A 115,343-nucleotide genomic window follows, 5' to 3' on the forward strand; every position below is an offset into this window, starting at 1 on the left:
CCGGCGCCCGGCCGGACCGTCCCCACGGAGGCATGATGGAAACACTCCTCGTTCTGCTGACCAGCCTGCTCGTGCTGCGTGCGGCAGGCGCCCTCGGCGCACGCCGATTCGCCGCGTGGCCCACCTGCGGCGCCTACGCCCTCGGCGTGATGCTGATCATGACCGGCACAACGCATTTCCTGCCGGAGTCGTTCGCGGACTCCCCCGCCCCGACCCATGCCGATCTCCTCCCGATGGTGCCGCCGTTCGTACCGTTCCCCGGCGCGATGATCTACCTGACCGGCGTTTTGGAACTGCTCGGTGCCGTGGGCCTGTTCCTCACACGCACGCGCCGGCCCGCAGGGCTGGGACTGGCTGCCTTGTTCGTCGTGATGCTGCCCGCCAACATCTACGTAGCCGTCAGCGACGTCCCGTTCAACGGCGCGCCCGCGACGCCACTGTGGGCGCGTATCCCGGAGCAGGTGCTGTACATCGGCGTTGCCCTGTGGGCGGCCGGGGTGCTGAAACTCCCCCGCCGAGGAGGCCGTGGCCTCGACTTCCAGGCGAATAGGGTCGGCGACCGCACGACAGCCTGAGGCATTCGCATCCATCCCATACGGTATGGTATGTTCGGCCTCGAGGGTCGAGGAGGTCGGATGAGCAAGCGGGATTGGCTCGACGCCGGGTTGGCGGTGCTGGCCGAGGACGGGGCGCGGGCGCTCACCGTGGAGCGTTTGTGCGCCGACCTCGGCCTCACGAAAGGGTCGTTCTACCACCATTTCCGGGGCATGTCCGGGTACAAGACCGACCTGCTCGAACACTTCGAATCCGTGTACACCGGCCGGTATATCACCGAAACCGAGGCAGGCGACGCCCCCGCACGCGACAAGCTCGCCCGGCTGACGGACCTCGTACTCGCAGATCAGGACGCGGACAACGCAGTGGAGATCGCCATGCGCTCCTGGGCGATGCAGGACCCGGAGGTGTACCGGCTCCAGCAGCGCGTGGACCGGAGGCGGGTCGAATACCTCGAGTCACTGTTGCGCGATCTTCACGAGAACAACGAGGAGATCGAACCGTTGGCGCGCCTGCTCTACCTCGCACTCGTCGGGGCCCAGCAGGTGATTCCACCACTTCCCGCGAAAGAGATCGCCGATATCTATGCCTTGGTGCTGCGCCTGGCGATCCGGAAGGAGAACTGATGCCCGCCCTCGGCCCCTGGGTGCACCGACTGCTCTTCGCGACGGCGGCGATCCACTTCGTGTACGCGTTCATCCAGCCCAACGACTGGTCCGGCATCGCGTCCGAAGGATTCCTGGCGGCGGCCTCCGACACCGGCGATCCCGCCTATTTCGCGCGCGATGCCAGCGTGTGGTTCATGATGTGTGGAATCGCGCTGTTGGCCATCGGCGCGCTCACCCGCAACGCGCTCAGCGCTACCGGCCGCGTACCCGGCCACGTCGGCTGGTACCTGGTCGCGATCGGAATCCCGCTGGCCGTCATCTATTTTCCCGTCACCGGCGGCTGGCTGATACTGGCCGTCGCCGCGGTAGCCCTTGCCGCCGCCTACCGCGTGGACCAGCCGGAACGGTGAGACGCCTTCCACCGAAACAGACTGGTTCCGTGACGTTTTCGCGTAGTCTGCGGTGAGATCCGTACCGGCTTGTGGAGTACGGCGGACCGGGGTGGGTACACCGAAATCGTGAGTGCTTCTAGGTGTTTGGGCGCGCTCGTCAGCGTGCTGGCGACCGCGGTAGCGGTGTCCCTCTTTTCCGTTCAACCTGCCGAAGCCGAGCCCGGGCGGGCCCGCGTCGTCGGGGAAATTCCGCTCGGAGGCTCGGTTTCGCAGATCGATGTCTACTCGCCGTCGATGGATCGGGTGGTCCCCAATCGGGTGATCCGCGCCGCGGGTGGCGGCCCCGCGCCCACGCTGTATCTGCTCACCGGCATCGGCGGTGGGGTCGACGGGATCTCGTGGTGGGACGACACGGACGTTCGTACGTTCTTCGCCGACAAGCGCGTCAATGTGGTGATGCCGGTCGGCGGGGCCTACAGCATGTACACCGACTGGCTCGCCGACGATCCGGCGGTGGGGCGAAACCGATGGCAGACCTACCTCACCCGGGAGCTTCCCGGAACCCTCGACTCCGAACTGGATACGAACGGACGAAACGCGATCGCCGGGGTGTCGATGAGCGCCGCTTCGGCCGTCGACCTCGCGATTCAGGCGCCCGAGGTGTACGAGGCCGTGGCGGCCTACAGCGGGTGCCCTTGGGCCGCTGACGCCGCCGGCGCCGCGATGGTCAGCGCGCAGGTCATCCGCGGCGGGGGCAACCCGGCGAACATGTGGGGATCGCCGGGCGACGCGGTCTGGCGGGCGCACGACGCTTTCGCCAACGCGGGCGCTCTGGCCGGGAAAACCATCTACTTGTCCGCCGCCTCCGGCACTCCGGGGGCGATAGATCGAGGAGGGCTGCCCTTCCCGCCGATCGAGGCGATCGCGAGTTCGTGCACGGCGGCCTTCGCCGACCGTCTCACCGAGCTCGGGCTACCGGCGATCCATGTCAACCGCCCGGAGGGCTCGCACACCTGGGGGCAGTTCGAGGCGGACCTGCACGATTCCTGGCCCCACCTGGCCCGCGCCCTCGGGGCGTGAGCAGCGGCTCCCGACCGCGCGCTCATCCTGCACGACGCACGGCCGGGCTCGCAGCCGCCGCGCGGGCCCGGCCGTGGCGACGAGCGCAGGCCACCAGCGCATGCGTGGATAGGGCACGATGTCCTGTCCCCAGCGAACCGGACCAGCGCATCCGTGCGCTGATGGCGGGCTCGGGTTCCGCGCACACTGTCGCCCGACCGCGCGGTGGCCTCCCGGCGTGGTGTCGGAGCTCACCGACGGGGGTGGGACTCATTCGTCTCGTCGTTCAGGACATCGGCGGCCGCATCGGCCTCGGAAACCGGGACCCGCAGCACCAGAACCGTGAGCAGGCAACCGACCAGCGCCAGTAAGGCCGCGGCGGCGAAGCCCGCGCGGACGCCATCGACGGAGGAGCCGTTCGCTTTTTCGGTCACCGTCTGCGCGAGCAGGAGCACGGCCGTGACGCCGATCCCGGCTCCGACCCGCTGCGCGGTGTTGACGACACCGGCGGCGATGCCCCGATCCGTCTCGTCCACCGCCGTGACGGCCGGGACGGTGACGCCGACGAACGCGGCAGGCAAACCGACGCCGAACACGATGGCCCCGGGCAGCACGTCGACGAGGTAAGAGGCGTGTTCGGGCAACCGCGCGAACCAAGCCAGCGCCGCGGCCTGCAACGCCATTCCGGCGGCCAGCACACCCTGGGGGCCGAGCTTCGCCAGCGCGAACGGGATGAGGGTGCGGGAGACGACGATGTTGACCACCGCGACCGGCAACACCGCCAGCCCCGACGCCGTCGGACTGTAGCCCTGGGTGTTCTGCAGATACAGCGCGAGCAGGGCGAACGCGGGCACGTGCGCCGCGCCGACGAGAGCGTTCACCGCTGCCGAACCGCTCACCTGACGAATCGCGAACAGCCGCAGCGGCATCAGCGGGTGCGAGCTGCGCAGCTCGATGACCAGGAAGCCGACGAAAAGGGCGGCACCCACTCCGAGCAGCGCGGAAGCGAGCAGCCGGAGGCCCGGATCGCCCCACGCGCCGATCGAGTATCCGATGATCAGCAGCGCGCCCGTTCCGGTGAGCGCGCCCGGCACATCGAGTCGTCCCGCCTCGGCCGTGCTGGCGGGGTCCGCGGGCAGCTTGCGCAACAACGCCAGCGCGAGCAGTCCGATCGGCAGGTTGATCAGGAAGATCGACGGCCAACCGAAGACGTCGGTCAGCGGACCGCCCACCGCGGTGCCGATCGCCGCGCCCGCGGCGCCCATCGCGCTCCAGACTCCGAAGGCCCGGCGCCGCGCCGCTGGATCGGTGAACGCCGTGGCCAGCAGCGCCAGTTGCGCCGGGATCACGACGGCCGCACCGATGCCCTGCAGGGCACGCGCGGCGATCAGCAACCACGCCGTGCCCGCGAATCCGGCCAGCGCGGAGGCGACAGTGAAGACCGCCAGCCCGGCCCCGAACATGCGGCGCGGTCCGTACAGGTCCGCCGCGCGGCCCCCCAGCAGCATGAACCCGCCGAACGCGAGCAGATAGGCGTTGGTCACCCAGCCCAAACCGGCTTCACCCAGGCCGAAGTGCCTCCCGATCTCCGGAAGCGCCACGTTCAGCACCGTCGTATCGAGGAAGATCACCAACTCGACAACCGTAATCACCAGCAGCCGCCATCGTCCCAACCCGCCCATCACGCATCCTTTCACTAGAGCATCGATCTAGCGAAATAGTTCACTAGTGCTGAACTCCAGTCAAGTAGGATGTCCTCCATGTCGAAGAACACCGGAGTGCGCGCGGCCAAGACCTCGGCCAACCGGGCGCGCATGCTGGGCGCGGCGCGGGAGTTGTTCACCACCCGCGGTTACACGGCGACCACCATGAAGGCCATCGCCGAAGAAGCTGGGATGGCCGTGCAGACCCTGTACTTCACCTTCGCCACCAAGCGCGCGATCCTCGCGGAGTTGCTCGACGTCGAGATCGCGGGCGACACCGAGCCGGTCGCCACGCTCGACCGGCCGTGGTTCGCCGAGGCGGTCGCCGCGCCACCGCTCGAGCAGATCCGGCTCCAAGTGGCGGCCGCGGGCGCGATCCTGGCCCGGGTCACCCCCTTGCTGGAGGCCGTTCGCTCGGCCGCCGCGACCGATCCGGAACTGGCCGAACTGTGGCAGACCAACATCGCCCAACGCCACCTCGTGCAGCACCGCCTCGGTGCGGCGCTGGCCGCCAAAACCCCGCTGCGCGAAGGGATCGACCCCGACCGCGCCGCCGACATCGCCTTGGTGGTCCTCGCGCCCGAGACCTACCACCTCCTCGTCCACGAACGCGGCTGGACCAGCCAGGAGTGGCAGGACTGGGCCGCCGGCGCCCTGATTCGTCAGCTACTGCCCTGACCAGGTGTCGTGACCATCAGCGGCACAACGTATCCGATGATCCCCGCGCTCGTGGGCATCACCGCGAGCGATGGTGCCGCCGATGACGGCGCAGCGCCCGGCGACGACCACGACCGCGGCCCCGCACCGTGTGACGGTCGTTGCTGTGGCACGTCCGGCTCGAGGCGGACCCGGCTCACCGGTGGCTACGCGACCGCGCGCTGGAGGTGCCGGTTACCTACCGAACCACGAGACCCGAGCGAGACCGGTGCGGATGTCAGCGGTGAGGCGTGACCCCGCCTCGACCACCGGAGCGACCGTCACAAACCCTCGTCGGCGGGATAGCGGGCGGCGAGCCCGGACCGGTCGCCGAGCCCGAAGTTCATGACGAGATCGTCGGCGACCTGAACCAGCACGTCGCGCCCCTCGACCGCGGACGCCCATTCCCTCGGCAATCCGGAGACCCCGTGGACGGCGCCGATCAGATTGCCTGCCACCGCACCCGTGGAATCGGAATCGCCGGAATGGTTCACCGACAGCAGCAACGCCGCGCGCACATCACCGGTCCTGGCCGCGTGCAGGGCGCAATACACCGCGATGGCCAGGCATTCCTCCGCGACCCACCCTTCGCCGACCCGCTCGACCTGTTCGGCGGAGACCCCCTCCTCGGACAACTCCACAGCTCGCGTCAGGGCCGCCACCGTCTCGGCGCTCGCGGGGAAAGTCGTGAGCTGAGCGATCGTCTGCCGTACGGCGATCGACAGCTCGACACCGCTCACCACACGATCGATCAGTGCGGCGAACGCCCCCGCCGCGAGGTATCCCGTCGGATGCCCGTGGGTCAATTGAGCGGCCCGCGCGGCCGTGGTGAAAGCAAGGTCGGACCCCATACCGGCCAGACCGATCGGCGCGGACCGCATCACGGTGCCGCAGCCTTTCGAATGCGGGTTCACCGGCCCGCTCTCCCCGAACGGGTTCGGTGCGACGAACCCCCGTGACTGCTGCCCGAGCCCGGACATGCACGCGTTCCCGGGCGCGCGCGCCGCGTACAGAAAGGGAAGGCTCGCCAGCCACCCGTCGACGTGGGGCGCGGGCACCTCTTGCCGCTGCGTCTGCCACCAGCGCAGATATGCTCGGCGCAACGCCGGCAGCGGATCAGCGCCGGGCGCGGACCGCAAAAGCCCCTCAGCGGTGAACAACGTCATCTGCGTGTCGTCGGTGATCTGCTGCGCCGCGTCCTGGACATGCTGCGGCAGAAAGCCCGTCACGCCGTGATCGCCATACCGCTGCCGAATCTGCTCCAGCCGCAGGAATTCGATGGGCCACCCCAGCGCGTCACCCACCGCTCCACCCAGCAGTGACCCCCGGACCCGATCGAAGACCATCGTGTAATCCACCACGAGACAACATCATCACGCATCCGGCCCGCGGTCCACCACAGTGGCGGTACCGGTGCCCCCACTCAGCCCCCCGGCCACTCTGCTGCGTTCACTCTCGAACGCTCACCGAATCCGCGTTCTTCAGCCGACGTGCCGCGAAGATCCGCCGACCGATCACGCCTTGACGCGGCGCGAACAGATACACGGCCGTGAAGACCATCCCTTGGACGACGACAACCATGCCGCCGGGAGCCGTGTCGAGGTGGTAACTCAGGTACAGGCCCGCCACCGCACAGGTCACCGAGATGGCGGGGGCGATGAGCAACATCCGGCCGAAGCGGTCGGTGAGCAGGTAGGCCGTCGCGCCCGGGATGATGAGCATGGCGACCACGAGGACGACGCCGACCGCTTGCAGGGCGACAACGGCGGTGAGGGCCAGCAATCCGAGCAGTGCCGTGCCGAGCAACCGCGGACTGAGGCCGATGGCGTGCGCGTGCGTGGGGTCGAAGGCGTAGAGAGTGAAGTCGCGACGTTTGAGAATCAGCGCGCCGAGGGTGATCGCGGCGAGGATCACCACCTGCACCAGTTCACCGCGGCTGACGCCGAGCAGGTTGCCGAACACGATGTGGTTGAGATCGGTCTGACTGGGCGTCACCGAGACCAGCACCAAGCCGAAGGCGAACAGTGTGGTGAAGACGATGCCGATGGCGGCGTCCTCCTTGATCCGGCTGGTGTCCCGGACCACGCCGATCAGCGCCACCGCCAGGAATCCGAACACGATCGCGCCCACCGCGAACGGCAGCCCGACGATGTAGGCCAGCACCACACCGGGCAGCACCGCGTGCGAGACGGCGTCTCCCATCAACGACCACCCGATCAGCACCAGCCAGCACGACAGCACCGCGCACACCAGCGCCGCGGTCACGGTGGTGGCCAGTGCGCGCACCATGAACTCGTAGCGCAGGGGATCGATGAAAATTTCGGTCAAGCTCATATATCTGTCCCCACACTCGGCCGGGGCTCACACCCGGTTCATCACGTCCAGGCCGAACGCCCTGGCCAGGTTCTCCGGCCGCAGGACCGCGTCGAGATCGCCCTGGGCGAGCACGGTGCGCATCAGCAGCACCGCCTCGTCTGCGAGGCCGGGCAAGGCGTGCAGGTCGTGCGTCGACACCAGGATCGTGGCGCCGTCGCCGGCGAGCTGCCGCAGCAGTGCGGTGATCGTGGCCTCCGAACGCTTGTCGACGCCCGCGAACGGTTCGTCGAGCAGCAGGACGGTCGCGCCTTGGGCCAGCCCGCGCGCAACGAAGGCGCGCTTCTTCTGTCCGCCGGACAACTGCCCGATCTGCCGGTCGGCGAGGTCGGTCAGTTCCACGCGTTCCAGTGCGTGCGCGACCGCTTCCCGATCCGCCTCACGCGGACGCCTGGTGAAACCGAGTCGGCCGTAGCGGCCGGTCATCACCACGTCTCGGACCGAAAGCGGGAAGCTCCAGTCGACGTCCTCGCTCTGCGGGACATAGCCGAGGATGCCCGCGCGCCGCGCCGCGACGGGCGCGCCGCCGTTGATCCGAACCGTTCCCCGGTCGGGGTGAGCCAGGCCCATGATCGTCTTGAACAACGTCGACTTGCCGGAACCGTTCATCCCGATGAGACCGCAGACCCGCCCCGCGTTCACGGTCAGATCGACGTCCTCGAGCGCGGGCACCTCGCCGTAGTGGACGCTGACGCCACGCACCTCGATCACCGGCCCGCTCATGGACGGCGACCCGTCAGTGCGGAGCCGATTGTCTGCGCGTCGTGGCGGATCAACGCCAGGTAGGTCGGGACCGGGCCGTCGGCTTCCGACAGCGAATCGACGTACAGCACCCCTCCGAACGCCGCGCCGGTGGCCTCGACCACGCGGCGCATCGGCGCGTCCGACACCGTGGACTCGCAGAACACCGCGGGCACCCGCTGCTGCCGGACGAAGTCGATGGCCGACGCGATCTGCTGGGGCGTGGCCTGCTGCTCGGCATTGACCGCCCAGATGTACTTCTCGGTGAGGCCGGCATCGCGGGCCAGATAGGAGAACGCGCCCTCGCAAGTCACCAAGGCCCGCTCGTTCGGCGGCAGCGCGTTCAAGGTACCGGTGAGTTCGTCGTGCACCTTGCGCAGCTCGGACTTGTACCGCTCCCCGTTGGAACGGAAATCGGCGGCATGGCCGGGAGAGAGATCGCTGAACGCCCGCACCATGTTGTCGACGTAGATCTGCGCGTTCTGCGGTGACATCCACGCGTGCGGGTTCGGTTTGCCCTGGTAGGCGTCCTCGCGGATCGGCAACGGGGCGACACCCTCGCTGACCACGACATGCGGCACCCGCAAGTCGGAGACGAACTGGGCGAACCACGCCTCCAGGTTCAAGCCGTTGTCCAGGATGAGGTCCGCCTTGGCCGCCTTCTTGATGTCACCCGGCGTCGGCTCGTAGCCGTGGATCTCCGCACCCGCCTTGGTGATCGACTCCACGGTCAGGTGCTCGCCCGCCACGTTCCTGGCGATATCCGCGAGCACCGTGAACGTCGTGAGCACCACCGGCCGATCGTTGGGTCCGGCGCCGCTCTCGGCGCAGGCGGTGAGCGTGAATGCCAGCGCGCCCACGGCTATCGCCGCCATCCATCGGCGTGGAGACAGGGCGAGCAGCGGGTGGAGCCGAACCTTCATACAAGGAGATGATAAGTTCGCTTACCCTAACTTTCAAGTTAGAGTCGCTGAAACGAAGAGCCGCTCGTCGCTTCGGACCGCCGGAACAGCCGTCCCGCGAACTACAGCACCGGCAGGGGCGCCGACTCCGGGAAAACGACCGGGAGGGCGGTCAGCGCTCGATGGAACGGACCCGGACGCCAGATCAGCTCGTTCACCGGGACGGCGAGCCGCATCTCCGGCAGGGCGTCGAGCAGTTGGTCGATGGCGTCCTGGGCGATCAGGTAGGCCAGTGAACTCGCCGGACACACGTGCGGCCCGCCGCCGAACGCCAAATGCGCCCGATTGCCCGCGTACTGGTCGGTTCTGATCGCCGGGTCGGTGTTGCAGGCGGCCATGCTGATCACCACCGGCTGGTGGGCGGGCAGCCAGACGTCATCGATCAGCACCGGCTGCTTCGGGAAGCTGAAGCAGAAGTTCGCCATCGGCGGATCGTTGAACAGCACCTCGTCCAGAGCGTCCCGGGTCGACAGGCTCCCGCCCAGCACACTGCCGCCGAAGCGCTCGTCGGTGAGGATCAGCAGCAAGGTGTTGACGATCAAATTCTGCTGAGGCTCGATACCCGCGCCGTACAGGGTCCCCAGCTGGTGCACCATCTCGGTGTCGCTCAACCCCGCCGAGTGCCGCAGCATGCGCGTCGTGATGTCGTTGCCGGGTTCGGCCCGTTTCAGCAGCGTCAACTCCCCCAGCGAATCGATGAGCATCTTGTTCCCGCGCTCCGCCTCGACACCCTCGAAGATCGCGGCCATACCGGTCGCGGCGCGCTGCGCGATCTCGGCCGGACACCCCAGCAAGGCGTTCAGCACCGCGAAGGCGAGTGGAAAGGCGTACTGGCGCACCACATCCGCGGCCCCGTCCGCGCAGAACGAGTTGATCAGCGGAATGGCCAGCTGCGCGACGGTGTCGCGCAGGCCGTACAGGTCGACCTTCTCCAGCCCCGCGACGTTGGCCTGCCGATAGCGGGCATGCTCGGCTCCGGCATTCCGCAAAGCGTTCGGCCGCCACTGCATCATCGGCAACACCGGGCAGTCCGCGGCGATGTTCTGCTGCCAAGCGCGCGGGTCGGCCGGGAAGTGGTCCGGGTCGTTCATGATCCGCACCGCGGCGTGATAACCGATCACCAAGGTGGCCGGTACGCCCGGCGCCAGTTCCACCGGCGCCAACGATCCGTATCGCGCACGCATCTCGCGATAGGCGCTGTGCGGGTCCGCAGCGAATTCCGTTGCGAAAAGCGGAATCCGCGGGCCGTCGGTATCGATCGGCGAACCATGCGTCGCGCGGCTGTGCGCAGAGGACGGGGACATCGTCATCGGAGGAGCTCCAGGCGGTCGGACAACAAGATCCGTGAGCCTAGGCAGCTTGCCGGGCGTCCGCACCGGAAATGCCTCGAGATGACCGAGCGCGGCAATTTGCTATAGAATTGCCCAAGATTCGACGCGTAGACCTGATCGAAGGCGAATCGCACCCGCTGTGCCGAGTGCGCCGATCGAGCGCGGGTACCACGGCGGCCGTGCGGAACTTCGACACGAGGACGGCACGCCATGACAGACGTCGACTTTTGCGTAATCGGCGGCGGTTTCGCGGGATTGACGGCCGCGCTGCGGCTGAAACAAGCGGGCCGATCGGTCGCGCTGCTGGAAGCACGGGACCGGCTGGGCGGACGCACCTTCACCGAAGTGCGCGACGACGGTTCGTGGATCGATCGCGGCGGCGCCTGGATCGGGCCGGGTCAGGACCGGGTCCAGGCTCTGATGACCGAGTTCGGGGTAGCGAGTTACAAGCAGTACACCGACGGCTCGGCCCTGATGGTGGTCGACGGCAAGCAGCACCGCTATACGGGCACGATCCCGTGGACCATGAGCCCGTGGGCGGCCATGAACCTCGGCGCGGTATTCCTCGAGCTCGGACATATGTGCAAGTCGGTTCCGCTGGAAGCGCCGTGGGCGGCGAAGAAGGCCGACAAGTGGGATCAGGTCAGCCTGGCGCATTGGCTGGAGAACAATGTCCTGTCCAAGCCCGCCCACGATTTGCTCGAGACCGCCATAGCGGGCTGCTACACCTCGGCGGCTACGGAGGTGTCGTTGCTTTTCGTGCTGTACCAGATGGCTTCGGGGGGCGGACCCGACTTCGTTCTGGGCGTGAAGGACGGAGCGCAGGACGCGCGGCCGGTCGGGGGCATGGGCGCCGTCTACGGGCCGATGGCCGCCGAACTCGGCGATTCGATCCATCTCTCGCAACCGGTCCGATGCATCCATCAGGATGCCGAGGGGGTGACGGTCCGCGCAGCCCAGGTGACCATGCGCGCCCGGCGCGCGATCGTGGCCGTCCCCTTGGCGATCGCCGACCAGATCGCGTACAAACCGATGTTGCCCGTCGATCGCTGGTTCCTCCATCAACGTATGCCGAGCGGCTCGATCATCAAGATCTCCGTCGTGTACGAGGAACCGTTCTGGCGAGCCGACGGGCTGTCGGGGCAGTCGGCCGCGCCGAGTTCGCCTGCGACGATCACCATCGATGCGTGCACCGACACCGGGCGGCCCGGTGTCCTGTGCGTCATCGTCGAAGGGCCCATCGCACGGCAGTTGGGCCGGCTCGATGACGCGGAACGCAAGAGCGCGATCCTCGGCGCACTCGTCGAACGGTTCGGCCGGAAAGCCGGCTCACCCGTCGACTTCGTCGAGCAGAACTGGAGCGTCGAGCGTTACTCCGGCGGCGGCATGCTCAGCCATGCCCCGACCGGCGTGCTCACCCAGTTCGGCCACGCCCTGCGCGAGCCGTGCGGTCGCATCCATTGGGCGGGCACCGAGAGTTCCGCGGTCATGTGCGGCTGGATCGACGGAGCCATCCGCTCGGGTGAACGCGCGGCCAGCGAAGTACTGGAGCACGAGACCGCCGCGGTGGGCTGACGAGGGGATCGCCGCCACGGTCGGTTCCGGGCGGGACCGGCTCCGCTACATCTTGGCGCGCCGGGCCATCACGAAGCTGTAGAGCCCGTAGGTGATGATGCCCAGCCCCGCCACGAGCAGCAGAGCCACGCCGAAGGGTTGAGCGCCCAGCGTCTTCAAGGCGCCGTCGAGTCCGGCGGACTTGTTCGGATCCGACCCGAGCGTGGCGAAGATCACCAGCAACCCGACCGCGCCGATGGCCAGTCCCTTCGCGATGTATCCCACGGTGCCGAGCCGCCGCACGAAGGCGCTGGGTGTCCCGTGGAGGTCGTCGAGGAAGCTCTGACGCGCCCCTTTGTACACGTGGTAGCCACCGACCGCGATGATGATCAGCCCGCCCACGACGAGGGCGATCGTCCCCGCCGTGTTCTGCATCAGGCGGGCGGTGAGCCCGACGCTCTCACTGCTGCTCGACTTGCCGCTGCCTCGGGCGAAACGGAACGCGGAGACGGCGAACGCGATGTAGACCACGAACAGCGAGAAAGCTTTGGCGCGATCGAACGCTTCGTGTTTCCTGCTGTCGGCGCCGGGTTTGGACGCGCTGCCGAATACGGCCTCCACCAGCCGCCAGAGCGCCATCAGCAGAAACGCGACCACGCCCACCCCGAGCGTGAGCACGCCGCCCGGTTTGGCGGCCAGTTCGGCCATGGCGCCGGATTGGTCGGCGGTGCCGCCTCCCCCGCCGAGCGCGAGCCGGATGGCGATGTAGCCGACGAGCAGGTGGACCAAGCCGGACATGACATAGCCCGCGCGGGCGAATCGCTCGAAGACGCCGTTCTGGGCGATCCGTCCGGCGGTGCCGGAAAGGTTTGTGTGAGCCATACTGCTTCTCCGTCCAAGTTCCGCGGCGCGAGCCGCTCGCAGAACACGGACCGGATACCCACGTCTGCCGTAAAAGCACCCCTGCATTTCCGAGGTGAGTTCCGGCCTCCGCTATGGGGCGGCTACTGCCCGTCGGTCACCTTCGCCAGAAGAAGTGATGCACCACCCCGCTCGGGCTCGGGATCCGCTCCAGATGAAAACGGTCGACGAGTTCGTCAGGACTCGTCCACAGTCTTTCACCGCGACCGAGCTCGACCGGCGCGACGGCGACGTGCATCGTGTCGATGAGATCCGCGTCGAGAAACTCCCGGACCGTCGCGACACCGCCACCGATGCGCACGTCCTTACCCTCCGCGGCATCGAATGCCCGAGCGAGCGCATCTTTCGGAGACGCATCGAGGAAGTGGAACGTGGTGTCCCCCAGCGTGAACGAGGGTCGCACGTGGTGGGTGAGGACGAATACCGGAGTGTGGAACGGGGGTTCGTCCCCCCACCAGCCCTGCCAGTCGTAGTTCTCCCATGGCCCCCGCTGCGGACCGAACTTGTTGCGCCCCATGATCTCGGCCCCGATGTTGTTGCGGAAATCGCGAGCGCAGTAGTCGTCGAGGCCGTAGGTTCCGCCGGGCTCGGTCCGGGTGGGCCAGTGAGCGGTGGCGCCCGCCCAAGAGAACAGCGGACCGGGATCGGCATGGCCGAACGGGCGCTCAAGGCGCTGCCCCTCCCCTGAACCGTAGCCATCACCGGAGACGCTGAAGTTCTGAACGCGGACCAACTGTTTCATCGAAACCCTTTCTGATTGCAGTTTGCAATCGGTTCGCAATGTACCCAGACTGATCCCACATTGCAATCAGTGGTCCGATAGCAGGCAGCCGTCAAGCGCCGAGGAGCTGAATTCCACGGCAACGGCTATGCGACCTGCCGGATCGGGCCGTAGGAGCGACGTCCCCGAGCGGAGTGTGAGCATACGAAGCCGCAATCTGGTCGTGCATACCTCGAGATGCCCGCCAAGGACGAATGCCAAGTCCGCGAACTCGCCGGACCTGATCTTTGTTGAAGTGGACATGGCGGGAACTTACTCGAACCGGACCGACCTGCTGGAGGACTTCGCTGAGTTGTGGCAACGGATCTAGGGAAGCGGACCGCGCAGGTCATCACTATCCCGCAGGGACACGTCTGGCGGTCGGAAAAATCAGCTGGCCCCAGAAGGACCGCGGCGATCGTGACCAGGCACGAAACTGGCGCGTCCATGGCCCAGCTGAAGGTGGAGCACCACATGGCCAGGTGAAGGTGGCCAAGGTGCTGCGGGACGGCAGGAGTGACGATTCGGTCGAGGGCGGGCAGTACCGCTGAGGGTGTGCATTTCTGTAATCACGATCCAGCAAATGGATAACTGGCGTTGAACACCGCCCTGGCCGTCACCTTGCTATATGTTGTCGACGACATATACTGTTGGTGCCGTGAGCGAACTGTTCACCATCGAGATCGAGCCCGAGGTGCGGGACTGGCTGGAAGCGCTGCCAGCCAGACACTTCCGCGAAACTCGCACAACAGACCTGCCAAGCCGAACACGAGCCCGCCCATCAAGAATTCATCCGCACCCTCGAGAAGGGAGAACTGGACTGATGAGCCACGCACGCTGGAAGACCTCCGGGAACGCAAACTTGCCGAGGGCTACACCGAACCGGATGGCGTCACCGAGGCCCGCCGCGAAATCCGGCTCTCCATGGCACTGGCCAAAGCCGTCTACGACCGCCGGACCGAACTCGGCCTTACTCAGGCGGACCTCGCCGAACGTGCTGGCCTGACCCAAGCCAAAATCTCGCGCATCGAAGGCTCCGACACCGTGCCAACCCTTCCCCTACTCGCCAAACTCGCCGATGCCCTCGACGCCACCCTCAACATCGCCTTGGACGCCGACGACACCCGAGTCAACTTCACCAGCCACCACACCGACGCTGCCTGAGCACAAGTAGTCGCTCCGATGAGACTTGACATCGCCGGCACACTCGACCATGAGCGGCCGTCAATCAAGGTTGCACCGGCACCGGGGCAGTCTCGCTCCGCATACCAGCCGGTCAGCCACACAAACAGTTCCCAGCGATATCAGGCAGGATGTCACACGACGGGCAGGGCTCCCGCGGCGGCAAATCTGGTCTGGGCGAGCTCACATCCCCCACGGGTTCCTGCACGTATGGCTTGTAACCCATCCGATTACCTGCATCAACTCGCTGCGGAGGGGGCCGTCTGTTTCGGCGTATCTCCGCGATCTTGTCTGCAGTTACTCCGTCAAAGTGCTCCCGTGCCGCCGCTGCACAATCCTCGTCAGTAGCATGCGGCCGATCCTTGATCCAAGTCACAACGTACTGATGGAAACCCGACCTTCAGAAGGACGAATTCGACGGCTCCGCTCACGCTCATCGTGGAAGCCCACGCCGGTCGCCTCCTAAGAGACTTGATGCGAATCGAACCGAGATCCATCCAAATCCGCAGTTTCCCCGGTCATGATAGGCCTCGGCCCGAAAACAGTAGGAACCCGCAGGCCGTTGACCTGCGGGTTCCTACGAAGTGAAGCTAAGGGGACTCGAACCCCTCGGCAGCGAAGGCAGGCTCCACCAGAACTTGGTGCGGCAAGCCGCGCGCAACGGTCATCGCCGCGACCGCAGCCGGGCGGCTCAGCCCAGAATCGCGGACAACAGAATAGCGATCCCGTAGGCAAGTGCGCCCATGCCGAATCCGAGGCGGGCGCGACGGGAGAACCTGTTCGCGCCGAGGGCTGATGCGGTGAGGATTGCCACCGCGACTAGGGCGCCGATGAATGGAAAGGCGACTCTGTCTGCGGCGGAGATATAGAAGATATAGAGAAGCAGCAGTGAGACGACCCAGGCGCTGATGGCGCCGGACAGGAACAGCAGGACGTCTTTGACGATCACCATCTCAGGCCGTTCCCGGGCCAGGGGCCGCGGGGAGGCGGTCGGTGAGATTGCTGGCAAAGCGTTGCCAGACGGTGCCACTCGCCTCGCCGCCGCCCGGAATCGCTGAAGCTCCGCCGACTGGGCCCCAGGCGTCCACCTTCAGCTCCCACAGATTTCCGCTCGTCGGTAGCGCTTGGAAAGTGATCGTGCGGTCGGCGCCTTCGATGTGGCCGTCGAGCGACTTGATGACGATCCCCTCTGGGCCGACGTATTCGATCCGGACCGGCTGCCCACCGACCGGCGAATCCAGACGACATTCCTTGCCGGTCTCGATGGTGGGACCGCAGCCGCTGAACGGGAAGTACTTGTCGAAGTTCTTCGCGATCTCGTCATGGATCTGGGCGGGAGAATAGCCGGACGGTGCGGTGAAGGGGTACTCCTTCGTGTAGCTGCCGTACCCACCGGTGTTCTGCGGGAGCCCGTAAGAAATCACCGAATCCCCCTCCGGGAGTCGGCTGAACGCGGTTTCGATCGCGGCCTGCACGGAAGCGGCGGCGGTGCGAGCATTCTCGAGTGCCTGCTTCACCGCGGTGGCCGAGGCATCCGCATCGACCTGCAGCGTTCCCGCCGCCACCGAATACGACGAGGCATCCGGCAACTGCGACAGCAGGGTTTGATGGGTGCTGGTCGAGATGGTGACGGCTCCGTCGTCACCGACCTCGTAGCCCTTCGATTCCGCCGCCCTCACCGCATTGACCACGGCGGTCTTCGCTGAGCCCAAAGTGCTCGCACCGGACTGCGCCGCGGTCGCACCGTCCTGCAGGGCCGTGATGAGACGCCTTGTGGTTGTGCGAATTTCCTCGTGCTTGGACCGCATCGCCTCCGCAGCACTACCCGTCCAGAAGTCACGACCGGCATCGACGGCGCGGTACTGGGTGTCATCGAAGCTTGTCAGATTCGAGGCCTGGAGGGACCAGCCATCACCTCGCGTCCGCAACGTCGCAGGCTCCCAAGCCAGCACCTGCGCGACGGTGAGGGGCGCCGCCCCGGCAACGGAATCCTGTTCCCCGGAACCCGAGGTCCTCATGCCAGCGCCCCCTGCGCAGCAGCGATATCGCCCGCGTTCTCGGTATCCTTGTTCTGAAACTCCCTCACCGCGGTCGAGGTCGCCTCCGACAGCGCGTCATAGTCGGCGATCAACGTCTGTGCCGCTTTCGCGACCTTGGCGATCGCAGTCGTCGACACATCCGAAATCTTCGTTCCCGGCAACGTCAGACCAGCATCCCCGGCCTCACCGGTGAACATCCCCGCGATCTGCGTCTCCGCCTTGCCCAGCGTCGTCGCGAGTTCTTGCGTCCGTGACGAATCGAGATCCGCTGCGGCAGCCATGATTTCCCCCCATGTCCCTGTAGCCCGTCGGCGGTTACATTAGCGACCACGACTCACCCACGCAACAACTCGAACCAGCAGTTCGTCGCCCTTTGAGCAGTCGTATGGTCCACTTGACGATTCGAGTAGAGAAGGTTCGCAGTATGGGGGATATCGATCCGGTCTCCGGCCACATCGAACGACTCCAGCGTGCGCTCACCGATGCCAGGGGTAAGGCAGCCAGTGCGGATGGGTCGCTGCGCGTGGAAGTCGGCGCGAACGGCACGCTGCACAGTATCGAGTTAGGCGAGGGCGGCGCCTATCTGGACCCGCGTCGGCTGGTCGAGATGATCATCGACCTGCATCGCGCAGCGGTGGCCGACGCGGCAGCGGTCATGCGTGAGACCGTGGCGGCGCTGAGCAGCGATCCACGCCTGCAGGAGGGTCGCCAGCATGTCGTCGACAAGCTCACGCAGCCGCGACCCAGCAACGAACCCATCCACACCGGGGTGTCTTCGCCGACGGCAGACCAGCAGCACGTTTCCGCACGAGCACGCGAAGGTTCACCCAGCGAACCGAACACAGCACCGAGCGTGACCCAGACCCCGACCCCATCTCGGGCCGCACCACGTGCGCCCATTCGCACCGCACCGACGAGGGCTGCGACACCGGCAACGCGTCCCGCGAAATCTCCGCGACACCACCCCGCACCAGCACGAATCTCCGAGTTCGATCCCGTCACGTACGCTCCGGTCACCCGCACCCGCCGCCAGTCGACACCTGATCGACCCACTGACACATCACCTCAGCCGCGCACCGCCACCGAACCCCCGGCCGCCGAAAACACCGGTGGCGGCACGTCGCAACCCCTGCACAGCACCGAGGGCTCGACACCATCACTGCCCCGGGCCGCCGCATCCTCCCCCGTTGACATCACCGAGTCGGTCATCGCCTGGCACGATCCCTCCGACGACTCCCACATCACCGGCGCGAGCTGGCCACCCGACGACTACCCGCTCATGTCAGACGAGTGGTGGTGGGGACCGCACTCGACCGACGGAATATGACCAGAACCGCCGATCAGCGACGACAGCAAAGCGAATCGGACAGTTCGACGCCACAACAGTAGAGGTGCTGTAAAGCCAAGCCTGCTGCAAGTAGCTCAGTGCCTGAGCTGATCGGGTGCGAACCAAAGCTTGTCAGTCGTGTCGTCGCCGGAAACTGAGAAATACCGGAAGGTCGAAAGCCAGGTACGAAGACTCGAGCGGAAACAGCGGCCATGACGGCGCGCAGTTTGTTGACGCGGCACCTGCCAGAAACAGAAATCGCCACCCTGAAGGTGGGCGGTGAAGCGCGACGCGCTGGATTCGATGGACACCCTGTTCGACTCCTCCGACGACACCGCGATCTGAACTGTCGTCAGTGGTGTCGTCAACCCGGGATTCGAGAGGTGCCGGAACGACAAAGACCAGGCCCGGAAAATCGCCGGACCTGGTCTTCTGTTCGAGTGGAGCTAAGGGGACTCGAACCCCTGACCCCCACACTGCCAGGCATATACCAGCGTCCTGATCAGGGACTTTCCCTGGGCAAACGGTGTGTTTTCGGTGTTGTAGCTGGCGTGATCGGCGGGGACGTTGTCGTAAAAAGTGTCGTGAGGCCCACGCCGACGTTCTCCGTCTGACCACCATGCCGAGAGTGCATAACCGCCGACTCTGAGACGGAATCCCATGAAAATGGGGTTGACACAGCTATGTCCGGCGAGGTATCGGGGATCTATTTCACCGACACCGTAGGCATCACGAATAGCAGTGTGGTCCGGCAGACGATGACCGGCGAACCCCATCGCCGCCGCGACATACCCAAACCGCATAAGTTCGAGCATACCGGCATCTACTGTGATCGCCTGGGGCATGAAACCGCCCGGCACTCAGTAATGACCCGCGAGTTGGAGGATGGGATCACCAGGTCTGGTTCAGTCGTAGCCGAGCTCGGGACGGAATGGGACGTAGGCGGCGCGAGGAATAGCGGTCATGCATGTTCAATCCAGTCGCGGGCAGTCGCCTGTTACAAGTAGCGGACCCCGAAGGTCTGCACCAACCGCGAATCGGTCACCTTCGGCCCAATCGACAGCACAATCCCGCCCCTTGTCAATGAGGGTTTACACATGCGATTCAAGGCATGCCGATCTGGCAGGCCTTGAGTCCCGGCAGCAGTGCCGCGTGGTTGTAGAACTTGAGGCGCTACCCAGCTCGCCTGCGCTCGAAGTCGTGGGTCTTCTTGTCGCGCATGCCACGTCATACCCACATCCCGCCCCTCCCCACCACTGTCCGGAAGGAGTCTCACGCATGGCTGATCCCGATGTCGACAGCACGACGCCCGTTCGCGGCGCTGCGCCGGCGGTGTCCGCGCGGGGCCCGCGTGCGCACACTTTCTTCTGGGCAGTTCTGATTACCGCCGCTGCGGTCAGCGTTACTGGTAACGCCACCCAAGCCGTACTGCACGACACACAGGTGCCCGCCATCGCCGCGGTCGTAGCGGTCATCCCACCGTTGGCGCTGCTCGCGGCCGTGCACGGGGTTTCGGTGCTTTCCCGTGCGCACGCCCACGCTCGCGGCACCTACCGGTTGGCCACCGCCATGACCGTGCTGATCGCGGCGGGCGCATTCTGGTTGTCGTTCACTGCACTGCGGTCGCTGGCGATCATCGCCGGGATTCCACCGGGAGAAGCTTGGCTTTGGCCCGTCATCATCGAGGGGTCAATGGGCCAGGCAACCGTCGCGCTGCTGTCTCTGGCCCGCTCCCCAACCTCTGAGGACGAGGCAACCAATGCACCGGTTCCTCCCGTGCGCACTAGGAACGAGGACGCCGCGCTCGATCATCATGGCACCACGGGCGAACGCACGGCTTGTGCGGACAGGCGGAACGATCTGCGCAAACCCCTGGAACCCGCCGTGCGCACACCCGAATCCCTACTCGACACTGTGCGCACACCCCCGGAACCCGCCGTGCGCACACCCGAATCCCTACTCGACACTGTGCGCACACCCCCGGAACCCGCCGTGCGCACACCCGATTTCGTGCCGAGCACTGTGCAGACAGTGCCTGGAGAGGGCGAACGGACTCCGGAGAATCTGTCTTTGGTGGCGGAGCGAGTGTGCGCACGCGATCCGGCGGGGCGCCGCGATCCCGATCAGGTCGCACAGATTCTGACCCTCCACTACCTCGATGGCCTGAACCCGTCCCAGATCGCCCAGCGGGTGACCCGGAGCCGCACCACGGTGAGCCGGATCCTCAGCGACGCCCGCGACCTACATGCTGAGGGGCCGCTAGCGCCCCGGCGATGAGGGCGGCAATGAATCTGTCGTCCGGATCGGACGCTGACCCGTGACCGATGCCCCCACCATCACACTCGACAACCCACCGGAGAGCGGTGTTGGATTGATCTCAAGGTCTCACCCTTGGATCGGTCACCAGCAGCGCTGTCGCGTTCTCGCACGCCGCGGCGTGGGAGGGAATGCGCGGATGGACGTCGATATCACCTGCCCCCAATGTCACCAGCTCGACGGCGTGCAGAGCGTGCCGGCGATCTGCGCTGACGGGTCCTCCAGTAGCTATGACACCGGCACCTACACCGGTGTCGGCATTGCCTCCACCGGGCTGGTGCCCGTGGTCGGGACCACCACGACCGAACGCAGCCACAGCACGGCACTGGCTCGAAGCCTGGCCTGTGCGCCTGCACTGGAGCCGACCGGACGACTCACCGGTCTGGGGCTGTTACTGCTGGTACTGCCAGTCATCGTGCTCGCGATCCTGATCACCGCGATGATCTTCCCCCCGCCCAATACAGATCGGTCATCGCTGGTGCTCGGCACGATCATGTTCGTCGGAATGATCTCGCTGCCGGGACTGCTGGTCCTACGCAGTTCGTTCCAGCGTGGGCGTCACAATGCCCGGATCATGCGGGGTCGTCCCCGTGCGATGGCGGTGTGGGGCGCGGGCTGGTACTGCCATCGCTGTTATCTGGCTTTCTGGCCGTATTCGCCGCTGCCCGACATCCCAGCCCGCCGAGGCGTTGCTCCCGATCAGTTCCGTTGGCTGGTCTGGAAAGCCGGCGGGTACCTGAATCGGTAACCACATCACCGATCATTCCTTCCCAGCCACGGTGTTCGTCCTGTCGTGGCTCGAGTGTTCGGCTCCATCCGGTTCACCGCCGATATCACGTGCCGGTTCCGGGACAGGAGAAACGGGGCTCGGGTTCCCCTGCTTCTGCCCTGCGCTTTGCAGTCGGGGCGGCGCAGCCGGTTGCGTTGTGGTGGGTTCGGTTGCGTTGTGGGCCAGCCCGAGAAGTCGTCGTGCTTCTTTCGGGGTGATCTCCAGGAGTTCGGCGATGTCGTCGGCGGTTTGTCTCTGTTCACGCAATGTTGCGGCGATGCCGGCCTGGGTGATGCGGTGGCGGTCAATTTCGGCTGCGGCGTCGGCTTCGACTTCGGTTATGCGGAGGCGGAGCTGCTCGATATCGCTGTCACGTTTGGCTTCCCGGACCCTGATTGCCTGCCAGGCGTCGATGTAGCGTTTCACCGCCTCGAGAATGATCTGTTCCTGCAGCCGCGCGGCGTCGCGGCGAGCTTTAACTCGCTCCTGGGATCGTTGTATACGGTCGAGGGCTTCTGGGGAACGTCTGATTTTCGATGATCGGGGACGGTCTGCGTGCATGCGGACTCCTTGGACGCGGTTACCCGTGCCATCTGATCTGTCCCGTTGCTATTTTATCCGAACGATCAGACATACGGTCGGCGCTGCCATTCCGCATTCCGGCGTTCCGCGCTCTACAGCCTGGACCGAACGGGAGGAATGCCGAATATTCGTCCCGGTGTCTTCGCGGGTCGACATCTGTTAAGTCTCCAGCTGTACGCTGTTCATCCCTCGGGTTCGCCGCGGCCTGGTTGAACCCCGGACTCGCCGCCGTCGAATCCGACATCGCCCACCGGTCCCGCCTCGGTCTGAGCACGGCCGACACCATCGCCGCGGCCGAACGCGGCGACGACCCGCCTGGGCAGGGAGATTTGTTTCTCTGCAAGCGGGCCGGGCCGGACCCGATCATTGAGCTGCAGCCGGGAGTGTTGTCCGCCAATACCTTTCGTCCGATGTGGTTTTCGTCGCACTGCTGGTCCACGGTCCGTCCCTGCGGTTCGGCAATTTGGGATCGATTGGCTTCCCACTGCACCGCCGGTGTCGCAATGCACGAGGGTGACGACCGACTCACTCGTGGGACCGTGACGCCCGGATTCGCTTCACGGCCCGAGCATCCCGGGTTACTGGGCGACCTCCCTGCCGGATCCGGTGCGAGCGCGAGTAACCCGCTCACCCGCTGCACAGCCGACCTGCGCTGCTGAGGGCACCAGAGCCCGCCAGCCATCACCGCCCTGATCACGCCTCGTGACCGCCTCGGCGTTGTTCTGCCGCGGCTCTGCCATCTGTAGCCCGGAGAGGGACTGCCATGTCCACAATTTCCCACGCCGCGCACCTGGTGCAGTGGATTCAACAATGTCTTCCTCCGGTCGACGAAGACCGCCACCACCCGTGGCTGGCCGAACCCGCCACCCCCGGTGCATTGGTCGCCTATATCGACGTGAGCGTCCGTATCCCCGGTTTCGGTGATCACGAGACACATCTCATTCTGTCGGCGCCGCTTCTGGCCACCGACAACCAGCACCCTCCGCCCTCTGCTGAACGACACCCGTCTCCACCGGCCGTCACAGACACATCGACGACTGCATGAAGTGGAGGTCATTCCTGTCTCACAACACTTTCGAGCGCGGATTCCGCGTGAATTTTGCGCCACACGCTGTATTCGAAACCCCGCGCACCACAGCGTTGCCCAGGAGTCCCGCGACCACCAATAAGCGCTTCCACAGCCGGCTGAGGGTGTCGGTATGCCCGGTCACCGGTGGGTCCGGAACCGCGTCCCATCGCTCAGTCATCCCCAGCCGCCTTGTTCCGGAAGGAAATCTGTGATGTCCATGCCTGCGTTCCGTGTCGACCCATCGGCGGTCGTCTCCGGCAGCGCTGCCGCCTACGAGCTGTCGCCTACCCCTGGCTATCCGATCACCGGCCGGGTCTTCGCCGTGGTCGAGGAGTACCAGGTCCGGGTTGATGACCGTGTCGAACCGCGACCGCGGGTCCGGTTCGAGTTCTCCGACCTCACCGTCGGCGCAGTATTTCTCGGGAATCCGTGCTGCATGGTGGAGTTCCATCCGGATTTCTCCGATGCCGCCGACGGGTATCGGATGGTCAGTCTCGGCGAGCCCGGCTACCTGCAACTGGTGACCGCGTCTGAGATCACCGTGGCTTCCAAGCAGGTCCGGCAGTGCGTCGCTGATCTGCTGGCCGCGCTGACCATCGAGTTCCTCACCGATCCGCGGGTCGCGCGGGCGCGCCGCGACGAAGCGTTCGCCCAGCTGCAGCACGCACGGACCCAGTATCTCGACCTGATCACCATTAACCAGGCTGCCCGCGAGAGGGTACAACGCGCCCGCGCCACCCTCGCCGCCGCGACCGCGCTGCTGCGGTCGGTGCAGGACCCGCTCGCCGGCACCGACCAGGGCTGACGTTTTCGCCTGCCACCCCATTGTCTCCGGCCCCTCCGTCTTTCGGGCGGGCGGTGCGTGTCTTATCCCTTGTCCAGGAAGGAAGTAATCGGCCATGTCGATCGCGACGGAGGTCCGTCACGCGGGCCTTCAGGATCTGGTGGCGCTGCTCACCGAGCAGAACGCCGCGAAAGTCGATGTCGTCGCCCCCGCAGCGGCCCTGCGGGCTGTGGCCGGGGCGGTGCACCTGGCCGGGGTGGCGCCGGTGGTCGACGAGTACGGGGTGACCACGGTCGACGGACAGTACCGGCCGACCGCGGCGGCGGATGCGCAGTTGGCGGCCAAACTCGATATCCCCGCCGGCTATCTGAAACGACTCCGCCGCGACGGCCGCACCGACCTGTGGGATGCCAACATCAACGGCTTACTGCACGGATCCACCGATCCCATGGTGTCCGGTACCCCGGACGAGCGGACATTCCTGCTGCGGCTGTTCGCCTCCCACCGCCCGGGACAACCGGGGGTACTGCGGGCGGTGCTGTCGGACCGGTACGGGGTAATCGATCACCTCGATGTACTGACCGCGGTCCTCGACGGTATCCGCATGGCTGATGCCGACGTTCAGGTTAGGTCGGCGGATCTGACCGCGACGTCGATGCACTGCCGCGTGTTCTCGCCGAAAGTCGGTGCTTTGGCGCCCGGGTTCCTCGCGGGTTACCGCAACCCGTTCGCGCATCCGGACTTCGCCGCCGACCGGCGCCGCGCCGCCGGGGACCTCGCTGCCGGCCGCCAGCTGGCTGCGGGCACCAATGAGCAGTATCAGCACGGCAGTGAGCCGGTCGTGTTCGCCGGATTCCGGTTCTCCAACTCCGAAACCGGGCATCACGCGGTCACCCTCAAACCTGAACTGGTGATCCAGATCTGCGGGAACGGGCTCACCCTGCCGCTGTTCACCAGCACCCGCCGCCACCTCGGAGAACGCCTGGAAACCGGAGCCAGTGTCTGGTCCCAGGACACCGAACGCAAACGTTTGGCGGTGTTGACCGCCGAAACCCGCGACAAAGTCGCCGAATGGCTGTCCCCGGAGTTCCTCGCCGCGCGCGTCGACGAGCTCGAACACCGCGCCGCCACCGCGGTTACCCGTCCCGAACAGGCGGTGCAGGTGGTGTCCAAGCAGTTGGGATTCACCGAAGGCGAACGCTGCGGGATTCTGGCGCATTTCATTGCCGGCGGCCAACTTACCGCCGCCGGCATCGCCAACGCCGTCACCAGCTATTCCCAAACCGTCACCGACGCCGACCGCGCCGCCGCACTCGACGACTGCGCCCTCGACGCCATGACTCTCGTCTGACGACCCAAAAGCAGCTTTCCCCACCATCATCCATCCAGCTCTGGGCGCCCCGCCCAGAGCGCCCGCCGTTTCCTCGAGGAGGTCATCTTCTGTGCTGCACACCCTAAGCCGCGACTCGTTCACCCTCGCCGAGCATCTCGGTGCCGCCGGCCCGGTCACCGATCTGGGCGCCGACACCGTCACCCGCTGGCGTGACCAGGCCCCCGACTGGGCCGGCAGGCACTGGGTCTACAGCGACCCCGACGAGCGCGGGGCCCGCCACCTGCATCCCGCCAATATCACCACCGGCTGACCCCGCTACTGCAGTAAACCCTTCCGCCGCACCAATCACCGGGCCGGCACCAGACAGGCAGTGCGCCTCCAGTGCCGGCCTCGTCCCGTCTCTTCAGCCGCCAGGAGCCGAGTATGTCCGCTGCCCTCACCCTCTCCCCCAAGGACGAAACCACCCACAACGACACTGTCACCACCACCCCCGAACCCGTCGTCCTCGATCCAGCTGCTCCGTTCGCCATGATGGTCGACCCGGCCCGCTTGGAAGTCGGGGAGAACGTGCGCGTCGATTTCGATCTGGACGACGAACCCAGTTTCACCGCCTCGGTTCAGGAGCACGGGGTGCGGATACCGATCACCGCCGTCCGCACCCGCGACGGGCGCTTCGTCGTGACCGACGGTCAGCTGCGCACGCTCACCGCACAAGCGTTGAACCTCGACACCGTGCCGGTGTGGGTCACCCATACCGAGGTCGATATCGACGACCGCCGCTGGCGCGCCAGCAACACTCTCGGCCAGATCACCGTCAACGACCGGCGCATCGGGTTGACCGACGCCGACCGCGCCGCTGGGATCACCCTGGCTCTCGATCTGGGGACGTCGGTCACCAAAGTCGGTAAAGCCCTGCAGTTGAAACGCGACCAGGTCAAGCAGCTCGGCAAGGTCGGGTCCTCGACCGCGGCCCGCCAGGTTCTCGACACCGGCCAGCTCGACCTCGAACAGGCCGCGCTCCTCGCCGACTACGACGGCGTCGGTGACACCGACGCCGTCCAGCGCCTCCTCGACGCTCCTCCCTACCGGTTCGCATATACCGCTGCTCGCATCGCCGAAGACCGAGCCGAACAGCGGGCGCGCCTTGCCGCGGCCCGACCGTATGCCGAGGCCGGATTCGGGATCCTGCTGGACCACGCCACCGGCCTCGTTCCCGCCAGCGATGTGGTCGACAGCGACGGCCGGCCCGCCACGGTCGAACGCCTGCACGCCAACCCGACCGGGTGGCTGGTGCATTGCGAACCCACCGACGAGCTGCTGATCGTGGACCGTGCCACCGGTGACCGCGTCGAGCACGACGAGGTGGACTGGGACACCGAAGGCAATTCCGAGGCGGCTCCTGCCGAGGGGATGCGCCACGCCGACAGCATCGAAGCACGCACCGACTGGCGCGTCGACTATCTGCTGCCCGCCGAGCTGGTCGGCGAATCCGGCTGGCACTCCCCGCCCTCCCCCGAACCCGAACACACCCCCGACTCCGGCGACGATCCTGATTCCCGCGGTGCCACGGCCCCCGAAGCTGCCGCCGATCATGCCCGGGAGCAGGAACAGCAGCGGTACGCGCGGCGACAGGTGCGCGAGCTCAACAAGCAGGGCGCGGCCGCCAAGACCGCGCGCATCGAGTTCGTGACGACTCTGCTGGCACGCAAAACCCTGCCGGGTGAGGCCGCCCGGTTCATCGCCGATTCTCTGGTGCGCGAACCGAGCCTGCTCGGCGGCTACAAGGCCGACCTGTGCGCCCGCGAACTGCTCGGAGTCACCGGCGGCCGCGACACCCTCTCGGAAATGCTGGTCACCGCGAAACCCGCGCGCTGCCAGGTCATCACCCTCGCCTTGGTACTCGGTGCCCACGAGCAGCGTGTCGAGAAGGACTGCTGGCGCTGGACCGTGAGCGGCACCCGCCGCTACTTGGCGTTCCTCCGAGATCTCGGGCACAGCCTGACCCCAGTCGAACTCGCCGCCGCCGGCGAACTCGACTACCACGACATCGATCTCGATACCGGTCCCGACATCGAGGCGACCGGACAGGAATAACCCCCTTGGGTCGTGATGCCGGTGCGCCAGCACGCGCCTGCGCACCGGCATCCGACACCTGTCCTTCCCCTCGTGCACGCGTGCACCCCGCCGATGTGCCCTGTACCGGAGACCCTCAATGTCCTGTGGTCCTGACCTCGAATCCGTACGGGTAGCCGCGCTGGCCGCTGCGGAACGTGGCTGGCCGGTGTTCCCGCTGCGGCCAGGCTCGAAAGTCCCGGCGATCGAAGGCTGGCAGACCCGCGCCAGCACCGACGACACACTGCTGCACGCCTGGTGGCGCCAGGTTACCTACAACATCGGGATCGCCACCGAACCCGCCGGCCTGCACGTGGTCGATCTCGACGCCGACCACCTACAACCCCCGGTCACCGACCTCGACGCCGCACTCGACGAACTCGCCACAGTTCTGGGCGAACCGGTACCGGACACGTTCACCGTCACCACCCCGGGCGGGGGCTGGCATCTGTACTATCACGCGCCGCCATCGCTGCGGCTGCCGTGCACAGTCGCGCGGCTCGGACCCGGAATCGACACCCGCGGCCACGGCGGCTACATCGTCGCCCCCGGCTCGGTCACCGCCCGCGGTAACTACCGCATCCTGCACCCGCACCCGCTCGCCGACCTACCCACCACCGTCATCGACCACCTCACATCCCCGCCACCCCCACTGCCCGCTGCACCAGCGTGTGTCGCACTCCGTCAAAACCGAGGGCGGCCGCGGGCTCTACTGGAGGCGATCCTGGCCCGCGAAACCGACGCCGTTGCCCTCGCGGCGCCGGGCACCCGTAACACCAGGCTGTTCCACGCGGCGCTGACCTTGGGCCGGCTCGTCGCCGGCGGTGAACTCGACGAACACGACGCCCGCGCCGTCCTGTCGGCAGCGGCCGCACCACATGTCGGCATCGACCGGTTCACCACCCGGGAAGTGGACCGCACCATCACCAGCGGCTTCCGCTACGGCGCACGCCGCCCCCGCCAACTCTGACCCATCCACGCATTCGCGCCCCACGGACACCCGCGATCGGGCCAACAACTGCCCCGCGACAGCGCCACCTACACCCTGCCGAAAGGCAGGCCCCCTGCCGCCAGCCGGGACACGTGCCGGCGGGCCAGGCCGATTTGCATGTTCCCGTTCGGTGCCCCTGCCGGGGCAATCGTTCTTCACCTCTCCGGGAGGACTTCACCCATGACCCCCGCACAACCCGATCCCAACACCGCAAACACCTGGCCAGCAGGTCTGAACCCCGCAGATCAAGCTCCAGCCAGCATGGACGATCCGGGCGAGTTCATCGCTGCCCTGCCCGCCATGCTCGGGTTCCTCCCCGAACGCTCCCTGGCCGTTGCCGTCCTACGCGCAGCGGACAGAAAAACCGGCAAGGCGTTGATCGACCTGGTGATCCGATTCGACCTGTACCACCCCGACACCGGCCAACCGGCCGATCCGGCGACCCTCGCCGCTGCCGCCACCCGGATCTGCGCCCGCCCCGAAGTAGTAGGGATCCTCGCGATCGTCATCGACGACACCGCACAGACGCCACGCGAATCCGCGCCGCCACCACCACAGCCCGTCCTCGACAATCTGGAGCACCGGCTCGCGGCCGCCGGCATTCCGGTCCGGGCGGCATGGGCGGTCCCGGCGATCGCTGCCGGACAACCGTGGTGGAGCCTGCGCGGCCCGCAACACAGCGGGCACGTCCACGACCCCGGCACCTCCCTCGTGACCTTCGGTCGCGTGCTCGACGGGCGACCGATAGGCTCCCGCCCCCGCAGCGCGCTCACCGAACAGGTGACCCCGGACCCCGCAATGCAGGCAGATGTGTCGGCGGAATTGGCCGATGCCGTGGCCCGGGCGAACCGACGCTCCCGCGAGGCCGAGGCCCGAAACGATCACACGCGTTATCTGAGATCGCAACTCGACGCAGTCCTCGGCTACATCCGCGATCGGAAGCCCGGTGAACAGACTCCGGCTCGTACAGTCGCGGAAATCGCGGTAGCCCTGCACGATCACGAGGTGCGCGACGCGCTCTTCGCGCTCGCCGACAGCCCGCACGCCGACGCCGCCGAACAACTCTGGGCACAACTGACCCGGACGGTGCCTGGAGAGTATCGGGCCGAAGCCGCCACCCTGCTGGCCTATTTCGCCTACGTCCGCGGCGACGGCCCGCTCGCCGGGATCGCCTTGGATGCCGCGCTCGACTCCGATCCGCGACACCGGATGGCACAACTGCTGCACGTCGCGTTGGAATCAGGGATACACCCGCAACGACTGCGGGATCTCGCCCGCTGCGGGCGCGACGCCGCCACCGAACTCGGTGTCATGATGCCCGCCGCCGAATAACCAGGTCCGGCCGCCGCACCCGAACCAGGCGCCGCACAGACGTAGTTCAGGCTCGCCGACGACCACGTGGACGCAGGAGCAATTCACCGCGCGGCCCATGGACGACATGAGCGCTACGGCCTGAGCGCACCGACATAGCCGTGCACACCGATGGCCCGGACCTACCGCGGTCCAGGCCATTGGCGCGAGGCATCGGCTCAGCCGACGAAACTCCCGGTCCACCATCACCGCCAGTGCTGCTCCCCCTCTCTACCCATTCAGGAGGTTGCCATGTCTTTACTCACGACAGTTCCCACCGTGGTGGTGCGCTGTGTCCGATAACCCCCGCGCCCCACAATCCACCGGCGAGCTGCCCGCGACCGGAAAGGATCTCGCGGAGCAGTTTCTGCAGACCGCCGGGATCGAGATCGTATCCCGTGACTGGCAGTGCAGCTACGGCGGACTCGACCTGATAACCCGCGACGCGGGCACCACCGCCTTCGTCACTGTCACCACGCCAGCCGAGCCTGCCCAACCCGGCGGCAACATGGCGGATGCGCTGCTGTCGCCGACCGAACGCCGGCGGATCCGCCGGCTCGCGCTGTTGTGGCTCACCGACTCCGACGGCCCCTGGCAGCGCATCCGGTTCGACGTGGTCACGGTCGTGGCCGGCACCGACGGCGACCCTCGCATCGAACACCACAAGGCGGTGTTCTAGATGACCCGCGCACGGGCAGTCTCAATCGCGCTTCGCGGAGTCGACGCCCAGGTTGTCACCATCGAGGCCGACATCGGCCGTGGACTACCGTCGCTGCAACTGCCCGACCTGCCCGGCAGCTCATGGCAGGAAACCCGGGACCGGGTACGCGCCGCCGTGCTCAATTCCGGCGAGGCGTGGCCGGACGGCCGAGTCATCATCACGCTCTCACCGGCTCAGATGCCGGTGCCCTCCAGCGTTCTCGATCTCGCGGTGGCCGCAGCGGTACTGACCGCGGGCAACATGATTCCCTCAGCGCGCCGGCCCGAGCCGGTGTTGTTGGGGGAACTGGCCCTCGACGGCCGGCTGCGGGCAGTGCGCGGGACCCTGCCCGCGGTGCTCGCCGCTCGCAATGCCGGGTACACCACGGTGGTGGTGCCTGCCGAGGCGCTGCCCGAAGCACGCCTGGTCACCGGGATCGAGGTGCTCGGCGCGGCCACACTGCGCCAGGCCCTGGCATGGCTGCGGGGCCAGGGCACGCTCACCCGCCCCACCGACCGCGCGCCGGCGTCGCCTCGTGACCGGAGCGATTTGCGTCTTGTCACCGGTCAGGGCGAGGCGCCGTGGGCGCTGGAGGTCGCGGCGGCCGGTGGACATCACCTTCTGCTGATCGGCCCCGCAGACAGTGGGAAGACACTGCTGGCTCAGTGCCTTCCGGGGTTGCTACCCCCGCTATCGACCGACGAAGCGCTGGAGGTCACCGCGATCGAGTCGCTCGCGGGCACCCTCGACGACGATCACCCCAGCCTGTCGACGAGACCGTTTATCGCGCCGCATCACTCGGTGTCGGTTAATGCGATGATCGGCGGTGGCACTGTCGCCGCGCGGCCCGGGGCGGTGACCCGAGCCCATCGAGGCGTGTTGTTCCTCGACGACTGCCCCGAATTCAGCAGCCGAGTCTTCGAGGCCCTGCGCGCGCCGATCGAGGACGGCGAAGTACGCCTCGCCCGACCCGACGGCCTCGCCCGCTACCCCGCCCGCTTCCAGATGGTGCTCGCCGCGACCGGGTGCCCGTGCGGGTCGGCACACGAGACCGACTGTGTCTGTGCGCCGCTGGCCCGTCGCCGCTATCTGGGGAGACTGTCGGGGCCGTTGCTCGACCGCGTCGACCTGGTAGCCCCGACACACCCGCTCACCGACAGCACCACAGCCGCTGGCGACCCGGACACCAGCGCCGCCGTGCGTGAGCGGGTGCTCGTGGCGCGCCGGCGCGCTGCCGAACGCTGGCGCGCCGACGGCTATGACACGAACGCCGAAGCTCCCGGTCCCGTCCTGCGTCGACGGGTCCCACTCTCACCCGAGGCAACCGCCCCACTCGAAGACGCGCTCCGGATGGGCCGTATCTCAGCCCGCGGTGCTGATCGCGCTCTGCGGGTCGCGTGGACGATCTGTGACCTGCGCGCCGGGAGGCAACCCACCGACTCCGATATCAGGGCGGCACTGGACTTCCGGTTCCGGCGCTGACCGCCACGATCCGCTCAATCAACCAGTGCCATCGCTCCGGCCGGGGGTCGGGCGCACGGATCCGAGACCCTGGCACTGGGGCGCCCAGCAAGAAAGGAGTGACCGTGACGAAGCCGACGATCACCCACCGTGTCGGCGACGCCACCGCGCCCACCGGTGTCGGCCCCCGAATCATTGCCCACATCGTCAACGATCAAGGGCGATGGGGCCGCGGCTTCGTCCTGGCGGTCTCGCGGCGCTGGCCACAACCCGAACACTGCTACCGGGACTGGCATCGGCACCGTGCAACCAACGACTTCGCGCTCGGCGCGGTGCAGCTCGTCACCGTCGGCGACGGGCTATATGCCGCGAACATGGTCGCCCAGCACGACATCGCCGCACCGGTTCCTCGGCTAGCCCGATCCGCTACGACGCCCTCGACCGCTGCCTGACCCGTCTCGGCAACTATGCCACGAGCCTCGACGCCTCGATCCATATACCACGGATAGGCACCGGCCTCGCCAGAAGGCAATGGGCTGTCATCCAACCCCTGATCACCCACGGTCTGTGCCGCCGCGGAGTTCCCGTCACCGTCTATGACCTCCCACCCCACCGGTAATTCCGCACGCACCCGACCGTGACCGCCGCGGCGGCCGCTTCGTACCTCCCTTGACTCTGTGACCCCGGACCCGGGATTCGGCCTGTCAGCAGGCCAGCAGGCCGAGCGCCGGTGATCCCTGGTTCGAGGCGACTTCCTCACCCGTTTGTTCTTTCCTGGAAGGGATTTGTCATGCCTGTCCCCGCTGCGATCCTCGACACGCTCTACCCCACCAGACCGGCTCCTGCTTCAACCCAGGTATCTCGCGCCGACGCGGAGCGTTGGTCAGCACTCTGGCAGCGACTCACCGACTCGGGCAGCGTCGGGGCCGAGGATCCGGAACAGTTCGCTGCATTGCTCACTGAAGCGTTGCTGCACCGTAACCCGGTATCGGCCGGTGACGAGGACCCGCTCGATATCGACGCCTCGGCCCTCGCCCCGGTCGTGGGCTGGCGATGCGTGTGGTGTTTCATCGAACGCTCGCTCGCCGATACCCACCCGATCGACCCGGCCACCGGGCAACGCCGGAGCGACGACGGGTTGTGCGATCACTGCCGCAGCAACGGCCGCCCCGGCCTGCCCCCGCACCCCGGTGGGCCCAGTCACGCCGAGCTGGTCGAGGTGTTCTGCGCACATCTGGCAGAACGTTATCCCGGCAGCGTGGTCTCGCTGCTCGGTGAGCATGCTCGCCGCAGCCCGCTGCCCGTCCGCGCACGCATCGCCGCCTGGCTGCGCACCCATCGGCCCGAATCCCGGCCACCCGTAGAGACCGGCTCCCCCGCCGCCGATCCCCTCCGCGGCCGCGACCTGGTGGCCGCCGCGTAAGGACGGCCATTCCTGCCGACTCGAACCGGCAGGTCGACACCCGCCGTGCCACGGACACAGCCGGGGCACCCGCGGGTGTCGGCGGCACCGCGTCCACCGGTTCTGCGTTCAACACCGCAGCCCAGTTCAACGCTGCCGCCGCGCCCCGGCGACCTCCGCTTCGAAGTTTGTCGCCGTTCCCGCTCCCTGATTTGTAGGAGGTCCTTGCCATGTCCGTTGCCGTGCCCGCTCCCCACGCCGTCGGGGTGATTCGTCATGGCTGAACCGCGTCGCCTGCAGTGGGCGATACTGGCGCGGGCCGCGCTCACCGATACCGCAGCCGCGCAGCAGGTGTGGCGCGCGCATGCCCTGGATGAGGCTGTCGCTCGAGTTCTCGAGGATCCCGGCGTGTTCGGTGTCCCGCCGACTCTGCGGCAGGCCGCGGCCGACGACCTCGACCACGCCACCGAGATCGGTGCCCGCCTCATCACCCGCGACGACCCGGAATGGCCGAAAGATCGGTTCACGGTGCTCGCTGCGCCGCAGTCGTCCGGCCGTGACCCTGTGGCGTTGTGGGCGCGAGGACCGGCACGTCTGGATGCCGCGGTCGAAACGTCGATAGCGGTGATCGGTTCGCGCTGCAGTACCGGCTACGGCGACCGGGTGACCGGCGAACTCGCCGGTGATCTGGCTGCCCGTGGCTGGACGATCATCTCCGGCGCTGCGTTCGGTATCGATGGGATGGCGCATCGTTCCGCGTTGGCGGTCGGCGCTACCACGGTGGCGGTGCTGGCTTGTGGCGTCGACCGACCCTATCCCGCGCAGCACGATCGCCTCATCGCCCAGATCGCCGACACCGGGCTGGTGATCAGCGAGTACCCGCCCGGCGTGGTCGCCCGCAAACATCATTTCCTCGACCGGAACCGGCTTGTCGCCGCTCTCGCTCGCGGTGTGTTGGTGGTGGAGGCCGGTATTCGCAGTGGGTCGGCCAACACCGTCAGGTGGGCCGGCCGGTTCGCTCGGCCCGTGTTCGCAGTGCCGGGGCCGATCAGCTCGGCGGCATCCACCGGTTGCCACGCCATGATCCGCGACGGCCGCGCCCAGCTGGTCACCGACCCCCAGCACATCCTCGACACCCTGACCGACTAAATCGCCTCGGCTGTCTCCGCGCTCAGCTGGTTCCGGGCCGGCTCGCTCTACGACGGCTCGAACCACCCGAGGTGCAGGGTCAGCAACGGGCACCGGTTGCCCGCTGCCGCGACCGATGTCAGCCAGTGACAGTGGGCCGCCACCGTGGCGCGGCCCTGTGCTCGATCCGCCTACAAGTACTCCGATCTCCCTGCTGTACAGAATTTCGGCTCACTCGACGACGAAAGGTCACCTGTTATGCCCGACGACACCATCATCACGATCAAGGGGAACCTGACGGCAGACCCCGAGCTTCGCTTCACCCCGAGCGGGGTGGCGGTCTGCAACCTCACCGTGGCGTCCACGCCGCGGGTGTTCGACCGTAACACCAACGAGTGGAAAGACGGCACCGCGCTGTTCCTGCGCTGCACCGTGTGGCGCGAGGCGGCAGAGAACGTCGCCGAAACCCTGCGCCGCGGGATGCGCGTGATCGTGGAGGGCAAACTGAAGCAACGCAACTGGCAGACCCCCGACGGACACAACCGCAGCACGGTCGAGCTCGAGGTCGACGAAATCGGCCCCTCGCTGAAATTCGCAACCGCGAAAGTACAGCGCGCTGCCCGCCGCAACACCGGTGAACCCACCGGAACCAGCGGCGGCGAGAACGATACGGCGCGGGAACTGGTCGGTGCCGCTGCGGGCAGCGCTGATCCGTGGGGTGCCGAGCCGGGGTTCTGACCCCGGCTCGGCTGGATGGGTTGCGGTGGGTGGGGTGGGCTGGCTGTCTGGCCGACTGCCCCGCCTGGCTGAGTGCTACCGGGGTGTGGCCCCGCCACGGCTGCGGGCCCGCGCCCGGTCACCCTCGAATTTCCCCGGCGCCCCGTCTCCGACTCCCGCGCCGGTGAGTGTGGAACTGCGCGGAAATTCGATGCCGCCCGCTGGTGCGCGTTCCCTGCGCCGTGTCGGGGCCCCACCCCGGTCGGGTCGCACTCAGGCGGGTCAGCCGACCAGCCACCCAGCCCCGTTCCGGGGCTCGTGCGTTTCGTGCACGAGACCGCCCGGTGCGGGGCTGTGTCGTTTCTCTCCGACCAGACAGGAATCGTCATGACCGCTGTACTCACTGCACCCACCACCGACACCGTCGACCTGCCCCGCCTCTCCGAGACCAACACCACCGGTTCGCTTTTCACCGACACAATTCGCGAGATTGGGAATCTGCTCGAAGTCGACCCGGAGGAGGCTCGGGAACGTTTCCGCGCCGCCCTCGCCCTCGCCACCACCGCTGAGCGCGAATTCCTCGACCGGGTCGTCGACCTGTTGTCCCGGCAGCCATGGCCGGTCGCCGCCCGGCAACTCGGGTGGATGGCCAAGAGCCGCCCCGAGTGGCGAAACATGATCATCGACCTGACCACCGACACCGACCCCGGCCTGCACATCCCGAGCTCGCCCCAGATCCGAGAGGTATCAGTCGAGGCCGCCGAGTGGGCGCCCCGCTCCGTCCGCGAACACCGCAACTATTTCCGGCTCACCGCCACCCCCTCGCGCGAGACCGACGCCGCGCGGCTGCGGCCCGAAGCGATCGCCGCCCGCCGAGCCCGCACACCTCAGCCCCCGATCGAGCGAGTGAGCCTGCGCCATCGTGACCGCGACCGCCGCACCGCCGCTCGCCGCGACGCGGAGTTCGCCGCCTACGCCGCCACTCGCCTGTACGCGATCGACACCGACCCCGAACCCCGCGACACCAACCCCGTCGCGGATCCGCGCAAACCCGCACACCGGGTGTGGTCCCATGTGCAGGCCGCGCTGTGGGACCGCAGCTACTTCCTGCACATCGCCGAAACCTACACCGACCGCGACCGCGAACTTCTCGACCCCGAAGCCACCTCGGCCGACCGCGTCCGCTCCGGCCGCCACCGCGCGCTCGACGCCGACGCCTCACGGTTCCTCCGCGAGCACGGCATCGACACCGGCCCCGTCGATAAACCCACCGAGGCCTGGCGTCACCGGAAACCGGGACGGCGGGCACGGATCAGCCCGATCGATCAGACCCGGTTCGCGGCTCGCCGCACCGGGCTCCCCACTCCGAGCGACTACGACATCTTCCTGCCCTACAGCGACCTCGATACGCCCGAGGCCACCTGGGAGGGCTCGGGGTTGGATTACGATCTCGCCGCGATGGTGCCCTACCTCGGGTGGCCATGCGTCGGATGCTGGATCGACCGCCCACAGTCCGACCGCCGCGCCATCCACTCCCGGACCGGGCAACTGGTCAGCGACGACGGGCTCTGCGACGTCTGCCGCGCCGACGGCCACCCCGGCATCCCCGAACTGCCGCGGCGGTGGGGCACACACGAGTTCGTCCAGTCGCGGTGTGCCTACATCGCCGCTGCCCACCCGGCGCAGGTCCGCGTCATCCTCGACCGGATCCGCGCTGCCGCCGCCAACTCCGGCCTGACCTGGCGGCTCATCACCCGCTGGATGGCCGCCCATCTCGATCAGCCCGCCCGCACACAAGCCGCCCGGCCGGCCGCACCGCGACGACGGCGGCCCGCCGCGCTCGGGGCCGGGCAGCGGATCGGCCGGTGCGATGCCTGCGCCCGCACCGGTGTCGTGCATGCCGATAACTACTGCACGCAGTGCCGCATCGACCTCGGCGTCGTCGTACCCCGCGACCGCCAGGGCCGCGCCGCCTGATCCTGCCCTTCGCATCACCCCGTTCTCCGGTCCGCCGCGGTGTCGAGCTCCTGCGGCGGACCGGCTTTCCACCTACCCGCTTCACGCCCTGGAGACGTCGTGCGCACTTCCTTCTCCCGCTTCCGCATCCTCAACCCCGCACGGCGGGCCGAGATCTCGGTGTTCTGCAACGCCACCGGCTGTGTCGGCAGCTACCGTCCCGGCGATCATCTGGTCCTCGCCTACACCTGCACCCTGACCGGCGGCGCGACGGCCACCGACGCCGAGTTCCTCGAACGAGTTTTCGCCATGTTCAACGATCACCCCGAACCGAACTTCCCCAACGACGCCGCGCACACCGCCGCCTGGTACGACAGCGGCCTGCGTTCCCTCTCGGCGGGGGACGTCGTCGCGATCGACGGCCGCCACTACGCCTGCGATTCCCACGGCTGGGTCCCGCTCCGCACTTCCTGAAACCGAAATCCACCCTCCAAAATCAAGGGAGACCCATGTCCGCACCCACGGTCAACGACATCGACACCGACAACGCAATCCTCGTCGCACGGCTGCTGCGCCACAGCGAACGGGTCGGCTACGGCGAATATGCCCGCGAAGCGCTCGACCACGTAGGTCTCGCCCCACTGATCCCGCGCGAGAGCAAAACGTTCTCGATCGACCTCAGCGACTTCCTCGCCGCACTCCCGCGCACCGCCACCGTCGAGGTACTCACCGGCAGCGATGGCGAGCCCGACACCTACGGAGCCGGAAACCAGATCCGCGACATCGTCGACACCCATCTCGACACCGCAGTCACCGCAGTCCGCCTCGGCAACACTCCGCTCTCGCTGATCCCCGACGATTCGCAGGCCATCGACCGCGACGCGGTCATCGAGCAGTGGGGCGATTACCACACGCCCTACCCGTCGGCCGGCACCGCAGAAGTCGACCATCACCGACGCCAGCTCATCGACACGCTGCGCGCCTTCGGGACAGAACAGCGTTGGTGCGAAGAACTCGAGCGCACCATCGAACGCATCGGCCTCGGCGGCTACATCACCGAGGCGGTCACTATCGACCTGACCGAGCTCGGCGCACTCACCGTCCGCCTCCCCGTACATCGCAACGGGTCCCGCCGCGAGGACGAACTCAGCGAACAACTCGCCTCCGCGATCACCGCCGAACTCGACCGCCGGCCCGAACTCATCGGCTCTACCCGCGCCGCCGATACCGCACCCGCCACAACACGCTGACCGAAACCGGGCAGGGCAGCCGCAGCATCCGGCCGCCCTGCCCGCGGCATGCTCTCAGCCGTCCAGGCTCTGCCGATCCGAGATCCGTTCCTCGCGCCGGCTCTCGCCGAACGCCGTCGCCTGTCCGCGCGTCTTCGCGACTCGAGACCACTCACCTCACCATCGCAAATACTCACGCAACCCCAATGCGCCCTCAATCGCCATCCACCAGTTCCAACTCACCATTGCCCTCCCCTCTCCACGCACTCACCACCACGCCACCCCCTTTTTATCCTCACTCCACCCCCACTCCTCACATTTTCAACAATCAGACCTCTTGCATTCAGGATTGCAATTAAATAACGACCTGGGAATTTGCTCGATTTACCGATTTTTGCGTGATTTTCGAACCTTGTCAACTCGCGGTCAGGGGCGCTCACTGAATACATGACCGCGACGATCCATAAAGTTGCGGCAGGCAATGGCTATCTCTATTACCTGCGGAATGTCGCCGCGAATGACTCCTCGTCACGCGGGCGCTCCCCCCTGTCCGATTACTATTCCGCGCACGGGGAGTCCCCGGGCCTCTGGCACGGCACCGGTTTGGGCGCGTTGCGGCTGCGTGCCGGGGAGGAAGTCACCGAGGAACAGATGAAAAATCTGTTCGGTTTGGGTCGTCACCCGAACGCGAACCTCGTCGAAAAAGAGGTTTACGACGAGCAGATCCGGCTCGGCGCTACTCACCAGGAAGCGACCAAAAAGGCCGACAAGGAATCGCGTCTAGGGAATCCGTTTCGTTTCTATGGTGGTGTTTCCGAGTTCCGGAAACGCTGCCGAGATGCGTTCGAATCATACAATTCGATGCGCGGAGCCGACCCGCAGGATCCGATTCCCGAATCGGAACGTGAATGGATTCGCACCACGGTGGCCACCGAAATGTTCACCGAACAATACGGCCGCCTCCCGCTCAGTGATCGCGAACTCTCCGGCTGGGTCGCGGTCAACACCCGGCTCACCACCGCGGTGGCCGGCTTCGACATCACCTTTTCTCCGGTCAAAAGCGTCTCGGCATTGTGGGCACTCGCGCCCAGGAACATCGCAGACAGGATCGAAGCCGCCCATCAGGCAGCAATCGACGACGCCCTCGAGTGGCTCGAACGCCACGGGATCTACACGCGGTTGGGTCGCAACGGAGTGCGTCAAGTCGATGTCGACGGGCTGGTCGCGGCCCGGTTCACCCACCGCGACAGCCGCGCCGGCGACCCGGACCTGCACACGCATGTGTTGATCGCCAACCGGGTCCGCGGCCCCGACGGGCGCTGGCGCACCCTCGACGGTGCTGCGGTCTACCGGGTCGTGGTCACGGTCTCGGAGATCTACAACACCCGTCTCGAGCATCATCTCCAAGACGGCGTGGGTGTGGAGTTCGCCGAGCGTCCCGGCCGCGACCCCGCCAAACGCCCGATCCGCGAGATCGTCGGTGTCCCTGTCGAGCTGATCACGCACTGGTCGCGCCGTGATGCCGCGATCACCGGGCGTCTGGCCGAATTGGCTGCGGCGTTCCAGCGCGCGCACGGTCGCGAGCCGATCGCCGCGGAAATGTATGGGTTGGCAGACCGCGCGACTCTGGAAACCCGGCCCGCTAAACACGGGTCCCGCTCGCGCGCCGAGCAGCGCCGCGACTGGCGCACCGAGGCACTCGAACAGTTGGGTGGGCGGGCCGCGCTCGCCGAGATGCTGCGAGTGGTGTTCAATCCGCTGCGCCCGGTGCGGCGGCCGTTGACGCCCGAGCAGGTGACCGCGACCGCGCAGCGGGTGCTCGAAGTGGTTTCCGAACAGCGTTCGACCTGGCAAGCCCACCATGTGCGGGCCGAAATCGAACGACAGTTACGCGGCAAAATCGCCGGCCGCGACTGGGCGCACACCACCGAAACTGTGCTCGCCGAAGCATTGTCCCCGGCGCGGGTGATCGCCGCCGACGATCCCGACATCGCCGACCAGCCCGTCCTCGGCCGGGTCCCGGCGGCGCTACAGCGCCGGGACGGGACCGGTGCGCACACCGTCGCCGGCACCCGTCTCTACACCTCCGCGGCCGTGCTGGCGGCGGAGAAGGCGTTGATCGCGCTGGCGAACCAGCCCGGCGGGCGCCGCCTCCCACTCGACACCGTCGCTGAGGCGGTGCGCTCCTACAACGAGGCCAACCCGGACCGCCAACTGAACGCCGGACAGGTAGCGGTGATCGAAGGATTCGCCACCTCCGGGGTAGGCGTGCAGACCGCGAACGCACCGGCCGGGTCAGGAAAAACCACGGCGATGCAGGTGCTGACCGACGCCTGGAGCCGCGACGGCGGCACCGTCCTCGGCCTGGCCCCGACCGCGTCGGCGGCGGCGGTGCTGGCCGACTCCATCGGGGCACGGGTGGAAACGGTCGACAAACTCCTCGATGTCTTGTCCCGGCATACCCCGGCCCCTTTCGATCCCGGGGTCGATCGCCTGCATCCTCCGCCGCTTCCGGAGTGGGTGCTGCAGATCGGAACGGGCACGTTGGTGATCGTCGACGAGCACGTCAAAGTCGGCAACCTCAAACGGTTGCGGCTGCTGCGATTCCTGATCGGCCGGGGTGCGACGGTGCGGTGTATCGGCGACGACCGCCAACTCCCGGCGATCGATGCCGGCGGCGCGGATGCCGACATGGCCGCCGCCGCACCCGAGCACACCCTGACCTTGACCCATGTGGTCCGGTTCGCCTCCCGCGCCGAATCCGCCGCAAGTCTGCGGCTACGCAACGGCGACGCGGCCGCACTCGGCTGGTACCTCGACAACGACCGCATCCATGCCGGGCACACCGGCGCCACCCACGACGACGCCTACACCGCCTGGATCGCCGACCACCACGCCGGCCGCGACGCGATCATGCTCGCCGGAACCCATGAGGTGGTGGCCGCACTCAACGCCCGCGCCCGCGCCGACCGCCTCGCTCGCGCCGACGCCGACCCGGGTGCGGAATGCCTGCTCGCCGACGGCTTGCGCGCTTCAGTCGGGGACATCATCCGGACTCGCCGCAACAATCCCCGCCTGCGCGTCGGTGACCGGGATTGGGTACGCAACGGCTACGCATGGACCGTCACCGCCGTCCACACCGACGGCAGCATCACCGCGACCCACCGCCACACCAGCGGCGCGGCCGGGCCCAGTGTGTGGCTGCCGAGCGAGTACGTGCGCGAATCGGTGCGGCTCGGATACGCGACAACGATCGATTCCGCGCAGGGAATCACCGCAGACACCTGTCATGTCGCGCTCACCGGCAGCGAATCACGCCAGCAACTGTATGTCGCGCTCACCCGCGGCGTGCACGGCAACCACGCCTATGTGCCGACCGCGTTGGACGGTGCGGAGGGGTCGTTCTTAAGCTTCGCCGCGGTCTATCCGCGCACTGCCGTGGAGCATCTGCTGGCGATCCTCGCCCGCGACGGTGCGCAGAAATCCGCGCATACGATGCTGCGCGAGGCCACCGACCCGCACCACCGGATCGGCCGTGCCCTCGATATTTTCCTCGACACCGTCGGTGTTGCCGCCGAAGAAAACCTCGGCACCGCGGGGCTGGCACGCATCGACGCCGCCACCGAACGCGTTCACCCGCACCTGACCGACGCCCCCGCCTACCCGGTCCTGCGCCAGCAGCTGGCGGTCCTTTCCCTGTCGGGAAATGATCCCGTCGATGCCCTGGTCGAGGCCGCGGCCGAACGGGAACTGGACACCGCGCACGATATCGCCGCGGTCCTGCACTGGCGCCTGATGCCCGGCACCGGCGCGCCCGGGACCGGTCCGTTGCCGTGGATCAGCCCGCCACCCGGGCCATTCACCGACCCCGAGCTGGCTGATCATGTGCGCGCCCGGTCCCGGATCGTGGCCGACCTCGCACACCGCGTCCGCGCCGACGCAGCCGGTTGGACCACGGCCACCGCGCCCGCGTGGGCGCGGCCACTGCTGGCCGGTGCCCCGAAGTTGGTGGCGGATCTCGCGGTGTGGCGGGCCGCGCTGCACATCGACGACACCGATCCACGCCTCACCGGTCCGCCGCGTTTCGCCCGCAACGAGCGCGACTATCAGCAGCTCCTGGACGAGCAGGTCACCGGTGCGCTCGGCGACCCCGAGGCACCGGCCCGCCGGTGGACGCCGCTGGCCGCCCTGATCGAGCCCCGCCTCACTTCCGACCCGTACTGGCCGGCGGTCGCCGCCCACCTCGATACCGCTCGCCGCGCCGGCATCGACATCGAGTCCTTCCTCACCGCTGCGGCCTGTGCCGGTCCGTTGCCCGACGAGATGCCCGCCGCCGCCCTGTGGTCACGCCTGGACTTGGACACCACCGTCTCCGAATCCTCCGGCTCGGCCGGCCTGCGACCCGACTGGGACACAGCACTCACCGAGGTCCTCGGCGAGCAGGTCGCTTCCTCAGTCCGCGCTGATGCGGGCTGGCCGCGCCTGACCGCGGCCGTCGACCGCGGCCTGGGCACCGGCTGGGCGGCCCACGATCTCCTGTCGGCCGCCCACGACCTACTCACCGCCGCCCGTACCGGAACCGAACCCGCCCTGACGATCCCCGATCTGGTCACCGCCCACACCTGGCGCATCGAGCTACTACTGCGCCCCACCCCGACCACTGACGCCCCCGGCCCGTCGACTTCCCGCAACAGCAACACGCACACACCACCACCGCCCGGTCAGCACGTCGGCACCGGGACCGGACCGGACGACGATCACAACCCCCGCGACCCGGGCCCGCCCGATCCCGGCCCCGTGAAACCACCGCCGGACCCCGCCGACGCGGGATTCGACGCCCCCTATCCCGACGACCTCAACGACCTGCGCACGGAGGAGACCATGGGAGACGACCCCCACCCGTCCGGTGATTTCTCGACCCCACCGCAACCCGACCTCACCGGCCCAGCACACCCACCCTCCACCGGTCCCGCGCCGGGAGAGCTTCCCGAACAACTCCGCAGAGTGACCGCATTGTTCGCCGCCGGCGACCTCGCCGCCGCGGCCCGCGCACTCGACGACGTCCCGGAATCCCATCGCCGAACCATGCGGAAAGTGGAAGCGACCCTGCGCGCCCGCCCGTTCCCCATCGCCCGCGCCCGGCTGAAGTGGGCAGCCCAACAGAACCCCGAACTCCGCGCCGTGATCGAAGCCTGCATACCCGTGACCGACCCGCACCTATACCGCCGCGACCGCAACAACGATGGATGGCAGCCACCCCGCGATGACCGCCGCTGGGTAGACCCGGACCGCATCGTCGCGCCGAACCAGCAACGAACCGGTACCAGTAGCGCCGACCGCTACTTCGACAACCGGCCCGACCTCACCGACCCATGGGCGGGCGACACCATCCCGCGCACCCGCGAACACGACAAAGGTGACCGCACAGACCGCCCCGACGCGGTATCGGCACGCTGGTCCGGCGACCGTCGCATCGACCGCGAACCCGGCGCCGGGCGCCGACGGGAACCGGACGGCCCGCTCATTCCGCCCCCACTGCAAGACCCGAAACCGTATGGAAGCGGCGGGGATCACGAGCGGACGCTACTCGACACCCCACGCAACCTGCCGTGCGTCGAGTGCAGCGTGGAGCGCGCACTCGCCGACCACATGCCGCGACCCGACCCCACCACCCGCAACGAGTCACACGACGACGGGCTCTGCGGTGACTGCCGCGAGACCGGTATCACCGGAATCCCACCTCATCCTCCCGACAAACACATCACCGCCCGCGCCACCCACATCACCAGCACCCGCCCACCCAGCGAAGCGCTGGCGTTACTGCGCCGCGACTGGACCCGACTGCCACTTCGCGCCCGATTCACCCTCAGCGACTGGGTCGAACGCCACGGACTCGCCGACACCACCGGTCCGGCGGACACGCACAACGCCCACGAAACCTCGCCTGCACCGTCACAACCCGGCAGCGACACCGAACTTTCTGCGCCCGAAGGCGCCGCCGATAATCCCCTGGTCACCCTCACCGACGAGGATCTGATCGAACGCATCACCGCGTTGCAGCAGCGTATCGCACTCACCGACACCGACACCGACCTGTTCAACCCACCAGCGCCGCCCGGCAGCCACACCGACATCGCCGCGGCCGAACGCCGCCATCACTCCGCCCAAGACGCGATCCGCACCGCCCGCACCGCCGACCACGACCTGACCACCGCCACCCGCGCCCTACACGCGGCCCGCAGCGCACTGCACACCGCCCGCACCGACCTCCACAACACCCCCACCCACAAACGCGCCGACCGCCGCGCACTGCGCACCCGCATCAATACCCTCACCACCACCGAGCGCAACGCCACCGACACCCGCGACACCGCCCGCACCACCGCCCGCAACGCCACCCGCCGTGCCCTGCACCTAGCCGGACCACCCGAGCACTGGGACACCATCCTGGCCCGCCCCGCCGCCCCGCAACAGGATCGCGCAACTGCCGACCCCACCGAGTCCTCCGATATCGCGCGCGAAATCCGGGACCGCACCCACGACATCGAACACCAACTCACCGACCTGCGCACCGAACAACAGCGCCGGGCCGCGTTGACACCCGACCAGTACACCGCCGAACAACGCCTCCGCCGGCATCAACCGATCGACCCCGAGGCCACAGACGACCACGAGCCCGAGACCAGCCCCGGCCTCAGCCCTGAGGGCGACCTGAGCCTGTGATCTCCCCGCCCTACCGCCGCCGAGAAGATGTCGGTGGTAAGGCCTGCAGCGACGGTGTTGCGGTGCATACTGGGCCGCGTGCTCCAACAACCCCGAGAGCTGGCAGCCCTGGTTGATGCGGCCGGATCGGACATGGCGACATTGCACGACCCCGTGGTGCGCTACCACAGCGGCAATGAGATCGACAGCGATTCCTGCCTGGACTGGCACGCCCAACTGCTCATGTCGGCCGCAGAGACCGACGACATTCACGACGCCGAAATCTGTGTCGGTGTCTGCCAGTTCCTGACCGTACAACTCGGTGAGGGCTCGTTCTCCAGCGCAGAACTCGACGACTATTCTCAGGAAGCCAGCATGTTCTGCCCCGTCTTCGACAACAGCTCGGTCACCGGCGAGGTCGACGATCAGTTCCGCGAGCCGATCAACGACGCCCTGCTGGTCCTGTCCGCCATCGTGCTCGACCCACTCCACGGGCACGACCTCGGCGTCTGGATGGTCGCGGAACTGATCCACCGTATGCTGCCCGGCAACAACGGGCTCGTACTGCTGGATCCCTCCCCGCTGCCCGAACCCGCCGAACCCATGCAACACCTCGAAGCCGTGGAAAAACTCTCCCGGCATTGGCAAACCAAACTCGGTGTCGTACCGATCGACCGGCACCCCGGCATCCTCGGCCAGAGCACCGCCTACGTGCACCTACCCCGAGCCCGAGCCGCGCTGCGCCGCCCCGACCCGATCGCCGTTCCCGTCGAACACCTCGCACACTGCCCGGAACTTCCGCTGTCACACTGACTGTGCGCTGTCGATGTCGACCCGCCGCGCGGGGGCCGCACCACCGTCAGCGCGCGTGTTCACCGTGACTGGTTGCGCACCGGAGCCGCGCTCTGCCGAGGCCGCTCCGGCGTCGCCGCGCCTCTGTCACAGCGTTAGTCCCGGAGCGCAACCTTGACCGATTCAGCGTCCTCACCGTGCTGGTGCGCACCGGTGGCACTATGGTCACCGAAGCGGCCTTTCAGCGCCGATTCAGGTTCCACGACCAGTTTTCTCAGGTTCCACGACCGGTTTTCCGTTGTGGTTCATTGACTTGACCTGGGACCGACGCACCCACCGCCGTGGCGCGGATGTCCGGCCACGGCGTCAGAACATGCGGTTCCAGAATCCATCTGAGCACAGTCAATCGCCGCCTGTAGTTGATCGGTGGCGGCGAAGAAGGGGCAAGATCGTGACAGAAGACAGCTCAAGGGCGGAGCGTGCAAGCAATTCCGGGCTGCCAGGATTGATAGTGGTGAGCGGACCGCCTGGCAGTGGGAAGACCACGCTTGCGCGTGCATTGGCCCAACGGCTCGGTGTCCCCGCAGTGATACGCGACGAGATCAAGCAAGGCATGGTCCTGGCCGCTGACCGGGAGCCCAAGCAGGGCTGGGACGAGCTGAACATGCCTACGTTGACCGCATTCTTCAAGGTTCTCGAGGTGTTGGTTCGCGCCGGTGTCACCGTGGTCGCCGAGGCTGCTTTCCAACAGCGATTGTGGTCTCCGAATCTGAGTGCTGTTGCCCCGGCGGCCGGTATCCGGATCATTCACTGCACTGCATCGACCGCGGTGATCCGCGACCGGATTGTCCGCCGTGCGGAGAGCGACCTTCATCGCCGGGCGCACAACGACAGTGAACTCCTCGCGCAGATCGCGGCAGGCAACCACTCGGTTGAAAGTTTCGAATCGGTCGATCTCGATGTGCCGGCGCTCACCGTCGACACCGCCCACGGCTACCGTCCAGGACTGGAAGTGATCGCCCGGTTCGCCATCCCGTAGAGGTGACGGCCGCTTCCCGGTGGAGGCTCGACCGGTCTCGGTGCTCACTTCAGCCGCCTAGCGGAGGGAGACCTATGTCGTCGCGCCCGAGTTCCAGCGCAAGGATATGCCAGCGAGATCCTGCGCCTCACCGCCACGCGCGCCCGCGAATTCGGCATCGTCTGTGCCCTGCTGACCTGCCGCGAAGACAACTTCGCTTCCCCGGCAGGTCATCACCAGGTGCGGGGCCCGTCTGGACACGATCAGCCGCCACCAGCGCATCATCTGAGAAGGCACCGGTGTGCCCACGTGATCCCTGTCGGCCTCCGCAGGCTGGGTCACGCCATGAGGCGACGCCCAATACCTGGTTCCGGCGATACATCGAATCACCGGCGAGCAGCCCTTCAGCCCTACGGTGTGCGCCACCTGACCGGCCTCCGGCACTAAAAATGCGTGTGCGGACCAGGGTTCGGGCTCATTGCGGCCGGGCCAACGCGGCGCGGATCTGATCGGCCAGCTCGACAGCTCGCTCGTAGGTCCAGGGCACGGCACTGTTGCCGGGAGACAAGATGTGATGTTGTTGGTCGGAGTAGGGCACCCCAGGCGGCAAGGGCGCGATCTGCCAGTGGATGTGGGGGTCCTGTTGCTGGCTACCCAGGCTCAGCAGGTACATCCGTTCGGTCGGCACCACGGTTTCCACCGCCTGCGCGACCCGGTAGACCAGCGACATCAGGTTCAGGTAAGCGGATTCGCACAAATCCCGTACCACGTGTTCGTGATGGTGTTTCGGCGCGACCAGGACAGTGCCGGTCAGGGCCGGAGACCGGGTAAGGAACGCAATGTTCTCGTCGTCCTCGGCGAGGACCTGTTCCATCTCGCGGGCGGCGTCGCCGCTGACGATCTCACAGATGAAGCAGGCCGAGGACCCGACCTGGCGCGTATCGTTATCATTGTCGAGCGGGATTCGCGTCACGTTGTGTTCCTCATTCTCGTTGTTCCCTTTCAGTGTCGCACCCGCAGTGCACCAACGGAGCCGGTTACGCGGGTATATTGCGCTGTCCTGTCGCAAACACGACACGACCACACGTGCCGATGGCGGTAGCGAACAATCTGATTGGTTAGCAGGTAGCCGAATACGCGTCACGCACACCCGAGCAGCTCGATCAGCGGTGGCAGGACGGGCAGCACCGCCGCGCGGCGTCCCTGGGATCGGGAGGCACTGCGGGTTGTCGCCGACTGGGCTGGGGCTCCAAGGAACCGGGGGTTCCTCTGTGTTTTGTCAAGCAGCTGGGGCGGGTTGGGGCGTAGGCTGGTCGATGGCGGGTTCTGGAAGTGACTGATCCGAAGAGCTGGCGTGCGGGGTTGAGCCGGCCGCGCAGGATTTCGTAGTCGCCCCCGAATGTCCTCCGGAACCCGCCCCGCCGGTGTGGCGTTGTTCATCGGCCATCATGTTTCGCCAAACATGGTCGCAGAGTCGGCGTTTGAGACAGCGCATCGCCTCCTTGTGTCCTTTGCCCTCGGCGACTTTGCCGTCGTAGTAGATCCGTCCTCTGGTGCCCGGCATGCGCACTTGCGTCAAGGCGATGGTGTGCAGGGCGTTATTCAGCTGGCGATCGCCGTGACGGGACAGCCGATGCCGAGACTTGCCGGCACTGGCGATTTCTATCGGCGCGGTGCCGGTGTGAACTGCGAAGGCTCCCGCGGTGCGGAACCGTGACGCGCGTCCGGTTCGGCCCAGCAGCCGAGCCGCGACCACCGGTCCGACGCCGACCACGCCGATAAGGCTGCTGCCGGAATCGGTGACGGTATCCTGCATCCGCTGCTGGTTGGCCTTCAGCCGCGCGTCCAGGGCCCGCACGTCGGCGACGAGTTCGCGGGCGAGTTCTTTGCGGGCGCGTTCCACCGGTGAGGACGGGCCGACGCGCCGTAACACGTCAGTGGCCTGGTTCGCGGTCAGATCGGTGGACACGCCACCGGGCAGCAACTCCCGCATCACCGCGTGCAGCTGGTTGACGGTCCGGGTGCGCTGCCTGGTCAAATTCGTGCGTCGCTCATCAAGCATTCGCAGCACTGTGCTCGCGCCCTCGGCCTCGACGGGCGCTGCAACGCCGTGCAACGCCGCCACACTGGCAGCCGCGGCCGCGTCGATATAGTCATTCTTGCGCCGCCCGCCCCGCGACCACTCCCGAACTCGCGCGGTGGCCGTGGACGGCACATCGGTGACCGTCTCGCCGTGAGCGATCAGCCATTGGGCCAGATGTCGGCCCAGACCACACGCGTTCTCCACGGCCCAGCACCGCTCAGAAAATCGCTTTGCCCAGGCCAGAAGCCGCCGATACTCGGGCAATGTGGCGTCGATGCGTATCGTCTCGATCGCCTGGTTGGTTGCGGCATTCAGCGCCGCCGCCGTATGGGTGGCCTTATGCGGGTCGACACCGATCAGCACCGTCAACCACGTCTCCTCACTCCTCGCCGGGATACAGGAAGCCGCGGGCGACATTCCGGCTTTCCGCCTGTGTGTCCCACACCTCTGTTGAGTCAGACCCGCGGCCGGTGCCGGGCCGGGGCGCAAACCCCCGGTGAGCCAGCCCGAACGGGCGGCAGGAACCTCACGAGCCAGCCCCGACTCGACACCTCCGGCAGACTACGGCCGGTGATCATCCAGCCCGCCAACCGGTGACACCCATATAAGCCGGAACCTCAGGCGATCTCCCCCGGTACTGCTGGAGTGGAGGCGGTGGTGATGGAGGCCAGTATTCGGCTGGTTCCGGTTCTTGCCACCCATCACTCGTGCCGATCGCCGGCGCCGGGCGAGGACAGGGCGAACACAGCACGCGGACCGAGGCACCCGTTCCTGCCCGGATCTTTCGTGCTGGCGTGATATCGGACGTGGCGGGTGCCGTGTTCGGGGTGTGGCATGGAACCTCCGCTTCGAGGATTGGGGGTTATTCGTACTCGTCGGGGGCGGCGAGTCCGTCGCGGTAGGCGTCGGCGTCCAGGGATTGCAGGCATTTCGGGCCGTGACCGCCGTGTGCGGCGCGGACGAAGTTCGCCTCCTCCAGCGAGCCGAAGCCGGTGTCGCTGGAGGTGCAGTCGCTGTGGCGGCGGGTCCACAGGTCCGGGTCCGGGCGCGGCGGCGTGTGCCCGTTCATCGTGGCCGGATGAAGCTGTCGTTGTCCCAGCCGGTCAGTTCCTGCCACGACTGCTGGTAATTGGTGGCGAAGACCGGCGCTCCGGGGAGCTGCGGGACATCGAACGCCGCAGCCAAGACGGTCAGGTTCTCGAGCAGGATGCGGCGGTGATGCAGCAGGCCAGTCTCGATCTTCTCGGCGCGCTGATCGGACTGCAATCCCCGCCGCTGAGCCCACGTCCCGAGCGGGGCGAGGAACCCCAGCGCGACCACCGCTGCCACCGAGTACGCCACGGTGGCCGCGGTGGGGTCAGTGGCTTCCTCCGCAGCGATGAGCGCGGCAGTCACAGCGAGGCGTATCCCGGTGGTATGGGCCAGATCAGCGCGGGCCGAGTCCAAGCCCATCGCATCGCCATCGGGTTCGTACTCGTCTCGGTCGATACCGGTCGCGCGGTAGAGATCGGTGGCGAGGTGGTCCTCGCGGGCCGTGATCATCTCGAGCCACCACGGCTTCTCCGCCCGTGTCCCGGGAAGTGTGAGAAGGCACAGGGTCTTCGCATACCGCCCCGCAGGAACTCGGAGGGCGAGGGTGTCGCCTTCAGCGGTTTTCCCGCCGAAGGCGTTAGCGATCGCATCCGGGAGATAGTTGCAGCGCAGAATCCCGTGCGCGGCCAACCGTTCCCGGCACACGATCAACGCATCCTGGGCGAGGGTGGTCAACAGGGGTTTGAGCACCATCACCCACAACGACAGCGGTGGCTGGGTACCGGGTCCGGCTGCCATATCGCGCACCATCCGCCCCAGCACGCCACACGCATAGGTGTCGGCGACGGCGGTGACGATATCGCGTTGGAGGGCGTCGCTATCGCCGTGGGGACGTTGAGCGGTGAACCCGACCACTGCCGCGGCGCCAGCACCGGCGCTGCGGTTCATAGCGATCCCCAGATCGAGGCGCCCGTGGATCAGCGACCCGATTGTTCGGTGAAAGCGTTGACGGACCGGGACATCGGACACGAAGTCCCCGTTGTCGTCGAACCCGCCCCAGTCCCCGCACAGGACCCCGTCCTCGGGGACGAGTAGCCCGTTCAGCTTGATCAGGGCGTGCGGCATCGCGGAACCGAGTTTCGGTGACAGAGTGTGGATTTCCACGCCCTCGGCCAGGACGCCGTCGACGTTCCGGAGACGCGCCGCGAACGCCAGCACGCCCTTGTCCTCCCCGTCTTCCTCCAGGCGCGCGGTGAATACGGCGATGGCCGGCACGTCGAGGTCCGCGAGGTTGGCCATCGCTTTGACCGCCTCGATACTGGTGGCGTATAGGCGGTAGCCGCCCGCCGCCGCATCTCGTACCGCGATCACCTGCAGATCAGCGGCACCGTTGGTCCCGCCGAGTTCGGTGTGGGCGAACACGCCCAGCGTCCGGCCGCTGTCGAGGTCGGCCAGGCACCGCTGCACATAGTCACTGCCGTTGCCCAGCTCCAGGAGCACACGGCAAGTCAACGCGAAATGCCCGTTCAGCACAGTCAGCACATGCACGGCGCCGACTGCCGCGCTATCGCAGAGCGCGCCCCGCAAGTGCACGTCCTGAGCGATCTTGCGTGCCGGGAGCCCGAGATCCTCGATCAACTGGGGCAGCAGTGCCGGCCCGATACGGGTCTCGTCCCTGTAGGTGACATCGTCGCCGGGAGGAACGTCGCCGAGCCCCAGCATGATGTCCATCGCGGCGCGGTGCGTGCCGAGATGCTCACCGAACAGCGCCGCACGCAGCCCGGCGACAGTCGGGTCCTCACCGCGGTAGCCGATGGGGGTGACGAGATCGGTAGTGGTGGTGGTCATGGTGTCACTCGCTTCCGTAGTGAGGGATCCAAGGAAAACGGGGCGACGGAACCGGACCGACATGCCCCGGAGTGTCATCGGTGGGCCGATGCCGGCGGGATGATCAGCGGCGGTGTGGGCGGGAACTCCACCGGCACCGCCGCGGGGGCACGGTGAAACGGGCCGGGTCGCCACGACACCTCGTCCGCTGAAACGGCCAGCTCAGCCTCGGGGAAGGCGTCGAAGAACTGCGCGATCGCCTCGATCCCGATCTGTTTCGACATCTCCCGCGCCATATCCGGGCAGGCATGCGGGCCGCTGCCGTAGGCCAGATGCGCGCGGTTGTCGGTCCAGCCCTGGGCACCGACGATCGCAGGGTCGGTGTTGCAGGCGGCCATACTCACCAGCACCGGCTGGTCGGCAGGCAGCCACACCCGATCGAGGAGAACCGGCTGGCGTGGGTAGCTGTTGCAGAGGTTGGCCATCGGCGGGTCATTCGCAAGGGTTTCTTCGACCGCATCCCGGGCCGGGGGCGTGAAGTGGGTGTTGTCGTGGCGGTAGCGGGCCTCGGTCAGCATCCGCCGGATCGTGTTCGCGATCAGATTCCGCACCGGCTCGATCCCAGCGGAATAGATCGTCACCAGCTGATGCATCCGCTGCTCATCAGTGAGGTTCGAGCACCGATGCACCAACCAGGACGCGATATCAGCAGCGGGGGCGCGACGTTTCAGCTCGATCAACTCGAACAAAGCAGACGCGACCTCGGCGTTCACATGCTCGGTGTCCACGCCCTCGAACATCGCCGCGATCGCCACCCGCAACCGTTCACCGAGCCTCGGTGGACAGCCGACGGTCTCGTTGAGCACCGCGAACACCAACGGAGTGATGTAATGCTCGATCAGCTCGACCTCGCCGCCCCGACAGAACCGGTTGATCAACGAGGCGGCGACCCGGATCGTACGTTCCCGCACCGCATGCAAATCCACCACCGACAACGCAACCTGCAGCGCATCCCGGTGGAAATCATGCTCCTTACCCGCGGTCCGCAGCGCATTCGGCCGCCATCCCAGCATCGGCAGCAACGGATGACCATCCGGAACCGATTTCTCCCATACCCGCGGGTCAGCCGGAAAATGGTCGGGATCATTGAGGACCCGCACCGCCGTGTGATAGCCGATGACCAGCGTGGCAGGGACACCAGGCGCGAGTTCGACCGGCGCCAACGTTCGCCCACCTCGGCGCATCCGCTCATACGCGGCGTAGGGGGCGATAGCAAAAGCAGGGGTGTAGAGCGGAGTGCGGGGGCCGAGATCTTCAAACGAACAGATGTCGCTGCCGGACAGCGACTTCGAGCTGAGCATGGCTTTTCCGTTTCCTTACAACACGTGAATCACGACGAAAGGCGAAACAGCGGGGCGGGAAGTCAATACGCAAGCGGACGGGCCGGTTCGAACCGCACCGGCACCGCGGCCGGCGACCGATGGAACGGGCTCGGCCGCCACACCAGCTCCCCGGCCAACCGCATATCCGGTATCGCGTCCATGAGCTGATCGATCGCGACCGTGGCGATCAACAGCGCGAGACCGTCGGCCGGGCAGGCATGCACCCCGGCACCGAACGCCAGATGAGACCGGTTGCCTCGCCGATCCCCACGGGCGACGGCCGGGTCCCGGTGACACGCTCCCAGACCGATCACGACCGGCCGGTGCGCGGGCAACCACACGTTGCCGATCAACTGCGGGACCTGCGGATAGCGCACACACCATTGCGCCAACGGCGGATTATCGAACAGCGCCGCGTCCAGCACGTCCCGGGTGGACAGGCTGCCGCCCAGCGCAGCGTCCATCCGGTCATCGGTCAGCATCGACGCTATAGCGTTCGTGATCAGGCCGATCGTGGGCTCGACCGCCATCTCATAGGTCAGCGCGAGCTGCGCGACCACCTCGACCTCCGACAAACCCGAGCTGTGGGCGAGCAGGCACGACACCACATCCGCGCCCGGGACCGCTTTCTTGTCAGCCACTACCCGGTGCAGCACCGACTCCAGCAGTCGCCGACCAGCAACCGCTGTGGCAGCATTCTCGGTATCGGCCAGTACCGGGACCGCTTGGGCCACCTCGCCCGCCCATTCCTCCGGCAAGCCGACCAGCCGGTTGACCGCGGCCAGGACCAGCGGGGTAACGAACTGCGCCCGCAGCTCCGCCTCACCGCGACCCCAGAACCGGTTGATCAGCATGACCGCGTCCCGCTCCACACCCGCCTGCACCGCGTGCTGATCCACCGCGCCCAGCACCGCCAGATGCGCACCCCGATACCGAGCATGGTCCACACCGGAAGTCCGCGCGGGAGTCCGCCCCGACGCCAGCACCGGCGCGACCGGGCACTCCACGGGTACCTTCGTCTGCCACTCTCCAGGGCTGGCCGGGAATCTCTCCGGGCTACGCAGGATGTGCAGAGCATCCTCATGCCCAATCACCAACGTCGCCGGCACGCCCGGGGCCAGCTCCACCGGCACCAGCGACCCGAACTCCGCCCGCCACTGCTGGAAGAACCGGCCCGGATCCGTAGCGAACTCGACCGTATACAACGGCACCGTCCGGGTGGCTGCCTCGACCGGCGACCCCTGCACCAGAGGCTGGTCGGCCCGGTGCCCGATAGACCTCGTCACAACTAAACCCCTGCTCATATAAGGTTTCTTAGATTTCGAATTCATCCGCCGGGCTTCACGCCCGTCCCCGGGAACCACCGCAACGGCGGGCGCTTGTACCCGACAGCGCCGCGCATCGTCCGCCTCGCCACCAATCGCTCCTCCAGTTCCCCGGGCTGGCTCGTCGTACCTTGCGGCCACCAATCGTCCAGCTCGACGAGACCGGGCGGCAGCAACTCGAGACCGTCGAAGAATGCGAGGATCTCTTCGCGGGTGCGGTACCAACCCGAACCCACGCCCTCGACGAACGCCTCCTCCAGCCGCTGAGACAGCGCGTGCGCTTCGGGATTCTCCGGGCCCGGGTCATAGAAGTGAGTGATCGCTACATACGACCCGGTCGGCAGCCGATCGATGAGTTCACGCATTACCTGGGCAGGTGCGAGGTCGTCGTCGAGGTGGTGCAGCACCGCGCCAGCGAGCACGCCGATAGGGCGGTCCGGGTCGAAGTACTGGCGGACGCTGTGGTTCTCCAGCAGCGTGCCCACTTCCAGGAGGTCGCCGGGCAGGTAATAGGTGCGATCGTTCTGTTCGAGCAGGACACGCCCGTGCGCGACACACAAGGGGTCGTTATCGACGTAGACGACCGTGGCTTGTTGGTTCTCCAGCTGCGCGACCTCGTGGATGTTGCCTACTGTCGGCAGTCCGGCACCGATATCGAGAAACTGATCGATCCCGGCCGGTCCGGCGAGATACCGGACCACTCGGTGCAGCCACCGCCGGTTGGCCAACGACACCTCCCGCTGGGCGGGCGCGACCTTGAGAACCGTCTCGAACGCTGCCCGATCGACGGCATAGTTGTCTTTACCGCGCAGGCTGTAGTCGTAGACCCGGGCGATGCTGGGCCGGGTGATATCCAGCGCCGGCACGTGCGGCTGGTGGAAGCGGCCTTTGCCAGCCGGGTTTTCATCGGCGACCAGCAGCGCACCGCCGTCCGACCCTAAAGGTATCCCTCGGCTACCTATCGGGTCGCGCGTCGAAGGCGTCGAGGAACGGACGAGTGGCACGGTCACAGCCTCCAAGTCGTGTACGTCGAATGCGTGTGACGGCAATGGCACACGCCATGAAGCGACGGCTCGAAGTGGAAGTGCTACAAGCTTTTTGCCGACTATCCGTATCGGTTCACCGTCGCCTCTGCCGCCTGTCGGTCGGCATGTCCTGACTGTGCCGTGGCACGCTGTCGCATCTCGACACCCATCACGTGCCCATCTCAAACTTCTTGTGCCCCTGCTGTCCCCTCTACATCCCTCTACGATGAGCACAGCCAGCAGACGCAGGGAATCGAAAGGTCTGAAGGGGTGTCAATGGCCAGTAGGACCTCCCCGTAGGCGGCCAGTTGTTTTCCCCGCTGGTGGCCAGTTGGGTTTCCCCAACGGCGGCCAGTTATTTCCCCAGCGGGTTCAGCGCAGGGGCTTCACCCCCTGGCCGTTGGTGGCTTGGGCGAGGCGGTAGCTGTCGCCGTCGGTGACGACGACGTGGGCGTGGTGCAGGAGCCGGTCGACTGTGGCGGTGGCGAGGGTTTTCGGCATGATTTCGTCGAATCCGGAGGGGTGCAGATTCGAGGAGACGGCCAAGGCTCGTCGTTCGTAGGCGGCGTCGACGAGCCGGTAGAAGCCTTCGGCGGCGTCGGGTGAGACCGGTAGCAGTCCGATGTCGTCGACGATGATCAGGTCGGTGCGGATCAGGCGGGTGATCGCGCGGGTGATGGAGTCGTCGACACGGTGTCGGCGCATGAGGGCGCCGAGGTCTTCGATGGTGAACCAGGCGACGGTGAGGCCGGCCTCGACCGCGGTCTGGCCGAGGGCTTCGCAGAAGTGGCTTTTCCCGGTCCCCGACGGGCCGCAGATGGACAGGTTTTCCTTGTTGCGCACCCATTCCAGGGTTTTCAGCGCGTCCTGGGTCGGCCGCGGGATCGAGGACGCGGTCTCGTCCCAGTCGCCGAAGGTTTTCCCGGCGGGGAATCCGGCGCGTTTGCGGCGGGTCCGCAGGTTTGTGGCGTCGCGGCCGGCGGCTTCTTCGGCGAGCAGGACGCGAACGACTTCGGCGGGGTCCCAGCGTTGGGCTTTCGCGGTTGGGACCAGGTCGGTGAGGGCGCGGCGCAGGTAGGGCAGTTTCAGGCGTTTGGTCAGGGCGATGGCCTCGGCGAGGGGGTCGCCGGTCGGGCCGGCAACGCGCAGCGGGGCAGACAATGTCAGTGTTCCCTTTCGGGGTTGGTGGTGGGCTTGCCGAAGCGTGACCAGGCCGAGGTGCCCGGTTGCAGGCTGTGGTCTTCGCCCGCTCGGGTCGGTTCGGCGTGGTCGCGGCCGAGGTTGTGGGTCAGGATCCGGATCAGGTCGTTCTCGGCGAAACGTCCTGCAATCGCGGCGATCCCGAGTGCCCGGTCGACCTCGGCAGGCGGGTGCAGTTTCGCGAGGGTGACCGCTTCGGTCATCTTCGCCCGGATCCGGCGCGTCCCGGCCGCGGCGGCCTCGGTCAGCCAGGCCGAGGCTCCGTCGCCGAGGGCGAGGAACATCGCTTCTTCGGCGTTACCCGGCTTCGGTTTCCGATCGGCATGCGGATCGGGCCGTGGGGGATAGTGCTCGGGGTCGATCGACGGGTTTCCCGGAGTCGCCCGCTGATGACGGGCGACTTCGACCGGTCCCGTGTCAGCGACGGTGGTGACGATCAGCTCGTCGCCGTGGAACCGGACCCAGACACGGGTGTCGACCAGCTGATGCGGAACCGAATACCGCACTCCCTCAACCGAAACGGTCGAATCCCAGTTCACCCGCCTGGTCGTGCCGAACGCGACGGTGAATGCGGTCTTGGGCAACGGATGCAACCGAGTTCGTTCCTCGGCCAGCGCCTCGACCGGGCGGCGGCGTGTCTCGCGATGCTCACGGTCGTTGACCTCGGCGCAGAAATCCCGGCAAGCCGCCTCCAACCCGCCGAAGGTCCGATACTCGCCGAGCAGGTTCGTCTCGGTCGGGACCAGATCGGCCTTCGCGATGCGCACCGTCGCCTCCGAACCGCCCTTGGTCTGCGGATCCGCCGGAACACAGGTTCGGATTGTCAGCCCGTAATGGCATCCGACCTCGACGATCTCCGGATGCCTGACCGCGACCCCGGCGATATGGGTGACCGACACCGTCTTCTCGTTATCGGTCAACGCATAGGTCGGGACCCCACCGACCCGGCGCAGCGTCGCGTCCAGGCACGACACCACCGTCGGCAGCGTTTTGTCCATCACCGGGATCACTACCCGAAACCGCGACCACGCCAGCCAGGCGCACCACAACTGCGTCCGGCGCCCGTCGATCACCGGCCCGGCACCACAGTCCCACTGCAACCACAACCCAGGCTCGGTGATCCACGGCCGAAACACTCGCCGCTGACCCTCCCGCAGCTGCTGTTTCACCTGCGCCACCACCCGGCGGGTGGTGCGTTCACCGCCGGTGAACCCCATCGCGGTGATCCGCTGATGCACCACATCAGCACGGATCCGGCCGTTGGACCGGACCACGAGTTCTTCGATTTTCGGCAGGTATTTATCGATCGGGCGAGCCCGATGCTCCCGCGCGATCGGGGACTCGCCCGCGGCCCGCAACGCGACATACCGGGCGACCGTGTGATGGTCGCAGCCGGCCAGCGCCGCTGCCGCACGGAACGAACCCGTGAGGTCGTATGCCTCCAAGATCTCCATGATCTCCCTACTGCTCTTCACGCCGCACGAGCCTGCCCGCGCGGCAACCAGGACAAATCACCTGGGGAGATATCTGGCCATCCGTGGGGAATTCGGTGGCCACCAGTGGGGCCTTAAGTGGCCGCCTATGGGGAGGATTTCATGGCCGCTGACAAAGGGGTAAAGGGGTAACGGCGATGGCAACACGCCTCAAAACCGTGCTACAGCAACAGCACCTACAAACACACTCGGCGTTCTGCCGCGAATACGACAAGATCGCCGCCACCATCGACCCCGACCTCGTCGGCTCCGCCCCGAAACGCTCGCAATTCCACCGCTGGCTCTCCGGCGAGGTGAAAGGACTCCCCTACCCCCACCACTGCCGCATCCTGGAAAAGATGCTGCCCGGCCACACCGCCACCGAACTCTTCGAGCCCGAGATCACAGGACGTGACATCGACGAATCCAGCACACCGGGCCTGAATCCGGCGCCGTCGATCTCGTGGATGCCTCCGCGGATACAGCATCAGTCGCCCGCCGGTGGGGCGAGGCCGATTGACTCACGCGAGCTGTTCGGTGATCGGCTCCCGTACCTGCGGATGCCGCCAGGCCGTTTCTTCTCCGGGCCGGATATCCCGACCGTCGTGTTTCCGGCAACGGTGGATCATGGTCGTGTCGTGGGCACTGCACCACTCGACCCGCTATCAGCCACCGCGTTGGCTACGCCCGGCCGGGCCCTGGTGGTCGCCCGTGCCGGTGCACCCGATCATCCGGGGCACTATGTAATGGATCGACGCCGAGCCCGTGCTCGGCTGGCCGCTGCCGCGCCTGATGCACCCTTGGTGTTTCCTCACGCCTACCTGCTCGACGACTTCACCTTGGCCCTTATTTGGGCCGTAACCAGCCTGGACAGTGCGTTGCTCGACGACGACGCGGACTTAGCCAACACCATGGGACGGATGGATCCGCTCGATCTCGACCCGTACCCGGATGTCGGGCGCGACGACAGCGTGGAGTTGTCACCCGTGTCGCAGATGTGGGTCGGCTCGACGGTCTGCGCCCGTCACATCATCCGGCACACCGACACGCTCACCGGCACACCCCAGTTCTGGACTCGGGAGCAACGTGGAGAAGAAGCGAGCACGTGGCTGCTGTTCACCCACAAGTACCACTACCTCAAGGCCACGGCTCAGACGCAAGGCGAGCGACCGACCCGCGCATTCTGCATACCGCCCGACGCTGTCCGCGCTTCTGCAACACCGGAGCGAATTCTTCTACTGCTCGCCACAGCTCTACACGAAGCCATGGGCATCACCACCGTCGTGTGCACTGAACCCGAGTACACCGCCACCCCTGGATTCGTCCTCGACCGCGCCCACCGAGCGCTGGTGGCGAATTGGGTCAATACCGACCGGATCTGGCACGTCGAGGTCACCGATGACCGCCCCGTGCTCCGTGAGTTCGACGACGCGGTGGGATGGGCCCGCACCCGCACCATCCTTCCCGGCCGATCGCCGCGCCACCGGCTCCAGGCGCTGGCCGACTACCTCGACCTCGACTGGAGCTGGCTGGTCCACCGGGCAACCGGCCTCGCCGACAGCGGAGTTACCGGCCTGTGCTCCCCACGCAGCCGGCTCCTGTCGACCGCCGGTCTCGAACGGGCGTGTGCCTTCGTCTCCGACCTCGCAACCGACGATCGCTAAGGTGCCAGAGTGCCTCCTGTCGAACCCTTGCGCCGTGTCACCGTTTTCGCTCTCGGCGGCACCATCGCCATGACCGACACCGGCGACGGAGCAGTGACACCGACCCTATCCGCGGACCAACTGCTTGCTGCCATACCCGGACTGTCCGCCACCGATATCGCGATCGACACCGTCGACTTCCGCAAGAAGCCGGGGGCCTGCCTGACGCCAGCCGATATCGCCGCCCTCGCCACCGAGATCGCCACCCGGCAGCACGACATCGACGGCGCCGTCGTCACTCAGGGCACCGACACCATCGAGGAAACCGCCTACCTACTCGATCTACTGCACCCCCCACGACTTCCGGTGGTCGTCACCGGAGCCATGCGTAATCCGACATTGGCCGGCGCAGACGGTCCCGCCAACCTTCTCGCGGCGATCCTCACCGCCGCCGCCCCCTCGATGCGAGGCCAGGGCTGCCTGGTGGTGTTCAACGACGAGATCCATGCCGCACACCGCGTACGGAAAACCCATACCACCAGCCCCGCCAGTTTCTCCTCGCCCGACGGGGGACCGCTGGGTTATCTCACCGAAAACCGGCCCCACCTACTCAACCGCCGTATACACCGGCCGACGCTGCCGACCGCGGCCCCTGAGACGTCTACGGTGCACATCCCCATCGTCACGGTGACACTCGGCGACAACGGCACATCCCTGCGCGCCCTCGCCCCACATGTCGACGGTCTCATCGTTGCCGGGTTCGGCGCCGGGCACGTCCCCGAAGAGCTCATCGAAACACTCACCGAGCTCGCTGCCACGGTACCGGTGGTCCTGGCCTCCCGTACCGGAGCAGGAACAGTCCTGTCGGCCACCTACGGATTCCCGGGATCAGAGCAAGACCTCCTCGCCCGCGGTCTGATCCGCGCCGGATACCTTGATCCGCTCAAAGCCCGAATCTTGCTGCACACCCTGATAGGTCTCGGTATAGATCGGGTCACCATCGGCGCTGCGTTCTCGGTGGCCGGCGGCTACGCCGACCCAGATTCCTGGCCTTGGCCCGACCACCTTCACAAGGACCACTGATGCGTGCCCACGAACTCGGCCTCGGACGAACCTTCGGTCTCGTCTTCGACCACGGCGACGACTTCCACACCGCCCTCGACGAATTCTGCCGCACCCACCACATTCGCCAGGGCTACATTCCCTCATTCATCGCCGGCTTCAGCGAGGTCGACCTCGTCGGCACCTGCGACCGCCTCGACGACCCCGCTGCTCCCGTCTGGTCGAAAGTCCATCTCCGCAACGTCGAAGCATTCGGTGGCGGCACCCTGGCCTACGACCCCGACACCGGTCGAATCAAGCCCCATATCCATGTCGCGATCGGCCTCAAGGAACACGCCGCCACCGGCTACACCAGCCACCTCCTCGACGCCACCGTCCAATTCCTCACCGAGATGCTCGTGATCGAAGTCCTGACACCGGACATGACCCGAACACCGCAACCTGACCTCTACAACGTTCCCCTACTCCGATTCGGCCCCACGCCCGGCCACGGCACGGCAGAACCGAGTTGACCAAGATCCTGGAGGAGACCAGCTAACGACCCCGCTCCAGCCCCCGATCACGCTCTCGCCCCCGGGTGCGGCTATTCCTGGTTTGTCCCGCCTGGGGGTGTTCGTGGTGGTGGCGGTGGAGTGATTCCGCATCCAGAGTCGGCGGGCCCATACGCAGCACATCTGCTGCTTCTCGGCCGCTCATCGGTGTCCGCTCCCCCCGCGCTGCGGCTTCCCGACGTTCGATGGAGTGTTGGGCCAGTCGGTCGGCCGCTTCGCGCTGCTTCTGTCGCTCCTCCCGTTCCTTGCGCTCTCGTGCCCGCTGTTCGATAGCTCGTTCGGCCGCCTCCTTGACGCGCTGCCTTTCCTGAACCTTGTCGCGGAGCTCCTTCGCTCTCTGGTCACGACGGAGTTCCTGCTGGCTGATCAGTTCGAGCTGGTTGCGGTCGCGGCTGAGTTCCTGTCCTACCCGGCGGGCCTGCTTCGCCTGCTCTTTGGAGACCTCGACCACCTGGAAGCGCTCGGGAAAGTCGCGGAGTAGCTGGTCAAGTTCTCTACGGACTGCGGGGTCGGCGGCACCCTGCCTCATGATCCAGAGTCCGGTTGCATGCGGATCTCGCTCGAGTACCCGCCGGTCCTGGGCTATCTGGCTCATCGTGAGTGCGCCGCCGACGATTTGGCCGGCCTTGTACTCGCGGAACTCAAGGCCGCCCTTTTCGTTTATCTTGGCGGCGTCGTGTTTTCGAGTCTGGCCGTCCAGAGTTATCGAGCGCTCGTGCTGCCAGCCGTTCTTGGTGGTCTCACCCCGGATCTCAGCCATGCCGTAATGGAACTCACGGCCGATTTCCTGGGACTTGCGCCCGCGTTTGGAAGCTTCCCGTTGTTCACGTCGGGCGACTTCTAGGTCATGTCGGCGCAGATATGGTCGGCGCAGGTGTTCATCGTTGCTGGACATCCCCCCACGCCCCGATCACCGCAGACCATGCTTACGTTCGAAGTCGAACTGGCTGTGCGGTAGTCCATGAGCCTCTGCGTAGTCGACGGACCGCGAGTACCACGCCTGGCCGATGGTATTGTCGAAGTCCCCCTCTTCCACCGCGCTGAAAAGCAGGTGCTCGGGATTGTCGGAGTTCTCGGTCCAGTCGTAGTAGATCGCTGGTCCGAACCCGAAAAGCACCGTCTCGGATGGTCGATTGACCCACCGGCCGCCGAGACGCCGAACGAAATACTCGCCGATATATGCGACAAGCTGCGCTACGGTATCGGCGTTCTTCGACTCCATCAGCGAGTCTTCATCAGGGAACAGGTAGCCGAACGCGTCGGCCAGCCAGTCGTCGACCATCTCGTTGCTGTACACGCCGACCCCTACCGGCATCGGTCCCAGGGCCTTTCCAGCTGGAGTCGTCCAATCAGCGGGAACCCGTGACAGCGTGTCGGTGAACAGAGCAGCTGCCGCATCGTCGACCTGACTGAGCCACACCACCCACTCCGGGTCGTCCTGCGCAGCCTGGTCCACGTCGTCATTCATGGGTCAAGTCCTTTCCTCGCGGCTGAGTGCAGCGTACCGAGGCTTTCCCATATCCATTTTCGCAATCAGAGGAGTTCTACGGACACATTCCCACTCTCGACCGCGATAGACATGACTGTCCCGGGCGGCGCCCCGTCGCTGGGCAAGAATGCAGTCCGATCGGTGCGTGGATCATCGTCAGACCCACCATCATCCAGCAGTTGCGGCAAGATATCGTTCTGCGCGAATATCGGGCACGGCATGTCCCGCCTCGATCAACACACAGAACGCTGCCCGCTCCCGCGAGCACGTGTCCGCCCGACAGTTCCGGTGCTGCTGCATCACGACGTGTGCCTCCTGACGTTCAGATCCGAAGATCGTCCCGCCTGCCGCTGGCCTGACGAGCTGGCGGCGACCGTGCGAGTCGGCGGCGTTCTGCACATTTCGCAGCGCATCACCCCGCTGAGCAGGAACAACGCCACCGCCGCTCTCAGAGGATGAGCACAGAAGAAAAGCCCATCTCTCCTTCGATTTATCCGCGTCGGTAGTGATCAGCTGAACTGGCGGGGCAGGCATCCGGTATCCCTGTGGCTGTATCTCGGCGGGATTCCGGCTGGTACTGACATTGCCGGGTCCCGGGCTGCCGCGCCAGTCTTTCCGCCCAGCGCCACCCTTCCCGGGAGGTCATGACCTCACCGTAGCCAGACTCGATGCCACAACCCGACCAGGAGCGGAAGGCAACCATCGCGACGATGCCATGGTTACCTCCCCGAGGTTGGCCAGTACAGCAACGAATTCCTCGCCCCTCGCTATGTCACAGAGCATCCGCTTCGCCGCCGAGACGGACGAATACTGCGAGCGCCAGCTGGTCCTACGGCCGGCGACCGGTGAGCAGTCCCTGGTTGACCGTTAGGAGGTCAGGGCGGTGTAGGTGGTCTGGATGCCGTCGGCAACGGTGGTTGTTGCGTGCCAGTTGAGTTCCGTGGCGGCCAGTGTCGAGTCCAGGGCGCCGTGCCGCCATTCGCCGTCTCGTGGTGGCGCGAATCGGGGGGCGATAGAGGTCCCGGCGGCGGTGTTGACTGCGTCGAGTAGTTCGAGGACCGAGGTGCCGGAACCGGTTCCGATATTGAACACTGCCACCGATCCGGTGTAGGTGCTGGCGGCGAGGAAAGCGTCGATGATGTCGCTGATGTAGACGTAGTCGCGGGTCTGTTTGCCGTCGCCGAAGATCGTGGGCGTGCGGTGTGCGGCGATGTGGCCGCAGAATATGGCGACCACCCCGGCCTCCCCGTGGGGATCTTGGCGCGGGCCGAATACGTTGCCCAGCCGCAGTGCGATGTGGTGGGCGCCGTGGAGGCGGTTGTGCAGGGTCAAGTACTGCTCGGCGCAATACTTCGAGATCCCGTAGGGCGCTTGGGTTTGCGGCGGCACTGTCTCCGGGGTCGGCATCGGGACGCCGTCGCCGTACATGGCACCGCCGGTCGATGCCATGATCACTCGTGCGCCGATTGTTGTGGCGGCAGCGACGATGTTGAGGGTGCCGATTACGTTCACCTGGGCGTCGCGCTGGGGGTCGGTGACCGAGTACCGCACACTGATTTGCGCGGCGAGGTGATAGATCAGTTCGGGCTGGGATTCCTCGATGATGCTGGTGACAGCTGCCGCGTCGGCGACATCGGCTTGATGGAACGCGACGGTGTCGGGGATTCGGGTGCGGTCACCGCTCGAAAGGTCGTCGATGACAGTGACGGTGTGACCGTCGGCGAGCAGCCGGTCGAGCAGGTGAGACCCGATGAACCCGGCGCCGCCGGTGATGAGTGCACGCATGGCAGCAGACCTTATCTGGTGGTGGGGTGGTGGGGTGTGGCGGATTCGGGTAGATCGCGGGCGCAGCGAAACCCCAGGTCGGGCGCGGAGTAGCTGGGGTCGCAGGCGATGCGTTCGCTGGTGCGGGCTTGCCATCGAAACGATTTCCAACTGCCACCGCGCACCGCGATGTGCCCGTGGCCAGCGACGGCATGGTATCCGGGATCGTAGCGACGATCGTGGGCGTAGAGCCGATACGGGGAGGCGGTCCACTCGGTTACGTTTCCGGCCATGTCGAGTACCCCGAATGGTGAGGCGCCGTTGGCGAGGGCGCCGACCACGGTGGTGGCGGGGGCGATGTCGTGGTGGGCGTAGTGGTCGCACCACCAGGTTTTCCATGTGTCGAGGTCGTGTATCGGGTACCCCGCCGCCCAGTATTCAGCGGTGTTGGCGCGGTGGCAGTCCCACTCGTCGCCCCACGGCCATGGGCTCCACTGGCGGCCGTGGGCCGCGAATTCCCATTCGACCTCGGTCGGCAGGCGTTTACCGGCCCACACGGCGTAGGCGCTGGCGTCGGCGTGGTCCAGATGCACCACGGGGTGATACGGCCGTTCTCCGACGGCGTCCAGGTCAGGGTGCGGGTGGCGCCAGTTGACACCGGGCACGGTTGTCCAGTAGCCGCGCCCGTAGGCCAGGCCGTATCCGCGTCGCTCGGCGGCGGTGACGTGCCCGGTCGCGTCGGTGAATTCGGCGTAGGCGGCGTTTGTTACCGGCACGGGGTCGATGGAGAATGCGTCGATGCTTGCCGTGTGTTGTGGGGTTTCGTCCTCGAACCATGCCCGGGGATAGTGCTGGGAGGTCGCGACTGCGTCGAGGTGTTGTTCCGGGGACCCGATGGTGGTCGTGGAGGTGGGGATCGTGATCATCTCCTGCACGCTCAGCCTCCCATGAGGGCCGGGATGATCTGTAGTTCGTGATCTCCTGCCGGTATAGGGGTGGACGGGTCGAGGATGTGTTGGTGATTGAGGCAGACGATCGTCCACGGAGCCAGGTCGTGTTCTGTGTAGATTCGTTCGGCGAACGCGGGATGCTGTTCGATCAGCCACTTCAGTGCCTGGTCCACCGTGGTGGCCTCACACGAGAGGTTCGACAGGTCGGCGTCGGCGAGGGAGGGCCAGCTGGCTGGGAGGACGAATCGGATGGTCATGGCTGTGTCACCTGCCGCATCCAGGCGAGGGTTTCGGTGACGCCGGTGCGCAGCGGTGTTGTTGCGGCCCAGTCGAGGAGTTTGCGGGCTCGGCTGGTGTCGGGTCGGCGCACTGTGACCACATCGTCGCGGCCGGGTGTGAGTTCGACTGCTCCGGTGCCGGCCAGCTCGATGACGAGCCGTGCCAGGTCGGCGATGGTGATCTCGTCGTCGGAACCGAGGTTGATCGGCCCGAATTCATCGCTGTCGAGCATCGCGACCAGTCCGTCCACGAAATCGCTGATGTAGGTCAGGGACCGGGTTTGGGTTCCGCCGTTGTGGAGCTGCAAAGTCTTGCCGGCAAGGGCGTCAGCGCAGAATGAGGACACCACCCTGCCGTCCTCGGGCCACATGTTCGGTCCGTAGACGTTGAAGGGGCGGACGACGCCGACGTTGGTTCCCATCCGGTGATGCGCCGCTGCGGCGGCTTCGGTGAGGCGTTTGCCTTCGGTGTAGGCACTGTAGGGCCCGACCGGATTGGTGTTGCCGCGGTAGTCCTCAGGCTGCGGATGGATCTGCGGATCGCCGTAGATTTCCGATGATGAGGCGATCACCGCGCGGGAGCTGTTGCGCTGGGCGAGTTCCAGCGTGTTCAGGGTGCCCAGGGATGCGGCCCGGATCGTCTCCAGCGGCATCCCGGAGTTGGCTTTCGGTGAGGCAGGGCAGGCGAGGTGGACCACGTGAGTGACCTCGGCAAGTCCGGCGAAGACCGACACGGAGGTGACATCTCCGACGATGAGACCGAACTGTGGGTGCGGCAGGAGATCGGTCAGGTTTTCCCGATGCCCGGTACTGAGATTGTCGATCGCGGTGACGCCATCGCCACGCGCGACCAGCGCCCGGCACAGGTGAGAGCCGATGAAGCCTGCGCCGCCGGTGACGACGACATGGTTGGTTTTGCTCACAGCAGGTCCTTTCGGAACGAGTGGTGGATGTGGAGGCTCAGAGCCGTTCGATATTGGCTCCCGCCGGGAGCGCACCGCAGGCGTCGAACACGTACTGGCTGCTGGCGATGAGTGTGTAGTCGAGGTCTCGATGGGCGACGAGTAGCGCGACAACCGCCGCGCCCGCTACCTGCTCAGCAGTCAGTTCCGATGCCACGGCGAGTTCGGTGTGGACGAGCGGGTCGACGACGATGACGTCCAGGCCGAGTCCGCGCAGGGCTTCAACGACCTTTAGTGCGGCCGATTCGCGGCGGTCAGGGATATCGGCCTTGTAGGTGAGACCCACCACGACAGCTCGTGCACTGGAGAGGAAGGGCTGCCGTCGCCGGATCCCGGCGACTATACGGTTCGCCACATAGGAGGGCATGTCGTCGTTGATCCGGGATGCGGTCTCGATCAGCGGCGCTGCCGCGCCGGCAGTTTCGCGGATCCGCCACGCCAGGTAGCGGGTATCGGAGGGCAGACAATGCCCACCCGCCCCGGCACTGGGGTGAAACGGCATGTATCCGAACGGTTTCGTCGCCGCCAGCGCGAGCGCCTGCCAGATGTCGACACCCAATGCGTGGGCATTGCGAGTGAGCTCGTTGACCAGCGAGATATTGACCAGACGGAAGGTGTTTTCGACGAGCTTCGCCAACTCAGCGGTGCCGATATCAGGAGCTGGCACGACCTCATCCACAAGACCCGACCAGAACCCGGCGACTGCGGCCCGGGATTCGTCGTCTATTCCGGCAACGATCTTGGGCACCGATCGCAGCTGTGCGATCGGCGTTCCGGGATTGACCCGCTCGGGGGCGTACCCGACCCGGAACTCTCGTCCGGCCTGCAGGCCGCTGGTCTCCAGGATCGGCACCACGACGTGTTCGGTGGTACCCGGATACGTGGTGGATTCCAGAATGACAGTCGCCCCCGGGTCCAGATGGGCCGCGACGGTCTTGCTCGCAACCTCGATATAGCTCAGGTCTGGATGATCGTCTGTCGTCGGTGTAGGCACCGCGATCAGCGCGACATCGAAACCGGAGAGCGCGTCTGGGTTGCCGGTCGGAATCAGCCGCCCGGTCGCCAACGCGTGGGCCAGATCGTGGTGCGATATATCAGGGAGGTAGGAGTGGCCGTGGTGGAGCTGTTCAATGCGGTCGGGGTCGGTGTCGAGCGCGATCACGGTGTGGCCGGCCCGGACAGCCAGCAGAGCGGCGGGCAGACCGATGAAACCGCAGCCGATCACCGCGACCCGCATCGAAACGATAGGCGCGTTCATGCCCGCCACCGCAAGCAATGGAACGCCTCGGCGTAGCGCGTCCCGCTGTGTGCGCCACGGACCGCCGCAAGGCCCCGCAACGCTTCCTCTGACCGCGTGTGCGGGTGGTCGCGCCATTGGCTTTCGTGCAGCCGCAGCGCCGCGATCTTGCGATCCACGTCGGAAGCAGACAATTCGACGAAGAAGTTTCGCGGATGCGGCGCCGTCGACGCTCCGCTCCAGAAGTCCGCGACCTGCTCGTAGGTCAGTACCAGCCGGGGCTGATGCCGCCACCGATCCGGGCCGGGGCGTAGCGCGGTCAGCACTGCCTGTCCGACCGCTCGATGGTCCTGGTTGTAGCTGGTGACCTCGGGCGCCACAACCACTGTCGGCCGCAGCACCGGCAACGCCACCCCATGCTCAGGGCGTCCCTCGAGCAAATCGACGAGCTCGCAACGAGACAGCGCATCCAAACGCAGGGTGCGCCCCTCACCGATGCAGGCCGCATGCCAACTATTCAAGGAAAGAAACTCCGCCACCTGCTCGATCTCGGACATCCGCTGTCCGGCGGTCGAGCCACCCGTAGGCGAGTATTCGACCAAGTCGTCGACTGCCACATACAGCACGTGCACCTGGCCGCCCTCCCGTTTGACTCGGTTGACGAGCCCACCGCAGCCGATTACCTCGTCGTCAGGATGGGCAGCGATCACCAGCACCCGCTGTTGTCCCCAGTCGACTTGCACGCTGCTCACCGCCGACTCCGGTAGCCCGACACCGGATACGTCGGACCGCATCTGTCGGTCGGATACGCCACAGGAACCTCAGCGGCCAGTTCGACGCAGGTAAAATACGGCGAGATCTGGACATGGCTGGAGAGCCGAATCATCGCGGCTGTCCTCCTGCTGCACCTGTTCCGGCGGTGAGGTTCGGATGCAGATCGACGAGGATCTGTGTCGATAGTCGGAATACCATTGCGGCCTCCACAGATTCGATACGGCTGGATTGGCTGCCCGGCAACCAGTTCGACGAGCACTCGGTAGGCGATATCCGCACTCCCATCGTGAAAAGCGGGCCAGACCAAGCGTCGGTTGGTGTTGACACTCATCCATCCGGCAATGCCGCTGTAGGTCGTCAATCGCTGGCTTTTCTGACTATGCCGCGGATAGGTGTCGCATCTCGACACCCATCACGTGCCCATCTCAAACTTCTTGTGCCCCTGCTGTCCCCTCTACATCCCTCTACGATGAGCACAGCCAGCAGACGCAGGGAATCGAAAGGTCTGAAGGGGTAAAGGGGTAACGGCGATGGCAACACGCCTCAAAACCGTGCTACAGCAACAGCACCTACAAACACACTCGGCGTTCTGCCGCGAATACGACAAGATCGCCGCCACCATCGACCCCGACCTCGTCGGCTCCGCCCCGAAACGCTCGCAATTCCACCGCTGGCTCTCCGGCGAGGTGAAAGGACTCCCCTACCCCCACCACTGCCGCATCCTGGAAAAGATGCTGCCCGGCCACACCGCCACCGAACTCTTCGCCGCTGATGGCCAGCACGGTGACGTGGCTGCCGAACTCCCAGGCACCGCACCGTCCGCTTCGGATGCTGCGCAACAGGACGAGCGGTCGAAAACTGTTCCCCCGTCGCGTTCTGTCGGTCCCGCGCCTACGAGGACTCCGCCTCGTCGTGCTCCGCGGTTGATGCAGCTGCCGCCTGATACTCACGACTTCACCGGCCGTGAGGAGCAGATCTCGGTCTTGGTGTCGGAACTGGCCGGTGCTCCGGGTCGGGCTGTGCCGATCGCTACGGTCGTGGGGCCCGCAGGAGTCGGGAAGACTGCTCTGGCCACGCACGTCGCACACTCGCTCACCACTGTGTTCTGCGATGGTCAGCTCTATGTGAACCTCCGGGGCGTGGAGCCGCAGCCCCTCACACCGGGGGAGGTGCTATCCGGATTCCTGCGTGCTCTCGGCTTGGACGGCAGCGAGGTACCGGAAGATCTGGACGAACGCGCGCGCCTTTTCCGCACCCAGCTCGCCGACCGCCGTGTACTGGTTGTGCTGGACAATGCTGCTGGCGAGAACCAGCTACGCCCATTGCTTCCCGGTTCACCCACCTGCGCTGTCCTGATCACGAGCCGCTCACCGCTGGCTGCGCTGTCCGGCTCGCAAACGCTGAACCTCGGTGTTCTGCCCGACGATCAGGCCATCGCTCTGCTCACCCGTCTGATCGGCTCGCAACGCGCCGAAGCCGAGCTGCGTGCGGTTGCCGATATCGCCCGGTTGTGTGGCTACCTTCCGCTCGCGCTTCGTATTGCGGGCGCGCGACTGGTGTCGCGACCGGGATGGACAGTGGCCTGGTTCGCCGACCGTTTGGCTGATAAGAGTCGCCGTCTGGATGTGCTCAAAGCCGGCGACCTCGAGGTCCGGGCATCGTTCGATCTCAGCTACCACGGCCGCACTGCTGGCGAGCAGCAGACATTCGAAATGTTGTCGCTGACGGCCGCCACTTTTCCGGCTTGGAATGTCGCAGCCCTTCTCGATATCGATCTCACCGAAGCCGAGGCACGGTTGGAGCAGCTGGTCGATGCGCAACTCGTCGAGCTCGCCGGCACCGATATGAACGGCACCATCCGGTACCGGCTACACGATCTGATGCGCGACTTCGCCCGGGAACGGGCCAGCACACAAGTCAGCACCGACGACCGCCGCACAGCCACAGCGCGCCTGGCCGATCGATACCTGGAGTGCGTTCGCGTCGCGGCGGCCGAACTGCATCCCGACGCGAACGAGCAACGAAGCGTTGCCTGCTTCGACGATATTCCCGCCCGCCTCGCCCAGGTCGACCCGCGGAGCTGGTTCACTGCCGAACGGTCGAATCTTCTGGCCGCCGTCGAGCTCGCCCATGAACTCGAGCTGTGGGACTCCACATGGCAACTGACAGAAGCCCTTCCCCCGATGTTCGATTGGCGCGCGGACTGGCAGACCTGGGACCGCACCCACGAGCTGGCACTAAATGCAGCGCAGAAGGCAGCCAACCATCGCGCCGAGGCCGCCATACTCCGAAGCCTCGGGGCCCTGTACCGCGAACTCGGCCGCTACGACGACGCCGTCGACAAACTCGACCGCGCCGCAGCTATTTTCCAAGACCTCGACGCACGGTCGGAGTGGGCCGCTACCCTGCGCTTCCTCGGCGACACATTTCGATACCAGGGCCGGCTACACGACGCCATCACCCATTTCACCACCGCACTCGACCTCGCCGATACCGGCAGCGACGCCCGAATCGCCGCCGGAATCCACAATGGAATTGCCGATGCCAGTCGCGGGTTGTCTCGGTGGGGTGATGCGCGGCGGCATTTCGATACGACCCTGGCGATATACCGCGGTCTCGATGATCGACTCGAAGAAGCACGCGCTCGCGTCCGCTACGGCCTCGTCCACCGCGACCGCTGGCACAACGACCAAGCGTTACAGGCGTTCGAGCAGGCCCTGCCCATCTTCCACGAGTTCGACGACCAGCGCTGGCTGGCTCGCACCCGGCGCCATATCGCCGTTGTCCACCGCAACGAAGGCGATATCGCACAGTCTCTGACACTGTTCGCCGAATGCCTCACCCGGTTCGATCGCCTCGCCGACCGCCGCGGTATCGCCGTGACCCTACGCAACCGCGGAGACGCACACCGCCTGGGCAGGGATTACGTAGCAGCCTCCACCGATCTTGCACGGGCCCACGACATCTTCCAATCCCTCGGAGACCAGCGATGGGTCGCCCGGACCCACCTCAGTCTCTCTGACCTCAGCCGCCGGCATCAACAGTGGGACGACGCCATCCACCGAGCCAAGACCGCCCTGGACACATTCGTCACCATCGGTGACCGCCCAGGCGAAGCCCGCACACTCCGTCAACTCGCACTCATCCACCGCGACACCGGCGAACTCCACGCCGCCACCCGCGCATTGGTCTCCGCCCACGAGATATTCGCCGAACTCCACGACCACGTCTGGATCGCCCGCACCCAAGCCGGCCACGCAACCGTCGCCGAAGCACAGGGCACGGACCCCGCCCCCGATCTGCTCGCAGCGCACGCCACCTGCCAGCGTATCGGCATCACCGGACACCGGCTGCGACTCGTGTTGCAAGAATGGTGAGGATGCCCGAGCCGACCCACACCCGCTACGAGCAAATCATGCTCGACCACTCCCACCACCCCGACGACGCAGCAGCACTACTGCACGCCGCCGCCCGCACCGCCCGCACCGCGATACCGGCCGACACCGAACACGACCAGGCGATCCGTGACGTCGCCGCCGGAGTCGCCGCACCCGCCCTCATCGGCGCCACCTTCTGGATGCTGCGCGAAGCCCACCACAGCGGGCTCGAACGACTGCGGTTCCTGTCCCGCGACGGCCAGATCTTCTACGAACTCGCCCGCCGACTCGCCCCGCTCGCCGGTGTCGACCTCGATATGGAGTACGTCTACAGCAGCCGGATGACCTGGAGTCTGGCCGCCACCAACCCGCAACACCTCGACCAGGAATCCTGGCTGTTCAACAGTTTCGTCAAATCCAATGCCAGCGACCTGTGCGCACGCCTGGGCCTGCCTGCCGACGACTACACCCCACTGCTGCACTCCGCGGGTGTCTCCCTCGATCCTGACGTACGCGCCGACCACCCCGGCCAGGCCGACGCGATGCGCCGGTTCCTCGCCCTCCCCCCGGTCACCGAGGCCGCTGCCGCGCGGATCGCACACACCCGCGACCTGCTCATCGACTATGCCGCCCGCCACGACCTGACCGATTCCCGCACTGGACTCATCGACGCAGGATGGACCGGCCGAATGGTCGGCTCGCTGCTCACCGCCTGCGGTGCCACCGACTCGGGCCGACCACGCGTACTGTTCTGGGGCCACGAGCCCAGACCGACCGGCGGCATCGACCCCGACCTCGTCACCGCCTACATGTACAACACCGGCACCGGCCAAGGCATGAACTTCCGTGTACCCGATGCACCGTTCGTGGTCGAAACCTTCTGCATGGGCGACCACGGCATTGTCACGGGATACCAGCGCTCGTCCACCGGCGATGTCGAACCCATACTCCAGTCGCCATCCAACACCGCGGCCGAAGTATGGGGACTACGCACCTACCGATCCACCGTCTACGCCGTCGCCGATGAGCTGACCGAGGTCCCCACCGACGACCTCCGGCCACTGATCCACCAGATCATGGTCGCATTCTGGCGCCACCCGACTAGGCAGGAGGCAACTACATGGGGCAAGTACCCCTACGACAGCGACCCGACCGGAACTGCGGCCCGGCCTCTGGCACGCCCCCTCGACCCGGATAACCCAATCCGCGGCGACCGCGCCTGGCTATGCGGCACACTCGCATTGAGCACCCCTGAGGTCCATAGCCAATACCTGAAATCAGCCAGAGACGACAACCTCCACGGCGCCCCGGAAACCGATTAGACACCCGCACGGATTGCACAGGCACCGAACTACGAAAACTCTGGCCCCATGGCCCCACGATCGGCGGGCACTCATCAGCTGGGTGCGATGGGGCGCAACTCGCGACCAGCCAATAGCGCAGCTCGTCATGGCGCCCTGCACCCGGACCCGTCACGTCATCGATGCCGATATTCGTCGCGCCGCCAATCCCCCACCGCAGACCCGATAAACGGGACTCGCTACGCGACAATCAGACTGAATTCTTCCGCTTGGATTCCAGCGACGAATGCGACCCATTCACCGGGGGTGAAGGCCAGCGCCACACCGGTGTCGCGGCAACTCACGCTAACCCAGCCGTCGCTGCGATGGTCGATCGTGGGCAGGTCCGTCGTGGCTTGCGTAGTCGGGTCGGCCGAGTGATCGCAGAATACCGGCCACAGATCGGCAGGGATCGAGATCACGGGTTGGGTTGCCGGGTCGTTGTCCGGGTTTCGAAGATATTTGCTGTCGCGCACGAGCACGTGGTCGCCGATGAAGTTGACCTCGACGCACGAGGCGCCCCCGTTGTTGCTGAACGAGCTTTTCCGCCAGCCTCGGCGGATCTGGGTGGTCATTGTTACTCCGTGTTCTTGAACTGCGAGATCCGGTGCTCGATGGCTGCCGCGGTGTCCTCGGGTGTGTACGCCTTCTGGCGGAGCCGGTCGGCCGCCAGTGTGTACAAGTCTACTTGCGGGTGATCCTGAAGGTAGAGAGCACCGGTGTGGTACTCGACGTAGGCAATGCCGCGGGCTTCGGCGAAGTCGAGGACGATGAACGAGCCGGGAAGCCCGTCGTGCACCGCCACCCGGGTCGGGATCACCTGGAACTGGACATTGTCCTGGTCCATCAATGTGAGCAGGTGTTCCAGTTGCTCACGCATGACACGTGGGCCGCCCACGGGGCGGTCCAGCGCCGCCTCCTCGACCACGGCGCTGAGCTGGAGCGGGTTGTCGGTTCCGGACAGGCGTTGCCGGGCCATCCGCGCCCGGACCGACTGCGCCAAGTCCATGGTCGGTATGTGGAGGCTGTCGCCGAGGAGCGCGGTGGCGTAGTCCGGTGTTTGCACTTGTCCTGGTAGGACCTTGTCGGCGTACTCGAATTGATGGGTCGCCAGGCCTTCCAAACCGACGAAGGTTTTGAACCAGTCCGGTAGTACCTCACCAAAGGGCGCCCACCAGGTGCCGTGGTCGGCACGTCCAGCCAGCGTGACGGTTCGGTCCACGTCTTCGACCTTGACTCCGTAGTAGCGCAGGAGTGCGGCGACTTCGTCGGGTGCTTGCTGGGTCTTGCCGCTTTCCATATAGCTGAGCTTCGCCGGCGTGCAGCCGATGTGTTTGGCGGCCTCGGCCTGCTTGATCCGTGCCTGTTCACGGGCTGAGCGCAGGTCGTGTCCGACCAGGAAACGCAACGCTGACGGGTCGAAACGTTCGTCGCGCATGTCGCCCTTTCCCAGCTGCCGGATACCTGCGGACAAGTTACCGCATGAACTTCACCGCAACCGTAGCGTTATCATTCGATTTAAGTTTAAATCGATTCGTCACGTCAAGAATCAGCGGCCCATATGGAGCCACTCGATCGAGGCAGGAGGCGGTCATGACCGTGCGTGTCATCGACAACTCATTAATGCTGAGCGACCACACGAAACACCACGCCAGATCAACCGGGAACGACGGATGGGTGGTGAGTTACCTGCCCGGCCGGACACTGACACGCGCCCAAGCGGAAGCGGCCCTGCTCGCCCTCGAAGACATAGCGACGCTGCGGGCACACGCCGGGCTGTTGAGGCTGACTGCGCTGGAGGTCATGGGCATGGCAGCGACGGAGTGTCCGGCACCCCACAAGGAAGGGTTCGCCGCGCGGGCGCTGGCCTGGGCAGGGGTATCGCGGTGATCGCTCGGCGCACATGCTCGGAGGCGATCCCGATCGTGGCGTTCAGCGCGGGCACGGCCCGCGGACGTCGCATGGTGGCCTCGATGCGGCCGGTACCGGAATCTCCCCTGTTGGTGGTCACCGGCGGGCCTCATCGGAGGGCGGAGTGATGTTCGAGACCTGTCACACCCCGTTCGAGGTGGCACACGTCTATCGCGGCATGGGATTTCCGGTTTCGTGCAGGTTCGGTCGGGTCGCGGTGACCGCGTCCAGATCGCTGGGTGCGGTGGTGATGCCACCGGATGTGGGCACCCTGGTCCGGCAGGAACTCGAGCACGACCACGACATCACCGCACCGGTGCTGACCTATCATCGGCCGCGTCGCGACTGGGTGTTCGTTGTCGGTCCCGGATCGGGCGTGGCAGCTGGTGCCGCCGCCCGTGCGGCGCTGCACCGTGCGGGGGTGCGAGTGTTGACAGAGGGGCAGCAGGTGTGGCTGCCGATGTCCGACCAGCCCCTCACCTGGTACTGGATCTGGCCACCGACCACCGCCCAAGCCCTACCCTCCCGGTCCACTGTGCTCGCCACGGCCCGCCGCCAACTCCTGACTGGACGGCGGTAACCGAGATGCGCGCCAACGCTCGCAACCCAAGGCCTGCCCGTCTCACCGATCCGTCGGATGGGTTGTTCCCCACCGGAGAAGCACTGCTGTCGGCCATCCGGGGACATCACGTAGGCCCTCACCCACTCACGTCGATCGCCCATCGGTTCGGGCAACTGCACCAGCAGCGTCTCCACGACCCAGCCTGCCCGGTATGCCCATGCCGCGCCGAACTGTCGCGGCAGGCAGATCTCTGGGTGGTCGAGCATGTACCGCCCGCGCACCCGGAGGCAATCTTGCACTCGGAATCCTTGGGGACCGTGATCGATCGGCTCGCCGTTCAGCAGGTTCGGGCGTTTCACCTGTTGATGAACGCCGAACCGTCTGACCCGATCGTGCACGCCGCGTGGTATCGCCTCGCGGAATTGGTCGACGACTACACCGATCTGACGACCGCGGTCGCGCGCCGGTCCCGACGCCTCCCTGCGTAGCCCGTCCGTAATCACCTGGGCAGCTTCACGCGCCCACACTGGAAGGAGCTCCGACAATTTCTATTCCCGGCCTATCCGTGTCCGGCCACCGGTTATCACCACCCGTCGGTACCACCGACGAGTTGGTGATCCTCGATACCGATATCGGGTGGCAGCCAGGAGGTCTCCTGGTATTGGCTGCCGCGGCGCGGGTGGTGCCAAATCTGGTCGTGGTCACCGCCGACGAAACCCGTGGCCGCCGCGCCCAGCTGGCACGCCACGCGCTGAACCTGCTCGACTGCACCGACGTTGCGGTCATCCCGGGCTTCGATCTGGGCGGCGAAGAACGCTTCCTCCTCGACACCGACCACCCGCCCCCAGAACACGGAGAGGATTTCCTCGAACGCATCCGCGGTCTCGATCGCATGATCGCCGCCGTTGTCGAACTCTGCGAGACCACCACCGGGCCGATCCAATGGGTGGGGTTGGGTCCGATGTCCAACCTCACCGCTGTCATCTCACGCCTGCCCGAGATCGCCGACCGGGTGAGAGTCACCCAGCTGGGTGGGGTACACCACCGATACCGCGGTAGGACAGCTGTCTCGGAGAATTTCCGTATCGACCCCACATCTGCCGGGCTGGCCCTGCGCGCACTGCACACATCGCGCCTAGTACTGCACGACCACACCGACCACGACGCCCTCCAGATCACTCCCAACTCCCCACTCCTCCAAATGTTCGAAAACCCGACCGCACCACGGTGGGCGAATCTGCTGGCCATGCACATGCGGGCGTGGCTCGCCCGCGAACCACGAACTTGGTTGCGCGCGCCCCTGACGCTCAGTGCCGCGCTCGGGCTGCCCTTTGTCGCTTTCCGCACCGAACGAATCGCCATACACCCGGATACGCGTCTATCCAGCGCACTCCACGGACGATCGATGCAGGCGTCCAGCACGGTCGACTACGACGAGTTTCTGTCCTGGATGCACGGCACGCTGCGTCCGTGATGAATCGAAACCTCGACTGCGGCAGCTCATCACCCGCGGAAGAGATAGCCACGGGTGACGGTGGCCACTGCAACCTTCAGCGGACGTCCTCGCCCTCGATTCGATGGCTGGTCGACGGGACTTCGGCGCCGCGGCGATGATGAGCGGGCGCATCCGGGCCGGCATGTTCGGCGTTGTGGACGGCATCCGTGATCAGCTGCCGGACGTGGTCGTTTTCCAAGCTGTAGTAGACGGTGGTGCCGGCGCGGCGAGTACGGACGAGGTGGGCCAGGCGCAGTTTCGCCAGGTGCTGGGAGACCGAGGCGGCGGGTTTTCCGACGTAGCCGGCGAGTTCGTTGACCGATAGCTCGGCATCGGCCAGGGCCCACAGCACTTGGACGCGGGTGGCGTCGGCGAGCATCCGGAAGACGTCGACCGCCAAGTTCAGTTCGTGGTCGGGAATAGGCGACCGAATCTTCCCGTTATCTGCATTCATACGTAGATATTAAGCCATGCAGGAAGCTGGGCAGAAGGGCCGACTCGATGTTTACCTCCTTGTTCTCCCACCGCGACTATCTCCGGCTGTTCATCGCCCAGGTGTCGGCCCTGTTCGGCACGGGCCTGACCACTGTTGCCTTGGGTCTGCTGGCCTATGAACTTGCCGGTGCGGACGCGGCTGCGGTGCTCGGTACCGCGTTGACGATCAAAATGCTGGTGTACGTGACGGTCGCGCCGATCGTGGGCGCATACGCCGACCGGTTCCCGCGCAGGCTGTTTCTGGTCTCGCTGAATGTGATCCGGGCGGCGGTTGTGCTGGCACTACCGTTCATCGACCAGGTGTGGCAGATCTACGTGCTGATCGCCGTCCTGCAGACCGCCTCGGCCGCCTTCACCCCGACGTACCAGGCAGTTATCCCCGATATTCTGCCGGATGAGCGGGACTACACCAGGGCTCTGTCGGCCGCCCAGCTCGCCGCGACAATGGAGACTTTGCTGAGTCCGATGCTGGCCGCGGCAGCGCTGGCGGTGATCAGTTTCCACTGGTTGTTCGTGGGCACGGCGGTCGGGTTCGTGGTCTCGGCGGTGCTGGTGGTCACCACCCGCATTCCGGATACCGGCGCCGGCTCTGCCGAGGGCAGCTTCGCAGAGCGGATAACGGTGGGTATGCGGATTTTCGCCGCGACGCCACGGCTGCGGGGGCTGCTCGGGTTGAACCTGGTGGTCGCGGCCGCAGGTTCGGTGATCATGGTCAACACCGTCAACTACGTTCGCGACACTCTCGGCGGAACGCAGTCCGGGGTGGCGATGCTGCTGGCCGCGAATGGATTCGGCACCATGCTCGTCGCGCTGGCGTTGCCCCCGGTCCTCGAACGACTCGGCGCGCGGCCGGTGATGATCGCAGGTGCGGCCACCCTGCTCGCCGGACTGGGGTCGGCTATCGCGCTGTCGACCGCGAGTGGTGGTGGGTGGCGCTGGGGCGCGGCGGTCGCGGTGTGGGTGGTCGTCGGGGTGGGCACGGCGGCGGTACTGACTCCGACCGGTCAGGTGCTGCGGCGCTCGTCGCAGGCCGCGGACCGCCCGGCGCTGTTCGCCGCGCAGTTCTCGCTGTCGCACCTGGCGTGGCTACTCACCTACCCGCTCACCGGCTGGTTGAGCACAGCCTTCGGTTTCACCATGACATGGGCGGTGCTGGCCGTACTCGCCGGCGCCGGAATGATGGTGGCGCTGCGGACGTGGCCGCGTAACGATCCGGCGGAGCTCACCCACCTGCACGAGATCGGCACCATCGACCCGGCTCGGCTGGGGGACGCGGTCCGGGTGGACGAACGCCACTACCGGCACACACACCTGTTCGTCATCGATGCCGAGCACCCGCGCTGGCCCCGAGCGGAACGGCCGACCGTATTGGCTGCTTGAGATGGTTTTCGCTCGCTTGTGGCGGTCGCCGAAAGACGCGGCCGCCACAAGCAGGTCCGGTCACTTCAAGCCGGTCTCCGCGACAGTTCATGGCTGCCTGGCCACGCCGCCAGCATCGACGCCGAGGTGGGCGGCGGGGGCCGTTGATTCCTTTCATGCCGGCGGTTCGGAGCACGGAAAGTACTTCGGCTCCGCGAACACCGGATCTGTGGCTACATCATGGGCATGGGCATTCCGGGGAACATGCCGTTCCACCAGTTCCGCGCCATGTTCATCATCTGCATGCACATTTCCATCATCGAACCCACCTCCTGTCATTACCTGCGAGTGGGACCTGGATGTACCCTCGCCCAGCGAGTCCATGCACGCGGACCTGCGCATTTTCCGGACCCGCGGTCGCAAATGAGCCGATGTACTGGGCGCGGGCCACACCGGACCGGTGCCCGCGCCACCCGCGCACTGCGGCTCCGTCCCATGCGCATCCGGTACGTCGCGCGATCCTGGCTTGTCGTGGTGTTCGCCCCGGGACTCGCGGACAGTGGTAGCCCGTTGTGAGCGCGGGGCGCCTCCATGGGGCCATTCGATTCACAGGTCGAGCCCGGAGTCTGTGTGGAGGTACCGTCCGGGTGAGGTGCCCACGGTCCGCCGGAACGCCGCGAGGAAAGCGCTCGCGGTCGTGTATCCCACGGCGTGAGCGGCCTGGGATACAGTGCGGCCTTCGGCGAGGAGAGGCAGGGCGGCGCGTAGCCGCATATGGGTGCGCCAGCGGTCGAAGCTCATGCCGGTGTCGCGGACGAACAGCCTGGTCAGTGTTCGTCGGCTCACTCCGATGTCGTGCGCGTGTGCTTCGAGGCTGCGGGGGTCGGCGGGGTCGGCGAGCAGGGCGTCGGCCACGGCGCGGACCCGTTCGTCCACGGGGAGCGGGACGTCGATCGGCAGGGTCGGTACGGGATGCAGCAGGTCCGGCACGACCGCCTCGGCTCGCTGCCGCGCGTCTTCGGCGAGATCGCGGCGGGCGAGATGGGTGATCAGTTGGGCCAGCAGCGCGCCGACACCCACCGCAGTTGGCGCAGACCAGTCCAGGGAGCATCGTGCTGGATCGAGGTAGAGGCTGAATAACTCCGCTTCACGGGTCGCGCCGGTCCGGTGCACCACCCCGGCCGGTAGCCACAGGGCCCGGGTCGGCGGTAGTACCCAGTATGCGTCGGCTACGGCGATGCTGAGAACCCCGCGGCGCGTCCATGCCAGTTGGTGGTGGGTGTGGCTGTGGGCTGGGATCCATTCCCCCGACGTCAACGGGAATTGTCCGACGAGGATCACTCCGGTGCCGGACAGGTCGAAGGAGTCGGCGGATTCGAGCATGACGCCAGCCTATGTCCTCAATGCGATATAGTCCGTCCTCATCACGTATTGTGGCCAGGATGCACCGGCACATAGCGTCATTTGGTGCTGAAAAATTCCGCGACTCATCAGGGCTGGCGCATGCCTTCGAAGCCGGAACGTCTGCTGTGACATCGGTGGTTGCTCCCGTAGTCCCCGGCCGGCGCCGGGCAGCGCTGGTGGTGCTGTGCTTCGTCCAATTCATGCTGGTACTCGACGACAATGTGGTCAGCGTCGCCCTCCGCAGCCTCCGCGACGAGCTGGGCTTCAGCGGCTCGGGGCTGGCGTGGGTGGTCAACGCCTACTTTCTTGCCTTCGGTGGATTGTTGTTGCTGGCAGGGCGCGCGGCCGACCTGCTGGGGCGGCGCCGCGTGTTCCTTGTGGGGGTGGCGCTGTTCGGTGTCGCCAGTCTGGCGTGCGGGCTCGCCCAGGAGCCGTGGCAACTCGTGCTCGGACGGTTCGTTCAGGGCGCTGGCGCGGCCATGGCGAGTCCCGCCGCGCTGTCGTTGATCACCTTGTTGTTCCCCGGCACCGCGGAACGCACTCGGGCGCTGGCTATCTGGGGCGGGATCGCTGCCCTCGGTGGCACCACGGGGCTGGTGATCTCCGGCGTGCTGACCGACCTCACGTCCTGGCGCTGGATCTTTCTGATCAACCTGCCGGTGGCGGCGGTAGCCCTCGTGCTGCTGCCACGGCTAATCCCGGAAAGCCGTGCACGCGCGCGGGCACGTCTGGACATACCCGGCACCATCCTGGGCACCGGCGCTGTGGTCTTCCTGGTCTACGGCCTACTCCGAGCCGGGGAAACAAACTGGACAGACCTCACCGTCATCGCGGCCCTGCTGCTGGCTGCACTCTTGGCCGCCGCATTTCTCGTGGTGGAATCGAGGGTGGCCGAGCCGTTGGTGCCGATGGCGTTTCTCGCCGACCGGACGCGTACGGTCGCCAACGCGGCGACACTGCTGTTCTCAGTGGCCTTTTTCGCCATGGCCTTCCTGTTGATGATCCACTTGCAGACCGTCCTCGGTTACAGTCCGCTGCAGGCCGGCCTCGCCTACCTGCCTTACGGTGCCGGAATCCTTGCGGGAATGCGCCTTTCGGCTCACGCAATCACGAGAATCGGGATGCGCTGGGCGCTGGTTCTGTCGTTCCTGATCAGCTCGGCCGGGCTGCTCATGCTCTCCGGTGTGGCAGCGGGCGACCCGTACACCACAGGGGTGCTGCCGGGCATGCTCGTCACCAGTCTTGGGTGCGGGCTGAGTCTGCCTGTCCTGACCGCGGCCGCGGTCACCGGCACCACCGAGGAGAACGCCGGGCTCGGCTCGGCGCTGTTCAGCTCCGTGCAACAGATCGGTGGCGCAATCGGTGTGGCGGTTTTGGTCACCGTGGCCGAACACCGTGGTAATGCGGCCGGTTCCGCTCAGTCACAGGGCTTTTCCTCCGCACTCACGATTGCTGCCGTCATCCTCGTCGTCGGTGCCGTCCTGATTGCCGCCCTGCTGCGGACCCATCGCTCGGCCCCAGTATCCGCCCTCCGCACACCGGGCGAGTAGCCGTCGCCGACCTGAGTGAATGCCGACCCAGAGCGCCGATCCCGGGAAAGCGAGAAGCCGGGTGGGGTGTGCGGCGTGAACTCAGCCGAGTGCGGACAGTTGTTCGCGGCACGCGGATTCACAGCGCCGGCACACCTCCGCGCAGATGCGGCAGTGAGCGTGGGCATCGCTGTGCTGCTCACATTCTTGGGCACAGCTTCGACAGGCGGTGGCGCAGCTTTCGAGCACCGAACGGGTGAGGTTGGCGTCGTAGCCGGTATGCCGGGAAAGTATCCGGCCGGTGGTCTCGCAGATATCGGCGCAGTCCAGGTCGGTCCTGATGCATTTCCGCAAGTCCGCCACTGCCGGTTCGCTAAGGCACGCATCCGCGCACGCGGTGCATGCCTGTGCGCACTCGACGCAGGCGGCGATGCAGGTCGCGAGGGCTTTGTGGTCGACGCCGCCGAGGTCAGCCGGGTAGCTGTCGAGTAGTCGATTCACCGTTTCCACGCATACCTCCTCGCCCCGAGCCCCCCGGCTCGTTGCCTGGGGGTCCCGACTCGAGACCCTCGTCGCCTTACCCGCCTCGGGGTCGATGAAACGGCGGGCCCGTTACCGTTTGCGATCGGGGTGGGCGGTGTGTGCGCGGCTGTGGCGTATGGCCTGCTGGGCCGCGGTGAGGGCGCATCCGGCGACACATCGCAGTGCTGCCCGGGTCGCCGGATGGCCGATGATTCGCGTTGCTGCCTGCGTCATCGTCGTCATCGATACTCCTCGTGGTGGCCGACGGCGGGGGTGCTGGGCGACCCGACAACGTCTGGTACTTGCGCCTCGGGACGCCGCGTCGATCGTGGGTCTATTTCTTTTCGCAGATCAGGATGTGGAATTCGACTGCGCCCTCGTCGGTGAGTCGTTCCTTTCCGACGACTGTCAGGCCGGCCGTTTCGAGGTGGTCGGTGATTTCGGTGATCGGCCGGAGGCGGAAGCGGTTTTCGGTGAAGGGCATCCGGGCCATCGCGGTCGGGTCACCGACGCCGAGCGCCAGGCGCCCCGAGGGGCGTAGAACGCGGGCGATCTCGGTAAATGCCGTGGTCAGATCGTCGATGAAGTAGACGGTGTTGGTGCTGACCACTGCGTCCACTGTTTCGGTGGGTAGTGGCAGATCGTGCATCGCGGTGGTGTGCAAGATGAGCCGGCCGCTGCCGATGTCGTTGCGGTAGCGGCGACGTACCTGGTCGATCATCGTCGGCGACACCTCCACGCCGTGCACGGTGCCGGTGTCGCCGATCCGGGCCAACAACAGGCCGAGACCGATGCCGCCACCGAAGCCGATATCGACGGCAGTGGCGCCCTCGGGCGGGTCTGCGGCGGCGACCGCTGCGGCCACGGTCGCGCGGTTACCGCGGTTGAGTATGCGGCCGACGAGGCGCCCGATCACGCCGTCGGGGCGTCCGAGCTGGGTGCCTATCAGGTCCCACAGACGGTCTGTCAACGGCGTTTTCACAACACATCACCTCAATCGACTGGCGTAATTCCGAACGGACCTCGCGCGGCCCTCGGTACAGGGTGGGGCCCGAATTTGATTTCAACAGGTCCGCCGCTACCGCATTTCCTGGCTCTGCCCTCAGGTGTTCTGCGTCCTGCGTTGCGGCGGGAGACGGTGACAGCGCCCGCTGCCCCGAGCGCGGGTCTCGGAGCAGCGGAGGCAGACCACCGGGTGGCTCGGTTATTGCGCGGTGGACTGGAATCGGCGCAGCCGCAGACTGTTGCTGACCACGAACACCGAGGAGAACGCCATCGCTGCTCCGGCGAGCATAGGGTTGAGCAGGCCCGCCATGGCCAGTGGGATCGCGGCGACGTTGTAGGCGAACGCCCAGAACAGGTTGCCCTTGATGGTGCCCAGAGTGCGGCGGGCCAGACGGATGGCATCGGCGGCGGCTCGCAGGTCCCCGCGCACCAGGGTCAGGTCGCTGGCTTCGATGGCGACATCGGTGCCGGTGCCCATGGCCAGTCCGAGGTCGGCCCGGGCGAGTGCGGCGGCATCATTGACGCCGTCGCCGACCATGGCCACGACTTTGCCCTCGTTCTGCAACCGCTCGACGACGGCGACCTTGTCCTGCGGCAGGACCTCGGCAATCACTTCGTCGATACCTACCTGGGCGGCGATCGAGCGGGCGGCGGCTTCGTTGTCGCCGGTCAGCATGATCGGAGTCAAACCGAGCGCACGCAGCTGCCGCACAGCTTCGGCGGAGGTCGGTTTCACCGCGTCCGCCACGACCAGCACCCCACGCGCTAGGCCGTCCCAGCCGACCGCGACCGCCGTCTGTCCGCCGGCCTCGGCGGTGCGCATTGCCTGCTCGAGGTCGCCGTCCAGGTGCAGGGACCAGTCCTGCAGGAGCCGGGCGCGGCCGACGACCACTGCGTGCCCGTCCACGATGCCCTGCACGCCGAGCCCGGCAACATTGGCGAAGCCTTCGACCGGTTCCAGCTCGCCCACCCGCTCGCGGGCGCCCTTGGCGATGGCTTGGGCGATCGGGTGCTCCGAGGAGTCCTCCAGCGCACCGGCCAGCGCCAGCACCCGCTCGGCGGACTCGCCGTCGGCGACGACGACATCGAGCAGCGTCATCTTCCCAGTGGTGACGGTGCCGGTCTTGTCCAGCACCACGGTATCCACTCGCCGGGTCGATTCCAGCACCTCCGGTCCCTTGATCAGGACACCGAGCTGGGCACCGCGGCCGGTGCCGACCATCAGCGCGGTCGGCGTGGCCAGCCCGAGGGCGCACGGGCAGGCGATGATCAACACCGCCACCGCCGCGGTGAACGCCGCCGCCACCGAACCGCCGGTACCGAGCCAGAATCCCAGGGTCGCCACCGCGAGCGCGATCACGATCGGCACAAAGATCCCGGAGATCCGGTCGGCCAGTCGCTGCGCTTGCGCCTTGCCGGTCTGGGCGTCTTCGACCAGTTTCGCCATCTGCGCGAGCTGGGTATCCGACCCGATCCGGCTCGCCCGCACCACGATTCGGCCGCCCACGTTGACGGTGGCGCCGACCACCGTATCGTCGATACCGACCTCGACCGGCACCGATTCCCCGGTGAGCATGGACGCATCCACCGCCGAGGAACCCTCGACCACCACGCCGTCGGCGGCGATCTTCTCCCCTGGCCGGACCACGAAGCGGTCACCGACGACCAGCGCGTCGACCGGAATGCGTTCCTCCCGACCCGCACGCAGCACCGACACCTCTTTGGCGCCGAGTTCGAGCAGTGCCCGCAGCGCCGCGCCGGCCCGGCGCTTGGACCGGGCCTCGAAGAAGCGACCGGCCAGGATGAAGGTGGTGACCCCGGCCGCCGCTTCGAGGTAGATACTGCCGGTGCCGTCCATCCGGGCGATGGTGAACTCGAACGGGTGCGTCATCCCCGGAGTGCCTGCGGTACCCCAGAACAGGGCATACAGTGACCAGCCGAATGCGGCCAGCGTGCCGATGGACACCAGGGTGTCCATCGTGGCGGTGCCGTGCCGGAGGTTGGTCCAGGCCGCCCGGTGGAAGGGCAATGCTCCCCACACCACCACCGGCGCCGCCAGGGTCAGTGACAGCCATTGCCAGTTGGTGAACTGCAACGCCGGAATCATCGCCATCGCGATCACCGGCACGGTCAATACCAGCGAAACCAGCAGCCGCGTCCGCAGCGACGCGGTTGGGTCGGCCTCGGTGACCTCCGCAGTCTCGGTCGCGGCAGGGCGTGGGAGAGCGGCGGTGTAACCGGCCTGCTCAACGACACCGATCAAGTCTTCGGGTGCGATATCACCCGTGTAGTCCACACGCGCCTTCTCGGTCGCGTAGTTGACAGTGGCGGTGACGCCGTCGACCTTGTTGAGTTTCTTCTCGATCCGGTTGGCGCAGGACGCGCAGGTCATGCCACCGATCACCAGTTCGACCTGCCCGGTGGGCGATGGTTGTGTCACGGTGGTCATGGATTGCTCCGTTCTGTGGTGCTCGAACTGGGTGATGCTCCACGAGGCGCCTACCGCTCGGCGTCCCCGGGCAGGTTGGCCGGTTGCTCCGGCCGGGGGGGTCAGTGGCCGTGGCCGGGTTGTTCACCGACCTGCTCTGCGGGTGTTTCGGTGCCGTTGGCACCCCGGGGTACGCGAACGGTGAATTCCGCGGTGCGGACCGTCCCCTTGTGCTGGAAGTCCAGGAACAGCCGGTAGTCGCCGCCGGTCGGGGCAGTGAGCGAGAAGGTGATGCCCGGCCCCGCCGGTGTGCGGCCGTCGCCGGGTTCGCCTTCCGGGTGCACGTGCAGGTAGGCCAGGTCGGCGGCGCGCAGGGCGACCAGATGTCCGTAGGCACCGAGGTAGGGCTGCAAGTCGGTGACCGGTCGGCCGTTGCGGCTGACCGACAGCGTCACCGTCGACGCGCGACCGGCGGCGACGGCGCCGTCGAGGGCCACGGTATAGCCGTCGACCACTGCGGTGGTGTCCGGTTCGGGTAGTGCTCGGGCGTCGTAGTTGCCCGCGACCCGCAGATCCGCGCCCAAGGTCAGGTTCTCGCCGCCATCCGGAGTGAAGTCGGCGAAGAGCCGGTAGTCACCGGCACGGGACAGATTCAGCGGGACGCGCCAGGTGCCGGTGGCATCCAAGCGCGGATGCACATGCTGGAAGGCGGCCATATCGCGGCGGACCGCGATCAGGTGCAAGTCCTTGTCATGGCTGCGCTCGTACCGGGTCACCGGCGCGCCGGCGGCGTCGAGAACGCGGAAACCGACCGCGACCTCGGTGCCGGGGCGGACTTGCGGGGCGTCCAGTTGCAGTGTGTAACCGCGGTCACTGACGAGCAGGCCACCAGGTAGCTGGTTGGGGCTGGACCCGCCGGGGGTGGCGGGTCCAGCCGGGTGCGTGTCGTGGTCGGCGGGCGGGTCGGGAGTGGGGCCAACGGCCGCGCCGAGGACGACCGCGATCCCGAAGACCGCAGCGAGCCCGAGGGCGAAGCCAGCGAACTTGCTGGGCGTGTTCATCGGGATGCTCCTTGCTGTCATGTCGTAATCAGGTGGAGAGGTCAGTCGGCGAGTTGGTAACCGGCTTCGTCGACAGCGGCTGCAATCGCGTCACGCCCCACGGGGGAGGAACTTCCGATCGTGACCAGCCCGCTGGCCAGGTCGACATCAACGGAGGTGACGCCGTCGATCCGGCCGACTTCCTCGCGGACCGAGGAGACGCAATGGCCGCAGGTCATGCCGGTGACCGTGACGGTGGTGGTTGCGCTGCTCATCTGTTTCTCCTTGGTGTTGTGGCGACTCCGCGCCGCGGAACGAAACCTACAATACCCCCCGGGGGTATCAAGTCAAGAGGTTTCGGCAACTCGACCGCGGACCCGCCGACCAGGACCACCGGTGGAGGCGGAGCCCGGCCAGTTTGCCGACCCCATTGGTTGCAATACCCCACAGGGGTAGGGTAAGGGTTGAAGTGTTCCCCCGCGTCCCAGCGAGCGCGATTCCGGATGGGCACGCGGACCTTCCCCCCCCCAGATCGACAGGAAACGATATGAGCACCTCGACCATTACTGTTGCGGGAATGACTTGCGGCGGTTGCGCTTCCAAGGTCCGAACCGCCCTCGGCGCACTCGATGGCGTCTCCGCGGTCGACGCGGATCCCGCCACCGGCCGGGTCACCGTCGAATCGGGTAAGGAGGTCGACCCGGACGCCATCGCGAACGCTGTGGAAGCCGCCGGTTACCGAGTGGTCGCCTGACTTCGCGCACCGGTCCGGACTCGACGCCTCGGGCCTGATTGATCAGCGCGCCGGCCGATTCAGCTGCGGTCGGTGCGCCGAGCCGGTGCCGACCGCAGGATTCTTCCCACGGTCGGTGCCATCGGTGGCTCTGGTCACAAGAAGGCGAGGCAGGATGGACGCGACGGGTAGGTTGTTTCGCGACCGTTGCAGTGTTGCTTCGCCGATGTGGCCTTCGCCGAGAGAACAATGGGTGACGAGAGGAGGTGGTGCAGGTGGCCAGAACGTTCGAATACCCCGATATGCAGCGTGAACGCATCGACGATGGTCGATACTGCGAGGCCGGTGCACCATCTCCGGCAACCGAGGCATTGCCGCACGGCAGCCGTTCCCGGGATCCGAGTGGTCCGCAGTGAAAGTCCTCGCTCGCCTGCGACGCACATCGCTGGGACTGCTGATGGCGGTGCTGCTCGTTGCCCCGCTGATCGACTGCACCCTGCACGGGCAGGACGAGCACACCCATCCCCCCGTCGTGGCAGCCGTCGAGGTCGCTCTCGCCTCGCACACCCATTCCCCGCACGCGATGAGCGGGGGACTCACCGACCACTGTGATCAGCACATGATCCATTGCGTCGAGAAGTCGCTGCTGCCCTCCAGCGGAGCGACGATTTCGCCGTTGCTGTGGCTGGCGTTTCTCGCCGCGACCGTCGTAGGCGCCCTCGCCCTGATCTTCACCGGCACCCGCGCGATCCGCGGCCCTCCCGTTGCCGCACTACCCGTGTCGAACGGGCAAGCCATCCTCACGAATTTCTGTATCTCCCGACGCTGACCGGTCAGCGCCAGGCCGCGACCCGTTGTGTCGCCGGCCGGTGTTCGCTGCCTGCTCACCGTCTACACCGCCCTGCGTGGCGGTTCGGATACAGAAAGCGACAATCATGAGCAACGTCGTATTCGGCAAACCCGCCGAAGCAGCCGCTGGAGTACTCATCCCACCGGCCCCGGTACGGGAATCCAGTTCACTTGTCGGCAACACCCCAGTCCTGTGGGTGAGCGCGCCCTTGGCGCCGGCCGACCGCGGATTCTGGGCGAAACTGGAAGGCTTCAATCCCGGCGGGATGAAGGACCGGCCCGCGCTGCACATGGTCGAGCGCGCGCAGCAGCGCGGCGATCTGGCACCGGGAGCGCGCATCATCGAATCCACCAGCGGCACCCTCGGGCTCGGTTTGGCGCTGGCCGGCGCGGTGTACCACCACCCCGTCACCGTGGTCACCGATCCCGGGCTCGAGCCGATCGTCGCACGCATGCTCGCCTGCTATGGCGCCCGCGTCGACATGGTGGCCGAGCCCCATCCCAGCGGCGGCTGGCAACAAGCACGCCGCGACCGCGTCACCGAACTCCTGGCGGCCGAGCCCGCAGCATGGTGCCCCGACCAGTACACCAACCCCGACAATGTCGACGGATACGAATCCCTGGGCCTGGAGTTACAGCAACAGCTGGGCGAGATCGATGTCCTGGTATGCGCAGTCGGCACCGGCGGCCACTCCGCAGGCGTCGCGCGCGTGTTGCGCCGATTCAACACGGACTTGAAGCTGATCGGCGTCGACACGGTGGCCTCTACGATCTTCGGCCAGCCCGCCGGTCCACGGCTGATGCGCGGACTGGGGTCCAGCATCTTCCCCCGCAATGTCGACTACCCGGCGTTCCACGAAGTGCATTGGGTAGCACCCGCAGAAGCAGTGTGGGCATGCCGGGCACTGGCCGGCACCCACTACGCGACCGGCGGCTGGAGCGTCGGAGCCGTGGCGCTGGTCGCCGGATGGGCCGCACGCACCCTGCCGGAAGACGCGCGCATCGCCGCGGTGTTCCCCGACGGCCCCCAGCGCTATTTCGACACCATCTACAACGACGACTACTGCCGCGAGCACGGCCTGTTCGACACCGCGCCGCCGATTGAACCAGCCGTTATCGCCCATCCAGGCGAACGCGCGGTGGACTCGTGGACCCGCTGCACCAGCATCGTCGACCCGCACACCGGAGAGCGGACAGGAGAGGGCGCATCGTGAACGCACTGAGGAGCTTCCGCAGCTTCGACCTCGCCGCCCGGTTGCTGATGATCAACCAGTTCGGCATCAACCTCGGCTTCTACATGCTGATGCCCTACCTCGCCGGCTACCTCGCCGGACCCCTGGGCCTGGCGGCCTGGGCTGTCGGCCTCGTACTGGGTGTACGGAACTTCTCCCAGCAGGGCATGTTCCTCATCGGCGGCACTCTCGCCGACCGGCTCGGCTACAAACCCTTGATCGTCGCGGGCTGTCTGCTGCGCACCGGCGGCTTCGCCCTGCTCATATTCGCCACCTCGCTGCCCGGGCTACTCATCGCCTCCGCCGCAACCGGCTTCGCCGGCGCCCTGTTCAACCCCGCCGTACGGGCCTATCTGGCCGCCGACACCGGCAAACGCCGAGTCGAAGCCTTCGCGGTGTTCAACATCTTCTACCAAGCCGGGATCCTGGCCGGACCACTGGTCGGTCTGGCATTGATGTTCCTCGATTTCCGCGTGACCGCGGCCGCCGCTGCCGTCGTATTCGCTGGCCTGACCGTGGCACAGTTGGCCGCCCTGCCGCCCCGACGCGAGCAGAAGCCCGCCGAACAGACATCGATCCTGCAGGACTGGCGCGCGGTGGCGGCCAATCGCCGCTTCCTGCTGTTCTCGCTGACGATGGTCGGCTCGTATGTGCTGTCGTTCCAGGTGTATCTGGCCTTACCGCTCCAGGCCGAATACCTCGCTGGTGCGCAAGCACAAGTGCTCGTCTCGGCGCTGTTCGTGGTCTCCGGTGTGGTCGCCGTGGCCGGGCAGCTGCGCATCACCGGGTGGTTCAAGGCGCGATGGGGAACCGGGCGCAGCCTCGCGGTGGGGATGGCGATACTGGCCGCGGCGTTCCTACCGTTGCTCGTCGTACCCGGACCCGGACGATTCGGTACCGCCGCCGCGGTCGTCGCGTTACTCCTGTCCACAGCTGTCCTGGCTGTCGGGACCGCCGCGGTGTTCCCCTTCGAAATGGACACCGTCGTCTCGCTTGCGGACGGAAAACTGGTGGCCACCCACTACGGCTTCTACAACACCATCGTCGGTGTCGGCATCCTGGCCGGCAACCTCGCCACCGGCGCCGTTGTCGGCGCCGCACGAGATGTCGACGCGGACTGGGCGGTGTGGGCCGGGCTCGCCCTCATCGGAGCGCTGTCCGCATTCGCGCTGCACCGGCTCGACCGATCGCACACGGAACAGACGGCCACCCGCCCGTCACGAGAGTTCGTCGACCGCCCGGACCACGAACCAGCGCAGGGTTCTCCACGCTGAACCCGATCACCCACTCCGAGGTAATGGAAGTGGCGCCGCAATTTCATGACGGGCAGGCCCCGAAACCCTTAGCCCGAGCCGCCCGCAACAGTTCGATGCGCGTGACGCCGCCTCGGCCGCACACCGCGCTGCGACTACCGCGTCCCGCCACAGAAACCGAACCACGGCAGAGGATCTCGCACCGCCCCAACCAGCGAGCCACCCCTGCCACCCGACCGAACCGACACCGAAAGGAGGTATACCGATGAATCCGCTGCAAATGATCTGCGACTGGATGTGCCGCGCCATGGGCAACTGCCCGATGATGTGACCCCCGCCGGGGTGGCGCCGGCCATCGTGCAGGCACCACCCCGGGCCGGACAATGCTCAGCAAGGATCGTCGCCGTGGTCAGCGGCGTCACTCCTGTACAGCGAGCCGGTGCCTTCAGCTCGGTGTGATACTGGGGGCGCTGATTCGGAGCAGTTGCGGCCAGCGCGCTGCACCGCCTCGACCGATCACAGACCAGCGGTCAGTCGACCAGGAATGCCGCCGTGCGGGCGGTCCAGGTCTTGATGTCGGCGACCGAGGTCGAAATATGCAGGGTCGCGTTCGGGAGCAGCTCACGCAACTTTTCAGCGGTCGATACCGGGTGCAGGGGGTCGGTGTCCCACGCCAAGATCAATGTCGGGTGGGTGAGTGTGGCGATCTCGGCCGGATCCGGTAGATCTGAGCGCCCTATGCCTCGCAGTATCGGCGCAAGCAACTCGTCGGGAACGTCGGGAACGAACCCGAACTCGGGGTAGTCGGCGAAGATCGGGAGCGGTTCGCCCTCGGCCCACCGGTCCAGCCACGCCGCCGGACCCTCGGAATCGATGGCCGCGGCGGCGTCGGTATACCAATCGCGCGCCTGCCGAGGCCCAGTTTCCCAGGCAACCGGCGGAATCATCAGCACAAGGCGGCGAAACCGCCGCGGCGCGGCGATCGCAGAACGCAGCGCTACATCGGCGCCCAACGACGAACCCACGAAGTCCATCGGTTCGCCGATGCCGACTGCATCCAGTAATCCGAGCAGGTCACGGCTGAAATTCTCGAACAGATAATCCTCGGATCGCGGACGCCCGCTCGACCGGCCGTGGCCCCGATGATCGTAGGTAAGCAACCGGCGACCATCGGCCACCGCCTCGATATCGAACAACTTCAGCCCGCGCACGCCCGCACGGCTGAGCAGCACGCCGTGCGCATACCCGAGGGGCCGCCCGGCTCCCGTGATCCGGTAGGCGATCCGCCCTCCGTCACGTTCGAAGTAACTGTCCTGCAGTGGCATCGGCTACATCCTCACAATTAGGGTTACGGGGTAGGGGTATCACTTTACGCACGTGAGTGGGTAGCGCGAAAGGTCTAGCACCTTCATACAGACGCCGACCAAGGCGCTCGACAACACGAAATGCGCTGGGCGCGCGGCGGATCACTGCGATACAGCGGCGCGATGCCCCGTCATCACAGTCTCGCGGCACACACCAACCGCAGCACCACCGGACAGCCACGTGGTCGACACGCATACACCACATCCTCGGTGGACCCCATCGAAGGACCCCTTCCCCAGTCGCACCCCAGCCGGCTTGACCACATGCCGATCAGCCTTTTCCTTTCGGGCGGAAATCCCTCTTGCGCTATACCCCCATGGGGTATATGTTCTCTCTCGTCCCGCTGACGACGAGAACAGGAAATCGCGATGAACCCCTCGAACCACACTCACCACGCAGGCCACGGCCACCACGCGAACCATGGGGAGGCCCGCGGCGGGTCTATCGCACATGCGACCACCGCTACTCACGGCCACATCGGTCACATCGACCCGAAACCCGCCCACATCGGTCACCACTCTCACGCCGGTCATGACGCCGGCGCGTTCCCGTGCGGGCTGCTGATCACCCAGGACGGGTACTCACTGGATTTGGCGGACAACCTCGTGCAGCCCGGTGAGATCGAGTTCCGGTTCCGAATCCTGGGCCCCGACGGGCAGCCGGTCACCGACTACACCCCGATCCACGACAAAGAACTGCATCTGATCGTGGCCCGCCGCGAACTGACCGGCTTCTGGCATGTGCATCCGCAGCGCGCCGCCGACGGTACCTGGTCGGTGCGGCTGGATCTGACCGAGGCCGGCGCATACCGGGTCTTCACCGATATCGCCCCACGCGAGCTCGGCCGCACCATCACCCTCGGCGCGGATCTTGCCGTCGCAGGAAACTATGCGCCCCTGCCGATCCCGGAACCGGCCCGCACCACCGTGGTCGACGGTTACGAAGTCGAACTGAGCGGCGACCTGGTCGCCGGCGAAGGCCGGCAACTGACCCTCACCGTACGCAAGGACGGAGCGCCGGTCACCGATCTGCAGCCCTACCTCGCGGCGTTCGGCCACCTCGTCGTCCTGCGGGCCGGAGACCTGGCCTACGTCCACGTCCACCCCAACGGGGAACCCGGAGACGGCGTCACCGCCCCCGGCCCCGACATCACCTTCCACACCCTCGTCCCCGGGCCCGGCGTCTACCGCCTGTTCCTCGACTTCAAACATCAAGGAACCGTGCGCACCGCAGCCTTCACACTGCCCACCACAACAACCCACCGCCACCACTGACAACAGAAGTCCGCTACCGGACGCTGTCGCCGCCGGCCGTACGGGTAACGCCACCGGGCCCGTTGGCCGCACCGGCATCGACGAGAAGAGACCGGAAATGCAGCAACAACGACGGCTGCGGATGGCACTCCTGCTGACCGGCATCGCGTTCATCGCCGGGGTATATCCCTTGATCCATCTGTGGCCCGCAGGTTTCCGCTGGCAGCCTGAACAGCCCGAGTACGAGCAGATGATCGCGGTGATCTACGCAGTACTCGGAGTCTTCTTGATCCGAGCCTCCCGCCACCCGCTGGGTCACCTATCCCTCATCTGGTTCACGGTGTGGTCGAGCCTGGCCCACGCTGCGGTCATGACCTGGCATACCGCGCGCGCCCCGAGCGAATGGCAGCACCTGGCGGGTGATATCCCCGTGCTGGTACTCATAGCGATCACCCTCGCCGTGCTGACACCGCGCGCCAAAACCGTGCTGACCCTGGAGAACCGGGAGTAGACGGACCGCGAACCGGCGCCGCTGCGGGATGTCGCGGAGTGTGACTCGCGACCTCGCGCTGGGCCCGCGCCGACAGCGCACGACCGAACCTCCAGCGGCCCGGCAGCTGGCCGAAACCGACGCGCTCCGGGCGGGCGGCCGATCCGGCCGGACTGCTGCGGGCGGAGGTCTGGCCGAGGCGATCCCTGCGGCGACGAGACCGGAGCCGGGGCCGGCCATCCATCGCTGAGCGTCGCGTGACGGTCAGCGGTCGCTGGTGGGCAGTTCGATGGTGAATTGTGAGCCCTGTCCGGGTCCGTCGCTGTGGGCCCGGATCCGGCCGTGGTGGGCTTCGACGAGGGCGCGGGTGATGGTCAGGCCGATGCCGCTGCCGCCGTGGCGGCGGTCTCGGGCGGTATCGGCCCGGTAGAAGCGGTCGAAGAGGTGGTCGAGATGGTCGGGAGCGATACCTTCTCCGGTGTCAGTGACGGTGATTTCGACGTGCCGGTGCGCTACTCGCCGGGTACTGACGGTGACCATGCCTCCGCGAGGGGTGTGACGCAGGGCGTTGTCGAGCAGGTTGCCCAGTACCTGGCCGAGCCGGTCGGGGTCGACGGACACGGCGGCGGAGTCCGGGATGTGGGAGCGGAGCGCGACGCTTTTGTTGTCGTAGCGTTCCTTCGCGGCCTGCACCGCGTGGGTGACCAGCGTCGCGGTGGTCGTGGGCACCGGCCGGATCCGGGTGAGGTGTTCCTCGGCGCTCAAGACGGCGGTGATGTCTTCGACGAGGCGTTCGAGTCGGCGGGTCGCCGAGCGCAGGACCTGTCGGGTGTCGTCGTCCAAAGTGCGGACGCCGTCTTCGAGTGCTTCGACGTAGGAGTCGAGTGTGGCTATCGGGGTGCGCATTTCGTGGCCGAGGTCGGCCAGCATTCTGCGGCGGGTGGTTTCGGTGGCGTCGAGCCGGCGGGCGAGTTCGTTGACGGTGACGGCGAGTTCGTCGAATTCGCGGCCGAGCCCGGGGCTGTGGACGCGGGTGTCGTAGCGTCCGCTCGCGATCCGGGCGGTGGAGGTGGTCACGGCGACCAGCGAACGCTGGACGCGGCGGGTGATGTACCAGCTCACCGCCAAGGCCAGCAGGACCGCGATCGCGACCGCCAGACCCCAGGCGAGCACGATCGCCTGCGTGAAGGCTTGCTCGACGTGAGCCGCCTGGCTCGAGTCGTGGATACCGGCCTGACCGAGGTGGTCGTGGAAGATACCGGGCGCCAACGCCGAAGCGACCAGCCAGGCAGTGACGGCGCATCCGATCACCACCACGGTCAGGGCGACGAACAGGCGGGTTCCGAAACTCGACCCTGCCGCGCGCTCGGCCGCCGCCGGGGCGGTATCGGGTTCGCGGGACCGGGTGTTCATGCTCCGCTACCCATCCGGTAGCCGACACCGCGAACGGTGCGTACATAGCGGCCGCGGCCAGCGTCGTCGCCGAGTTTGCGGCGCAGATGGCCGATGTGTACATCGACCAGGTGCTCGTCCCCGATCCAGCTCGGGCCCCAGACGGCGCCGATCAGCTGGGCCCGGGTGAGCACGACACCGGGATCGCGCGCCAGGGCGGCCAGGACGTCGAACTCGGTACGGGTGAGCGCCACCGGCACCCCGTCGACGGTGACCTCACGTCCGTCGACGTCGATGGCCAGGTCGCCGAACACGCGGGTCCGGGGTGCCGTGGCCGAGCCCGCCGACCGGCTGGTGCCGGTGCGTGGGCGGCGCATCATGGCCTGGACGCGGGCCATCAACTCGCGGGGACTGAACGGTTTGGTGAGGTAGTCATCGGCGCCGACCGACAACCCGATCAGGGTATCGACTTCCTCGGCACGAGCAGTGAGCATCACGACGTAGGCATCGGAGAAGGTGCGCAGTTGCCGGCACACCTCGACCCCGTCCAGACCCGGCAGCCCCAGGTCGAGAACCACAACATCCGGATCGACCTCCCGGGCGAGCGAGACAGCATCGTGGCCGTCGCCGGTGATCGTGGCATCGAACCCGTCGCGTTCCAGATAGCTGCCGACCAGACTCGCCAACGCCGCCTCGTCCTCGACAACCATGGCGCGCAGGCCGGTGGGCGGGCGCTGCGCGGGCGCGGTGTCGGGGGCCGGTGCGGGGGTGCGGGGAGCGGAGGCCATGGTGTTCATCTTCACCGGACCACAACGGCGCAGACGCCGCGGTACGGCTTCTTGAGCAAATCTTCATACGACCTCTACCGCAGTACCGGGACAGCCACACCAGGCTGGGCACCCGAACTCGAGGACAGGAGGCGAGGATGATGACCAGCTGGGTAAGTCAGGCCGGCTGGGCGGGATGGACCGTCATGGTCGTGTGCATGCTCGTGTTCTGGGTCGCGGTGATCTACCTGATGGCAGCACTGTTCCGCACCGACCGGACGGGCGATTCGGCGCACCCCACCGATGCCGATCCGCTGCGGGTGCTGGAATCGCGTTTCGCGCGCGGGGACATCGACGCCGACGAGTTCTTCGCGCGCCGCAAGCTACTAGCGCAGACCTTCGAGACCGCCGACGGCAACGACCGTAAGGGAAACGTTCGTGGGTGAGCTGAGCCGCCGGTCCTTCCTGGTCGGGTCTGCGCTCGCCGGCGCCGGAGTTTTGGCGGCCTGCGCCGGGTCGGGTTCGCTGGGAGGTTCGCCGGTCACGGCGTCCTCGCCGATCGTGCGACGTCTCGAACAGCAGCGCCGGACTCCCGGCCAGCCGGTGGTGTCGGCCAGTCTGACACCGCGCCCGGTGGACGTGGATCTGGGCGGTCGCATCGTCTCGACCTGGGGCTACGACCAGAACCTTCCCGGGCCGCTGATACGGGCGCGGGCCGGGGATCTGCTGCGGGTGCAGGTCCACAACCGCCTGGAGGTGCCGACCAGTGTGCACTGGCACGGCATCGCGCTGAGCAACGACATGGACGGCGTGCCCGGGCTGACACAGGACCCGATCGCGGTCGGCGCGGGGTTCACCTACGAGTTCACCGTGCCGGACGCCGGCACCCACTTCTACCATTCCCATTCCGGGCTTCAGCTCGACCGCGGCCTCTATGGCGCCCTGATCATCGACGATCCGCACGAGCCCGGCGGGTACGACCACGACTGGGTCGTGATACTCGACGATTGGCTCGACGGCACCGGCCGCACTCCCGACGATGTCGCCCGCCAACTCGGCATCGGCGCCGGCACCGCGGGCGACACGAGCAGCCCCGGGATGAGCGGGATGGACCACGGATCCATGGACGGCATGGACATGGGCCAGGAGACGATGCGCTCACCGCTGCTCGGCGGCGCCGGTGACGTCACCTATCCGCACTTCCTGGTCAGTGGCCGGGTCCCGCAGGATCCGATGGTGTGGACCGGCGCACCGCGGCAGCGGGCGCGGATCCGGTTCGTCAACGCCGGCGCGGACACCGCCTTCCGCGTCGCCCTCGGCGGTCACCGCATGACGGTCACCCACACCGACGGCTTCCCCGTCGTGCCCCGGGACACCGACGCTCTGCTGATCGGCATGGGTGAGCGGTTCGACGTACTCGTCACCCTCGGCGACGGAGTGTTCCCGCTGTTCGCCCAGGCAGAAGGGAAAACCGGGCACGGGCAGGCCGTCGTGCGCACCGCCACCGGCGCGCTGCCGCCGCAGTCCCGCCCCGGCGAACTCGACCGGGAGGTGCTGCTGGGCACCGATCTGTCACCACGGGAGCAGGTGCGCCTGGCAGCCATAGACAGCGACCGCTACCTCAGTGCCGATATGGGCGGAACCATGTCACCGTATCGATGGACTCTCAATGGCCGGGCCCATCCCGACAGCGAACCGCTGGAAGTACGGGAGGGCCAACGGGTACGGATGCGGCTGCGCAACATGTCGGACATGTTCCATCCGATGCACCTGCACGGGCGCACGTTCGCCCTCATCGACAGCGGGGTACGCAAAGACACCGTCACAATCCGCCCGATGCGCACCGTCGAGATCGAATTCGACGCCGATAACCCCGGCCAATGGGCCATGCACTGCCACAACGCCTACCACCAAGAGGCCGGAATGATGACCACCGTTTCCTACCGAACCTAGCCCCGGCACACGCGACGGGCCGAGCCCGACCGCTGGTTCACCTGTTCTGCGACTCTTCGAGGAAAGGATCTACTCATGAACAAAACCAAAAAGACCCTCGCCATCGGCGCCACCGCGCTCGCGGTGACATTCACCGCGGCCGCCTGCGGCGACTCCGACACCGACACCACCACCGCCACAACCCCGAGCGCCGCGATATCGGCAACAACCCCGGCCGCCGAGGACACCGCAGCCCACAACGATGCCGATGTGATGTTCGCGCAAATGATGATCCCGCATCACACCCAGGCCATCGAGATGAGCGACATGATCCTGGCCAAACAAGGCATTCCCGAACCGGTGACCGCCCTGGCAAACCAGATCAAAGCCGCCCAGGGCCCAGAAATCGACCAGCTGACCACCTGGCTCGGCCAATGGGGCGAACCCACTCAGATGCCCAGCCCCAGCGCTATGCCCGGTCACGACATACCCGAGACGGAAGGAATGGAAGGGATGATGAGCGAAGAGGACATGCAGGCCCTGTCCGACGCGCAAGGCACCGAGGCCGCCCAACTGTTCCTCAACCAGATGATCGCCCACCACGAAGGCGCCATCGACATGGCACAAACCGAAATCGAGGACGGACAGTTCCCCGATGCCGTCCAGATGGCCCGCACGATCGTCGACACCCAGCAGCAAGAAATCGACACCATGCGCCAACTGCTGACCACCCTGTAGCCGCTGTAGCCGCTCTGGCCCGTTACCGCAGCGCCCCGACCAGGCAGGAGGCCTCTCGATGTCGCATCCCGAGCACCGGCACCCCAACCCGGCCCCGGCGCCGGCGCCCACTGGGCACGACCACGGCATGTCCGCACAAAACCCACCACCAGATACTCAGGACCGGCACGCCGGCCACGGCGAACACCTCGCCCACGTCGGGCACGACGACCATCCCGGACACGGGGAGGGCGGTGAGCATGATCGGCATGCCGGGCACGGGACACACAGGGAAATGTTCCGCCGCCGGTTCTGGATCAGCCTGATCCTGTCGGTGCCGGTAGTCGGGTTCAGCCATATGGTCGCCGAACTGCTGGGCTACCACCTGCCGGAATTCCCCGGTGCCTCGTGGATCCCGCCGGTCCTGGGCACGGTGATCTTTGTCTACGGCGGGATGCCGTTCCTCACCGGCGGCTGGACCGAGCTACGTTCCCGCCGGCCCGGGATGATGCTGCTGATCGCCATGGCGATCACGGTCGCGTTCGTCGCTTCCTGGGTCACCACGCTCGGGATCGGCGGGTTCGAGCTGGACTTCTGGTGGGAACTGGCCCTGCTCATCGTCATCATGTTGCTGGGGCACTGGCTGGAGATGCGGGCGCTGGGTTCGGCGTCCGGGGCACTCGACGCCCTGGCCGCGATGCTGCCCGATACCGCAGAGAAAATCAGCGATGACGGTATCGCCGAGGTGCCGCTGACCGAGCTGTCCCGTGGTGACCTGGTTCTGGTGCGTGCCGGGGCGCGGGTACCCGCCGACGGCACTGTCACCGACGGCCGCGCCGAGGTCGACGAATCGATGATCACCGGTGAGTCGAAAACCGTGAGCCGCGATATCGGCGAGACCGTGGTCGCCGGCACCGTCGCCACCGACAGCGCCCTGCGGGTGCGGATCACCGCGATCGGCGAGGACACCGCCCTGGCCGGTATCCAGCGCATGGTCGCCGACGCCCAAGCCTCCTCCTCCCGCGCCCAGGCGCTGGCGGACAAAGCCGCCGCATTCCTGTTCTATTTCGCCGCCGGCACCGGTGTACTGACTTTCGTGATCTGGGCGTTGCTCGGCAATCTCGACGAGGCGGTGGTGCGCACGGTGACCGTCCTCGTCATCGCCTGTCCCCACGCCCTGGGCCTGGCGATCCCGCTGGTCATCGCGATCTCCACCGAACGCGCCGCAAAAGCCGGAGTACTAGTCAAAGACCGACTCGCGCTCGAACACATGCGCACCGTCGATGTCGTGCTGTTCGACAAAACCGGCACCCTGACCCAGGGCCGCCACCAGCTCACCGGGCTCACCGCCACCACCGGTACGAGCGAAGAGCATCTGCTCGCGCTCGCCGCGGCCGTCGAAGCCGATAGCGAACACCCCCTCGCGCGGGCCATCGTGGCCGCAGCCGAAACCCGCGTCCCGGAGTCGGAACAGCTGACCGCCGGCGATTTCCGTTCGCTGCCCGGCCGCGGGGTACGCGCCCGGGTCGCCGGCACCGAGGTCACCGTCGGTGGTCCGGCCATGCTCGCCGATTCCGGGCTGCCGGTACCCGACGATGTCACCACCGTCACCCACGGCTGGGTACAACGCGGCGCCTCGGTGCTGCACATCGTCCACGGTGATCGTGTGCTCGGCGCCGTCGCCCTCGAAGACGCCGTCCGCGACGAATCCCGCCGCGCCATCGACGCGTTGCACGCCCGCGGCGTCAAAGTCGCGATGATCACCGGCGACGCCCGTCAGGTCGCCGACGCCGTCGCCGCCGACCTCGGAATCGACGAGGTGTTCGCCGAAGTACTGCCCGAACACAAAGACGCGAAGGTCACCGAATTGCACAACCGCGGGCACAAGGTCGCGATGGTGGGTGACGGTGTCAACGATGCTCCCGCGCTGGCCCGCGCCGATGTCGGGGTGGCGATCGGCGCGGGTACCGATGTCGCCATCGAGTCCGCCGGAGTCGTCCTCGCCGCGAACGACCCCCGCGCGGTGCTGTCGATCATCGAACTGTCCCACGCCAGCTACCGGAAAATGTGGCAGAACCTGCTCTGGGCCACCGGCTACAACGTCATTGCCGTTCCGCTGGCCGCGGGTGTGCTGGCCTTCGCCGGTATCGCGATCTCTCCCGCCGTCGCCGCGGTGCTCATGTCGATATCCACCATCGTCGTCGCGCTCAACGCCCAACTGCTGCGCAACCTCGATCTCGACCCTGCCCACCTGACCCACGTCTGACCGCCCATCGATCCGAGAACGACTTTCCTGCCCCGATGCAGAGTTCATCCCGGCGTCCCCGGCCGCGCACCTTCGTTGCCCTGGCAGCCCTCACTGTGCCCGCAAGGCTGTTCCACCACCGAACAACCTGCCGCCTCACCGATCCCGGCCACACCGGCCTCGGCTTCGGTCCCGGGTGTGAAGTTGACACCCCCACTGGACATCTGCACGGTCTACACCTGGCCGCGGAACAGTCCTGGCCGGCACCCACACCGACCTGTTCGCTCTCGCCGCAGACGGGCGCACCACCAAGATCGGCACCTCGGATGACGACTACATGGGACTCACCAGCGTCCCGGGCGCCGATCACCTGTTCACCTCCGGGCACCCGGTTATTGAGCACAGCACCGAATCCCCTGGACTGACCGAAAGCAGCGCCGGCGGCCACACCGGGACACGTAAATCCCTGATCGGACAAGTGAACTTCCACACCTTGGCCACCAACGGCGACCTGTTGATCGGATTCGACGGCGTCACCGGCCTACTCAGCCACGTTGAACTCACATAAACGAACGAGCTTCGGCCAGCAGCGCGTGCCTCTCACCACGAAGAAATGCGGACCGCCGGTCGACCACCATCCCACCCGGGCACATCTCGAACTGGCGCGCATCCCGTCTCAGGACCGGTGGCTGCACACTCGCAATCACGTTGCGATATTCGCCCTCACGGTCGGGCAACACGACCGTCGCGAAGCGTTCGGCCAGGTCGTGCGGGTCATTGTCGCCGCGGCCGGATCCCTGACGGGCCGCTACCAGAGGGAAACACCGGCCGTGCCTGCGTCGGAATTCGCCAGCCCATTCCGCCCCACCTGATCTCGCGGCCTTGCTGGACACTGACACGGTTCGCCTGCCTTGACCGCAGTGGACAGCCGTGCTGGGTGGTGCGATCGAGCGGATCACCGATCTCAGAGCACCACCTTCGCGAGGTTTTCGTTTACATGAATAAGAAAGTTTGGTTGGCCGTAGAATTGCGGAACGAGTACGACCCGCCTCGCGTCGCGGCGACCGCCACTGACCCGAGCCCGTTCGACAGCAGCACTTCTCGGGCCGGCGTTCGTCGCGGCGATCGCGTATGTCGATCCCGGCAACGTCGCGTCCAACATCAGCGCAGGCGCACAGTTCGGCTACCTGCTGGTGTGGGTGATCGTGGCAGCGAATGCGATGGCCGGGCTGGTCCAATTCCTTTCCGCGAAGTTGGGGCTGGTCACGGGCCGCACGCTTCCGGAGATGGTGCGGGAGCGGGCGAGTACTCCGGTGCGGCTTGCGTACTGGGCACAGGCCGAAACCGTCGCGATGGCAACCGATCTCGCCGAAGTGGTGGGCGGGGCGATCGCCTTGAAGCTGTTGTTCGATCTACCCCTCATCGTGGGCGGGGTCATCACAGGCATCGTGTCGATGCGCCAGTACGCCAGTGACAGCTCGGTCCAGCCCGCGACCAGCGTGACCGTGGTGGCGCGCGGCGGATTGTGGCGCCTTCACCGATCAAGCCGATACCGGAACGAGCCAATCACCGCAGTACTCACGGATGCCCAGTCCCAACGTGGCGCGACATCCCGGAATCCCACTATCCAGTCGAGTGGCCGTGCGCGGCGTAGGGCTGCTCCGGCCCGACCCGGGCACTGCTCGTTAGACAGGTGCATCCAGCCCGCCTGAACTGCGGCCCTATTCGGATTTGCGGGCCAGGACGCGGAACACGACACCGCCGCGACCGGTGCGGGCGTAGTGCTCGATGGTGAATCCCGCGGCGGTGAGGTAGCCGACCGGTTCCCTGGTCAGGTAGTCCGCGGCGAACCGTACCGCGAGCGGCTCCAGCGTTCGCATCGCCGCCGCGATCGGTCGAGCACGGGCTGGGCCGTGCTCGACCGCGACGAAGACACCGCCCGGGCGTAGTACCCGCCACGCCGCCGCTGCGGCGGCGCCCGGATCGGGGATCGTGCAGAACGTGTAGGTCGAGACCACCGAATCCGCCGACGCCGCAGGAAGATCGAGCTGTTGGGCATCACCCTGACGCAACTCCACCGGCACCGCCGCCGACCGGGCGCGCGCGAGATCGAGCATCCGCTCGGACAACTCCACACCGATCACTCGCGTGACACCGGCACCATAAAGCGGCAGGTTCAACCCGCTGCCCACACCGATCTCGACCACTTCCCCGCGGGCTTCTCCGATCGCCCACTGGCGGGCATCACCGAGTAGCAGGCGTTCCGACCAGCCGATCTGCCGGTCGTAGCCGGCCGCGAGGCGATCGAAAATCCTCTCCACACGGTCCAGTTCACCGTTGGTTGCGTCACCGGACATGACACAAACTCAACCAGCCGGCCGGGGCTCACGCATCAGGGTGAACCCCGAAATATCGCAGGCCACTGACATGGACCCGGGTATGCCACCGCATCCCTGCGCCAGCACCGCAGTGGCGCGGATTGCGGTCAGCGCCGCACCCAGGGCACCGAACGCCCCGGGCCGGGATCACCACAACACCATCGCCGGGAACTCCGCCGACCGTGATCACCGTGCATGCGCGCGGCCGGGTGAGCACATCGCCATGTAGCAACTCCATCACGGCGGGCGACGGCCCCAGGGAAGCCGTGGCGGAATCGGGGGTTTCTCGGCGGACGGCGCTTGCCTCTTTCTCCGGCGTCCGGTCCCCCGCTGTGGCGAGGGTCCTATTTCACTAATACCCAGGGGGGTATATCTTGGACGCCGATGGTTGATACCCCCGGGGGTATCAGGAACGCAGGACTGGCGCAGGCTGGGAGGGCAGAGAACATGACGGAGACGACGACGGACCGGCCGCCGAGTACGGCTACGGCTAGCCCCGGTCAGACGAGGGCGGGGGTGCTCGCGCGGCTGGGATCTGTGATGGCCGGTCGTGCGCGGGTGGTGTTCGGGGTGTGGCTGGTGGTGCTGGTCGCGCTGGGTGCTGCGGCGCCCGCTGTGTTCAGTTCGTTGGCCGGTGCGGGGTGGCAGGCCAACGGTTCGGAATCGGTGCAGGTCCGGGAGTTGGCGCAGCAGCATTTCGGCGGCAATTCCTCGGCAGCCGTGCAGGTGGTGGTGCATTCCGATACCGCACAGCTCTCCGATCCGCAGATGCAGACGGTGCTGGACGAGGTGTCGACGGTATTCGCCGGTGATTCCCGGTTCGGGCAGGTGATCGACCCGCAGCCGGGGATGACGATCAGCCCGGACGGGCATACCGGCATTCTGATCGCGGGGGCGAACGCCTCGGCCGATGGCATGGTCCGGGCTGTCGACGAACACAAAGCGGCGCTGACGGCGCTCTCGGGCGAGGGTGTCGAGGTGTATCCGACGGGGGCTTCGGCGTTGTGGAGTGATTTCAACGAGGCCAATCACGACGCGATGATCCAGGCGGAGCTGTTTTCGTGGCCGGTCACGCTGTTGATCATGGTGCTGGCGTTCGGTTCGCTGGTCGCGGCGGGTTTGCCGCTGTTGTTGACCGTGGCCGGGTTGGTGGCTTCGGCCGGTGGGCTGGTGTTGCTGAATCAGGTGACCCCGATTTCGGTGTGGGCGATGAACTTCGCGATGATGTTCGCTCTCGCGCTGGGTATCGACTATGCGCTGTTCATGGTGGCCCGGTTCCGTGATGCGTTGGGCAAGACCGCTGATGCGCGGCGAGCGGTCGCCGAGACGATGACCACCGCGGGTAAGGCTGTGGTGTTGTCGGGTTTGACTGTGCTGGTGAGCCTGTCGGCAGTGTTGCTGGTGCCGGCGCCGGCGGTGCGCACGATGGCGGTGGGGATCATGCTCGCGGTCGTGTTCGTTCTGGCCGCGACGCTGACATTACTGCCGGCCGCGCTCGGCGCGCTCGGCAAACGGATCAACGCGGCGGCGTTGCCGTACGCGACCCGTCAGCAGCACCGCTCTCCACGATTCGCCCGGTGGGGGCAGTTGCTGCACGAACGTCCGTGGCCGTTCGCGATCGCGGGCGCGGGGCTGTTGATCGTGCTGGCGCTGCCGGTTCTCGGGTTGAAGGTCGCGATGCCCTCGATCCAGGTGGTGCCCGAGCAGGCGCCGGTGCGGCAAGGCTATGAGCTGGTCCAGCGCCAGCTCGGTGACGGTGCGCCCGGGGCACTGCAGATCATCGCCCCTGCCGGGCAGGCCGACCGCACCGCCGAGGCGGCCGCGGGTGCGGGGATCGCGATGGTGACACCCGCCCAACCGGCCAGTGACGATTCCGGGTGGGTCATGATGCAGGCCTTGCCCGCCACCGACCCCTCCGACGAGCGCATGGGCACGGTGCTGAACGAGCTGCGGGAACGGTTGCCCGACCGAGCCCTGGTCGGCGGCGCGCCCGCGGAGAACCTGGATCTGCAGCAGGCATTGAACGACTACCTGCCGATCGTTGTCTCGGTGATTTTGGTGCTGGGGTTCGTGTTGCTGCTGGTCGCGTTGCAGGCCCCGCTGATCGCCGCGCTGGGGACCCTGGTCAGCCTCGGCTCTACCGCCGCGGCGTTCGGGGTGGCGAAGCTGATCTTCCAGGACGGCCACGGCGCCGGGCTGCTCGGCTTCACTCCCCAAGGATTTCTCGACGGGTGGGGTCCGGTGTTCTTCTTCGCCATGATCTTCGCGATCGCGATGGACTACACCGTGTTCCTGCTGGCCAGCGCGAAAGAACAGTTCGAACGCAGCGGCGATGCTCGGACCGCGGCGGTGGAGGGGCTGGCCAATTCCGGGCGGGTCATCTTCGCGGCGGCGGCGGTCATGGTCGCGGTGTTCTTCACCTTCGCCCTCGCCGAACCGCTGCCGCCGAAGGAAATGGGCATCATCCTCGGTGTCGCGGTCTTGCTGGATGCCCTGATCGTGCGGCTGGTCCTGCTACCGGTCATCCTGCGGCTCACCGGCCGGGCGGCCTGGTGGTCACCAGCCTGGCTACGCCGGGTCCTGCCACGGATCAGTTTCGCCCATCACTAACAGGCCCGATATGTATACCCCAGGGGGGTATTGTGGGTTGTTCGGAAGGCTATGAAGGAGGACGCCGTGGTCGGCGACGAAGACAGCATCACCCAGGTTCTCAACCGGCTGCGCCGGGCGCACGGTCAGCTCGCCGGAGTGATCACCATGATCGAGCAGGGCCGTGACTGCAAAGACGTGGTCACCCAACTCGCCGCGGTCTCGCGCGCCCTGGACCGGGCCGGATTCAAGATACTGGCCACCGGGCTACGGGAATGCCTCGATGAATCGAAGGAATCCGGCGACCCGTTGACCGTGGCCGACCTCGAAAAACTGTTCCTCGCCCTCGCCTGACCGCGGTCACCCCAGCCCGGCCGGAGGGCAGATCCGAGAAAGAGAGATCCATGTCGACCTCACTGCTGAACCGTCGCGACTGGACCATCGCCCGGTTGGTGCCACTGCTGGCCGGGACCCTGGTCCTGGCCGGCACCGCGGCGGCCGCCACGATATCGGCGTGGTGGCTGATCGTGCCGGCGCTCGTCGGCGCCAACCTGCTGCTCTACAGCGCGGTGGGCTGGTGCCCGGCCACGCTGCTCATGCGCCGCGCCGGTATCGCCTCCGGCGCCTGCCCACCGGCCCGTACTTGACCTCTCACGCCGACGAAAGGTAGCTCGTGATGAAATTCGCCCTGTCGACCACACTGCGTATCGGCTTCGACGATGCCGTGGAGGCTGTGCGTGCTGCGCTGTCCGAGCAAGGATTCGGTGTGCTCACCGATATCGATATGGCAGCCACGTTGAAGGCCAAACTCGGCCACGAGATGGAGGACTACCGCATCCTGGGCGCCTGCAACCCACCGCTGGCGCACCGGGCCGTCGGCATCGACCGCCAGATCGGCCTCTTGCTGCCTTGCAACGTCGTGGTGCGTTGCGATCCCGACGACACCGACCTGATCCTCGTCGAAGCCATGAACCCCGACCTCATGGTCGAAGTCACCAGCGACCCGCAACTGCGTCCCGTCGCCGCGGAGGCCACCGCCCGCTTGACTGCCGCACTCGAAACTCTCGACCGCAACGCCTGACCACGCCCTTCCCCGTGGGCCAATGTGGCCCCTGGCATCGCTCAGGGGGCTCGGGGCGTGGGCCGGCCGGATGCTGTTCAGTGGCATGCCGGCCCCATCTGCGAGGTCATGGTGTCCATGTGCTCGGCCATGTCGCTGAGCGCCCCAGCGGGTGAGCCCGCGACGAATCCGAGGGTGAGCACGGCGAGCACTCCGGCCGCGGCCGACGCGGCGATCACCGAAGCCCGGGAGCGGTTGCGGTGCGGTTTCGCCGATGCGTTCGCGGCCGGCAGATCGCTGGTCAGGTCGCTGAGTTCACCGATGGTTTTCGCGCGGTAGGCCGCGTCGAGACGGTCGGTGTACTCCGCGAGCGTCAACCGACCGGTGCCGACCTCGGCCTGCAGGTGGGCGGCCACCCGCTCCCGGTCGCCGTCACCCGCACGTACCCATGGCCGCGCGCGGTAGGGTTCGGTCACCTGTCTCATCTACTCTCGCTGGGTGATTCGGTGCCGTCCTGATCGCGTAGCGACCGTAGCTCTGCACGCGGCTCGGCGAGTTCACCCTCGACGCCTGCCGGTTTCGCACCCATCCGGCAGCTGCCACGGCGCATCGGCCGGATACAGCAGAAATAGGTGAGCGTCACCGCGGCCGCCGCCAGTGCGGCCGCGAGCCAGGTCGACATCACAGCACCTTGCCCTCGCGTCGCTCGGCCTTGAGCTGCTGGACTTCCGCGCGCATCCGGGCGATTTCCTGCTTCGCGGCATCGTCGGCCGCGCGGTCGTCGTGGGTGCGCATTCCCGGACCGCGCATCATGAACCACATCATCAGGCCCATGCCGACGGGGCAGGCCAGCACGGCGAGGGTGACAAGGAGTGATTCCATCGCAAATCTCCTGCTACTGGGGCATCTTGGGACACATGCCGCATTCCGCCAGGCCTAGCATCATCAGCTGGCAGTTCCACCAGGACGCCAGGTTCGCCATCATGTTCGGTGCCATTTGTTTGTCTCCTTTGTCGGGTGTTCATTTGTTCCGGCTCGTCTACCGAGCCTGGTCTTGTTGCTGCTCTTGGCTTTTGCCGAGGGCGAGCACGATGGCGCGGGCGAGTACGTCGCGTTCCTTGGCCAGGACCGCGTTCGTGGCGCGCAGTCGCTCGAGTTCTGTTCGCTCGCTGTCCCCGAGGGGGCGACTGTTACCGTGCCGAGCCGCACCAGGGCGAACATCGCCACGAGCATCGACGGCCGAAGGCGGCTCGGAGGTGGTTGTGGCGCGGAATCGCCGCAGTCGCAAGCTGTTCGAGACCACGAACACGCTGGAGAAAGCCATCGCCGAGCCGGCGATGAGCGGGTTCAGCAGCCCGATCGCGGCCAGTGGCAGCGCGGCGACGTTGTAGGCGAAGGCCCAGAACAGATTGCCCTTGATAGTACGCAGGGTTCGGCGCGCCAACCGGATCGCGTCGACTGCCGCCATCAAATCACCACGGACCAGGGTCAGGTCCGAGGCTTCGATGGCGACGTCGGTGCCGGTGCCCATGGCCAGCCCGAGGTCGGCTCGGGCGAGCGCGGCGGCGTCGTTGACGCCGTCGCCGACCATCGCCACGACCCGGCCCTCGTCTTGCAGTTGCTTGACGATGTCGACCTTGTCCTTGGGCAGTACCTCGGCGATCACCTCGGTAATGCCGACCTCGGCGGCGATCGCCCGCGCGGCGGTGCTGTTGTCACCGGTGAGCAGGACCGGTCGCAGCCCGAGCGCGCGCAACCCGCGAACCGCCTGCGCCGAAGTCGGTTTGACGGTATCGGCGACGACCAGCACTGCCTGGGCGGTGCCCTCCCACGCGACGACGACCGCGGTACGTCCCTGGGACTCGGCACGCTCCTTGACCGCCCGCAGGCCGGCCGGAAGTTCGATGCCGCGTTGCCCGAGCAGGGTCGTGCGGCCTACCAGCACGGCGCGGCCGTCGGCGGTGCCCTGCACTCCGAGGCCCTCGAGATTCGCGAAGTCCGCCACGGCGGGCAGTGCACCGACTCGTTCGGCGGCGCCGCTGGCGATGGCCCTGGCGATCGGATGTTCGGACGCATCTTCCAGCGCTCCAGCCAGCCGCAGGACTTCGGTCTCGTCGACCTCGGCCCCCGCATGGACCTGAAGGAGGGTCATTTTGCCGGTGGTGACGGTGCCGGTCTTGTCCAAGACTACGGTGTCGATGCGGCGGGTCGATTCCAGTACCTCCGGGCCCTTGATCAGGATGCCGAGCTGCGCGGCCCGTCCGGTGCCGACCAAAAGCGCTGTGGGCGTGGCCAATCCGAGACCACACGGGCACGCGATGATCAATACGGCGACCGCCGTGCTGAACGCGAACGCCACCCCGGCGCCGACCGCGAACCAGATCAGCAGGGTGCCGATCGCGAGGGCGATGACGATCGGCACGAACACCGCGGACACCCGGTCAGCGAGGCGCTGGACCTGCGCTTTGCCGTTCTGCGCCTCCTCGACCAGCTTCGCCATCTGCGCCAGCTGGGTGTCCGCGCCGATTCGGGTCGCGCGCACCACGAGACGGCCGCCCGCGTTGACCGTGGCGCCGACCACCGGATCACCGGGGCCGACCTCCACCGGCATCGACTCACCGGTCAGCATGCTGGCATCGACCGCGGAATTGCCGTCGGAGACCACACCGTCGGTGGCGATCTTCTCACCGGGTCGCACCACGAATCGGTCACCGACGCCCAGCTGGTCGATCGGGATCCGCTCCTCGCGGCCATCGCGCAGGACGGCGACGTCTTTCGCGCCCAGCTCCAGCAGCGCCCGCAACGCCGCACCTACCCGGCGGCGGGCTCGGGCTTCGAAGAACCGGCCCGCCAGGATCGCCGTGGTCAGGACCGCGGCTACTTCCAGGTAGATGTTCTGTCCGGCCATTCCGCGTTCCACGGTGAGTGAGAAGCTGTGCCGCAGACCCGGAGTTCCGGCGTCGCCGAGGAACAGTGCGAACAGTGACCAGCCGAACGCGGCGAGTACTCCCACCGAGATCAGGGTGTCCATGGTGGCGGTGGCGTGTTTGAGGTTCGCCCAGGCCGCGCGATGGAACGGCCACGCGCCCCACACCACCACCGGTGCGGCCAAGGTCAGCGACAACCACTGCCAGTTGGTGAACTGCAGCGGCGGCACCATCGCCAGCACCGTCACCGGCACCGCCAGCACGAGCGAAACGAGCATCCGCTGCCGCACCGAGCGCGTGTGCTCGTCGTACTCGTCGACGTCATCAGCCCCGCAGGGAACCGCAGCCGTCTGCGACCTTGGGATCGTCGCCGTGTAGCCGGCCTCGGCGACCGCGTCGATCAAATCCGACTCCGGCACCGTCTCGGGGTAGCTGACCTTGGCCTTGCCGGTCGCGAAGTTCACCGTCGCTGTCACACCGTCGAGCTTGGCCAGCCTGCGTTCGATCCGCGGCGGGCACGACGCACACGTCATCCCCGCGATCGACAGCTCCACCTGCCGCACACCGGCAGGCGGCTGGTCGGTGACCTCACTCATCTGTCATCCTCGCCGTGCTCAATGGTTGCGCTTCGCTTTCGGCGGTCGAGCATCAGCCGACCAACTCGAAACCGGCCTCGGTCACGGCCGCCCGCACCTCGTCCTCGCCCACCGGTCCCTCGCTGGTGACCACGACCCTGCCGGAGTCCACGTCGACATCGACACCGCGCACGCCGGCGACGCTCAGCAGTTCCCGCGTGACCGAATTCGCGCAATGCCCGCAGGTCATGCCACGCACCGTGTAGGTGGCTTCACTCATCGCCACTCCCTTCGGAGATCGCTGCGCTCGCGTGTTCGGCGAGCTCTGACACCATCATGAACCTTCCAGTACGATGGAATGTCAAGGGCGAATGTGCACGGATTTCAACTGCGATACGGGAGGTGTGATGAGAATCGGTGAACTGGCCACGGCCAGCGGTCTCACCGCCAAGACCATCCGCTTCTACGAGCAGGAGGGGCTCATGCCCAAACCCGCCCGGACCCCGGGCGGCTACCGGGACTACAGCGACGACCACATCGCCCGGTTGCAGTTCATCCGCCGCGCCCAGGCCGCCGGGCTCTCCCTCGCCGCAGCCCGCCAGGTGCTGACCATCGTCGACCACGGCGACACACCCTGCGGCCATGTCGAACAGATCCTCAGCTCGCGCCTGGATCAGGTGCGAGCCCAGATCGCCGAACTCATCACCCTCGAAACTCACCTCGAATCCCTGCTGGCCACCGCCCGGCGCGGGCCCACCGCCACCGAACATGACCAGGCCGCCGTGTGCTGGATCCTGGAATCCGACGCTCAGCCTTCTGCGTAGGCCAGTTCGGTGAGCACACCGAAGCCTTGGCCTTCGGCGGGCTTCCAGGCCAGCTCACCGCGGTAGAACCGCTGCAGAAACCCGATGCCCTGGTGGTAGCAGAACACCGACGACTCGACACCGACGATGCCGCCGGTGTCGGTGAACAACGGGAGCTCGGCGAGCAGGTATCGCACGGCGCAGCGCAGTTGATCATCGGTCGCCGCGCTGCCCGCCGGAAGCCGGTTCTCCAGCACCCACCGGGACGCTTCCAAGCACTCGCCCGGAAGTCCTGGGCATGGTCGAACAGCCTCTGCGCCTGGTCGAGCAGGTGCCGGTATCGCGGATTCGCATCGAGTTCCGACCAGCCGAGGATCAGTCGCTGCGGATCGCTCACACCCACGTCGGTGAGCGCCCGCGCGATCTTGTTGCGCACATACTGTCCCTGGCGGCGCGCCTTGTGCGCGGCCCGCTGCGGCGGATATCCCAGCGCTTCCAGGGTGTGTGCCGCGGGCAGGTCAGGGACGAAGAAGTGCGCCGCGTCGAACTCGGCGAAACCCCAGCGGGCCAGATCGATGATCCGGTCGGTGGTGAAGTAGCTGTTGAACGGGCTGATCCCGAAACAAGCATGCGCTCGGCGCGCCACCGGCGCGTGACAATGGATCGACAGCGGCTGCACGTGGAAGGACAAGGGCGGGCCTTTCGGTGGATCACCAATTCGGCACCACCAGGACCGGGCGGGTTCGGCGGCGCGATGTCGCCCACAGAATGAACCTTCCACCGAAGGGGAAGGTCAAGCCCGGATGCGCAAGACCCCGCCTCCTACTACACGCTCCGTAGTCGGTTAGTACTATCGGCGGGGTGACCGCCACCTTGCCCTCGCGCACCGTATGCGCGCGACTGCTCGTGGTGTTGGCGGCGCTCGGGGGAATCGCGCTGGCGCACGGACTCCAGTGCGAGGACGGCATGCCCGCAATGTCAGCGCCCATGTCGATGACGCATTCGATAATGCAATCCGCGCAGACAACCGGCGGCGCTGCTGACCAGATGGATCAGCTGGTTGCTGGCACACTGCCCGCGGTGAAGACGGTCGGCGATGCGGTCGGCGAACCGATGACTCTCGGCGGAATACTTGCCGCCTGCATGGTCGTGGTCCTCACCTGGTTGGCGATCTCGACGCTGCGCCTGCGGCAAACTTCGGCCGTGCTGGTCTGCCCGATCCGGGCTGGGCCCACACGCGCGGCCCGAGCGGCGTCACCGAGAGCGCCCACTCTCGCGCAGCTCTGCGTGCTCCGGACATAGGAGAAACCAAGGCCCCCATCCCGGCCCTTACCGCGGACCGGTCGGTGGTCCTGCGCGTCTTCCTATGTCCACCTTTGCATTCCAGGAGCCTTTGTGAATCTCTTTGCCATCCTCACCACCGGCCTGTTCGCCGGTGGCATCTCGTGCGCCGCCGTCCAGGGCGGCCTCCTGACCGGCTTGATCAGCCGACAACGCACCACCACCAACGAAACCGTCGACGCACTCGCACCCACAACCTCCACCGGGAACGACAGCGCCGCTGCGGCCGGACCCGCCCGATGGTCGACCCAATTGGCCGACGACCTCGCCCCCGTCGGCGGATTCCTCGCCGGAAAACTCTTGTCCCACACACTGTTCGGCGCCCTCCTCGGAACGCTCGGCGGTGCCGTCCAACTGTCCCTCGGGATGCGCACCTGGCTGCAGATCGGCGCCGGGCTGCTGATCGTGACCTTCGCACTCGCCCAACTCGGCGTCCCCGGCTTCCGCCGCATCGTGATCGAACCACCCGCCGCCTGGACACAGCTGGTCCGCAACCAGGCCCGCTCCCAGGCGGCCCTCGCGCCCGCGCTCCTCGGCCTGGCCACCCTCCTCATCCCGTGCGGGGTAACCCTGTCGGTTGCCGCGCTCGCACTCGCCTCCGGCTCACCGCTGCAGGGCGCGGCAACCATGGCGGTGTTCGTACTCGGCACCGGACCGCTGTTCGCGCTCCTGGGATACGCCGCCCGCGTCGCCGCGACCGCATGGCGCGGACGGCTCGCCCTGGCCACCGGCCTGGTCGTGCTCGCCATGGGTTTCTACACCCTCAACGGCGGACTCGAACTCGCCGGTTCCCCGCTCGCGGCCAGCCGGATCACCGCTGCGCTCGGACCGGCGGGCCCCGTTCCGGACGCGGCGGCCGCCACGGTCGTCGACGGCGCGCAAACGGTGACGATCACTGCCCGCACCGGTTCCTACAGCCCCCACAACATCGAAGCCACCGCCGGGATACCGACGACACTGGTGATCAAGTCGGACAACGCATCCGGCTGCGTCCGATACCTGGTCATCCCCGACCGGGGAATCGAGAAGGTTCTGCCGGTCAAGGGTGAGACCCGCGTCGACCTCGGCGTACTCGAGCCGGGAAGGCTCGACTACACCTGCGGGATGGGCATGTACTCCGGCATCATCATCATCGCCTGAAAGGACCACGAACAGAGATGACCACCAGCACACACGAATTCCGCGTCGAAGGCATGCACTGCGCCAGCTGCGCACTACTCGTCGACGACACCCTCGACGACTTACCCGGCGTCCGCAACACGCAGACAACCATGAAAAAGGGCCGCACTGCGGTCGAACTCGACACCGGCTCGACAACCCTCGCCGAGGTCATCGAGGCCATCGAAAAGTTGGGCTACACAGCGACTCTCGTGTCCTGAACCCTTCAGGTCACCGCACCCGGCGGCCACCGGTCCGTCAGCAGGTCCGCCTCGACCTGCTGACGGACCCACAGCACCAACACCGCGGCCACCACCAGAACCCGGACAGCGCGACGCCACCGTGTCGACACCGCAACCTCTAGCCAATGACCCGACACGGCGCCCACGACGGCATGTGCGCCTGACTGATCGCAGAACACCCACAGCTGCCGTGCTGCCCGATGGTATTGGTGGATCACCTCATCGACCTCGAAGGCACCCAGCTCTCCGGTCCGGAACCGGTCCACCGCTTCTCCCACGGCGGCGACCAACTCACCCTGCCGCGCCTCGTGGTAAGCGGCGACCTGCTCACGGGCAGCCCGTCGTTCGGCCTTCGTGTTCACTGCACTCACGCTACCGCCGATTCGAACACCTTACTTTGCGGCTCGGGCAGCTTCAGGATTTCTGGGCCAGGTTGGACGGTGACCGCGCCCTGCCAGCTGCCGGGCGCGGTGCTCGCGCGCCCGGCACCGGTAGGTAGCGACGCCCCAGGCGGGTTGCGCGCGCGGTCGTCGTTGTCGCTCACAATGCTGGTTGCCGTGCGCGTTCCGGGCGAAGGCTGAGCAGGACCAGTACGGCTGCGCCGCAGATGATGTAGGTGTCGGCGAGGTTGAAGGTGGGCCACCAGCCGGTGTGCAGGTAGTCGGTGACGACCCCGTCGGTGGCGCGGTCGAGGAAATTGGCGATCGCTCCCGCCAGGATCACCGCCAGCGGTGGCCACGGTAGCGAAATGGTGTGGCGGGTGGCGCGCCACGTGGCGATGGCGAGCGCGAGGATGATCGCGCCGATACCGGTGAGCAGGACGGCGGCGGGCAAGGCATCGCCGAGGCTGAAGGCGATGCCGGGATTGTGAGCCAACCGCAACTGGATTACCGGCAGGTCGACGC

General features: G+C 66.8%; 112 protein-coding genes and 1 pseudogene (2 of these 113 cut by a window edge). 61 read left to right on the forward strand and 52 right to left on the reverse strand.

What is annotated here, in order from left to right; genetic code table 11:
* The 5 genes from M8859_RS03055 to M8859_RS03075 all read left to right on the forward strand — a co-directional run.
* A protein-coding gene (locus tag M8859_RS03055) for an ABA4-like family protein (RefSeq protein ID WP_159921113.1) crosses the window boundary here: on the forward strand, positions 1-36 show its final stretch. The gene continues 411 nt to the left of window position 1, outside the view; only the last 36 of its 447 coding nucleotides appear in the window; its start codon lies beyond the left edge, outside the window; its stop codon occupies positions 34-36.
* The gene (locus M8859_RS03060) at positions 33-575 is read left to right on the forward strand and encodes a DoxX family protein (protein ID WP_249643722.1); all 543 of its coding nucleotides are present in this window, start codon (positions 33-35) and stop codon (positions 573-575) included. The genes M8859_RS03055 and M8859_RS03060 overlap by 4 nt, the downstream gene beginning before the upstream one ends.
* A 60-nt stretch (positions 576-635) precedes the next feature.
* Positions 636-1,181: a TetR/AcrR family transcriptional regulator gene (locus M8859_RS03065; RefSeq protein WP_159921111.1), complete on the forward strand. Its 546-nt coding sequence runs from the start codon at positions 636-638 to the stop codon at positions 1,179-1,181.
* Complete coding sequence (locus M8859_RS03070) at positions 1,181-1,573, forward strand: DUF6463 family protein (protein WP_195138952.1); 393 nt, start codon at positions 1,181-1,183, stop codon at positions 1,571-1,573. The genes M8859_RS03065 and M8859_RS03070 overlap by 1 nt, the downstream gene beginning before the upstream one ends.
* Before the next feature lie 108 nt (positions 1,574-1,681).
* Positions 1,682-2,635 (forward strand): alpha/beta hydrolase, encoded by a 954-nt coding sequence (locus M8859_RS03075; RefSeq protein ID WP_223521472.1) that lies wholly within the window; start codon positions 1,682-1,684, stop codon positions 2,633-2,635.
* Positions 2,636-2,865: 230 nt separating this feature from the next.
* Here M8859_RS03075 and M8859_RS03080 read toward each other — a convergent pair whose 3' ends face one another.
* Positions 2,866-4,296, reverse strand: a complete 1,431-nt coding sequence (locus M8859_RS03080; protein ID WP_159921107.1) for an MFS transporter — start codon at positions 4,294-4,296, stop codon at positions 2,866-2,868.
* A gap of 78 nt (positions 4,297-4,374) precedes the next feature.
* On the opposite strand from M8859_RS03080, the gene M8859_RS03085 reads away from it, so the two are divergent.
* A complete protein-coding gene (locus M8859_RS03085; protein ID WP_195138950.1) occupies positions 4,375-4,995 on the forward strand; it encodes a TetR/AcrR family transcriptional regulator in 621 nt (206 codons plus the stop codon).
* A 299-nt stretch (positions 4,996-5,294) separates the two neighbouring features.
* Here the strand turns inward: M8859_RS03085 and M8859_RS03090 are convergent, their stop codons facing one another.
* From M8859_RS03090 to M8859_RS03110, 5 genes are all read right to left on the reverse strand, one after another.
* Positions 5,295-6,374 (reverse strand): ADP-ribosylglycohydrolase family protein, encoded by a 1,080-nt coding sequence (locus M8859_RS03090; protein ID WP_159921103.1) that lies wholly within the window; start codon positions 6,372-6,374, stop codon positions 5,295-5,297.
* Positions 6,375-6,462: 88 nt separating this feature from the next.
* Positions 6,463-7,347: a metal ABC transporter permease gene (locus M8859_RS03095; RefSeq protein ID WP_159921101.1), complete on the reverse strand. Its 885-nt coding sequence runs from the start codon at positions 7,345-7,347 to the stop codon at positions 6,463-6,465.
* Between the two features lie 27 nt (positions 7,348-7,374).
* Positions 7,375-8,109, reverse strand: coding sequence for a metal ABC transporter ATP-binding protein (locus M8859_RS03100; RefSeq protein ID WP_159921099.1), 735 nt, complete (start codon positions 8,107-8,109; stop codon positions 7,375-7,377).
* A complete protein-coding gene (locus M8859_RS03105) occupies positions 8,106-9,050 on the reverse strand; it encodes a metal ABC transporter substrate-binding protein (RefSeq protein ID WP_321209499.1) in 945 nt (314 codons plus the stop codon). Before M8859_RS03105 ends, M8859_RS03100 begins: the two co-directional genes overlap by 4 nt.
* A 101-nt stretch (positions 9,051-9,151) precedes the next feature.
* Positions 9,152-10,399 (reverse strand): cytochrome P450, encoded by a 1,248-nt coding sequence (locus M8859_RS03110; RefSeq protein WP_195069369.1) that lies wholly within the window; start codon positions 10,397-10,399, stop codon positions 9,152-9,154.
* A gap of 231 nt (positions 10,400-10,630) precedes the next feature.
* On the opposite strand from M8859_RS03110, the gene M8859_RS03115 reads away from it, so the two are divergent.
* On the forward strand, positions 10,631-11,995 hold the full coding sequence (locus M8859_RS03115; protein ID WP_249643723.1) for a flavin monoamine oxidase family protein: 1,365 nt from the start codon (positions 10,631-10,633) through the stop codon (positions 11,993-11,995).
* Positions 11,996-12,040: 45 nt separating this feature from the next.
* Here M8859_RS03115 and M8859_RS03120 read toward each other — a convergent pair whose 3' ends face one another.
* Positions 12,041-12,856, reverse strand: coding sequence for a DUF1206 domain-containing protein (locus M8859_RS03120; protein WP_159921093.1), 816 nt, complete (start codon positions 12,854-12,856; stop codon positions 12,041-12,043).
* A 136-nt stretch (positions 12,857-12,992) separates the two neighbouring features.
* On the reverse strand, positions 12,993-13,637 hold the full coding sequence (locus M8859_RS03125) for a dihydrofolate reductase family protein (protein ID WP_249643724.1): 645 nt from the start codon (positions 13,635-13,637) through the stop codon (positions 12,993-12,995).
* Positions 13,638-14,276: 639 nt separating this feature from the next.
* Between M8859_RS03125 and M8859_RS37485 the strand changes: the two genes are divergently transcribed.
* Positions 14,277-14,819, forward strand: a complete 543-nt coding sequence (locus M8859_RS37485; RefSeq protein ID WP_372492849.1) for a helix-turn-helix domain-containing protein — start codon at positions 14,277-14,279, stop codon at positions 14,817-14,819.
* A 709-nt stretch (positions 14,820-15,528) separates the two neighbouring features.
* On the opposite strand, the gene M8859_RS03135 is transcribed toward M8859_RS37485, so the two are convergent.
* The 3 genes from M8859_RS03135 to M8859_RS03145 are packed head-to-tail and all read right to left on the reverse strand — an operon-like array spanning position 15,529 to position 17,157.
* Positions 15,529-15,789 carry a hypothetical protein gene (locus M8859_RS03135; RefSeq protein ID WP_195138948.1) on the reverse strand — a complete coding sequence of 87 codons (261 nt, stop codon included), beginning with the start codon at positions 15,787-15,789 and terminating at the stop codon, positions 15,529-15,531.
* Position 15,790: 1 nt separating this feature from the next.
* Positions 15,791-16,855, reverse strand: coding sequence for a WXG100 family type VII secretion target (locus tag M8859_RS03140; RefSeq protein WP_249643726.1), 1,065 nt, complete (start codon positions 16,853-16,855; stop codon positions 15,791-15,793).
* Complete coding sequence (locus M8859_RS03145; protein ID WP_159921085.1) at positions 16,852-17,157, reverse strand: hypothetical protein; 306 nt, start codon at positions 17,155-17,157, stop codon at positions 16,852-16,854. The genes M8859_RS03140 and M8859_RS03145 overlap by 4 nt, the downstream gene beginning before the upstream one ends.
* A 143-nt stretch (positions 17,158-17,300) precedes the next feature.
* On the opposite strand from M8859_RS03145, the gene M8859_RS03150 reads away from it, so the two are divergent.
* Positions 17,301-18,203 (forward strand): YbaB/EbfC family nucleoid-associated protein, encoded by a 903-nt coding sequence (locus tag M8859_RS03150; protein WP_195138946.1) that lies wholly within the window; start codon positions 17,301-17,303, stop codon positions 18,201-18,203.
* A 95-nt stretch (positions 18,204-18,298) separates the two neighbouring features.
* Here the strand turns inward: M8859_RS03150 and M8859_RS03155 are convergent, their stop codons facing one another.
* Positions 18,299-18,514: a hypothetical protein gene (locus M8859_RS03155; protein ID WP_195069373.1), complete on the reverse strand. Its 216-nt coding sequence runs from the start codon at positions 18,512-18,514 to the stop codon at positions 18,299-18,301.
* A 967-nt stretch (positions 18,515-19,481) separates the two neighbouring features.
* Here M8859_RS03155 and M8859_RS03160 point away from each other — a divergent pair.
* Together M8859_RS03160 and M8859_RS03165 are read left to right on the forward strand one after the other, a co-directional pair.
* On the forward strand, positions 19,482-20,480 hold the full coding sequence (locus tag M8859_RS03160; protein WP_249643727.1) for a DUF2637 domain-containing protein: 999 nt from the start codon (positions 19,482-19,484) through the stop codon (positions 20,478-20,480).
* Positions 20,481-20,658: 178 nt separating this feature from the next.
* Positions 20,659-21,267: a hypothetical protein gene (locus tag M8859_RS03165; RefSeq protein WP_249643728.1), complete on the forward strand. Its 609-nt coding sequence runs from the start codon at positions 20,659-20,661 to the stop codon at positions 21,265-21,267.
* Between the two features lie 12 nt (positions 21,268-21,279).
* Here the strand turns inward: M8859_RS03165 and M8859_RS03170 are convergent, their stop codons facing one another.
* Positions 21,280-21,849, reverse strand: coding sequence for a hypothetical protein (locus M8859_RS03170; protein WP_249643729.1), 570 nt, complete (start codon positions 21,847-21,849; stop codon positions 21,280-21,282).
* A 1,301-nt stretch (positions 21,850-23,150) separates the two neighbouring features.
* Between M8859_RS03170 and M8859_RS03175 the strand changes: the two genes are divergently transcribed.
* The 18 genes from M8859_RS03175 (at position 23,151) to M8859_RS03260 (ending at position 46,635) form a co-directional block, all read left to right on the forward strand.
* Complete coding sequence (locus M8859_RS03175; protein ID WP_249643730.1) at positions 23,151-23,744, forward strand: hypothetical protein; 594 nt, start codon at positions 23,151-23,153, stop codon at positions 23,742-23,744.
* A 94-nt stretch (positions 23,745-23,838) separates the two neighbouring features.
* Positions 23,839-25,074, forward strand: a complete 1,236-nt coding sequence (locus M8859_RS03180) for a hypothetical protein (RefSeq protein WP_249643731.1) — start codon at positions 23,839-23,841, stop codon at positions 25,072-25,074.
* 91 nt (positions 25,075-25,165) lie between these two features.
* Positions 25,166-25,366: a hypothetical protein gene (locus M8859_RS03185; protein WP_249643732.1), complete on the forward strand. Its 201-nt coding sequence runs from the start codon at positions 25,166-25,168 to the stop codon at positions 25,364-25,366.
* A gap of 113 nt (positions 25,367-25,479) precedes the next feature.
* Positions 25,480-27,150 carry a ParB/RepB/Spo0J family partition protein gene (locus M8859_RS03190; protein ID WP_249643733.1) on the forward strand — a complete coding sequence of 557 codons (1,671 nt, stop codon included), beginning with the start codon at positions 25,480-25,482 and terminating at the stop codon, positions 27,148-27,150.
* A gap of 118 nt (positions 27,151-27,268) precedes the next feature.
* Complete coding sequence (locus M8859_RS03195; protein WP_249643734.1) at positions 27,269-28,138, forward strand: bifunctional DNA primase/polymerase; 870 nt, start codon at positions 27,269-27,271, stop codon at positions 28,136-28,138.
* A 282-nt stretch (positions 28,139-28,420) separates the two neighbouring features.
* A complete protein-coding gene (locus tag M8859_RS03200; protein ID WP_249643735.1) occupies positions 28,421-29,491 on the forward strand; it encodes a DUF4192 domain-containing protein in 1,071 nt (356 codons plus the stop codon).
* A 310-nt stretch (positions 29,492-29,801) separates the two neighbouring features.
* On the forward strand, positions 29,802-30,188 hold the full coding sequence (locus M8859_RS03205) for a YraN family protein (RefSeq protein WP_249643736.1): 387 nt from the start codon (positions 29,802-29,804) through the stop codon (positions 30,186-30,188).
* On the forward strand, positions 30,189-31,691 hold the full coding sequence (locus M8859_RS03210; protein WP_249643737.1) for a YifB family Mg chelatase-like AAA ATPase: 1,503 nt from the start codon (positions 30,189-30,191) through the stop codon (positions 31,689-31,691).
* 104 nt (positions 31,692-31,795) lie between these two features.
* Positions 31,796-32,122: a macro domain-containing protein gene (locus M8859_RS03215; protein ID WP_249643738.1), complete on the forward strand. Its 327-nt coding sequence runs from the start codon at positions 31,796-31,798 to the stop codon at positions 32,120-32,122.
* A gap of 338 nt (positions 32,123-32,460) precedes the next feature.
* Positions 32,461-33,093, forward strand: coding sequence for a hypothetical protein (locus M8859_RS03220; RefSeq protein ID WP_249643739.1), 633 nt, complete (start codon positions 32,461-32,463; stop codon positions 33,091-33,093).
* A 255-nt stretch (positions 33,094-33,348) separates the two neighbouring features.
* Positions 33,349-34,221 (forward strand): DNA-processing protein DprA, encoded by an 873-nt coding sequence (gene dprA, locus M8859_RS03225; protein ID WP_249643740.1) that lies wholly within the window; start codon positions 33,349-33,351, stop codon positions 34,219-34,221.
* A gap of 237 nt (positions 34,222-34,458) precedes the next feature.
* Entirely contained in the window at positions 34,459-34,938 is a 480-nt protein-coding gene (locus M8859_RS03230) for a single-stranded DNA-binding protein (protein WP_249643741.1), read from the forward strand.
* Between the two features lie 366 nt (positions 34,939-35,304).
* Positions 35,305-36,894 (forward strand): hypothetical protein, encoded by a 1,590-nt coding sequence (locus M8859_RS03235; protein ID WP_249643742.1) that lies wholly within the window; start codon positions 35,305-35,307, stop codon positions 36,892-36,894.
* Positions 36,895-36,993: 99 nt separating this feature from the next.
* Positions 36,994-37,347, forward strand: a complete 354-nt coding sequence (locus tag M8859_RS03240) for a hypothetical protein (RefSeq protein WP_249643743.1) — start codon at positions 36,994-36,996, stop codon at positions 37,345-37,347.
* Positions 37,348-37,382: 35 nt separating this feature from the next.
* Positions 37,383-38,123 (forward strand): hypothetical protein, encoded by a 741-nt coding sequence (locus tag M8859_RS03245; RefSeq protein WP_249643744.1) that lies wholly within the window; start codon positions 37,383-37,385, stop codon positions 38,121-38,123.
* Between the two features lie 426 nt (positions 38,124-38,549).
* The gene (gene mobF / locus M8859_RS03250; RefSeq protein ID WP_249643745.1) at positions 38,550-44,825 is read left to right on the forward strand and encodes a MobF family relaxase; all 6,276 of its coding nucleotides are present in this window, start codon (positions 38,550-38,552) and stop codon (positions 44,823-44,825) included.
* Positions 44,826-44,903: 78 nt separating this feature from the next.
* Positions 44,904-45,617, forward strand: coding sequence for a hypothetical protein (locus tag M8859_RS03255; protein WP_249643746.1), 714 nt, complete (start codon positions 44,904-44,906; stop codon positions 45,615-45,617).
* A gap of 352 nt (positions 45,618-45,969) precedes the next feature.
* Positions 45,970-46,635, forward strand: a complete 666-nt coding sequence (locus M8859_RS03260) for an AAA family ATPase (protein WP_249643747.1) — start codon at positions 45,970-45,972, stop codon at positions 46,633-46,635.
* A 72-nt stretch (positions 46,636-46,707) separates the two neighbouring features.
* Here the strand turns inward: M8859_RS03260 and M8859_RS03265 are convergent, their stop codons facing one another.
* The 10 genes from M8859_RS03265 to istA all read right to left on the reverse strand — a co-directional run bounded on the left by M8859_RS03265 (position 46,708) and on the right by istA (position 57,963).
* Complete coding sequence (locus tag M8859_RS03265) at positions 46,708-46,956, reverse strand: hypothetical protein (protein WP_249643748.1); 249 nt, start codon at positions 46,954-46,956, stop codon at positions 46,708-46,710.
* A 133-nt stretch (positions 46,957-47,089) separates the two neighbouring features.
* Positions 47,090-47,587 carry an HIT family protein gene (locus tag M8859_RS03270; RefSeq protein WP_249643749.1) on the reverse strand — a complete coding sequence of 166 codons (498 nt, stop codon included), beginning with the start codon at positions 47,585-47,587 and terminating at the stop codon, positions 47,090-47,092.
* 306 nt (positions 47,588-47,893) lie between these two features.
* On the reverse strand, positions 47,894-49,066 hold the full coding sequence (locus tag M8859_RS03275; RefSeq protein ID WP_283779305.1) for an IS110 family RNA-guided transposase: 1,173 nt from the start codon (positions 49,064-49,066) through the stop codon (positions 47,894-47,896).
* A gap of 493 nt (positions 49,067-49,559) precedes the next feature.
* On the reverse strand, positions 49,560-49,766 hold the full coding sequence (locus M8859_RS03280) for a hypothetical protein (protein ID WP_249643750.1): 207 nt from the start codon (positions 49,764-49,766) through the stop codon (positions 49,560-49,562).
* Positions 49,763-51,577: an acyl-CoA dehydrogenase family protein gene (locus M8859_RS03285; protein WP_249643751.1), complete on the reverse strand. Its 1,815-nt coding sequence runs from the start codon at positions 51,575-51,577 to the stop codon at positions 49,763-49,765. The genes M8859_RS03280 and M8859_RS03285 overlap by 4 nt, the downstream gene beginning before the upstream one ends.
* Before the next feature lie 74 nt (positions 51,578-51,651).
* Positions 51,652-52,917: a cytochrome P450 family protein gene (locus M8859_RS03290; protein WP_249643752.1), complete on the reverse strand. Its 1,266-nt coding sequence runs from the start codon at positions 52,915-52,917 to the stop codon at positions 51,652-51,654.
* Positions 52,918-52,979: 62 nt separating this feature from the next.
* On the reverse strand, positions 52,980-54,224 hold the full coding sequence (locus M8859_RS03295) for a cytochrome P450 family protein (protein ID WP_249643753.1): 1,245 nt from the start codon (positions 54,222-54,224) through the stop codon (positions 52,980-52,982).
* 41 nt (positions 54,225-54,265) lie between these two features.
* Entirely contained in the window at positions 54,266-55,129 is an 864-nt protein-coding gene (locus tag M8859_RS03300) for an SAM-dependent methyltransferase (RefSeq protein ID WP_249643754.1), read from the reverse strand.
* Between the two features lie 531 nt (positions 55,130-55,660).
* Entirely contained in the window at positions 55,661-56,437 is a 777-nt protein-coding gene (gene istB, locus M8859_RS03305; protein WP_443678222.1) for an IS21-like element helper ATPase IstB, read from the reverse strand.
* Between the two features lie 14 nt (positions 56,438-56,451).
* A complete protein-coding gene (istA, locus tag M8859_RS03310; protein WP_249643756.1) occupies positions 56,452-57,963 on the reverse strand; it encodes an IS21 family transposase in 1,512 nt (503 codons plus the stop codon).
* A 155-nt stretch (positions 57,964-58,118) separates the two neighbouring features.
* On the opposite strand from istA, the gene M8859_RS03315 reads away from it, so the two are divergent.
* The 3 genes from M8859_RS03315 to M8859_RS03325 are packed head-to-tail and all read left to right on the forward strand — an operon-like array spanning position 58,119 to position 61,177.
* Positions 58,119-59,624: a hypothetical protein gene (locus M8859_RS03315; RefSeq protein ID WP_249643757.1), complete on the forward strand. Its 1,506-nt coding sequence runs from the start codon at positions 58,119-58,121 to the stop codon at positions 59,622-59,624.
* 9 nt (positions 59,625-59,633) lie between these two features.
* A complete protein-coding gene (locus M8859_RS03320) occupies positions 59,634-60,686 on the forward strand; it encodes an asparaginase (protein ID WP_249643758.1) in 1,053 nt (350 codons plus the stop codon).
* On the forward strand, positions 60,686-61,177 hold the full coding sequence (locus M8859_RS03325; RefSeq protein WP_249643759.1) for a PPC domain-containing DNA-binding protein: 492 nt from the start codon (positions 60,686-60,688) through the stop codon (positions 61,175-61,177). Before M8859_RS03320 ends, M8859_RS03325 begins: the two co-directional genes overlap by 1 nt.
* Before the next feature lie 22 nt (positions 61,178-61,199).
* Here M8859_RS03325 and M8859_RS03330 read toward each other — a convergent pair whose 3' ends face one another.
* The 8 genes from M8859_RS03330 to M8859_RS03365 all read right to left on the reverse strand — a co-directional run bounded on the left by M8859_RS03330 (position 61,200) and on the right by M8859_RS03365 (position 68,648).
* On the reverse strand, positions 61,200-62,111 hold the full coding sequence (locus M8859_RS03330) for a hypothetical protein (RefSeq protein WP_249643760.1): 912 nt from the start codon (positions 62,109-62,111) through the stop codon (positions 61,200-61,202).
* Positions 62,112-62,126: 15 nt separating this feature from the next.
* Positions 62,127-62,684 (reverse strand): hypothetical protein, encoded by a 558-nt coding sequence (locus tag M8859_RS03335; RefSeq protein WP_249643761.1) that lies wholly within the window; start codon positions 62,682-62,684, stop codon positions 62,127-62,129.
* An 888-nt stretch (positions 62,685-63,572) separates the two neighbouring features.
* Positions 63,573-64,490, reverse strand: coding sequence for an NAD-dependent epimerase/dehydratase family protein (locus M8859_RS03340; protein ID WP_249643762.1), 918 nt, complete (start codon positions 64,488-64,490; stop codon positions 63,573-63,575).
* A gap of 11 nt (positions 64,491-64,501) precedes the next feature.
* Positions 64,502-65,395, reverse strand: a complete 894-nt coding sequence (locus M8859_RS03345; protein ID WP_249643763.1) for a formylglycine-generating enzyme family protein — start codon at positions 65,393-65,395, stop codon at positions 64,502-64,504.
* Positions 65,396-65,406: 11 nt separating this feature from the next.
* Positions 65,407-65,676 (reverse strand): MoaD/ThiS family protein, encoded by a 270-nt coding sequence (locus tag M8859_RS03350; RefSeq protein ID WP_249643764.1) that lies wholly within the window; start codon positions 65,674-65,676, stop codon positions 65,407-65,409.
* Positions 65,673-66,620, reverse strand: coding sequence for an NAD-dependent epimerase/dehydratase family protein (locus tag M8859_RS03355; protein ID WP_249643765.1), 948 nt, complete (start codon positions 66,618-66,620; stop codon positions 65,673-65,675). Before M8859_RS03355 ends, M8859_RS03350 begins: the two co-directional genes overlap by 4 nt.
* A 37-nt stretch (positions 66,621-66,657) precedes the next feature.
* Positions 66,658-67,917 carry a nucleotide sugar dehydrogenase gene (locus M8859_RS03360; RefSeq protein ID WP_249643766.1) on the reverse strand — a complete coding sequence of 420 codons (1,260 nt, stop codon included), beginning with the start codon at positions 67,915-67,917 and terminating at the stop codon, positions 66,658-66,660.
* A complete protein-coding gene (locus M8859_RS03365; protein WP_249643767.1) occupies positions 67,914-68,648 on the reverse strand; it encodes a PIG-L deacetylase family protein in 735 nt (244 codons plus the stop codon). Before M8859_RS03365 ends, M8859_RS03360 begins: the two co-directional genes overlap by 4 nt.
* A 552-nt stretch (positions 68,649-69,200) precedes the next feature.
* Here M8859_RS03365 and M8859_RS03370 point away from each other — a divergent pair.
* Together M8859_RS03370 and M8859_RS03375 are read left to right on the forward strand one after the other, a co-directional pair.
* Complete coding sequence (locus M8859_RS03370) at positions 69,201-72,047, forward strand: ATP-binding protein (RefSeq protein ID WP_249643768.1); 2,847 nt, start codon at positions 69,201-69,203, stop codon at positions 72,045-72,047.
* 2 nt (positions 72,048-72,049) lie between these two features.
* Positions 72,050-73,369, forward strand: coding sequence for a hypothetical protein (locus M8859_RS03375; protein ID WP_249643769.1), 1,320 nt, complete (start codon positions 72,050-72,052; stop codon positions 73,367-73,369).
* Between the two features lie 218 nt (positions 73,370-73,587).
* Here the strand turns inward: M8859_RS03375 and M8859_RS03380 are convergent, their stop codons facing one another.
* Positions 73,588-73,962, reverse strand: coding sequence for a DUF397 domain-containing protein (locus M8859_RS03380; protein ID WP_249643770.1), 375 nt, complete (start codon positions 73,960-73,962; stop codon positions 73,588-73,590).
* A 2-nt stretch (positions 73,963-73,964) separates the two neighbouring features.
* The gene (locus M8859_RS03385; RefSeq protein ID WP_249643771.1) at positions 73,965-74,825 is read right to left on the reverse strand and encodes a helix-turn-helix domain-containing protein; all 861 of its coding nucleotides are present in this window, start codon (positions 74,823-74,825) and stop codon (positions 73,965-73,967) included.
* 155 nt (positions 74,826-74,980) lie between these two features.
* Here M8859_RS03385 and M8859_RS03390 point away from each other — a divergent pair, with 155 nt between their 5' ends.
* The 4 genes from M8859_RS03390 to M8859_RS03405 all read left to right on the forward strand — a co-directional run bounded on the left by M8859_RS03390 (position 74,981) and on the right by M8859_RS03405 (position 77,334).
* Positions 74,981-75,277, forward strand: a complete 297-nt coding sequence (locus M8859_RS03390; RefSeq protein ID WP_249643772.1) for a hypothetical protein — start codon at positions 74,981-74,983, stop codon at positions 75,275-75,277.
* Between the two features lie 145 nt (positions 75,278-75,422).
* On the forward strand, positions 75,423-75,878 hold the full coding sequence (locus M8859_RS03395; protein WP_249643773.1) for a hypothetical protein: 456 nt from the start codon (positions 75,423-75,425) through the stop codon (positions 75,876-75,878).
* Positions 75,879-75,883: 5 nt separating this feature from the next.
* Entirely contained in the window at positions 75,884-76,348 is a 465-nt protein-coding gene (locus tag M8859_RS03400; RefSeq protein WP_249643774.1) for a DUF4254 domain-containing protein, read from the forward strand.
* Positions 76,349-76,473: 125 nt separating this feature from the next.
* A complete protein-coding gene (locus M8859_RS03405) occupies positions 76,474-77,334 on the forward strand; it encodes a nucleoside hydrolase (protein ID WP_249643905.1) in 861 nt (286 codons plus the stop codon).
* 76 nt (positions 77,335-77,410) lie between these two features.
* Here M8859_RS03405 and M8859_RS03410 read toward each other — a convergent pair whose 3' ends face one another.
* Positions 77,411-77,809 (reverse strand): ArsR/SmtB family transcription factor, encoded by a 399-nt coding sequence (locus tag M8859_RS03410; protein ID WP_249643775.1) that lies wholly within the window; start codon positions 77,807-77,809, stop codon positions 77,411-77,413.
* A 47-nt stretch (positions 77,810-77,856) separates the two neighbouring features.
* Here M8859_RS03410 and M8859_RS03415 point away from each other — a divergent pair, with 47 nt between their 5' ends.
* Positions 77,857-79,230 (forward strand): MFS transporter, encoded by a 1,374-nt coding sequence (locus M8859_RS03415; RefSeq protein WP_249643776.1) that lies wholly within the window; start codon positions 77,857-77,859, stop codon positions 79,228-79,230.
* Between the two features lie 585 nt (positions 79,231-79,815).
* On the opposite strand, the gene M8859_RS03420 is transcribed toward M8859_RS03415, so the two are convergent.
* On the reverse strand, positions 79,816-80,592 hold the full coding sequence (locus M8859_RS03420) for an AraC family transcriptional regulator (RefSeq protein WP_249643777.1): 777 nt from the start codon (positions 80,590-80,592) through the stop codon (positions 79,816-79,818).
* A gap of 59 nt (positions 80,593-80,651) precedes the next feature.
* Here M8859_RS03420 and M8859_RS03425 point away from each other — a divergent pair, with 59 nt between their 5' ends.
* On the forward strand, positions 80,652-82,163 hold the full coding sequence (locus M8859_RS03425; RefSeq protein ID WP_249643778.1) for an MFS transporter: 1,512 nt from the start codon (positions 80,652-80,654) through the stop codon (positions 82,161-82,163).
* Between the two features lie 81 nt (positions 82,164-82,244).
* Here M8859_RS03425 and M8859_RS03430 read toward each other — a convergent pair whose 3' ends face one another.
* From M8859_RS03430 to M8859_RS03450, 5 genes are all read right to left on the reverse strand, one after another.
* Positions 82,245-82,652: a four-helix bundle copper-binding protein gene (locus M8859_RS03430; protein WP_249643779.1), complete on the reverse strand. Its 408-nt coding sequence runs from the start codon at positions 82,650-82,652 to the stop codon at positions 82,245-82,247.
* 346 nt (positions 82,653-82,998) lie between these two features.
* Positions 82,999-83,646: a class I SAM-dependent methyltransferase gene (locus M8859_RS03435; protein ID WP_249643780.1), complete on the reverse strand. Its 648-nt coding sequence runs from the start codon at positions 83,644-83,646 to the stop codon at positions 82,999-83,001.
* Positions 83,647-83,868: 222 nt separating this feature from the next.
* Positions 83,869-86,118 carry a heavy metal translocating P-type ATPase gene (locus M8859_RS03440; protein ID WP_249643781.1) on the reverse strand — a complete coding sequence of 750 codons (2,250 nt, stop codon included), beginning with the start codon at positions 86,116-86,118 and terminating at the stop codon, positions 83,869-83,871.
* A gap of 101 nt (positions 86,119-86,219) precedes the next feature.
* The gene (locus M8859_RS03445) at positions 86,220-87,158 is read right to left on the reverse strand and encodes a DUF8832 domain-containing protein (RefSeq protein ID WP_249643782.1); all 939 of its coding nucleotides are present in this window, start codon (positions 87,156-87,158) and stop codon (positions 86,220-86,222) included.
* A gap of 41 nt (positions 87,159-87,199) precedes the next feature.
* Positions 87,200-87,412 carry a heavy-metal-associated domain-containing protein gene (locus M8859_RS03450; protein WP_249643783.1) on the reverse strand — a complete coding sequence of 71 codons (213 nt, stop codon included), beginning with the start codon at positions 87,410-87,412 and terminating at the stop codon, positions 87,200-87,202.
* Positions 87,413-87,684: 272 nt separating this feature from the next.
* Between M8859_RS03450 and M8859_RS03455 the strand changes: the two genes are divergently transcribed.
* From M8859_RS03455 to M8859_RS03470, 4 genes are all read left to right on the forward strand, one after another.
* Positions 87,685-87,891 carry a heavy-metal-associated domain-containing protein gene (locus M8859_RS03455; RefSeq protein ID WP_249643784.1) on the forward strand — a complete coding sequence of 69 codons (207 nt, stop codon included), beginning with the start codon at positions 87,685-87,687 and terminating at the stop codon, positions 87,889-87,891.
* Positions 87,892-88,282: 391 nt separating this feature from the next.
* Positions 88,283-88,699 carry a putative copper homeostasis (lipo)protein LpqS gene (lpqS, locus tag M8859_RS03460; protein WP_249643785.1) on the forward strand — a complete coding sequence of 139 codons (417 nt, stop codon included), beginning with the start codon at positions 88,283-88,285 and terminating at the stop codon, positions 88,697-88,699.
* 106 nt (positions 88,700-88,805) lie between these two features.
* Positions 88,806-89,933, forward strand: coding sequence for a PLP-dependent cysteine synthase family protein (locus tag M8859_RS03465; protein WP_249643786.1), 1,128 nt, complete (start codon positions 88,806-88,808; stop codon positions 89,931-89,933).
* The gene (locus tag M8859_RS03470; RefSeq protein ID WP_372492836.1) at positions 89,930-91,225 is read left to right on the forward strand and encodes an MFS transporter; all 1,296 of its coding nucleotides are present in this window, start codon (positions 89,930-89,932) and stop codon (positions 91,223-91,225) included. Before M8859_RS03465 ends, M8859_RS03470 begins: the two co-directional genes overlap by 4 nt.
* Before the next feature lie 509 nt (positions 91,226-91,734).
* Here M8859_RS03470 and M8859_RS03475 read toward each other — a convergent pair.
* A complete protein-coding gene (locus M8859_RS03475) occupies positions 91,735-92,529 on the reverse strand; it encodes an alpha/beta fold hydrolase (RefSeq protein ID WP_249643787.1) in 795 nt (264 codons plus the stop codon).
* 408 nt (positions 92,530-92,937) lie between these two features.
* Between M8859_RS03475 and M8859_RS03480 the strand changes: the two genes are divergently transcribed.
* Both M8859_RS03480 and M8859_RS03485 read left to right on the forward strand, forming a co-directional pair.
* Positions 92,938-93,843 (forward strand): DUF8832 domain-containing protein, encoded by a 906-nt coding sequence (locus M8859_RS03480; RefSeq protein WP_249643788.1) that lies wholly within the window; start codon positions 92,938-92,940, stop codon positions 93,841-93,843.
* Between the two features lie 97 nt (positions 93,844-93,940).
* The gene (locus M8859_RS03485) at positions 93,941-94,333 is read left to right on the forward strand and encodes a DUF6632 domain-containing protein (protein WP_249643789.1); all 393 of its coding nucleotides are present in this window, start codon (positions 93,941-93,943) and stop codon (positions 94,331-94,333) included.
* A gap of 243 nt (positions 94,334-94,576) precedes the next feature.
* On the opposite strand, the gene M8859_RS03490 is transcribed toward M8859_RS03485, so the two are convergent.
* Both M8859_RS03490 and M8859_RS03495 read right to left on the reverse strand, forming a co-directional pair.
* Positions 94,577-95,725 carry a sensor histidine kinase gene (locus M8859_RS03490; RefSeq protein WP_249643790.1) on the reverse strand — a complete coding sequence of 383 codons (1,149 nt, stop codon included), beginning with the start codon at positions 95,723-95,725 and terminating at the stop codon, positions 94,577-94,579.
* Positions 95,722-96,492, reverse strand: a complete 771-nt coding sequence (locus tag M8859_RS03495; RefSeq protein WP_372492837.1) for a response regulator — start codon at positions 96,490-96,492, stop codon at positions 95,722-95,724. Before M8859_RS03495 ends, M8859_RS03490 begins: the two co-directional genes overlap by 4 nt.
* Before the next feature lie 137 nt (positions 96,493-96,629).
* Here M8859_RS03495 and M8859_RS03500 point away from each other — a divergent pair, with 137 nt between their 5' ends.
* The 7 genes from M8859_RS03500 to M8859_RS37915 all read left to right on the forward strand — a co-directional run bounded on the left by M8859_RS03500 (position 96,630) and on the right by M8859_RS37915 (position 103,077).
* Entirely contained in the window at positions 96,630-96,917 is a 288-nt protein-coding gene (locus tag M8859_RS03500) for an SHOCT domain-containing protein (protein ID WP_249643791.1), read from the forward strand.
* Complete coding sequence (locus tag M8859_RS03505) at positions 96,910-98,424, forward strand: multicopper oxidase family protein (protein WP_249643792.1); 1,515 nt, start codon at positions 96,910-96,912, stop codon at positions 98,422-98,424. The genes M8859_RS03500 and M8859_RS03505 overlap by 8 nt, the downstream gene beginning before the upstream one ends.
* A gap of 75 nt (positions 98,425-98,499) precedes the next feature.
* Positions 98,500-99,141 carry a DUF305 domain-containing protein gene (locus M8859_RS03510; RefSeq protein ID WP_249643793.1) on the forward strand — a complete coding sequence of 214 codons (642 nt, stop codon included), beginning with the start codon at positions 98,500-98,502 and terminating at the stop codon, positions 99,139-99,141.
* A 58-nt stretch (positions 99,142-99,199) separates the two neighbouring features.
* A complete protein-coding gene (locus tag M8859_RS03515) occupies positions 99,200-101,386 on the forward strand; it encodes a copper-translocating P-type ATPase (protein ID WP_372492838.1) in 2,187 nt (728 codons plus the stop codon).
* 316 nt (positions 101,387-101,702) lie between these two features.
* Complete coding sequence (locus M8859_RS03520) at positions 101,703-101,933, forward strand: hypothetical protein (RefSeq protein WP_249643794.1); 231 nt, start codon at positions 101,703-101,705, stop codon at positions 101,931-101,933.
* A 25-nt stretch (positions 101,934-101,958) separates the two neighbouring features.
* Complete coding sequence (locus M8859_RS03525; protein WP_372492851.1) at positions 101,959-102,237, forward strand: DUF3703 domain-containing protein; 279 nt, start codon at positions 101,959-101,961, stop codon at positions 102,235-102,237.
* A 198-nt stretch (positions 102,238-102,435) separates the two neighbouring features.
* The gene (locus M8859_RS37915; protein WP_504928412.1) at positions 102,436-103,077 is read left to right on the forward strand and encodes an Nramp family divalent metal transporter; all 642 of its coding nucleotides are present in this window, start codon (positions 102,436-102,438) and stop codon (positions 103,075-103,077) included.
* 9 nt (positions 103,078-103,086) lie between these two features.
* Here M8859_RS37915 and M8859_RS03535 read toward each other — a convergent pair whose 3' ends face one another.
* Complete coding sequence (locus tag M8859_RS03535) at positions 103,087-103,722, reverse strand: class I SAM-dependent methyltransferase (RefSeq protein WP_249643795.1); 636 nt, start codon at positions 103,720-103,722, stop codon at positions 103,087-103,089.
* Positions 103,723-104,190: 468 nt separating this feature from the next.
* Between M8859_RS03535 and M8859_RS03540 the strand changes: the two genes are divergently transcribed.
* From M8859_RS03540 to M8859_RS03555, 4 genes are all read left to right on the forward strand, one after another.
* Positions 104,191-106,353 (forward strand): MMPL family transporter, encoded by a 2,163-nt coding sequence (locus tag M8859_RS03540; protein WP_249643796.1) that lies wholly within the window; start codon positions 104,191-104,193, stop codon positions 106,351-106,353.
* Positions 106,354-106,419: 66 nt separating this feature from the next.
* Complete coding sequence (locus tag M8859_RS03545) at positions 106,420-106,686, forward strand: metal-sensitive transcriptional regulator (RefSeq protein ID WP_249643909.1); 267 nt, start codon at positions 106,420-106,422, stop codon at positions 106,684-106,686.
* Positions 106,687-106,736: 50 nt separating this feature from the next.
* On the forward strand, positions 106,737-106,979 hold the full coding sequence (locus M8859_RS03550; RefSeq protein WP_249643797.1) for a YgaP family membrane protein: 243 nt from the start codon (positions 106,737-106,739) through the stop codon (positions 106,977-106,979).
* Positions 106,980-107,008: 29 nt separating this feature from the next.
* Positions 107,009-107,413, forward strand: a complete 405-nt coding sequence (locus M8859_RS03555; RefSeq protein ID WP_249643798.1) for a DUF302 domain-containing protein — start codon at positions 107,009-107,011, stop codon at positions 107,411-107,413.
* A 77-nt stretch (positions 107,414-107,490) separates the two neighbouring features.
* On the opposite strand, the gene M8859_RS03560 is transcribed toward M8859_RS03555, so the two are convergent.
* From M8859_RS03560 to M8859_RS03580, 5 genes are all read right to left on the reverse strand, one after another.
* A complete protein-coding gene (locus tag M8859_RS03560; protein WP_249643799.1) occupies positions 107,491-107,868 on the reverse strand; it encodes a DUF1707 SHOCT-like domain-containing protein in 378 nt (125 codons plus the stop codon).
* 5 nt (positions 107,869-107,873) lie between these two features.
* Positions 107,874-108,074, reverse strand: a complete 201-nt coding sequence (locus M8859_RS03565; RefSeq protein ID WP_249643800.1) for a hypothetical protein — start codon at positions 108,072-108,074, stop codon at positions 107,874-107,876.
* Entirely contained in the window at positions 108,074-108,274 is a 201-nt protein-coding gene (locus M8859_RS03570) for a hypothetical protein (RefSeq protein WP_249643801.1), read from the reverse strand. The genes M8859_RS03565 and M8859_RS03570 overlap by 1 nt, the downstream gene beginning before the upstream one ends.
* Positions 108,275-108,431: 157 nt before the next feature.
* Positions 108,432-110,915 (reverse strand): heavy metal translocating P-type ATPase, encoded by a 2,484-nt coding sequence (locus tag M8859_RS03575; RefSeq protein WP_249643802.1) that lies wholly within the window; start codon positions 110,913-110,915, stop codon positions 108,432-108,434.
* Positions 110,916-110,967: 52 nt separating this feature from the next.
* On the reverse strand, positions 110,968-111,174 hold the full coding sequence (locus M8859_RS03580; RefSeq protein WP_249643803.1) for a heavy-metal-associated domain-containing protein: 207 nt from the start codon (positions 111,172-111,174) through the stop codon (positions 110,968-110,970).
* A 127-nt stretch (positions 111,175-111,301) separates the two neighbouring features.
* Between M8859_RS03580 and M8859_RS03585 the strand changes: the two genes are divergently transcribed.
* Positions 111,302-111,718 carry a heavy metal-responsive transcriptional regulator gene (locus M8859_RS03585; RefSeq protein ID WP_249643804.1) on the forward strand — a complete coding sequence of 139 codons (417 nt, stop codon included), beginning with the start codon at positions 111,302-111,304 and terminating at the stop codon, positions 111,716-111,718.
* On the opposite strand, the pseudogene M8859_RS37490 reads toward M8859_RS03585, so the two are convergent.
* Positions 111,703-112,478, reverse strand: a pseudogene (locus tag M8859_RS37490) (tRNA-dependent cyclodipeptide synthase). The gene M8859_RS03585 and the pseudogene M8859_RS37490 sit on opposite strands and share 16 nt — an antisense overlap.
* An 80-nt stretch (positions 112,479-112,558) precedes the next feature.
* Here M8859_RS37490 and M8859_RS03600 point away from each other — a divergent pair.
* From M8859_RS03600 to M8859_RS03610, 3 genes are all read left to right on the forward strand, one after another.
* On the forward strand, positions 112,559-112,999 hold the full coding sequence (locus tag M8859_RS03600) for a hypothetical protein (RefSeq protein WP_249643807.1): 441 nt from the start codon (positions 112,559-112,561) through the stop codon (positions 112,997-112,999).
* A 93-nt stretch (positions 113,000-113,092) separates the two neighbouring features.
* Positions 113,093-114,178, forward strand: coding sequence for an urease accessory protein UreH domain-containing protein (locus tag M8859_RS37185; protein WP_249643808.1), 1,086 nt, complete (start codon positions 113,093-113,095; stop codon positions 114,176-114,178).
* A gap of 17 nt (positions 114,179-114,195) precedes the next feature.
* Positions 114,196-114,417, forward strand: coding sequence for a cation transporter (locus tag M8859_RS03610; RefSeq protein WP_249643809.1), 222 nt, complete (start codon positions 114,196-114,198; stop codon positions 114,415-114,417).
* 5 nt (positions 114,418-114,422) lie between these two features.
* Here M8859_RS03610 and M8859_RS03615 read toward each other — a convergent pair whose 3' ends face one another.
* Together M8859_RS03615 and lspA are read right to left on the reverse strand one after the other, a co-directional pair.
* The gene (locus M8859_RS03615; protein ID WP_249643810.1) at positions 114,423-114,800 is read right to left on the reverse strand and encodes a hypothetical protein; all 378 of its coding nucleotides are present in this window, start codon (positions 114,798-114,800) and stop codon (positions 114,423-114,425) included.
* A gap of 178 nt (positions 114,801-114,978) precedes the next feature.
* A protein-coding gene (lspA, locus tag M8859_RS03620) for a signal peptidase II (protein WP_249643811.1) crosses the window boundary here: on the reverse strand, positions 114,979-115,343 show its 3' portion. It continues 130 nt past the right edge of the window; 365 of the gene's 495 nt are visible here — the last part of the coding sequence; its start codon lies off the right edge, out of view; its stop codon occupies positions 114,979-114,981.

The organism is Nocardia sputi (genome assembly GCF_023501985.1).

Excerpts from the sequence above, each read along its gene's own strand:
- M8859_RS03060 (WP_249643722.1), top strand. The coding sequence starts at position 33 with ATGATGGAAACACTCCTCGTTCTGCTGACCAGCCTGCTCGTGCTGCGT.
- M8859_RS03065 (WP_159921111.1), top strand. The coding sequence starts at position 636 with ATGAGCAAGCGGGATTGGCTCGACGCCGGGTTGGCGGTGCTGGCCGAG.
- M8859_RS03070 (WP_195138952.1), top strand. The coding sequence starts at position 1,181 with ATGCCCGCCCTCGGCCCCTGGGTGCACCGACTGCTCTTCGCGACGGCG.
- M8859_RS03080 (WP_159921107.1), bottom strand. The coding sequence starts at position 4,296 with ATGGGCGGGTTGGGACGATGGCGGCTGCTGGTGATTACGGTTGTCGAG.
- M8859_RS03085 (WP_195138950.1), top strand. The coding sequence starts at position 4,375 with ATGTCGAAGAACACCGGAGTGCGCGCGGCCAAGACCTCGGCCAACCGG.
- M8859_RS03095 (WP_159921101.1), bottom strand. The coding sequence starts at position 7,347 with ATGAGCTTGACCGAAATTTTCATCGATCCCCTGCGCTACGAGTTCATG.
- M8859_RS03100 (WP_159921099.1), bottom strand. The coding sequence starts at position 8,109 with ATGAGCGGGCCGGTGATCGAGGTGCGTGGCGTCAGCGTCCACTACGGC.
- M8859_RS03105 (WP_321209499.1), bottom strand. The coding sequence starts at position 9,050 with ATGAAGGTTCGGCTCCACCCGCTGCTCGCCCTGTCTCCACGCCGATGG.
- M8859_RS03110 (WP_195069369.1), bottom strand. The coding sequence starts at position 10,399 with ATGACGATGTCCCCGTCCTCTGCGCACAGCCGCGCGACGCATGGTTCG.
- M8859_RS03115 (WP_249643723.1), top strand. The coding sequence starts at position 10,631 with ATGACAGACGTCGACTTTTGCGTAATCGGCGGCGGTTTCGCGGGATTG.
- M8859_RS03120 (WP_159921093.1), bottom strand. The coding sequence starts at position 12,856 with ATGGCTCACACAAACCTTTCCGGCACCGCCGGACGGATCGCCCAGAAC.
- M8859_RS03125 (WP_249643724.1), bottom strand. The coding sequence starts at position 13,637 with ATGAAACAGTTGGTCCGCGTTCAGAACTTCAGCGTCTCCGGTGATGGC.
- M8859_RS03135 (WP_195138948.1), bottom strand. The coding sequence starts at position 15,789 with ATGGTGATCGTCAAAGACGTCCTGCTGTTCCTGTCCGGCGCCATCAGC.
- M8859_RS03140 (WP_249643726.1), bottom strand. The coding sequence starts at position 16,855 with ATGAGGACCTCGGGTTCCGGGGAACAGGATTCCGTTGCCGGGGCGGCG.
- M8859_RS03145 (WP_159921085.1), bottom strand. The coding sequence starts at position 17,157 with ATGGCTGCCGCAGCGGATCTCGATTCGTCACGGACGCAAGAACTCGCG.
- M8859_RS03150 (WP_195138946.1), top strand. The coding sequence starts at position 17,301 with ATGGGGGATATCGATCCGGTCTCCGGCCACATCGAACGACTCCAGCGT.
- M8859_RS03160 (WP_249643727.1), top strand. The coding sequence starts at position 19,482 with ATGGCTGATCCCGATGTCGACAGCACGACGCCCGTTCGCGGCGCTGCG.
- M8859_RS03165 (WP_249643728.1), top strand. The coding sequence starts at position 20,659 with ATGGACGTCGATATCACCTGCCCCCAATGTCACCAGCTCGACGGCGTG.
- M8859_RS03170 (WP_249643729.1), bottom strand. The coding sequence starts at position 21,849 with ATGCACGCAGACCGTCCCCGATCATCGAAAATCAGACGTTCCCCAGAA.
- M8859_RS03175 (WP_249643730.1), top strand. The coding sequence starts at position 23,151 with ATGTCCATGCCTGCGTTCCGTGTCGACCCATCGGCGGTCGTCTCCGGC.
- M8859_RS03180 (WP_249643731.1), top strand. The coding sequence starts at position 23,839 with ATGTCGATCGCGACGGAGGTCCGTCACGCGGGCCTTCAGGATCTGGTG.
- M8859_RS03190 (WP_249643733.1), top strand. The coding sequence starts at position 25,480 with ATGTCCGCTGCCCTCACCCTCTCCCCCAAGGACGAAACCACCCACAAC.
- M8859_RS03195 (WP_249643734.1), top strand. The coding sequence starts at position 27,269 with ATGTCCTGTGGTCCTGACCTCGAATCCGTACGGGTAGCCGCGCTGGCC.
- M8859_RS03200 (WP_249643735.1), top strand. The coding sequence starts at position 28,421 with ATGGACGATCCGGGCGAGTTCATCGCTGCCCTGCCCGCCATGCTCGGG.
- M8859_RS03210 (WP_249643737.1), top strand. The coding sequence starts at position 30,189 with ATGACCCGCGCACGGGCAGTCTCAATCGCGCTTCGCGGAGTCGACGCC.
- M8859_RS03220 (WP_249643739.1), top strand. The coding sequence starts at position 32,461 with ATGCCTGTCCCCGCTGCGATCCTCGACACGCTCTACCCCACCAGACCG.
- dprA (WP_249643740.1), top strand. The coding sequence starts at position 33,349 with ATGGCTGAACCGCGTCGCCTGCAGTGGGCGATACTGGCGCGGGCCGCG.
- M8859_RS03230 (WP_249643741.1), top strand. The coding sequence starts at position 34,459 with ATGCCCGACGACACCATCATCACGATCAAGGGGAACCTGACGGCAGAC.
- M8859_RS03235 (WP_249643742.1), top strand. The coding sequence starts at position 35,305 with ATGACCGCTGTACTCACTGCACCCACCACCGACACCGTCGACCTGCCC.
- M8859_RS03245 (WP_249643744.1), top strand. The coding sequence starts at position 37,383 with ATGTCCGCACCCACGGTCAACGACATCGACACCGACAACGCAATCCTC.
- mobF (WP_249643745.1), top strand. The coding sequence starts at position 38,550 with ATGACCGCGACGATCCATAAAGTTGCGGCAGGCAATGGCTATCTCTAT.
- M8859_RS03260 (WP_249643747.1), top strand. The coding sequence starts at position 45,970 with ATGCGGTTCCAGAATCCATCTGAGCACAGTCAATCGCCGCCTGTAGTT.
- M8859_RS03280 (WP_249643750.1), bottom strand. The coding sequence starts at position 49,766 with ATGAACGGGCACACGCCGCCGCGCCCGGACCCGGACCTGTGGACCCGC.
- M8859_RS03285 (WP_249643751.1), bottom strand. The coding sequence starts at position 51,577 with ATGACCACCACCACTACCGATCTCGTCACCCCCATCGGCTACCGCGGT.
- M8859_RS03290 (WP_249643752.1), bottom strand. The coding sequence starts at position 52,917 with ATGCTCAGCTCGAAGTCGCTGTCCGGCAGCGACATCTGTTCGTTTGAA.
- M8859_RS03315 (WP_249643757.1), top strand. The coding sequence starts at position 58,119 with ATGGCAACACGCCTCAAAACCGTGCTACAGCAACAGCACCTACAAACA.
- M8859_RS03325 (WP_249643759.1), top strand. The coding sequence starts at position 60,686 with ATGCGTGCCCACGAACTCGGCCTCGGACGAACCTTCGGTCTCGTCTTC.
- M8859_RS03330 (WP_249643760.1), bottom strand. The coding sequence starts at position 62,111 with ATGTCCAGCAACGATGAACACCTGCGCCGACCATATCTGCGCCGACAT.
- M8859_RS03335 (WP_249643761.1), bottom strand. The coding sequence starts at position 62,684 with ATGAATGACGACGTGGACCAGGCTGCGCAGGACGACCCGGAGTGGGTG.
- M8859_RS03340 (WP_249643762.1), bottom strand. The coding sequence starts at position 64,490 with ATGCGTGCACTCATCACCGGCGGCGCCGGGTTCATCGGGTCTCACCTG.
- M8859_RS03345 (WP_249643763.1), bottom strand. The coding sequence starts at position 65,395 with ATGATCACGATCCCCACCTCCACGACCACCATCGGGTCCCCGGAACAA.
- M8859_RS03350 (WP_249643764.1), bottom strand. The coding sequence starts at position 65,676 with ATGACCATCCGATTCGTCCTCCCAGCCAGCTGGCCCTCCCTCGCCGAC.
- M8859_RS03360 (WP_249643766.1), bottom strand. The coding sequence starts at position 67,917 with ATGAACGCGCCTATCGTTTCGATGCGGGTCGCGGTGATCGGCTGCGGT.
- M8859_RS03370 (WP_249643768.1), top strand. The coding sequence starts at position 69,201 with ATGGCAACACGCCTCAAAACCGTGCTACAGCAACAGCACCTACAAACA.
- M8859_RS03375 (WP_249643769.1), top strand. The coding sequence starts at position 72,050 with ATGCCCGAGCCGACCCACACCCGCTACGAGCAAATCATGCTCGACCAC.
- M8859_RS03380 (WP_249643770.1), bottom strand. The coding sequence starts at position 73,962 with ATGACCACCCAGATCCGCCGAGGCTGGCGGAAAAGCTCGTTCAGCAAC.
- M8859_RS03385 (WP_249643771.1), bottom strand. The coding sequence starts at position 74,825 with ATGCGCGACGAACGTTTCGACCCGTCAGCGTTGCGTTTCCTGGTCGGA.
- M8859_RS03390 (WP_249643772.1), top strand. The coding sequence starts at position 74,981 with ATGACCGTGCGTGTCATCGACAACTCATTAATGCTGAGCGACCACACG.
- M8859_RS03400 (WP_249643774.1), top strand. The coding sequence starts at position 75,884 with ATGCGCGCCAACGCTCGCAACCCAAGGCCTGCCCGTCTCACCGATCCG.
- M8859_RS03410 (WP_249643775.1), bottom strand. The coding sequence starts at position 77,809 with ATGAATGCAGATAACGGGAAGATTCGGTCGCCTATTCCCGACCACGAA.
- M8859_RS03415 (WP_249643776.1), top strand. The coding sequence starts at position 77,857 with ATGTTTACCTCCTTGTTCTCCCACCGCGACTATCTCCGGCTGTTCATC.
- M8859_RS03420 (WP_249643777.1), bottom strand. The coding sequence starts at position 80,592 with ATGCTCGAATCCGCCGACTCCTTCGACCTGTCCGGCACCGGAGTGATC.
- M8859_RS03425 (WP_249643778.1), top strand. The coding sequence starts at position 80,652 with ATGCACCGGCACATAGCGTCATTTGGTGCTGAAAAATTCCGCGACTCA.
- M8859_RS03440 (WP_249643781.1), bottom strand. The coding sequence starts at position 86,118 with ATGACCACCGTGACACAACCATCGCCCACCGGGCAGGTCGAACTGGTG.
- M8859_RS03445 (WP_249643782.1), bottom strand. The coding sequence starts at position 87,158 with ATGAACACGCCCAGCAAGTTCGCTGGCTTCGCCCTCGGGCTCGCTGCG.
- M8859_RS03450 (WP_249643783.1), bottom strand. The coding sequence starts at position 87,412 with ATGAGCAGCGCAACCACCACCGTCACGGTCACCGGCATGACCTGCGGC.
- M8859_RS03455 (WP_249643784.1), top strand. The coding sequence starts at position 87,685 with ATGAGCACCTCGACCATTACTGTTGCGGGAATGACTTGCGGCGGTTGC.
- M8859_RS03465 (WP_249643786.1), top strand. The coding sequence starts at position 88,806 with ATGAGCAACGTCGTATTCGGCAAACCCGCCGAAGCAGCCGCTGGAGTA.
- M8859_RS03475 (WP_249643787.1), bottom strand. The coding sequence starts at position 92,529 with ATGCCACTGCAGGACAGTTACTTCGAACGTGACGGAGGGCGGATCGCC.
- M8859_RS03480 (WP_249643788.1), top strand. The coding sequence starts at position 92,938 with ATGAACCCCTCGAACCACACTCACCACGCAGGCCACGGCCACCACGCG.
- M8859_RS03485 (WP_249643789.1), top strand. The coding sequence starts at position 93,941 with ATGCAGCAACAACGACGGCTGCGGATGGCACTCCTGCTGACCGGCATC.
- M8859_RS03490 (WP_249643790.1), bottom strand. The coding sequence starts at position 95,725 with ATGAACACCCGGTCCCGCGAACCCGATACCGCCCCGGCGGCGGCCGAG.
- M8859_RS03495 (WP_372492837.1), bottom strand. The coding sequence starts at position 96,492 with ATGGCCTCCGCTCCCCGCACCCCCGCACCGGCCCCCGACACCGCGCCC.
- M8859_RS03500 (WP_249643791.1), top strand. The coding sequence starts at position 96,630 with ATGATGACCAGCTGGGTAAGTCAGGCCGGCTGGGCGGGATGGACCGTC.
- M8859_RS03510 (WP_249643793.1), top strand. The coding sequence starts at position 98,500 with ATGAACAAAACCAAAAAGACCCTCGCCATCGGCGCCACCGCGCTCGCG.
- M8859_RS03515 (WP_372492838.1), top strand. The coding sequence starts at position 99,200 with ATGTCGCATCCCGAGCACCGGCACCCCAACCCGGCCCCGGCGCCGGCG.
- M8859_RS03520 (WP_249643794.1), top strand. The coding sequence starts at position 101,703 with ATGGGACTCACCAGCGTCCCGGGCGCCGATCACCTGTTCACCTCCGGG.
- M8859_RS03535 (WP_249643795.1), bottom strand. The coding sequence starts at position 103,722 with ATGTCCGGTGACGCAACCAACGGTGAACTGGACCGTGTGGAGAGGATT.
- M8859_RS03540 (WP_249643796.1), top strand. The coding sequence starts at position 104,191 with ATGACGGAGACGACGACGGACCGGCCGCCGAGTACGGCTACGGCTAGC.
- M8859_RS03550 (WP_249643797.1), top strand. The coding sequence starts at position 106,737 with ATGTCGACCTCACTGCTGAACCGTCGCGACTGGACCATCGCCCGGTTG.
- M8859_RS03555 (WP_249643798.1), top strand. The coding sequence starts at position 107,009 with ATGAAATTCGCCCTGTCGACCACACTGCGTATCGGCTTCGACGATGCC.
- M8859_RS03565 (WP_249643800.1), bottom strand. The coding sequence starts at position 108,074 with ATGTCGACCTGGCTCGCGGCCGCACTGGCGGCGGCCGCGGTGACGCTC.
- M8859_RS03570 (WP_249643801.1), bottom strand. The coding sequence starts at position 108,274 with ATGGAATCACTCCTTGTCACCCTCGCCGTGCTGGCCTGCCCCGTCGGC.
- M8859_RS03575 (WP_249643802.1), bottom strand. The coding sequence starts at position 110,915 with ATGAGTGAGGTCACCGACCAGCCGCCTGCCGGTGTGCGGCAGGTGGAG.
- M8859_RS03580 (WP_249643803.1), bottom strand. The coding sequence starts at position 111,174 with ATGAGTGAAGCCACCTACACGGTGCGTGGCATGACCTGCGGGCATTGC.
- M8859_RS03585 (WP_249643804.1), top strand. The coding sequence starts at position 111,302 with ATGAGAATCGGTGAACTGGCCACGGCCAGCGGTCTCACCGCCAAGACC.
- M8859_RS03610 (WP_249643809.1), top strand. The coding sequence starts at position 114,196 with ATGACCACCAGCACACACGAATTCCGCGTCGAAGGCATGCACTGCGCC.